The following is a 115,343-nucleotide window of genomic DNA, read 5'->3' on the forward strand; positions in this document are numbered from 1 at the left end:
GTATAAAGGGGTGTTGTAGACGACGACGTTGATAGGCGGCAGGTGGAGGTGGTGAGAGCCATAAAGCCGAGCCGTACTAATGGCCCCGGAAGCGTGTTTATAATTTGCTTTGCATAAGTAGTACATATAGTTAAAAACATCAAAGTCTCTCTCTGTAGGAAAAAAGACAACAAGACATTGACTGTTTACAGTCGGAAGAGTCAATTAGGTTGGTGTAGTTTAGGCGGGTGTTCACCTCTACCATTTCGAACAGAGCCGTTAAGCCCCGTACTGCCGATGGTACTGCTGTCACAAGCGGGAGAGTAGGAAGATGCCACCTATTGAAACAGCGAAAGCCTGTCCATCCGGACAGGCTTTTTGCGTTTAACAAGATTGATAATCTAGGGCCAAAATGTAAAAATAGATAAGCTGGCTATGTAACTTCCTGGGTTCCATTTGACCGCATAAGGAGAAGTTGGCGTAATTTCACGCTCTAATTCTTGACTTTCATGAAGCGCAGCTCTTTAGCTTATTCTCTAATGCGTACTTCCCGTCTTACGCTGATTTATTTAGTGTGGGCTACGATAAACTCGTTGGCCCAATCTACAGAACCCAATACAAACCTTGTTGACTTAATTAACCCGCTAATGGGGACGGCGTCAAAGCCAAGTCTATCAACCGGTAATACATATCCGTCCATTTCATTGCCCTGGGGCATGAACTGCTGGATGCCCCAGACTGGAAAAATGGGCGATGGATGGGCATATACATATGACGCGGATAAACTTCGTGGCTTTAAGCAAACTCATCAACCCAGCCCCTGGATTAATGATTACGGACAGTTTGCTATTATGCCCATCACTGGTAAAATCCGGTTTAATGAGGATGAGCGGGCTAGCTGGTTTTCGCATAAGTCCGAAATAGCCAAACCCTATTACTACAAGGTTTACCTGGCAGACCATGATGTAATAACGGAAATTAGCCCAACCGAACGGGCCGCAGCTTTACGTTTCACCTTTCCCGAAACGGAAGAGGCTCACGTTGTTATTGATGCATTAGATAAAGGCTCTTCTATAAAAATTATTCCTGGCGAGAATAAAATCATTGGCTACACAACAAAGAACAGCGGTGGTGTACCCGCCAACTTCAAAAACTACTTTATTATTAAGTTCAATAAACCGTTTGCCAACACAGCCACCTGGCATGGAAAAGAATTGGCATTGAAAGATTTCGAACAAACAGCTGACCACGTAGGTGCTGTAATCAGCTTTAAGACAAAAAAAGGTGAGCAGGTTTACGCTCAGGTTGCCTCCTCTTTTATTAGCCCTGAACAGGCAGAGCGTAATTTGGCGGAAATTGGGAATGATTCATTTGATGTAGTCAAGGATAAAGCGAAAGCAATCTGGAATAAAGAGTTAAGTCGTGTAAGTGCAGAAGGTGGTACAGATGATCAACTTCGGACTTTTTATTCATGTCTTTATCGGACAATGTTGTTCCCTCGAAAATTTTATGAGTTAGATGCCAACAAGAAAGTGGTGCATTACAGCCCTTATAACGGTGAGGTTCTACCGGGCTATATGTTTACCGACAATGGGTTCTGGGATACGTTTCGGGCAGCATTCCCACTTTTGAACTTGCTTCAGCCAACAATGAATGCTCATATAATGGAAGGGTTGGCAAATGCTTATAAGGAAAGCGGCTTCCTGCCCGAATGGGCCAGCCCAGGTCACAGAGACTGTATGGTAGGCTCTAATTCAGCATCAATTATAGCCGATGCGTATTTGAAAGGTATCAGAACGGGCTACGATATAAATACGCTCTATGATGCTATTTTAAAGAATACACAGACAGAAGGGCCGTTGAGTTCGGTGGGTCGGAAAGGGGCGTCTTATTACAACCGGCTGGGTTATGTTCCGTATGACGTCAAGATCAACGAAAATGCGGCCCGAACGCTGGAATATGCCTATGATGACTTCACGATCTACCAACTGGCTAAAGAATTGAAGCGCCCTCAGTCTGAAATTGATTTGTTTGCCAAACGCTCGCAAAACTACCGCAACCTCTTCGATCCTGGTACGAAACTAATGCGGGGTAAAAACGAAAATGGCACATTTCAGGCTCTTTTCAATCCGTTTAAGTGGGGCGATGCGTTTACGGAAGGAAACAGCTGGCATTATACCTGGTCGGTGTTTCACGATGTACAGGGACTGGTCGACCTAATGGGTGGCCGTAAGGAGTTTACTAAAATGCTCGACTCTGTATTTGTCGTACCACCAGTTTTCGACGATTCGTATTATGGGTTTGTGATTCATGAAATTCGCGAGATGCAGATTATGAATATGGGCAATTATGCCCACGGTAACCAACCGATTCAGCATATGATCTATCTCTACAACTACGCGGGGCAGCCATGGAAATCGCAGTACTGGCTTCGGGAGGTGATGAATCGTATGTATCAACCAACGCCCGATGGCTATTGCGGGGATGAAGATAACGGACAAACGTCGGCCTGGTACGTATTCTCTGCTATGGGCTTTTACCCCGTTTGTCCGGGTACTGATCAATATGTGCTGGGTGCGCCCTTGTTTAAAAAAGTTGCGTTGAAGCTGGAGAATGGCAAGACCGTAGCGATTAATGCGCCAGGCAACAACGCCCAAAATCGGTATGTAAAAACATTAACGGTTAATGGAAAACCCTATAGCCCAAATTGGCTAAGTCACAAAGGGTTGATGCAGGGCGCAACTCTTGATTTCCAGATGACGAACAACCCTGATACGCAACGGGGAACGAAGGTAAGCGACTTCCCTTACTCTTTATCATCGGCGAAACCATAAATACCCGCGAGTTCTGGAATACTAAATGGTATCCCAGAACTCGCTTATCATCTGTAGTACCTCATCAACTGTATCGGCAACGAGCAGTATAGACCGGTTTTCTGCTTTAAGGAATCCATCGGCAACCATCCGGTCGAGTTGTTTCAGCATGAGATCGTAAAAGCCATTGGTATTGACGATGGCGACAGGTCCGTCGTATAGTTTGAGTTGCCGCCAAGCCAGGATCTCAAACAGTTCATCCATTGTGCCATAACCACCCGGCAGTGCAATTACGCCTTTAGATAACTGTACCATTTTGAACTTACGCTCATGCATGGTTTCAACGAAATGTAGTTCCGTTAATGTTTGGTGAGCCACTTCGAGGTCGGCGAGAAAATTGGGAATTACGCCTGTTACTTCGCCCCCATTTTGTAATACAGCGTTGGCCACATTGCCCATCAGGCCAAAGCCACCTCCACCATAAATAAGGCGGACGTTATTAGCCGCCATTTTTTCGCCGAGTTCAACAGCTACTTCATTATAAATTGGATTGACGCCGAGACTCGACGCACAGTAAACGACAATACTTTGCATATAAAAACAAACGTCCGTTTGTTGTAAGGTTTAGAAAATGGTTGTCCAACCCGTTTACAAAAGGGTATCAGCTAAGGTGTCCATCGCTAATCCGCCAAACTGACCGGAACTCATCAGGAGAAAAACTGTAGCTGCTTCCTGCTGATCAACCAAAAAGCGTTGCAATTCTTCGGGTTTGCTAAATACAACTAAGCCGACTTTATTAAAAGCCTTAAGTACATCATTTGTCGATATGGCCTCTGAATTACTATCTGACGCGTTTTCATCGACGTAGACAACAGCAAGGTCAGCTGTGTCCAATGTGCCGTTATACTGATCAAGAAACGCTTTATTTAAACTGCTGAAGGTAGATAATTCAACAACAGCCACAAGTTTTCTACTGGGGTACTGATGCTTTACCGCTTCGGTAGTTGCTTCTACCTTTGCCGGTGAGTGAGCAAAATCACGATACAGAATTCGTCCACCCTTTTCCCCAACTTTTTCCAGCCGCATAGCTACCGGCTTGAACGTTGGAATGGCTTCGTAGAATTGCTCTTCAGTGATTCCTATTCGGTCGCAGACAGTCATGGCACCGGCAATATTTTTCAAGTTGTGTTCGCCAAATACCTGTACCGGAATTCTGGCCCCTTTTTTCGTTACCAAAATAGCTTTTCCTTCAACCGTTGTAGCTTGGTGTGGCAGGTAAGGAATCTTGGTAATATCGGCACGCTCTTTCTGCCCGATTACATCAAGCATATCATCCGATTCATCAAAAATTAAAATTCCAGCTTTCGGCATGGCTTCAGCCAATGCTTCGAATGCATCTACGTACGCATCCCAGGTTGGATAAATATTGACATGGTCCCAGGCAATGCCGCTGATCAACGCGATATGTGGCTGATAGTGAAGAAACTTTGGTCGGGCGTCAATCGGTGACGACGGGTACTCATCGCCTTCAAGAATAATAACCGGTGCATCGGGCGTTAGTTGCGCCATCGTTTCGAAACCGTCAATCTGTTCCCCTACCAGGTAGTCAAATTTTCGGTTGTGAAACTTAAGCACATGCAGGATCATAGCGGTTACGGTCGTTTTGCCATGGCTTCCGGCAATAACGACCCGCTGTTTTTCCTGGCTTTGCTGATACATAAACTCAGGATATGAGTAAATAGGCAAGCCTAGTTCCAGCGCTTTAACAAGCTCGGGATTATCCTTGTGAGCATGCATACCAACAATAACAGCGCTTAGACCTGGATGGATTTTTTCCGAAAACCACCCCATTTCAACGGGCAATAAACCATGTTGCTGCAAGCGGGTGCGTGACGGGTCGTAGATTTCGTCGTCGGAGCCCGATATAGTATAGCCTTGTTGTTGAAGCGTCAGGGCAAGATTATGCATGGCACTGCCGCCAATTGAAATAAAATGAATAACCTGAGACATTCGGTGAAATCAATCTGTGTCGAGTGACAAAAGTAGACGTTCTTTTTGGTTTCAGGAAAGAAGATAATGATCTGGGCCCAAAAGCTGATTCCAGTACTATTAATTTTATGTTATTTACGAATCAAACCCCCTTCTTTTTCGTTGACTAACGTACGAATAAACTTTACTTGGAAAGCCGGAATGCCGGACCACCATTTTTCCGGGTCAAATTCGCGCCTGTTTTTTTGAACACAAACCCCGTTTTATGCGTCAAACGTAAGAATGAAGACATACTATGACCTGATTGACCAGACGTTCGAGTTCCCAACGCGGGAGTTCAATGTCGAGAACAATGAACTGATGTTCAACAATGTTCCTTTGATGGACATTGTCAAGCAGTACGGTACCCCGTTGAAGCTGACGTATCTGCCGAAAATTACGGAGCATATTGAGCACGCCAAGCTGCTGTTCAAGAATGCCATGAAGCGGTACAACTACAAAGGCAACTACACGTATTGCTATTGTACGAAGTCGTCTCACTTTCGGTTTGTACTCGATGAAGTTCTCAAGAACAACGTACATCTCGAAACGTCGTCAGCTTACGATATTCAGATTATAAGGGAGTTATACAAAGCGGACAAGGTCAGTAAGGGCACTTATATCATCTGTAATGGGTATAAACGGCCGCTCTACACGCAATATATAAGCGAACTACTCAACGAAGGTTTTACGAACTGTATACCCGTTCTCGATAACCTGAAGGAGATCGAAGCTTACGAAAATTCCGTAACGGCGGATACTGTTAATTTTGGCATTCGCATCGCTACGGATGAAGAACCTAACTTTGCGTTCTATACTTCCCGTTTAGGGATTCGGTACAGTGATGTCAATGAGTTATACCGCAGCAAAATTCAGCCGAACGAAAAGTTCAAGCTGAAAATGCTACACTTCTTCATTAACACAGGTATCAAAGACAGTGCTTATTACTGGAGTGAACTAAGCCGGTTCATGTACAAATACTGCGAACTGCGGAAGATGTGCCCGGACCTCGATTCTATTGATATCGGTGGCGGTATGCCAATTCAAACGTCGTTCCAGTTTACCTATGATTACCAGGCCATGATCGACCAGATCGTGGAAAGTATTCAGTGGATTTGTAATAAGAACAACGTGCCCGTACCGCATATTTTCACAGAGTTCGGTTCGTATACGGTGGGCGAAAGCGGAGCTGTTATTTATAAAGTAATTGACCAGAAGCTTCAGAACGATAAAGAGTTGTGGTACATGATCGATGGATCGTTCATTACTCAACTACCGGATTCATGGGGACTGGGACAGAAGTACATTATGCTCTCTGTCAATAACTGGGAGAATCCGTATCAGAAGGTGAACCTCGGCGGACTGACCTGCGATTCGCACGATTTCTACAATACCGAAGCCCATAGCGCCGATTTATACCTGCCTATTTTTGATCAGGATACGGAAGACCAGTACATCGGGCTTTTCCACACGGGTGCCTATCAGGAATCGTTGGGTGGTTATGGAGGAATTCAGCACTGTCTGATTCCGGCTCCACAGCACGTTATTGTGGATAAAGATGATGAAGGTAACCTCCGCACCCGTTTGTTCGCTCCTGAGCAAAACAGCGAGGTAATGCTTAAGATTCTGGGCTATGGTGGCGCTGAACCGGGCATGACAGAACTCGAAGCAACCGAAGCCGCTGAAGAGCGGGAAGAAGAGGCTGAATTAATAAAGGAAGAAAATTAACTTTTGTCAGGCTGGCGTGCCAGCCTGACAAAAAACTAACGAATCGTACTGTTTTTGGCACTATATTCGTTTATAAATCTGAAGGTTAAATCAAAAGCAGAGGGTATCGATTCATGAAAAAACTACTGGTTTTTGGTGCCGTACTGGCAACATTGTCGCTTGGAGCATGCTCGCGTAAAGCAAATTGCCCGGCTTACGGAAACGTACAAAAGCCGGCCTCTGGACAGGTTCGGGCTTAACGAAAAATTTACGTCCTAAAAAAAGCCTCCAATTCTGCATGAGTTGGAGGCTTTTTTTAGGACGTCTTGCTTAAGCGTATTCCAGCACAAACCGCGACGCTTCCAGTAAGTTAGGTGCGCACCCATCGCATTCGGGGGTAAGCTCGGGTTCATGAGCGATTCGAACCGTGCGAACGCCAACGCGCTTACCGGCCTGCATATCGCGAAGTGCGTCGCCAATCATCCAGGAAGCATCTGGTAGGATGTCGTATTTCGCCATTGCTTTCTCAAGCATGAGCGATCCGGGTTTCCGGGTGAGTGACTCGGTATCGTATTTCGGGTGATGCGGGCAGTAATAAATATCGTCAATGAGTTGGCCGCACTGTTCCTGTAAATAGTTATAGCAGGCCATTACGTCCTCGCGCGTGTAAAGCCCACGAGCAATTCCCGCCTGATTGGTAATGACAATGAGCAAGTATCCTGCATCTTTCAGTAGACGGAGCGCTTCGGGCACACCGTTGGGAATTATAAAATCCTCGATTCGATACACGTAGTCCGTCCGGTCTTCATTCAAAACACCATCCCGGTCTAGAAAGATACACTTGTTCATTGACGATATAAGCTATATAGAAAGCAATAATGCAATTATTTAACCAAATAATTGCATTATTGCTTTAAGATTGCCGTAAAAATTTATAAACTGGTCATCAACTCCTTTAGTATCAAGTGTTAAGTATAACAAAAGCGGATAGATCGCTAAACGCCTAAATCTTTCAACCGTTGCTCCAGTGCCAGTATTTTCGCATCAGCATCAGCGAGTTTCTGGCTCTCACGGTCAACCAGTTCGGGTTTGGCATTGGCAACAAATTTTTCGTTCGACAACTTTTTGAGCGTTGAGTCCCGAAAACCGATGTTGTATTCCAACTCCTTGCGCGAACTGGCAATTTCCTGTTCAACGTCAATCTCACCGGCTATATTAACAAAGTACTCATCGCCCTTGATCAGGAACGAAAGTGCCAGTCCTGAAGCAGCTTCACTAGCCCCTTGCTCATTTACATAGCTGATCGCTGAAACGTTGGCCATTTTCTGCACCAGTGCTTCGAGTTTACCAAACCGCTCGGGTGTAGATGTTTTGATGGCCAGCGGAAGTTCAGTTTTAGGGGAAATCTGTTTGGCGTTCCTTATGTTTCGAATATTCGAGATTATTTCGAATAAAGTCTCGAAGTCGGTTAAAACCTGACTATCGACGGCACCCGCTTTAGGGAAAGACGAGATGCAAATGCTTTCGCCCGGTTTCCGTTCGCGAATGTCCTGCCAAATCTCTTCCGTAATGAACGGCATAAATGGATGGGCAAGACCCATCAGCCGCTCGAAGAAATTGATGGTAGCCTCGTACGTTGCTTTATCAATTGGTTGGGCGGTGCCCGCTTCAACATCGAATGGTGGTTTGATGAGTTCGAGATATTGCGAACAGAAATCATCCCAAATGAGCTTGTAAACGGCCTGCAACGCATCTGAAATCCGGAATTTGCTGAAATCGTCCTCAATCTGAATTAGCGTTGCGTTCAGTTTTGATTCAAACCATTGAATGGGTTGATTTGGTTGGTTATCGCCGTTTCCATCCGCCACCGTCCATCCTTTCACCAACCGGAAGGCGTTCCAGACTTTGTTGCTGAAATTACGCCCCTGTTCAACCAGCTTCTCGTCGAACATCAGGTCATTGCCGGCGGCCGAACTAAACAGCATACCCGTACGAACGCCATCGGCACCGTACTGGTCGATGAGGTCGAGGGGATCGGGTGAGTTACCCAATGATTTCGACATCTTGCGGCCCAGCTTATCGCGGACAATACCGGTCAGGTACACGTTTTTGAACGGTGCTTCGCCCCGGTACTCATACCCGGCAATAATCATCCGGGCCACCCAGAAAAACAGAATTTCAGGGGCCGTAACGAGGTCGTTGGTCGGGTAGTAATAGTTGATATCGGCATTGTTTGGCTCTTTCAAGCCATCGAATACCGACATTGGCCAGAGCCAGGATGAAAACCAGGTGTCGAGTACGTCTTCGTCCTGCGTTAAATCGGCTTCGGTCATGGCGAACAGCAGTTTTTCATGCTGCACTTTCTCCAAGGCTTCGTGCTTGTTTCTGGCGACAATGATGGTGCCATCCTGCATGTAAAAGGCCGGGATGCGCTGCCCCCACCACAACTGTCGGCTGATGCACCAGTCGTGGACGTTCTCCATCCAGGAACGATACATATTCTTGAACTTGGGCGGCACCAACTGAATGGTATCGTCCATCACGTTCTTGAGCGCGGGCTTCGACAGCTCGTCCATTTTCAGGAACCACTGCAACGACAACTTTGGCTCAATAACGGCCCCAGTCCGTTCCGACGTACCAACATTCGATTTGTACTCTTCGGTTTTTTCCAGATTGCCCGATTCTTCCAGGAGTTTGATGATGGCTTTCCGAGCCGCAAAGCGGTCCATCCCGACCAGAATCTGTGCCTTCTCATTCAACGTACCATCGTCGTTCAGAATATCGAGTACCGGCAGGTTGTGGGTTATGCCCAGCGCATAATCGTTCGGATCGTGAGCGGGCGTAACTTTCAGACCACCCGTTCCGAAATCCATTGTTACATACTCATCCGTAATGATGGGGATTTCGCGGTTGATCAGCGGGATAAGGGCTTTCCGACCATGCAGGTGCTTGTACCGCTCGTCGTTGGGGTTAACGGCAATGGCGGCATCGGCCATGATCGTCTCCGGCCGAACCGTAGCGATGGTGATGGCGTCCTGCCCGTTACTACCGGCTATCTCATACCGGATGTATACCAGCTTCTGTTGAATTTCTTTCGTTATAACTTCTTCGTCCGACACGGCCGTCTTACCCTGCGGGTCCCAGTTCACCATCCGAACGCCCCGATAGATCTGGCCTTTTTCGTAGAGGTCAACAAACACGTCGATAACCGAGTCGTGCAACGCCGGTTCCATTGTGAAGCGGGTACGGTCCCAGTCGCAGGAAGCACCAAGTTTGCGCAATTGCGACAGGATGATGCCGCCATATTTATGGGTCCATTCCCAGGCATACTCCAGAAATTCCTCACGAGTCAAATCTTTCTTGCTGATGCCCCGTTCTTTGAGCATGGCTACCACTTTGGCTTCGGTCGCGATACTGGCGTGGTCGGTGCCGGGTACCCAGCAGGCGTTTTTGCCTTCCATACGCGCCTTCCGAACCAGCACATCCTGAATCGTATTGTTCAGCATATGGCCCATGTGCAACACGCCCGTTACGTTAGGTGGTGGGATGACAATGGTATAAGGCTCACGCTCATCTGGCGTAGATTTAAAAAATTGATTGTCAAGCCAGTATTGGTACCACTTGGCTTCAATCTCCTGAGGGGCGTATGTCTTTGAAATCATAAATCAGTTGAAATACTGTTCCGTACAATCCTGCAACGTGGTGTTATCTTAAAAACCGATTGTGAGGGATACGGATAAAAGGCAAAATTAACTAAATTGGGTAGGGCGAAAAAACGAAAGCTTGTCTTTGGTAGTTTTATAACTACACTTCATGATCAGGCACACATGGAATTTGGAAAAGTACATACTCTCAACAACGTAAATTTCAACTTACCACCCGGTGCTGCCTTCAATGGCCGAATTTGGGCGGCCGTTGAGCAAATACAGCATAGCGGTCGATGTCAGCCATCGGTCTCTATCGGCGGCCCTGTATGGGCTAACAAAGATTATGTCGGAAAAGTGTATCCGTCTACAGCAAAGGAAAAGGAGTTTCTGCACCACTACACCCGCCAGTTCAATACTATTGAGTTGAATCTAACCCACTACCAGATTCCAACCCTGGGCATGATTGATAAGTGGAAGATGGAAGCAACGGATGGATTTACGTATTGCCCAAAGTTTCCGCAGACGATCAGTCACGAGCGTCAACTGGTCGCCACCGAGGGACTCACCGAAGAGTTTGTAAATGCCGTTTTGAGTCTGGAAGAATACCTGGGTATGACGTTTCTGCAATTACCGCCCAACTTCAGTCCCGATAAATGGCCCGTTCTGGAAGCGTATCTAAAAAGTCTGCCCGACGAACTGGATGTAGCTGTCGAGTTTCGTCACCCCGATTGGTTCAGCAAATCGGCTGTTTGGCAACAAACCCTCGAACGTCTTTACAACCTCCACCGGCATGTGGTCATTACCGATGTTGCCGGTCGGCGGGATGTGCTGCACATGGGCCTGAGCAGCCCGGTCCTGACGCTTCGCTTCATTGCCAACGAAGGCCACTCCACCGATTATACCCGGACGGATGCCTGGGTGCAACGCCTGAAAACCTGGTTTGAAAAGGGTCTTCAACGAGCTTATCTGTTTGTTCACGGCGGTGGCGACAACGACACCGCTCCCGAGTTGATCGCCTATTGGATTCGTGAGTTGAACAAGCACTGCGGCCTGAATCTGCGCCAGCCCGTCCTCCAGCCTAAAGTCGTGCAGGGAAGTTTGTTTTGATTTATATTGCTTTCTCTAATCCACCGCAACAGATGAGAAAAGCATTTTTAACCGTAGTAATTTTAGTTAGTTGGCAATTAAGTCAAGCTCAACCTAAGTTGGATACTAAAGACACAGTAGGATTTCGGAACAAGGATGGGATTGAAGAGGTGTTACCGAGCTACACAGGAGGGAGACAAAAGTTTTTTATAACACTGGGTAAAACGTTGAAATACCCTGACATTCCTGTAAAATTCGCACCGTCAGGTCAGGTAATAGTTAGTTTCTTTATAGAAACGGATGGCTCAATGAGCGTGGCTGATACGGATCTAACGCCATTGAGTTTTAAACGTAAGGTTCCTCAGGAAATACAAGAGCAGTTTAGAAGGGACATCGTAAAGGAGATACATAGAACATTCGCGGCTATGCCTCCCTGGACTCCGGCGACGTATGGTGGCAAGCCAGTTCGGGTAAAAATGAAGATGCCTCTAAATATGCTATTAGAGTAGTGGATAAATGAGTTTTGACTTACCTTTGTTTCATGATTCTACAAGCAACAACTCATCGGCATCACCATTCTGAGCGGTAACGCAGCAGAACGAGATGCTCGTGTTTGTGAATTCGGAAAGATATTCCTGATTACCACAATATACAAAGCCCGGTTCTGCCAAGGAACCGGGCTTTTTTCTTATGAAAACTGTCATTATTAAATACAATGCGGGGAACGTTCAGTCGGTGATGTACGCGCTGGATCGTTTGGGAGCTAGTTATCTGCTTACCGATGATGAAGCCGAAATCCGCTCGGCCGATAAGGTTATCTTTCCCGGCGTGGGTGAGGCCAGTACGGCTATGGCTTATCTGCGGGAGCGGGGACTGGATAAACTGATCCCGTCGCTGAAACAGCCGGTGCTGGGTACCTGCGTAGGTATGCAACTCATGTGCCGTTATTCAGAAGAGAACGACACAACCTGCATGGGTATCTTCGACATCGACGTCCGGCGATTTCCGAACGATGCTGGGTTGAAAGTGCCGCATACGGGCTGGAACAATATTCACACCCTTAGCGGCCCGTTGACAGCGGGCTTACCGGACAACGCTTATGTTTATTTCGTCCACAGCTATGCTGCCGATGTTTGCCCTGAAACGACCGCTGTTTGTGATTACGTCCGGCCGTTCAGTGCCATGTTGCAACGGGATAATTTCTACGCAGCGCAGTTCCATGCCGAAATTAGCGGGAATGTGGGACAGCGGATTTTAGAAAACTTTTTAACGTTGTAGTGCCGGGCGTTCCGCCCGGTAAAGAATCTAAACGAGGGCGTTGAAATAGCCCCATTAGCTAACGCAAGACTTAGAACTTACTAACACGGCTGGGCGCGACGCCCGGTGCTACAGAAATGCATATTATTCCCGCTATTGACCTCATTGATGGTAAAGCCGTCCGGCTCACCCAGGGCGACTACAACCAGAAAAAAGAATATAATGCTCGACCATTGGAGGTAGCCAAACAGTTTGAAGACGCCGGCCTGACCCGCCTGCATTTGGTTGATCTCGACGGGGCCAAAGAAAAACGCGTTATCAACTGGAAGGTTCTCGAATTAATAACCTCAAGAACCAGCCTGCAGGTTGATTTCGGTGGGGGCGTTCAGTCCGACGAAGATTTACGGGTTGTGTTCGAGTGCGGTGCCAAACAAGTAACGGGCGGTAGTATCGCCGTAAAAGACCCGGATCAGATGGAGCGATGGCTGTCGCAACTGGGTTCCGAAAAACTGATTCTGGGTGCCGATGCCAAAAACGAAAAGATTGCCGTCAGCGGCTGGGAAGAAGGTACCGATGTCTGGATTTATGACTTCCTTCAGAACTGGGTCGAAAAAGGAATTAAATATGTGATCAGCACCGATGTGGCGAAAGATGGTCTGTTACAGGGCCCATCGTTCGATCTCTACCGAAATATGCAGGATCAATTCCCCAATCTGAACATCATTGCCAGCGGGGGCGTCAGCAACATGGCCGACATTGAAACCCTGGCCGATATGAATCTTTTTGGTGTGATCGTCGGTAAGGCGATTTACGAGGGGCGCGTAACCTTGAAGGAATTGCAAAAGATCAGTGGGCAATGACCATCGACTACACCATTAGCGACGACAAAACGAAACTCAATCTGGAGGTGATTCACCGCTTTTTGAGCCAGGAAGCGTACTGGTGCAAAAATATCCCGATTGATATTGTGCAGCGGTCGATTGAAAACTCCCTTTGTTTTGGTGTATATCTGGGCGACGATCAGGTTGGGTTTGCTCGCGTCATTACCGATTCGGCTACGTTTGGTTATCTGGCTGATGTATTTATTCTGCCAGAACATCGGGGTAAGGGTTTGTCGAAACGGCTCATAGCGTTCATCATGGCCTATCCGCCGTTACAGGGCCTGCGCCGACTCATGTTAGTTACCTTCGATGCCCACGGGTTATACGAGCAATTTGGCTTCAAGCCCATTGATGCTCCCGAAAATACGATGTCTATCAAAGCTTTTACTGCGTACTAATGCTGACAAAACGAATCATTCCCTGCCTCGACATAAAAGATGGGCGCACTGTAAAAGGAACCAACTTCGTCAATCTTCGCGATGCAGGTGACCCGGTTGCTCTGGCTGCCGTTTACGCCGAACAGGGTGCCGACGAACTGGTATTCCTGGATATTACAGCCACTGTCGATGAGCGCAAAACCCTTATTGAACTTGTGCGTAATGTAGCTCACACGATCAACATACCCTTTACGGTAGGCGGGGGTATTTCATCGGTTGCCGATGTGTCGGCTTTGCTCAACGCGGGTGCTGATAAGATTTCAATTAATTCGTCGGCCGTTCGTAATCCGGATTTGATCAACGAACTCGCGCTGGAATTTGGCAGTCAGTGTGTAGTGGTGGCTATTGACACGCGCTGGATTAGCGTAGGGCAGGGGGCAGAGGGCTTCGCGCATATCGTTCACACCCATGGCGGACGAAAGCCTACGGAACTACGCACGATTGCCTGGGCGAAGGAAGTAGAGGATAGGGGGGCGGGCGAAATTTTGCTGACCTCCATGGATACTGACGGTACGAAAGCCGGGTTCGCACTCGAACTGACCGCTCGGATTTCGGGAGCTGCTAACATTCCGGTCATAGCCTCGGGAGGAGCGGGGACAATGGATCACTTTGTAGACGTGTTCACTACGGGCAAAGCCGATGCCGGGCTAGCCGCCAGTATCTTTCACTTCAAAGAAATCGAGATTCCTGATTTAAAAGCGTATTTACGGGAAAAAGGAATCGAAATGCGGATTTGAAAAGTTTGGGCCAAGCTCCAGCCTGGCCCGTCAAATTTTCTATGGCCAATCCAAGGATTAGCCCAGCCATTCACCTTAAAACTTAAACCCTAAATCCAGCGAGACAACCCGGTTTTTAGAGGTTAACTCATTGGCTCGTGCTACATTGATTAAGCCGCGCTGGTAACTCATACCAATGTTAAATGCGTTGTTTTCGTTAACCCGGTATTGAACGCCCGCGCCAAGTAACAGCTCAATATCACCGAAACCATATTGCCGTCGACTGCCGCCACTTTCGGCCATATAAAGACCGTTTCGGGTTGGCTCCACGGCATGTTCAGCCAATTTTAAGCTTAGTAAGCCGCCCGTTTGTACGTACAGCCGCATGTTGGGGCCGATGTTATTGGCAAATAGCTTTACCGTTGCCGGAATCTGGAGGTACTGCAAATTATAGACCGATTCCTTCGCTGGAGCACCGGGGTTCCACCGCGACTCGCCAAACGAGCCGGGCATCTGAAAGCCTGATCGCTTGATGGTGTAGAAAAGTCCTGTACTGAACGCGTAACGGTCTTTAAAGAAAAAGTAGTCGAGCGTTGGGCCAACACTCATTCGGACCCCTGCGCCGTTATTACGAAAACCAGCATAAGACCCCGCCCCTTCGGCTGTGTTGAGGTTGAGTGACGGCGCAAACCGGATGCCCATTTCAATCAGGTGAGTTGGCCAGGCGTAATCAGGACCGGAGCCATATCCATTGTTGTCGGTCTGATTGCCGGTGGTTTGTTGTTGCTGCTTTTTACGTCGGCGCTTGCGGTCGTCGTCGTATTCCCTGCGATTTTTATCCTGCCCGTCGTAATTATCGCCTAAAATTTTTCGGAATCGCCTGTCAGTAACGTTCGATTCCTTCGTTCTCATCTGGTATAAAGCGGGTGATGTGGATTGTGCCCAGCCACACCCAACGGACAACATGACCAAAATCAGGCCGAACCCTGCAACTTTTTTCATAATTTTGCACGTTTTCTATATTGAAAACACGTGATTTTCATGCGAATATGGTCGGCCCTTGTAGGCCTCTTTTGCTTCTTTTTATTGACTTCGTGTACTAAAAACGAAGACATTTCCCTTATCCGGCTCGACCAGCAACTTTTTCCCGGTAAATCGCCCGATAGTATTCGGACATTGCTAAACCGGAATCCAGCCGTGGCTCAATTGTACTTTAACGCGAACGGAGCCGGAAATGATACAGCACTCGTCCGGGAATTGACCAACCGGGTTATGAATCCGGCGCTTAATGAACTTAATAACCAGATTCAGGCCGAATTTGGCGATATGGCCGATCTGAAAAGTCAACTGGCCGAAGCCTTTACAAACATAAAAAAAGACTTCCCCGATTTCCAGTCGCCTAAAGTGGTTACCGTTGTAACCGGCTTTATGGGCCCTGACCTGGTCGTCACCGACAGCCTGATCGTTATCGGTCTCGATTACTTTGCCGGACCAAAAGCCAAATTCCGTCCGCCAACACAGGAATTTCCGCAATACATTCTGCGTCGATACCAGAAGCAATACATCGTTCCGGCCATTGTTTTTGCCATTTCCGACAAATACAATGCAACCAACCGAGCCGACCAAACCATGCTGGCCGATATGGTCTATTACGGAAAAGGATACGTATTCACCAAAGCCATGTTGCCTAACATCAACGGCGAACCCGTTGCCGACAGTCTGATTATTGGATATACAGACAAACAACTGACCGAAACGTTTAATGCGCAGGATGTAGTTTGGGCGCATTTTATTGATAACCAGCTTTTGTATCAAACGAGTCCTGCTATAAAACAGCGATATTTGAACGAGCGGCCCTTTACGGCCGAAATTGGTCAGGCTTGCCCCGGTGCTATTGGCCGGTGGGTAGGCTGGCGAATCGTAGGCCGGTATCATGATGAACACAGTAGTGTTGGCATTCCAGAATTAATGCGTAATGCCGATGCCCGGCAGGTTTTTGAGCAGTCGGGTTATAAAGGACAGAAATAACGTGGTGTAGAGACGCAATACGTTGCGTCTTAGTAACCGGATGGTTTGGGCTGACGCAAGATAGACGCAACGTATTGCGTCTCTACACACAAAAAAACAATGGCAAAAAGGGGAAAAAGTTTTGGCGAGGAAGCCAGCGAAGAGGACAAAAAGAAAATTAGTCGCGAAGGGTTTAAAAAGGCACTGAGCATATTTCAGTTCGTGAAACCCTATCGGATTCAATACATTATTGGCTTTGTTTTCCTGATTTTATCGACGGGAACAACCATGAGTTTTGGTCTGCTTATTGGGCAGATTACGAGTGTTATCCAGGGAAAATCGGCGTTTACACTCAATCAAGTCACCCTGTTTTTTGTGGGCGTACTGGTAGCGCAGGCCATTTTCTCGTTTTTCCGGATTTATTTTTTCTCGCAGGTGAGCGAGCGGGCCATGGCCGATGTGCGTCGGGCGGCTTACAGTAAAATCATCACCCTGCCGATTCCGTTTTTTGAGCAACGGCGCGTTGGGGAGTTGACCAGCCGGATCTCTGCTGATATTTCGCAGTTACAGGATGTACTGACGCTGACAGTAGCGGAGCTGTTTCGTCAAGTTGGCACGCTGACCATTGGTACAGCGATCATTTTTTATGTTTCCTGGAAGCTGACGTTGTTCATGCTGGCAACCTTCCCGGTTATCATCGTGGCGGCTATGGTCTTTGGCCGGTTTATCCGTAAGCTGTCGAAGCAGGCGCAGGATCTGCTGGCGCAGGCCAACATCATCGTGGAAGAAACGCTCCAGTCCGTAAACGTGGTAAAAGCGTTTACAAACGAGAAGCTGGAAATCAATCGGTATGGAACGGCGCTGGAGCGGGTGGTTAACACTGCACTCCGGGCAGCACGGTTCCGGGGTGTGTTCGTCTCTTTCGTGATTTTTGCGCTCTTCGGCGGCATTATCGGTGTCGTCTGGTACGGTGGCTCGCTAGTCATGTCGAACGAAATGCCCTTTGCCGACTTGCTGACATTTATCGTTTATACAACCTTCATTGGTGGTTCGGTAGCGGGCATGGGTGATTTGTACGCTCAACTGCAAAAGACGATTGGTGCTTCGGAGCGGATTCTGGAAATTCTCGAAGAACCGTCCGAAGTAGACGCTGCCGAAGAAACCCCTCTGTTCGTACCGGTGCTTGGCCATGTTCAGTTCAACGACGTTCGGTTTTCGTACCCATCCCGCCCGGATGTGGCCGTACTGAAAGGTATCACGCTCAATGTAGCCGCCGGTCGGAAAATTGCGCTGGTTGGCCAGAGTGGAGCCGGGAAATCGACAATCGTTCAGTTGCTGATGCGCTATTACCAAGTTAGCGGTGGCCAGATTACAGTAGACGGCCGCGACCTGTCTGGGTTTAACGTAACGGAACTACGTAAGAACATTGCCGTGGTACCGCAGGAGGTCATGCTGTTTGGCGGCACCATTCTCGAAAACATTCAATACGGTAAACCCGGCGCATCGGAAACTGAAGTCCGCGAAGCTGCCCGAAAAGCCAATGCACTACAATTTATCGACTCCTTCCCCGAAGGCTTACAGACCATTGTTGGCGAGCGGGGCGTTAAACTGTCGGGTGGTCAGCGGCAACGGATTGCCATTGCCCGCGCCATTCTGAAAGACCCGGCCATTTTGATTCTTGACGAAGCCACGAGTTCGCTCGATGCCGAATCGGAGCGGCTGGTTCAGGAAGCACTGGATATACTAATGCAGAACCGGACGACAATCATTATTGCCCACCGCCTGGCTACCATCCGTAAAGTGGATATGATCTACGTCATGCGCGAAGGACAGATTGCCGAAGCGGGCACCCACGACGAGTTGGCAACTCAGGAAGACGGCATCTACGCCAATCTGGTTAAATTGCAGTTTGAAACGACAGAATAATGAATAATTGATAATGTATAATGAGGGCCACCGAAAACAGGTCAACGTTCATTGTTAGTTTTCCATTATACATTTTCCATCTATAGATCATGTCTGCGGCCGCTAAAACCCTGAAAGACTTTAACCTTCGCCACACCAATGGGCGGGAGGAAGTCCTTGATTTGTTTCTGAATGCCGGTCATGCACTGGCGCATAACGACGTTGAAAATGGCCTCGGTCCCGACCACGACCGTGTAACGATCTATCGGACCCTACGGACATTTTTGGATAAAGGATTGCTGCACAAAGTGCTGGACGATGAAGGGGGAACGAAATATGCCCTCTGCCGAGACAATTGTTCGGAAGGGCATCACCATCACGACCATGTCCACTTTAAGTGCGAAGCCTGCGGGCAAACCACTTGTCTGGATAAAGTCAGCATCCCAACCATTGCCTTGCCCGAGGGTTACAACCGAAAAGAAATGAACCTGCTCATTCAGGGCGTTTGCCAGGATTGCAATAAGTAACGTGGGTTTTCACCGCTCCGGCGTACTGGCTGACGCGCTGAAAACCCGCGATTAAAAACGCTTACGTTTACTCTCTTAGTTGCGGGTTCTCACCCGCGTTACCTTCGAATGCCCCCAGAAACCACTTTTCTCGAACGTCAGCAGGAATTCAATCAGCAGGAACAAGCTGCTCAAGGTAGATACAATCAACTTGCCTTCTGGCGGCTTATCTGGTTTGTTGGGGCTGTTGGCGGGGTTTGGCTGCTTGCCCGGCTTGATGAGCAGTTGGCTGCGGCCGGTGTTTTGGTGGTTGGCCTGATTGGGTTTATGATTCTGTTGAAAAAGCACCAGACCATTCGTCAGGAGCGGGATATGTATCATCAGCTTGCTTTTGTCAATCAGGATGAAGCTGCCCGGCTTAAGCGTCAATACCTGCGTCCTGAAACCGGTGAGCAGTTTGTTAACCCTACCCATTTCTACGCGGGTGACTTAGATGTTTTTGGTAAACACTCACTTTTCCGGCTACTCAACCGTACTCACACATATGAAGGCCAGAAACGGCTGGCAAGCTGGTTGAAAGCCCCCACGGCACCAGATTCCATTCGATTGCGTCAGGAGGCTGTAGCGGAGCTTAAGCCGCAACTGGAATGGCGTCAGCAACTGGAAGCGCTGGCTTATGCAGAGCCAACCATTAGCCAGTCGCCGGATGCGCTTGTGAAATGGGCTACGGCTAAAGGGGAGCCTCTGCCGGGGTACTTATCCGTTGTTCGGTTTGTTTTTCCCGTCATCACGCTGGGCATATTTGTCGCCTGGCTGCTGGGCTATGCGCAGGGTGTTGCCGTACTGTTGGCACTCGCTGGGCATGGTCTGATACTGAGCCAGGTCGCAAGGGTGGCCAAAGATGTTAGTGAACAGACATTTGAGATTTCGACGGCATTACGAGCATACCAGGGGTTACTCAGGCAGGCCGAACAGGTGAAGGGAGATACCGTACGACTGAGGGCCATCCGGCAGGCGCTCACTTCCGCTAACAAGCAAGCTGCTTCAGAAGCTATCGGCCAGCTTGGACGACTCACGGAAGGCTTGAATTTCCGCCGAAATCCTTATTTCGTTTTGCTGCTCGGTGTGGTAACACTCTGGGACATCCACTATCTGATAAAACTCGAACGCTGGCGACAAACGCACGGACCGTCACTCAGTCTGTGGTTTGAGGCATTGGGCGAGCTGGAAGCCCTCAATAGCCTGACTGGCTTCTCGTATGCGCATCCGTCCTATGCAACTCCCGATATCGTCGATGATAAGTTTGCGCTGGAAATAACAGCGGCTGCCCACCCTTTGCTGGCCGAAAACAACAGCATTGCCAATTCGCTCATCCTGCGCGGTGCCGGACAAACTGTTTTGATCACTGGCTCTAATATGTCGGGGAAAAGCACGTTTCTGCGGACGGTTGGTACAAATGTAGTGCTGGCATTAGCGGGGGGCGTGGTGCGTGCCGAACAGTTCCGGTGTTCGCCCGTGCAGGTGTTTACGAGTATGCGCACGCAGGACTCGCTCGAAGAAAGCACCTCGTCGTTCTACGCCGAACTTAAACGCCTTCAAACGCTTATTGGCCTGACAAACCCGGCTAAATCAGCAGCAGGCTCATCAACTGAGCGCCTGCCAGTGCCGGTATTGTATTTTCTGGATGAGATTTTGAAAGGCACGAACTCCGCCGACCGCCATCGGGGCGCTGAAGCTCTTATTCGGCAGTTGCATCACACAACGGCATCTGGTTTCGTGTCGACTCACGATCTTGAGCTGGGGCAGCTTACGGATGCCGATGGGTTTGTGCGCAATTATCACTTCCAGTCAGACCTGATCAACGGCGAACTCGTCTTCGACTACAAACTCCGCAATGGTATTTGCCAGAGCTTCAATGCCAGTCAGCTAATGCGGGCCATCGGTATTGATATGGACGCCGTTCAGAGGTAAAATTGGTACTGTTTAGTGCGTAAACTAAAACCTGTTCAACGACTGTTTTTAGAATTGAAAGTAAATAAACTGAGAGGGTTTATTAAAAGCGCCAAAGAGTAAAATAAGTAAGATACCTACATAATACACGCTCCACCTAATCCAGGTGGGTTGCATCCGAAAACGGGTCTGCCAGGAAGGGTTTCGCTGTAAATAATGCACTACTTCCATTAAAACAATGGCCAGTAGCGCAGCTGTAAATAATTGTTTGGATTCTTTTAACAATAGATGGGTTCTTACAAACTCCGGATTGCTTAGGTGATTCCAGGTATACTGCCAACCCGTTGTTAAATGGCTGATAATGTAAAAGGCATCCTGCACACTTGATGCCCTGAAAAATATCCAGGCAAAGCTGACAAGCGAAAACGTTAAACCTATACGCAGTATTTTTTTTATAAAAACAGGACTGCTAGTCAATTGTTTTTTGCCACGTCGGGCCAACAGTTCGACGAATAAATATAGACCGTGAAGCCCTCCCCAAATAACAAATGTCCAGTTGGCCCCGTGCCAGATACCGCTGAGCATAAACACCAGGAAAAGATTAAAAGCCTGTCGCCACATAGGTACGCGATTTCCACCTAAAGGAATGTAGACGTAATCCCGGAACCAGGTTGACAGGGAAATATGCCAACGGCGCCAGAACTCGGTAATATTTTTGGAAAAATAAGGACGGTCGAAGTTCGTCATTAGTTTATAACCCATCACTCTGGCTGAGCCCAGCGCAATGTCAGAATACCCGGAGAAATCGCAGAAGATTTGAAAAGAAAACAGTACCGTAGCCAGTACCAGCGATGGTCCCATAAACTGTTTTGGATGGCCGTAAACAGAGTCGACCATCGGAGACAGTCTGTCGGCAATAACTATCTTTTTAAAGAACCCCCAGGCCATTAATTGTAAACCTCTAACTACATTTTCATAATTGAATACTTGCCGGGTATGCAGTTGTGGTAAAATGTTCTGTGGGCGTTCAATCGGTCCCGCAACCATTTGCGGGTAAAACAAGACATAGAGTGCGTAGATCCCCAGGTGCCGCTCCGCCCGCTGATTTCCCCGGTATACTTCGATTGTATAACTCATTGCCTGAAACGTGTGGAACGATAAGCCAATGGGGAGGGCCCACGAAATTAACGGAAGGCTGTTTGCTCCATCTGGCGTGTGTGAGAAATCAGGCAAACTACTGACTATAAAATTGTAGTATTTAAAAATGACCAGTAACCCAATATTAGCGACTAAACTCGTAATCAATAAAATCTTACGCCGTATTCCTACTGATGTTTCAATACCTATACCGGCTACATAATCGACCAGTATTATAAAAAAAAGGACTAGTATATAAGCGGGCAAAAAGCTCATATAGAAATAGCAGCTTGCCATCAATAACCAAACCCAGCGAACCCGATGCGGCAGTACGAAAAAAAAGAAAGTTACTAAGGGGAAAAAAAATAGGAAATGAACCGAATTAAATAACATGGTGCCTTTTAATTACTCGATAGAAGTGTTGGCTTATTTACGTGATGCATCAACGGTTTTAACAGGCTAGACAACTGTAGAGAACGGTTATGGCGGCCAGCCGAGTTCAGGTGATAAGCGCTATCGAAAAAGCATGAATCGGGGTACATGTTTTTTGTGGGGTGGCTGAGCACATTAACTAATTCCAACTTTTTCATTAGGTTAGTATACGTCTCAATGGCAGGTTGATTGGCCATGAACGTACTTGCAGACAACGCAGGATAAGTGAGTAACAGGCTAACATTACGGTGCCGAAATTCCTTTGCAAGTGCGTTAATCAACGCAATCTCTTTTTTGTAGTCGAGGGGTTTTATCTCCAGTTGTGCAATTTTGTCTGGAGCCCTGTTATTGAGTGGGCTAATCAGATCGCCCCGTGGTGAGAACCCCGCCCGGAAATAGACCGATGTGGTATCACTTATTCGAGCAGAACTTTCATCTTCAATAACTAGAAGGAAACTGGATTGAATGCGTCTTATCCAGTAATTCACACGACGTATCGCAAAACTTAGGGGATGATCAAACGTTATGTAGTTTAAAGCCGGTGAATAACACACGCCGGTATAAAACTGCATGTACTCATCGCCGTCGCTGAGGAAGTACTCGGGGGTTAGAAGGACTATATCTCCCGAATGGGCAATGCTCTGTACTTGTTTAAGCATGAATGGCAGACCTAAGCCTACATGCATTGCGAGGTTTACAACTGGAATGCGAAGACTGTCTTCCAGCAACTCACTGTCAATGCCAAAAGCTGTACCAGATCCACCCACCAATAACAATCGGTGGCGGTCTTTCAAACTTTCGGCCCGGTTCTGTTTGTCAACTATAGAAGAAAAATAATTCGCTTCCTGATGCTGATTCACATATTGGTACAGGATACAAAGTGTTAGTACCAACGCACTCACCAGCAATGTTGTTTTGTATAAAAGGGTATACATTTCAATATATAAGCCTATTAATTAAGTATACTTATTTTGGTTAGAGACAATTGCCAGATAAGGCAAAGACGTTGGTACGGCTTAGTCAGGTGTATTAAGCTTTTATAAAGGATTAATGGAGTTGAGAAGACTATTTTCTGGCAGATGTATTCAGTATTCACTGATTACTGATCCATTCTGGATGTGGCTCGACCTGGCTGTCAATATTGATTATTTCATTGGCTGTCCTTACTCAATAGTATAGAGACTACTGTTTACTCATTCAAACAGCTTGAAATAAAAGCACAAATTAAGTCACTTTATCTGGTAATTTAATTTAATGGACCCATTATAATCGCCTGGAATAAGCGTTAACTAAATTTCTTTACGCTATCAGAAAAACTATAGTTTACCTAAACTAAAGCTAAAACAACACCTCTTAGTAGTTGTTAGATGTACTGAAAGCAGTATATTTGCCAAAGCGATAATAGTATGCGTGCATACTATTATCGCTAAATGTGCGTAGATGATTACGAAAAGCAGCTCTCTGAATGTACAAGGCATAAAAAAAGCCTTCCCAATTGGGAAGGCTTGCGTTAGGGTGGTGGTGATGGACGGAATCGAACCGCCGACACAAGGATTTTCAGTCCTTTGCTCTACCAACTGAGCTACATCACCCTGAAACGTGGGTGCAAAAGTACTTATTCACCGGCTTTTTGCAAGCATATTTTACAGAATATTTTTTTAAATTAGTATAGTCTGATCTAATCAACTGATTACCAGTCGATAGAAGTCCCTAAAAAAATGGAAATTTTTCAGCAAATTTTATTTGTCGCGGCTTTAGCAGCCGTGGCCTGGTACATAACGAAGCGCGTTCGGCTTATTTCACGAGCGATTAAGCTCGGTCGCGCTGAAGATCGGACCGATCATCCCGATGAGCGACTGAAAACAATGCTGCTGGTAGCGTTCGGTCAGAAGAAGATGTTTGCTAATCCATTGGTGGGTGTAATGCACTTTGTCATTTATGCAGGGTTCATTATTATCAACCTCGAAATCCTGGAGATCATTCTGGATGGCATTCTGGGTACTCACCGATTGTTCGCGCCATATATCACACCCGTTTACCCCTTTCTGATCAATGTATTTGAGGTGCTGGCCTTTGGCGTACTGGCGGTCTGCGTGGTGTTCCTGTGCCGTCGGTTTATGGCGAAAGTAAGCCGGTTTCAGCCCGAACGTCACCGCGAAATGGCTCGCTGGCCTCAGACCGATGCCGCCATTATTCTGATCGCCGAGATTCTGCTCATGATCGCCTTCCTCACCTGGAATGCGTCCGACAGTGTGCTTCGTGACCGGGGCGTTGGACACTACGGCGAGTTACAAGGTGTTGTACCCGACTTTATCATCAGCCAATACCTGAAGCCACTCTTCACAAATTTCAGTGATGCTGCTCTGGTGGCCTATGAGCGGGTCTCCTGGTGGTTTCATATACTGGGCATTCTGGCTTTCGCCGTGTATGTGACTTACTCCAAGCACCTGCATATTGCGCTCGGTTTCCCGAATGTCTACTTCTCTGATCTCCAACCCAAAGGCGAGATGCAGAACATGCCCGAAATTACCAAAGAGGTACAACTTGCCCTTGGCCTGCCTCTTACAACTGAAATAGATGGCTCACAAACGAACGATAATGGGGAGCAGCCGGCAGAGATTGGTCGGTTTGGGGCTAAAGACGTACAGGATCTGAAATGGATAAACCTGATGAACGCCTATAGCTGCACCGAATGCGGACGTTGTACGGCGGCTTGTCCGGCCAATATTACCGGCAAAAAACTGTCGCCCCGTAAGATCATGATGGACACCCGCGACCGGCTCGAAGAAATCCAGCATGGCTGGAAAACGAACGGACCGGACTACCGCGACGATAAATCATTGCTGAACGACTACATCACCGCCGAAGAACTCAATGCCTGTACTACCTGCCAGGCCTGTGTGAACGCCTGCCCAATCAACATTAATCCGCTGGACATTATCCTCCAGTTGCGCCGGTATCGCGTCATGGAAGAATCGCAGGCACCGGCCTCCTGGAATGCCATGTTCAGTAATATTGAAAATAACATGGCCCCCTGGAAATTCTCACCCAGCAATCGATTCAACTGGGCCGATCAGGTGAATGACTAACCATTGCGCAAAAGACATACTGACGATGACGACTGAAAAAACATATAAAGTACCGACAATGGCCGACATGGCCGCTTCGGGCGAAGAACCCGAAATTCTGTTCTGGGTTGGCTGCGCTGGCTCGTTCGACGACCGGTACAAACGCGTAACCATTGCTTTCGTTCGCATTTTAAACCACGTGGGTATTAAGTTCGCTGTTTTAGGACCCGAAGAGGGCTGTACCGGCGATCCGGCCCGACGCGCCGGAAACGAGTTCCTGTTCCAGATGCAGGCCATGTCCAATATTCAGGTGTTGAACGGTTATAATGTCAAGAAAATCGTGACGGCCTGCCCTCACTGCTTTAATACCCTTAAAAACGAGTATCCAGAGTTAGGCGGTAACTACGAAGTTATCCATCACTCACAGTTTTTACAGGGACTAATTAACGAAGGCCGGGTGCGGGTAAAAGATGGCGAATCGTTCAAAGGCCGCCGGATCACCTTTCACGACTCCTGCTACCTGGGTCGGGCTAACAAGATATATGAAGCTCCCCGCGAAGTATTAGCCGCGCTGGATGCCGATCTGGTGGAGATGAAACGAGTTCGTGCCAACGGTCTCTGCTGCGGTGCGGGCGGTGGCCAGTATTTCAAAGAGCCGGAGCCGGGCAAGAAAGATGTGAACGTAGAGCGCGTTGAAGAAGCGCTTAGCACCGGTGCCGATACCATCGCCGTTGCCTGTCCGTTCTGCATGACGATGATGTCGGACGGCGTCAAGAACAAGAATAAAGAAGATTCCGTCAGGGTCTACGACATTTCGGAACTCATCGCCCAGGGCCAGGGGTTGTGAAAAGATGTATGATATATGATGTATCATACACTTTTCGCAAATAATACATCATACATCATACATAAAATCATGTACGTTGATTTTGACAAATTGCCCGAAACGGCCCGGGTGTGGGTGTACCAGGCAAATCGTACGTTAGCAGACGGCGAGGTAAGAACGATTGAGGAGGCTTTGCAACCTGCTCTAAGTCAGTGGGCCGCACACGGGCAACCGTTGCTGGCATCCGCACGGGTTGTTGAAAGTCGTTTTGTGGTGGTTGGTGTCGATGAAGGTTACACACTCCCAAGCGGCTGTTCTATTGATTCATCCATGCGGACTATTCAGGAAATCGGCCGTCAGCTAAACGTTGATTTCTTCGACCGGTCGGCGGCTGTGCAGGCGGCTGATGCGACCGTACTGACAATTGCCCTGCCAGCCATTAAGGAAGCGGTAGCAAATGGAAACCTGACACCGGATACCACAGTGTTCAATACATTAGTGAAGACAAAAGCGGAGTTTCTGTCAGACTGGCGGATTCGGGCTGCGAACTCGTGGCTGAAGCGCTATTTCAAGTCAATAACTGCTTAAACGGCCTGTTAAGTGGGAAAAGCCGATCAATCGCTATTTCTTGGGATAGCAATTGATCGGCTTTAACGTTGTCAGGTGTTGAAACGTTCACTGCCAAATCGTCATATTAGCCTGATTTTAAACCTTTTTTTTGAACAAAGGATTGATTTTTGTAGTCAATCTCAGATACGATTCGGCGAATTTGTTTTTCAGAATTATTTAATTCGTTGAGTCCTGCCGACGGTACAACGGCAATTTACCCTTACTTTTATGGCGACTATACCCGAAGTTATGTCAGATACGCCAACTCGCGACGACCAGGACCGCACCGGCATGCCGGATCACGGCGGCTCCACTGGGTCAGACCAATTGTTACCAGACGGAGATACCGTCGAACAGCCCTCGGCTGACACACCCGCTCGCCGGTACACCGATGAGCAGAAATATCTGGTTTTCAATAAGGAGTTTATGCCCCACATTGACTCCATGTACAACTTTGCCTTTCGCCTGACCACCGATGAGGACGACGCCAACGATCTGGTTCAGGATACCTATCTGAAGGCATTCAGGTTTATTTCGTCATTTGAGCAAGGAACTAACGCAAAAGCATGGCTGTTTCGGATACTGAAGAACAGCTTCATTAACGATTATCGGAAGAAAAGTAAGGAACCGGCTAAGGTGGATTACCAGGACGTTGAAACGACCTATAATTCTGAAGACGCCGAATCTGAACATACGGTCGACCTTCGGGCCGAATCCGTCTCTGACTTAATCGGCGATGAAGTGGCCACGGCTCTAAACTCGTTGCCTGTTGATTTTCGAACGGTCATTATTCTCTGCGACATCGAAGGATTTACCTACGAGGAAATGGCCAAAATTCTGGATATACCAATTGGTACAGTTCGGTCCCGCTTGCATAGAGCTCGTAACCTGTTGAAAGAAAAATTGCGCGATTACGCATCCTCAATGGGTTATAATGAAGAAAGTGAAGAATAAACCGAACTTTTTATAAGGCTATTTTGGTTCTGCTAATAACTTAACGTATTATTATTCTTGGAATAAATAAAATTTTTCCAATGCAAACGTCGTCGTCACTATCATCTTCTTCATCAGACTCCAAGCCACAGATGAAAGAACATTGCGACCATCAGGTCGACTGCTTGAAGATGATTCAGTTGATCCTGGATGGAGAAGCTACAGACCAGCAACTCGCCCGATTAAAAGCTAATCTGGTATCCTGTCAACCGTGTATCCAAATGTATCACCTCGAACAAGAGGTAAAAGAGTTGTTAACGAAGCGAATGGAAAAGAAGTGCTGCCCTGAACAGTTAGTGGCAACGATCAAATCCAAGATCCTGACGTTTAGCTAATTCCTAAAGACATTTGATTGGGGTAATTAGGGTGAAGCTGGCAAAGCTAACCTTGATTACCCCAATTTTATTATAGATTCAACCAATTGATATCCTGCCGTGGACGGTAAACTGATCATTTTTTCTGCCCCTTCCGGTTCGGGCAAGACTACCATTGTCAAGCATCTGCTGGCCGAGAACAACAATCTCGGCTTTTCCATTTCAGCCTGCACCCGCGACCGTCGGGGCCGCGCCGAAGAAAACGGCAAGGATTATTACTTCCTCACGCCGGAGGAATTCAAGCAGCGCATTGATAATGACGAATTCGTTGAATGGGAAGAAGTCTATGTAGGAGCTTTCTACGGTACGCTTAAATCCGAAATCGAACGACTCTGGCAGAGTGGCAAGCACGTGTTGTTCGATGTGGACGTACAGGGTGGTTTGAAATTAAAGGAATACTACGGGGACAAAGCCCTGGCCGTTTTCGTAAAAGTGCCGGATGAGGAAACCCTGCGCCAACGCCTGATTGGCCGTGGTTCCGAAACGGAAGAAAGCTTATCCAAACGTTTGTTTAAAGTCCACTTCGAAATGAGCTTTCAGGACCAATTCGATGTAATTCTGGTAAACGACGACCTGGAAACATCGCTCCAAAAAGCCCAGAAACTGGTCGATGATTTTGTAAGAGAGAACAAGGTGCCTGCGGTGGGGATCGTTATTTGATAGTATTAGGAGCGAGGACGGGGCCGCCCGGCGGTGAGGAGCGGGAATGGCTGGCGCAAGCGAGGCTTTGCACCCGCCGTTTTTGCTCCTCACCGCCGGGCGGCCCCGTCCTCGCTCCTCGCTCCTAATACAGACAATGAAAATTGGTTTATTCTTTGGCTCGTTCAACCCGATTCACGTTGGGCATTTGATCATCGCTAACACGATGGCGACAACGACCGACCTCGAACAGGTGTGGTTTGTAGTATCTCCCCAGAATCCGTTTAAGAAGACGAAAAGCCTGCTGCACGAGTTTGACCGGCTCGATATGGTAGAACGTGCCATTGCCGATAACAGCCGCCTGAAAGCGACGAACATTGAGTTTTCGATGCCCAAGCCCAGCTACACCATCGACACGCTGACCCGGCTTGGCGAGAAATACCCTCAACATACGTTCCGGCTCATCATGGGCGAAGACAATCTGGAGCAGTTTGCCAATTGGAAGAATTACGACAAGATTCTGGAATACTACGGGCTATATGTGTATCCACGGCCCAAAAGCAAAGAGAGCGAATTCAAAATTCACCCGAACGTTCGACTAGTTGAAGCGCCCCTTTTAGATATATCTGCTACGTTTATTCGCGACAGTATCTGCGCCAACAGGTCCATCCGGTACATGGTGCCGGATGTGGTGGAAGAGATGATCGAGCGGAAGAAGTTTTATATTTAACGTACCCACACGTACCCATGGACTTTAGTCCGTGTTTTTACACACAAACACGGACTAAAGTCCGTGGGTACGTAGATCACGGGAGACCGTTCTGGAACGTAATCTCCGTAGCCAAACCAATAGCGCTCATTCGAATAGCGACTGATCGACTGGTTGATTTAACGCCTGCCTGATCGCACTGAGGACCTTTTTCGAGGAAGTAGATGTAAAACTTCTGGTTTCGATCGGCAATCTGGTTCACGTCCGGCCGACCGAGGAGTTCGCCGATCGTATTCGCTGACTTACCCTTCAGATTCTGAATTTCGGCTCTAAAGTCTGGTTCGAGTTTGGCCCGGATACCATAACAGCCGCCCCGGTCTCCGCGCCATTTCTTTATATCGAGTTTACCAAACTGGTCTGGGGTGGAGCTGCACCCACTTGCCAGCATAACAGCGAAAGCTGTGTAAAAGAACTTCATAGTGTAGTGATGGCTTAGTAGAAAGGCACCGCCTGAGCGGTGCCTTTCGTTGTTATTGTTGCTCGTTATAAAGCACCTGTAGCAGCGTTTGCCCAACGGCTTTTAGCGTGCCCCGGTCAATATTGCTCATGTTATCCTCGGCGGTGTGCCAGGCAGGGAAGAAGCCGCCCGTACCGATGTTTGTATGAATGATATCAATCATCGGAATCTTGGCGATGGTATTCGGAGCTACGTGATCGTCGGTTATTTGACCACCGGGTGTGTCGATAAAATACTGACTATAACCGGCCCGGCTGGCGGTTTGCCAAACATTATTCACCACCGTTGGCGCAAACTGCATCGATAATCCTTCTTTGGCAAACGTAGCGCCTTTAGCGCCAACCATATCCAGCAAGATGCCGTAGTAAGCGGAATAGCCCGGTTTATGCAGGTTTTTGGCCCAGTAGCGGGAACCCAGGCAGAAACCGATGTAATCGAACTGGTTACCGCTTTCTTTCTCAAAGTCACCAGTAGCTTTTTCCCCATTACCCCAGTCTTCGGCATCGAAGAAAATAATGTCGATACCAACGGAGGGCTTTTGCTGGCTTTGCTGAATGGTACGCGCCAGTTCGAGCAAAACGCCAACCCCACTGGCTCCGTCATTGGCAGCCGTAACGGGTTTGCTTTGGTCGGCTTTATCTTCGTCGGCGTCAGCGTGAGGGCGGGAGTCCCAGTGCGAAGCCAGCACAATCCGCTTCGTTGCCTGAGGATTGATACTGCCGATGATGTTGCGGGCGTTCAGTTTCTTACCGTCCCAGGTAGTTGCCACAAACGATTGCTCCGTCACCTCACAGCCAAACTGTTTCAGTTTAGTCGCCAGATAATTGCCGGTTTGAACGTGCGCGGGCGTGTTTGGTACGCGAGGTCCAAACTTTACCTGCTGGTCTACATACGTATAAGCCGAATCGGCATTGAAAGCCGGGGCCGAAACCATGGCGGGTTGTGCCGTGGTCTGTGTGGTGTCGCTTTGCGACTGCTTGGTTCGGCAGGCACCGGCTGTCAATAGCAATAGCGCCGGAACTAAGAGTAATGAAGATTTAGTCATTGAAGTAAGTCTGAGCTAAGCTCCAGCTTGGCCCTGATTCTTTATACTAGGCTTGGGCCAAGCTGGAGCTTAGCCCAGACACTATTCTTCGTAGGCCCAGTCGATCTGGTGTTTCATGTCTTTGATAGCCAGTCCCTGTGCTTTAAAGTACGAACGAATCTGGTCTACCTTGTCGTATTGCCGCTGCTCTTTGTATTCACGATAGAGCGTCAATAATCCTTCCAGAACGGGCTGATTCGTAGCGCCTTCTTCCAGCAAACCGAGCACATCCTGCATGAACGTAACGAACGACTCTTTCAGCAGGGTAAACGTTTCTTCGCCAAGGGTGGCTGCCTGAAGCTGGTTCAAGTACAGCATGTTCACGTACTTCAACAGTGTAAATAGCTGGGCGATGGCAACGGCCGTATTCAGGTCGTCGTTCATCGCTTCGTAAAACTGCTGAACAGCCTTCTGAATCTCTTTCTGTTTGGTCTCGTCAACCGCTACGCCGTTTTCTCCTTCTCCATCCGATGGATACGACAACGTTTTAATAACCCGCAGGCCATTGGCCAGACGCCGGTATCCTTTTTGAGCCGCCTTTAGCGCGTCGTTCGAGAAGTCGAGGGTGCTTCGGTAATGCGATTGCAGCATGAAGAACCGCACCGTCATGGGACTGTAGGGCTGATCGAGCAGGGGGTGGCTACCGGCAAACAGCTCGGCGGGCAGGAATGAATTGCCCAGCGACTTCGACATTTTTTGCCCGTTTACCGTCAGCATGTTCGAGTGCATCCAGTAGCGAACGGGGTCGACACCGGTCAGACCATCGCCCTGCGCAATTTCGCATTCGTGGTGCGGGAACTTTAGGTCCATACCGCCACCGTGAATGTCAAATTGTTTGCCCAGGTATTTTGTACTCATGCAGGTACACTCCAGGTGCCAGCCGGGAAAGCCTTCGCCCCAGGGCGAGTTCCAGCGCATGAGGTGCTCGGGAGCGGCCCGTTTCCAGATGGCGAAATCCAGCGGGCTGCGCTTTTCGGACTGACCGTCCAGTTCGCGGGTTTCGTTCAGCAGATCGTCCAGAATCCGTCCCGAAAGCTTTCCATAATTTCCACCCCGTTTGTTATAGGTTTCAATATCGAAATAAACCGACCCGTTGGATTCGTAAGCCAACCCGTTGGCCAGTAAAGATTGAACGGCTTCGATCTGCTCGACCATGTGGCCGGTTGCAGTCGGCTCGATACTCGGCGGAAAGGTATTGAACTGGCCCATTACCGTATGAAAATCGTTAGTAAACCGCTGAACGATTTCCATAGGTTCTACTTTTTCCAGCTTTGCCATACGGCCAATTTTATCTTCGCCGTCATCGCCGTCGCCCACAAGGTGACCCACGTCGGTCAAATTACGAACATAACGAACTTTATAGCCGATGAATGTCATGTATCGATACAGCGTATCGAAGGTCAGAAACGTGCGGACGTTGCCCAGGTGAACATAATTGTACACGGTAGGGCCGCAAACATACATACCCACATAAGGCGCATTGAGCGCAATGAATGGTTCTTTTTTGCGGGAAAGCGTATTGTATAACTGAAGTGGTTGCATTCGATGTTAGGTCATGATGCCGTTTTTGTTCGGCGGTGGCCGGGTCAAAAACAGGCACCCAAAGTTAGGGATTGTTCGGCGGAAAACGGTAGCCCGGATGCTTTTGGCTATATTCGCATTTCATTTTGAAAATTGACCGTCTCTGGTTCTGTAATGCAGATAGTTGAGGTAGGCGAGAACGCCCAATACAAGAAAGAATTTATTCAGTTTCCCGTACGTCTCTACCGTGCTGATTCATGCTGGATACGGCCATTGGATGCCGACGTTGAAGAGGTGTTCGACTCGGCCCGTAACAAACGCTTTGAGCATGGCGAATGCGTCCGGTATTTGTTACTGAACGACAAAGGCGAAACCATTGGCCGTGTAGCAGCTTTCATTGACCATGAAATCGCTAACCTCGACAACGACCAGCCTACGGGCGGATTAGGCTTTTTCGAGTGCATCGACGATCAGGCGGCCGCTTTTGCGCTCTTCGATGCCGGTAAAGCCTGGCTACAGAGCCGGGGAATGGAAGCTATGGACGGCCCCATTAACTTTGGCGACCGCGACCGCTGGTGGGGTTTGCTGGTAGACGGGTTCGACCGGGAGCCGAACTATTGTATGCCTTATACCAAGCCGTACTACATTCCGCTCTTCGAAAATTACGGTTTTAAGGATTATTTCAAGCAGTATACGTTCGGTATTCCAACAACCTGGTCGAAATTAACGGAGATGTCGCAGGCGGTGAAAGACCGCGCCCAGCGCATATTCCAGAACCCGGACTATACTTTCCGAACCATCGACAAGAAACAGTTACCAGCAGCGGCCGAGCAGTTTCGGCATATTTATAACGCAGCCTGGGGCGGGCATAGTGGCGTAAAGGAAATGTCGGCGGCACAGGCCCAGTTACTCATGCAGAAGCTAAAGCCGGTTATCGACGAAAAAATTATTTATTTCGCTTATTACCACGACGAACCGGTTGCGTTTTTTGTCTGCCTGCCCGAGTTAAATCAGGTGTTCAAGTACGTAAACGGCAAACTTGATCTGATTGGTAAGCTGAAGTTTCTTTGGCACATGCTGCTGAAAACAAACCGGAAAGCGTTTGGGGTAGTCTTTGGCGTAGCGCCGGAACATCAGGGAAAAGGGGTCGAAGCGGCAATTGCCCTTCGGATGCCGCACGAAGCCGATCACAATCCCAACTTTCAGTATACCGAACTTGAAATGAACTGGGTTGGCGATTTCAACCCGATTATGGTGCGATTTGTGAGTCAGCTGGGTTCAAAGATCGTTAAGACGCACGTTACCTACCGCAAATTATTCGACGAAACCAAGCCGTTTAAACGCTGCCCGGTCATTGGGCGGAAGAAGTAATTGTCCGGATCAGACCGCTACAGCGGACCGTTCCCATCTGGTCATATACCTATAACTCCAACGAGCCAAACGGGAGCTTGGCCCAGACAAAACAATGAGCTTACTTACCGTTGGTTCCGTAGCGTTCGATGCGCTGGAAACCCCGTTCGGCAAAACCGATAAAATTATTGGTGGTGCCGCTACCTACATAACCCTGTCGGCTTCGTACTTCACGAAAGAGAACAATCTGGTTGCCGTTGTGGGCGACGATTTCCCACAAACCATGATTGACGATCTCCATCAGCACGGTATCAATACCGATGGACTGGAGATTCGGGTGGGAGAGAAGACCTTCTTCTGGTCGGGCAAGTACCATAACGACATGAACAGCCGCGATACGGTTGAGGTGCAACTTAACGTGATGGAGCATTTCAATCCCATCATCCCCGAATCGTACCAGGATTGCGATTACCTGATGCTGGGCAACACGGCTCCGGCCATTCAGCAGATGGTCATTGAGCGGTTGCACAAACGCCCCAAGCTTATTGTGCTCGATACCATGAATCTCTGGATCGAAATTGCCAACCCCGATCTGATGAACCTGCTTAAGCTGGTTGATGTGCTGGTTGTCAATGACGAAGAAGCCCGCCAATTGACCCACGAGTATTCGCTGGTTAAAGCAGCCGCTAAAATCCGGTCGTTGGGACCGCAAACGGTTATCATCAAGAAAGGTGAACACGGTGCGCTGCTGTTCAGCGAAGGCCAGATCTTCTTCGCGCCCGCCTTACCACTCGAAGAAGTATTCGACCCAACCGGTGCGGGCGATACCTTTGCCGGTGGCTTCATTGGTCACTTAGCCAAAACTGACGATATCTCCTTCAATAATATGAAGCGGGCTATTATTTATGGGTCGGCTATGGCGTCGTTCTGCGTCGAGAAATTCGGTGCCGAGCGGATCATGAACCTGACGCAGGAAGAAATTCAGGCGCGGGTGAGTGAGTTTGTTACGCTGTCGGCGTTTGGATTAGAGTTATAGGTATCTCAGTAACAGGAAGCGGCCACTGGTACAATACCAGTGGCCGCTTCCTGTTACTGACAACACATGTTTCGTTAAGCCAGAAAAGGCGTAACTAAAGTAAGTACCTGATCTTTCGTTAGTATTTCATCAAACGCCTGGCTAACCATATCGGCCGTTATGCGGCTATCACCGGCCAGTGCCGAAACGAGGTTAACACCCGCCTGGGTAACGTTTTCTTCGCCGGCATAATTGCCATCAACGACGGCCGGAAGTCCCTGCATGGCAGCGGTGCCACCCGTAATCCAGCCTTTCTGACCGCGCATGTAGCGCACGTTAGCCGCGTGGGCTGCCTCTGTGGCGTGAATTTGCAGAGCCACCTGTAAAATAGCGGGGGCTGGCATCAGGTTAGCCGCCTGGCCTTTATATGCCCGAACGCCGGTATCTTCGAGCGTTTGCGCAATGGCGGAGAAAGTAGCGAAGTTGGTAAAGGTATCTGTAAACGTACCCTTTGCCGAGAAGTCAAATTTAGGTTCGGCCACAGCCTCTGCGCCAAGAACCGATTTCAACAACCGAACGTGTACTTCTTCGTGCTGCCGGATCAGTTCAAATGCGGCCTTATAATCATTCGGGATCATCGACAAATTGCGGCCGGCATCGTAGAAACGATACTCCAGGTATTCCAGGGTGAGTGCAAAATTAAGCACATCTTTCACACCTTGTGGGAGTGCACTCGACTGGCCATAGGCCTTTGTCAGGGCAGATGCCATAATAGCAGGAGCTGCTACGGCAATCGTTTTTTTCGTCAGTGAGCTGAATAAGCCCCGACGGGAGACGTGAGCCAGGCGGTCAAAAATCTCGCCATCCACTTTCTCAATTTCGCTAAGTATGTTCTGTAAGTTCATTGGAGTTGAGTGGTTTATGCCAGGCTGGATACCAGAGCGCTTGCGTCGAGAGTTTCATTAATATATTTCTGTGCGATAGGCAGCACAAACGTTGGCTCGTAAGCAAGGTGTAAACCCGTATCGCTTGTTACGATGGACGGACCCGCAAAGGCGTCGGAGTGAGGATATTGCAGTTCGCGGATGATCGAATGGTGGCGCGTCTCTACCGATACGATCTTACCCGCTAAGGTTAGGTAGTCGGCATTTTTGATATACTTACCTGCGCCATTGTAGGCACCAACGCCCGTCTTCTCAAAGGCTTCGGCATGGATCAACACATCTGCACGGTTGTTAAAGTCGATGCTGGAAAAATTGAATGTCAAATCTGGAACGGCACTTCCCACGGCGGCTTTAAAAAGGGCACGGTGGATGATTTCGTGACCCCCAATGTCTGCCCATAACTGCTTGTCAGTTGAGGACATATTTGGGTATGGTTTCGCCAGAATCATTTCGTAGAAGGCAGCTTCCAACTGCTCTAATACATAAGCAAATGCCAGAATGCCTACATCGCCGGTTGGCAAGGCAACCGTTGGGCCAGCAGCACGAGCGCCACTTGGTGTAACAGACGTTTGATCTGCGTTTGAGCAGGCAGATAGCAGACCACCGGTTACGGCTGCTGCTCCCGCTACTCGAAGAAACGACCGGCGGCTGGCTGCGGCCACCTCCGAAGGCGTCGCTTCAGGTCGATTAGTAACGTTTTCCATTGAGTAAAAGTTATTTAAGTGATTATCCCCGATAGTTTGCCGATCAAGGTGATGTATCTACGCGAAGAGTTAAGACAAGGATTTTTAAGTTTAAATAAACGTATTTTAGTGATATATTAATTGATCACAGTTTATTGATAATTAGCTAGTTAAATTAATATTGGATAAAATATTTATGGAAAAATACAATTAAGAGATTGCGTGTATTTGGACGAGGAGTGTTAACGAATAGGTTTATCCATTTCAGGCCCAGAACCGATTTTGCCAATGCGTGTCTCAAAAGCAATGGTAACTCATAAAATAGGCTTATTTTTCAGCCCAAAGTAGAATCCCTTTTAACTATATGGCGAGTTTTATCCATCAGGTTGTGTTCATTACGGGTGCCGGGTCCGGTATTGGACGGGCCACCGCTCTCGCTTTTGCCGAAGCTGGTGCCCGGGTCGTTGTTGCGGAAATCAACGAAGCGGCTGGTCAAGATACTGTGAGCCAGATTCAACGATTGGGAGGGGAGGCCCTGTTTGTTTCCTGCGACGTAGCTGAGCCAGCCCAAATCAACGCGGCCATTCGGCAAACCGTTGATAGGTATGGTCGGCTGGACATTGCCGTTAATAACGCAGGTATTGGTGGCGCATTCGGCCGGTTTACGGATCAGTCTCCGGAAGACTTTGATCGAATAATGGCCGTGAATGTAGGTGGGGTGTTTTATGGTATGCAAGCCCAGATCCGGCAAATGCTTTTACAGCAAAAAGGGACTAAAGCCGAAGGTAAGGAAGCCGGGGCAAATCCCATGGAGAGTTACCCGGTTGGGGGGCGGATTGTAAATGTAGCCAGCATTGCCGGTGTTCGCGGGATGCCAATGGGCGCGCCTTATAGTGCCTCTAAACATGCGGTAATTGGGCTGACGAAAACGGCGGCCCTTGAGTACGTGAAGCAGAATATCCGAATCAATGCCATTTGCCCGGCTTATACCCATTCGACAATGGTCGACGATCTAATTAGTGCTGCACCCGCTATGGAAGACCGGATGCGCCGTATCGTTCCCCTTGGCCGGTTTGGGCAGCCAGGAGAAATTGCCCAGGCTATTTTGTGGCTTTGTGCCGATGAAAATACGTTTTATACGGGGCAGGCGCTTCAACTGGATGGTGGAATGACCGCGGGCTGATTACAACCTGCTGATCCACTCATCTTCTTTAAGTCGCATTTGGGCGGCCTCTTCGTCGGTTTTATCGCCGTAACCACACAGGTGCAGCAGGCCATGCGCCAGTATACGACGCATTTCCTGCTCGGCGGGAACGGCTAGTTTACTGGCGTTGTCAACAACCCGCTCAACGCTGATGAAGATGTCACCCTCAATTTTACCCTCTTCTTCACTCATGTCGAAGGTGATAATATCCGTGTAGTAGTCGTGCTGGAGATAATCCCGGTTAACCTGTAGTACATGCTCATCGGAACAGAACATGTAGTTGAGGTCACCAACCGAAAAACCTTCGGCTTCGGCTTGCTGCTTCAGCCATTGCCGAATTACCTGCTTTTGAGCAAGCTTATACGGAACATCCTCATTGAAAAAACGAATCATAGGTACTAATCAGCCTTGCGTTCGAACGTAGAAAACTGTATCCCTACAACTACCGCTGGCTTTTGGTTAAAGTAACGTTTTAATGTCGGTCCATACGTACCGGTAAGCGTCCGAAATCCCACCGCCGGGGTTCTCATGTGACTTTACTTCCTGATTGACCGCTCCTAAGCTTTGGTAAAATGCCTGAGCACTGGTGTTTTGCGTTAGTACCCACAAATAAAATCCGGCGGTAGGGTCTTTTGTATACGACCAGCGGGCTGCCGATTTTAGGAGCTGTGTACCAATTCCTTTGCCTTTCTGATGGCTGAGAACGTGTAAATTGTCCAGTAATGTTCCCCAAACGGCGTCGTCGGCAACATAGATACAGGCGAAACCAAGAATTGACCCCTTTTCTTCGGCAACGATAACCTGTTGATTCTGGGCTGGTTTGCTCAATCGCTCGTGCCAAACAGCCCGTCTATCATTCAAAACCGGCCCTTCCAGAAAATCGTCTCTCCAAATACCTCTGTAGTTTTGCTGCCAGCTAAGGCTATGGAGTTTCGAAATTGGCTCGGCATCAATCAGGGTTGCTTCCCGGTAAGTTATCATAGCTTTGTAAGAGCGGGTTCAAACAAATGTAAACGTCCGGTATCTTGTTACAAACTTATCAACCACTTCTTGTCGTCAGTTTATGAAAGCCATACTGCTTGCCGAAAAAAAACAACCTATACAACTCGTTGATGCACCAACGCCAACCGCCGGACCGGGCCAGATGCTGATCAAACTTAAAGCGGCTGCACTGAATCACCGTGATGTGTTCGTCCAGCAGGGCTTATACCCCGGCATCAAACTCCCGGCTATTCTGGGATCGGATGGGGCCGGGGTTGTGGACGAGGTTGGTGAAGGCGTTGATGCGGGCTGGCGCGGGCAAGCCGTTATTATTAATCCGGGTTTGCACTGGGGACCCAACCCCAGGTTCTACGGGCCGAATTTCCGGATTTTAGGCATGCCCGACAATGGAACGTTTGCGGAGTATGTCGTGGTCGATGAAGCCTATGTACATCCTAAACCCAATCATCTTTCCTTTGAGCAGGCCGCTGCCTTACCACTGGCAGGCCTTACAGCCTGGCGGGCACTAATGACGCGGGCAGGCCTGCAAACGGCGGGAAATTCCGAAAAAGTGCTCGTGACGGGTATAGGCGGAGGAGCGGCCTTGTTTGCTCTGCAATTTGCGGTGGGTGCCGGGGCCGAAGTTTGGGTAACATCCGGTTCTGAAGAAAAACTGGCCAGAGCCGCCACTTTAGGCGCAACGGGGGGCGTCAACTACCGGGAGCCCGACTGGGATAAAACACTCATGACGCGTACGGGTGGCGAACGGAAAGGCTACTTCGATGTTATTATCGATAGTGCGGGTGGACCGGGCTTTGCAAAGCTGATCGACGCAGCGGCAGCGGGTGGGCGTATCGCTTTCTTTGGTGGCACTACGGGTAACATTACCGACATTATGCCGCCCAAAGTATTCTTTAAGCAACTGTCGATTTTTGGCACGACAATGGGTACCGAATCCGAGTTTGTGGATATGCTTTCGTTTGTGAACGATAAAAAAATAGTGCCGATCGTAGACGAAGTTTTTCCGTTAACCCATGTGCCGGAAGCAATGAAGAAGATGGATACCGGCCAACAGTTCGGTAAGATTGTTATCAATATTGCGGATTAAGAACTTCCGAATGAGTCAGTTTTGCACAGTTAACAACGATATGTTCATGATTATGCGGCTAAATGAAAGTTATCCACAACTAAATTGTGGATAACTACCTACTTACACACATTTTAGCGATTGTCCCATTAACAGAAAAAAGGCAATCCAATACGGCATACTACCTTTGTGGACATGCATACTTCAAGGGGTTCGATTACCCAGACATTGCAGGAGCGGTTAGCGGAATATCAGCAGAAAGGACTTTTAAGGCAACTCCGGACCGCAGACGAAGCCGTTGATTTCTGCTCAAATGATTACCTCGGCTTTGCGCGTTCTGCAGAACTTAAGCAGGCTATTCAGCAAGCTACTGTCCAACACAAGACCATGCGGACGGGCGCTACCGGCTCCCGTTTGCTGGCTGGTCAAACGGCGCTTGCCCATGCTGTTGAACAGGAGCTAGCCACGTTCTACGGAACAGAATCAGCGCTTATTTTTAACTCCGGTTACGATGCCAACATCGGTTTGCTGGCCTGCCTACCCCGAAAAGGAGATACCCTGCTAACGGATGAACTGATTCATGCCAGTATGATTGATGGTGCCCGGTTGAGCTACGCAACCCGCCAGCGGTTCCGGCATAATGATCTGGCCGATTTGAGAAACAGGCTAGAGGAGGCTTCCCGGTTGTCGAGCGGACAGGTTTTTGTTGCTGTGGAATCGGTTTATTCGATGGATGGCGATATGGCCCCGCTCCGTGAACTAGCCGACCTCTGCGACGAATACGGAGCGGCCCTGTTAGTGGATGAAGCACATGCCACGGGTGTTTATGGTTCAGCCAATGGGAAAAATGGGGAAGGTTTGGTAGCCGCTCTGGGCTTAGAGGACCGTGTGCTGGCCAGAGTACACACATTCGGCAAAGCACTGGGCGTTCATGGAGCCGCTGTGGTAGGGCCAGCCGTCCTGCGCAATTACCTCATTAATTTTGCCCGGCCCTTTATTTATACCACAGCGTTACCTCCGCATAGCCTGCTGGCCATCCGTTGCGCGCATGAGCAGCTAAGGGCAGGTTCATCAGCTTTACAGCAACTTCATCAACAACTTGATTATTTCCGAAAGCAGGTAGCAGGAAAGCTACCCGGTAGCCAATGGAGCACTGGTCAATCGCCTATTCAGTGCCTCATCATTCCGGGAAATGACCGGGCGCGCCGGGTGGCTGCCGCAGCGCAGGCCATTGGGCTGGATGTGCGGGCTATCCTTAGCCCAACGGTTCCGGCCGGGCAGGAACGATTACGACTTTGTATCCATGCCTTTAACACAACCGACGAAATAGACCGGCTCCTGAGCGTACTTCACAGAGCGCTGGCCGAAAACGATAGATAATGACGACAGCTAAATTACCCACTCGCCTGATTGTGGCGGGCATTGGAACTGAAATTGGGAAAACGGTGGTATCGGCCGTGTTGGTCGAAGCCTTACAGGCCGATTATTGGAAACCCGTTCAATCGGGTGGGTTGGACGATTCCGACACCGACACGGTTCGCCGACTAGTTAGCAATCCAAAGTCGTACTTTCACCCCGAGGCCTACCGGCTTACGCAGCCGCTTTCACCACACGCAGCAGCCGAACTTGACGGCATCAACATCGAACTGGGAAATTTTATGCTGCCCCAAACCGAGAACGCGCTGGTAGTTGAGCTGGCGGGGGGGCTTATGGTTCCTCTTAACGATGGTGAACTGATGATTGACCTGGTTCAGCGATTGGCATTGCCCGTAGTTCTGGTATCCCGGAATTACCTTGGTAGTATTAATCATACGTTGCTTTCGGTTGAGGCCTGCCGCAGCCGGAGCATTCCACTGGTCGGAGTTCTGTTCAATGGCCCTACTGTTCCGGCTTCGGAATCTTTTATTCTAACCTACACGGGGCTGCCCTGTATTGGCCGGATCGGGCAGGAGGCCGTTGTAACGAAGGACGTAATCAGTCAATACGCCCGTCTGATTACATCCGGCCGGTAAACCTGGCTGAACCCAACAGAGTGAGTTTTTGACAGAACCCGAAATCACCAGCTCTTGACCAGTTCGTCGAACCGTTCCAGCAGAAATTTCGATTTAGGACCAACATGCCCATCGCCAATGGTTAGCTCGCCGATTTGGGTGATGGGCAGTATTTTTTTGGTTGAACTGGTGGTGAAGGCTTCGTCGGCGTCATAAAGTTCGGAGAGAAGCACAGGCCGCTCTTCGACCTCAAAGTCGTTCTGCGCAATCTGCATTATGGTTTTTCGGGTTATTCCGTGCAGGATGTGTCGGTCGGGTGTACTAATCTTTTCACCTTTAACGATGAAGAAATTACTCCGGCTCAGTTCACTGATTTCGCCCCCTTTCTGGTATAGTATATCCGACGCGCGAGCTGCCCGGATAGCTTCGGCCATTAGAATCACACGTTTGTAATCGGTGCTTTTTACTTCGGCCATTTCCCGGACATATTCGTCCAGTATCACTTTTATTCCCTGCTCATATTGAATGACCGGTACCGGATGAATCATTTCGGCCATAATGAGCAGGTTCGGTTTTTCTACACTGATGCTATCCGCCGAGTAGCCACCCGTCAGTACAAATCGGATGCCGACATCGGTTGGCGTAGCCGTACCGCTTTTGCGGATTGCCTCGTTACTGCGCTCTACAAGTTTCGTAACAATCGCGTATGTTTCGTCTTTACCCAGCGGTAATTTCAGATGCATACGAGAGGCCGAGTTCTGAAATCGTGCCCAGTACCAATCCCACTGAAACGGTCGTCCGTTGTACGTCAGGAAGTAATCAAAGAGGCCATAGCCCCGCAGAAGGCCAAGGTCGGTAATGCCAACCGCAAGCTGGTCGGTAGGGGCGATGGTACCATTGAAATATCCGTAAAACATGGGCGATACGTTGGTTTGGCTCATGGCCAAAGATAAATGAAATGGGTGAAAAAGCCCCGGATTTAAACCCGACAGCCTGACCCGGTCCAGATACGGCCTAACTTAACTCTTTAACGACCAGTTGAACGGTATACCGGCTCTTTTGCTCCAGCAATAGTTTTTTGTTGGGTATTACGCGATCAATAGTTCCCTGATCGTAGTAGCGGATCGTAATCAACTCCACGTCACTATTGTACGTTACCCGGAAATCCTGTTTCAACAGATTCAGTAAAGCAGGCACCCGGTCGGGATTATTATCGACAACCACCGAGAAGCTAATGGCCGTGTTCTGCATCAGGTTAATTTTGACCCCGGCCTGCGCAAACCGTCCGAAAATCCGGCTCAGGTTATCTTCCGCGATAAACGAAAAATCGTTCGGATGCAGTGAGATCAACACCTGATTGACTTTGAAAATAAACGATGGGATGGTCAGGTGCCGTTCGTAATTACCGATGACCGTTCCGGGGGCATCCGGCTTCAGAAAGGAGCGTACATAGAGCGGAATCCCTTTATTCTGAAGCGGCTTGATGGTTTTTGGGTGAATGACCGTTGCACCATAATACGCCAGTTCAATAGCATCCTGGTAGGTGAGCCGTTCCAGCAACACCGTATCATCGAACCATTTGGGGTCGGCGTTCAGTACGCCCGGCACGTCTTTCCAGATGGTAACGCTTTCGGCATTGAGGCAGAAGGCAAAGATGGCCGCTGTATAGTCCGAACCTTCGCGGCCGAGGGTTGTCGTGCGTTTATCTTCCGTCTGACCAATAAACCCCTGCGTGATGCTCACCCCGCTTTTGTTCACAGCCTCTTTTATCTGTCGCGCGGTTGTGTCCCAGTCAACGCGCCCTTCGCGAAACGTAGTATCCGTACGAATCAATTGCCGGGCGTCGAGCCATTGGGCGTTCAGCCCGGCCTGGGTTAAGTAAGCCGCAATAATCTGCGTTGACAGTACCTCGCCCAATGAAACAATCTGATCATAGACTTCATCGTATATGCCTTTAACCGGTTGGCTCAGGTAACTTTCAAGTTGGGCGAAGGTCTGGTGGACGAGGCTGAAATCGCCGGTCAGCTCGTTAATGATCGTGTTATGGTAGGTCTGTATGGTATCAAACTGGTGTTGGCAAGCCTCCGTTTGCTTATCAACAAACGCGCGTACGAGGTCTTCCAGGGCATTGGTTGTCTTGCCCATTGCCGAGACAACAATAAGAACGTTATGTCCTTGTGACCTGACTATTTCGGCTAGATTCCGAACACCGGCAGCATCTTTTACCGAAGCTCCTCCAAACTTGAATACTTTCATATACTCAAAATAATAGGAACGCGGATAAAACGAATGGAACAGATTATAACGGATAAATTAAAATCCGTGTAAACCCATTTAATCCGCTTCATCCGCGTTCCGATATACTAAACTGTTACCGCCCGGCTGGTAAACAGCAACTCACGAACGGCGTCGGCAATACCTTTTGGGTCGAAACCACATTCGCGGTGTAATTCAATCTGTTCGCCATGCTCGATAACGGCATCAGGAATACCCAGGCGTTTAACGCGGGCCATATACTCGTTGTCGGCCATGAACTCCAGCACAGCACTGCCAAAACCGCCCATTACGCAGCCATCTTCAACCGTTACTACCCGGTCGAACCGGCTAAAGATTTGATGAAGCAGTGCTTCGTCCAGCGGTTTCACATAGCGCATATCGAAATGAGCGGGACGGATACCCTCTTTGGCAAGCATTTCTGTGGCTTCAACGGCGTAGTTACCAATGTTCCCAATAGTCAGAATGGCTACTTCTTCGCCATCGGTAATCATGCGTCCCTGACCAATGACCTGTTTTTCCAGAGGGGTTCGCCAGTTGGGCATAACGCCCTCGCCCCGTGGATACCGGATGGTGAAGGCCTGTTTACCCTGCTGAACCTCGTCCGACTGGGCGGTGAACATCATGTTGCGGAGTTCCTGCTCATTCATGGGCGCAGCCACAATCATGTTAGGAATGCAACGCATGTAGGCTAAATCGTACGCACCGTGGTGCGTAGGTCCATCGGCACCGGCAAAACCAGCACGGTCGAGGCAGAATATAACCGGTAACTCCTGAATACATACGTCGTGGATCACCTGATCATAGGCGCGCTGCATGAAGGTGGAGTAGATATTGCAGAAAACAACTTCGCCCTGCGTTGCCATACCCGCCGAGAACGTTACCGCGTGTTGTTCGGCAATACCCACATCGAACGCCCGCGTTGGCATCGCCTTCATCATGATGTTCATCGACGAACCCGATGGCATGGCGGGCGTAACACCCACTATCCGGGAGTTTTGCTCCGCCAGTTCAACCAGCGTATGGCCAAACACATCCTGGTACTTGGGCGGTTGTGGCGTATCGTAAATTTTCTTTTGAATAACCCCCGTCACCTTGTCGAATAGACCGGGCGCATGCCACTTAGTCTGATCTTTTTCGGCCGGTCCGTACCCCTTTCCTTTTACCGTAAGCACGTGCAACAGTTTGGGTCCTGGAATGTGCTTCATGTCGTCCAGAACACTAACCAGATGGTCGATGTCGTGTCCATCAATCGGCCCGAAATAGCGCAGATGCAGTGACTCGAAGAGGTTGCTTTGCTCAAGCAACGAACTCTTGATGCCCGACTGAACCTGAGAAACCAGCTCCTGCGCCGTTTTGCCGAGTTTATCCATCTTACCAAGCAGATTCCAAATCTCGTCCTTTACCTTGTTATAGGTTTGAGACGTGGTAATGTCGGTAAGATACTCGCGCAGAGCTCCCACGTTGGGGTCTATACTCATGCAGTTGTCATTGAGGACAATCAGCAGATTGCTATCGGTGGCACCGGCGTGGTTCATTCCTTCAAAGGCTTCACCTGCCGTTAAGGCACCATCGCCAATGACCGCAATATGATTCCGGCTGGTATTTCCCTGAAGTTGTGAAGCAACGGCCATACCCAGCGCGGCTGAGATGGAAGTAGATGAGTGACCAACTCCGAAGGAGTCGTACTCGCTTTCTTTTCGTTTAGGGAAGCCCGACAGACCCTTGTAGAACCGGTTGGTATGGAACTTCTCCCGCCGACCCGTCAGAATTTTATGTCCGTAAGCCTGATGGCCTACATCCCAGACCAGCTGGTCGTCGGGGGTGTTAAAAACGTAATGAAGGGCAACGGTTAATTCAACTACACCCAGACTGGCACCGAAGTGGCCACCATAGACAGATACATCGTCGATGATAAACTGACGCAACTCGTCGGCAACCTGTGGTAAGCGGGATTTATCTAGTTTGCGAAGATCTTCGGGGGTATTAATGGTGGCAAGAAGACTGCCAGGGGTAATCAGCATGATGGTAGCAGCTAAGCGTCTGTCTTACAACAACACACGTTCAGAAATCATTGTTCTATTGACGACGTGCAAATATATTCCTATAACGAAGCTAGTACAAATTTTATGAATTATAAAAAATCTAAGCCTTCAGAGACCCACATACTTACGTAGGCACCAAAGGCTTAGATTTTTAAAAGAATGATAAATGCCTGTAAGGAGCCGGTGAATGGGTAAAATCTGGATCAGCGCGGCTAAATCAGGCTATTTAATTTCGTTGACTGGCCCGGAAAAGTTTTTGTTTTTCTTCACGTGTCAGACTTTCATAGCCGGAACGGGAAATTTTATCGAGTATCATATCGACTTCATCCTGATCTGGTGTTGAGGCCGATGCAGATGATGCACCAGCTGCCGATACGTACGAACTAGCCTGGGTGCTGGCGTTGCTTCGTTGCCGATACGACACCTTAACCGCTGGCTTTGGTTTAAGCAGATTGCTCCATCCATCCACCAACCAGTAAATAGGACGGCCAAGGTCGGTTCCGTTCTGAAGGAGCTTAACGTAAACAAATCCCATCAGTGCGCCACCCAGGTGAGCCAGGTGCCCGCCCGCATTGGTTCCGGCCGTTTGCGCCACCGAAAGAATGATAAAGAAGAAAACGATGTACTTAATACGAACAGGACCAAAGAACAGCAGATGGAATGTATAGTTGGGTAGTAAGGTAGCGGCTCCAACAGCTACCGAAAAAGCCGCTGCCGATGCGCCAAGCATTCGTGCGCCATCTGCCTGGCTTTGAAAGAAAGGTACCAGATTGTACATCGCCAAATAAAGCAACCCACCGGCAAGTCCTCCCATGATGTACAGGCCCATGAGTCGTCGATTGCCCAGATATTCGTCAATCAGCCGACCGAACCAGTACAAAAACAGCATATTATAGAGAATATGAAAAATCTCCTCATGCGAAAAAAAGTATGTAAACAGCGTCCAAGGTTTGCGTAAAAACGCATGTATTTCACCCGGAACCATTAACTGACTCGTAATGAAGTCATACGCGCCCGTATTCTCGGCCATTGTTAGACTGACTTTAGTCACCAACAGGACCAGAAATATGACGACATTAACTAATATCAATTGGACCAACGTGTTGTTGGGCTTATTGAATTCGCTCCGAAAATCATCGAACAACCCGCTCATTCCTTAATAAAACGTTTTTCGTTGTGAACCCCAGTATTTGATCAGTATAAATGCAAACAGCATGCCGCCAATGTGGGCGAAATGAGCGACGTTATCGGCTTGTGTCCGATACACACCCGAGTAAAGCTCAAAGGCCCCGTAAAAGATAACGAGATACTTTGCCTTCACCGGTATAGGTGGAAACAATAAAAAAAGCTGAGTGTTCGGAAACAATAGCCCAAATCCCATTATAACCCCAAAAATTGCTCCCGAAGCGCCAACCATTGGCTCATCAACCTGATTGGAAAATATTCGGTTGACAATGGCGACACTGTCCTGAATGTTTTTACTATCGTTTGGAAAGCTTTTGAACTTATCAATAAAAGGCGTTAATCGATCATAGTATGAAACCGCGTGCTGATCGACAAACCCCAGAAAATTGTCGTAACCAGGATTATCTCTATAGGCTTCCACTGTTTCATATACGTCGTGTACTTCATAATAGTTTATACCCGAAAACAATAACGCAGCACCCAATCCGGTAAAAAAGTAAAAAAACGTAAACCGTTGCGGCCCCCAGAACCGTTCCAGCATAGGGCCGAATACCACCAAACCGATCATGTTACTGAAAATGTGGTTGAAACCACCGTGCAGAAACATATGCGTCAATAACTGAATCGGGTTGAATTGATCGGATAAAAATGAGTGCAATCCAAACTGTTCGATGATCGCATCATTTGTAACCAGGAAAACCAATACGTTTAGTATTAATATCGCGCGGACTACTGGAGTTAGTGAAAACATCTTATAATGACAAGTTATGCTGATTAAAGCAAATATCAGCGAAATAGTCCAGCAATTTTATCCAACGACAACACAACCGTTACCGGCTCGCCAGTAGGTGTGTAGCTTGGGTTAGCGGACGCAAATAATTGATTGACTAAAGCCTTCCGCTCCGTAGTGCTCAGGCGATTTACATACCGCATGGCCGACCGGCGTGCCAGTGAACGGGCCATGGATTCAATCCGATCTAATTTTAACCGGCCTGTATCGGCCCGAAGTTGGGCCAGCAGGTTTGCAAACAGTTCCTCTTCATTTTCACCCATGATCAAAGCAGGTACACCCCGAATCACAAAGGTATTGGCACCTAGTTCGTCAAACTCAAAGCCCAGATTCATCAGGTCTTCGCGCAGATCGAGAGCCAGTTGAAAATCGACGGGCATCAGCGTAATCGTTTTAGGAAACAACAACTGCTGCGAGGCTCCGTTTCGCTTGGTGAGCGAGGCATGGAATTGATCGTACAGGATTCGCTCATGGGCCCGGCGCTGGTCGATCAACAGCATACCCGACTTAATGGGAGCCAGCAAGTACCGATTCTGGATCTGAACAATGTTATCATCATCAACCAGTACCGGCACATCTTGTTCGGGCGATTCCAAACTTACCTGCAACTGGTTTGCCCGGCTACCGAGGGTAATGGGTTCACTTTCCGTTGCCGATTGGTCTGTTGGAACGGGTACCGGTTTTGCCGGGCCCAGCCAGTCACCTTTCTCAACCGGCTCTACTGTTGGACTGGATGAATGGGTTGTGTTACCCGCCACGCCTTCGTACAACGTTTGCCAATTGTTCAGAGATGGCTTAGTATCTGCCTTTCGGGGCATGTCGAAGCTGCTGCCTGCGGCCTTGTCCAATGATTCATTTCGTAACGATGTCCGCTCACTGGTAGGCTGCTGTGCTCCGGATGAAGCCCAGGAGGGCGAAATAGGCCGTGCTACACCGGGTCCGGCGGCTGCTGGCTGAACATCAGGGCTACCATTGCGATTGACATCGGCCGATGTGGGCTTTGGACGAACCCCCGCCAGAAAGTTAACGTCCGAATCGAAGTCAAGGGAAGGGGAGAGGTTATAAAGTCCAACTGCCTTCCGAACGGCCGCCATCATAATGGCATATACCGATCGCTCGTCATCGAATTTTATTTCCGTCTTGGTCGGGTGAATGTTGATGTCGATATGCGACGGATCAATGTCGATGAACAGCACGTAAAACGGGTGGCTGCCTTCCGGCAAGGTTCCCTCATAGGCACCTACCACCGCGTGATGCAGATAATTGTGCTTGATGAATCGGTTATTGACGAAGAAAAACTGTTCATTACGGGCTTTCTTGGCCGATTCGGGTTTGCCAATGTACCCGTGTACGGTCACGTACGGAGTTTGTTCTTCGCAGAAATTCAACTGCTCTCGGTAACTCTTACCGAACATATCCACAATTCGGCGGCTCAATTTTCCAGCAGGAAGGTTATAAATTTCCTGGTCGTTATGAAACAGGGAGAACGCAACTTCCGGGTTGGCGAGGGCTACCCGTTGAAACTCGTCGATGATATGACGCATTTCCACCGAGTTTGATTTTAGAAAGTTACGCCGGGCGGGTACGTTGAAAAATAAATTCTTTATGAGCAGGTTCGTTCCGGGCAAACACGAAATAGCCTCCTGCGCTTTGATGTCAGAGCCTTCAATTCGAATGAGCGTCCCTAATTCTTCTTCCGCCCGACGGGTACGCATTTCAATTTGCGCGACAGCCGCAATAGACGCCAGCGCTTCCCCCCGGAAACCCATCGTCCGAATCCGGAACAGATCATCTGAAGAACGGATTTTGGAAGTGGCATGGCGCTCAAAACTCATGCGGGCGTCGGTTTCGGTCATACCAACACCGTCGTCCACAATCTGAATCAGATTGCGGCCTGCTTCCCGAACAATAACCTGTACTGATTTCGCTTTCGCATCTACCGAATTCTCCAGCAACTCTTTCACTACCGAAGCCGGGCGCTGAACAACTTCACCAGCCGCAATCTGGTTAGCAATCGAATCGGGTAGTAGCTGAATAACGTTTAACATAACGGATAGATCTCCTCAAACGGCCAAAATGCCGTACCTACAATATATAAAAATAACCCCTTAAAAGGCCGTATAATTCAACAGAATGAGAGGGAAATTCTACGAAAAGAAAAATGCCGCTGGTAAGAAACGATTTCGTCTCACACCAACGGCACTTGAAGCCTTTAACTAAAAATCGTTAGACTTTGATTTCAACGTCAACACCAGAGGGTAGTTCGAGCTTCATAAGCGCGTCTACCGTTTTAGCACTGCTGCTGTAAATGTCTACCAGACGCTTGTAGGTGCACAGTTGGAACTGTTCCCGTGCCTTTTTATTGACGTGGGGCGACCGCAGTACGGTGTAGATTTCTTTGTTCGTTGGCAGGGGGATGGGGCCGCTTACGATAGCACCCGTTGACTTAACCGCTTTCACGATCTTCTCTGCCGATTTGTCAACCAGCATGTGGTCGAACGACTTTAGCTTAATGCGAATTTTTTGGCTCATTGTGTTTTGGTTCGTTATGTGAATATGCCGCCGAAAGAACCATTTACTCCAGCGACACAAAAAATGGGCAGTCGGTCAACAGACCAACTGCCCAATATCCTGAAAGACTTATTTTCCTGTACCTTTTTCTTTCGCTACAACGCCGTCAGCAATGTTTTGCGGAACAACTTCGTAGTGAGCAAATGTCAGGTTAGCCGTTGCACGACCCGACGACATGGTGCGCAGATCCGTTACGTAACCGAATAGTTCCGACAGAGGAACGTCAGCCTTGATCACCTGCGATCCAGCTTTCGTATCCATACCCTTCATCACACCCCGGCGACGGTTGAGGTCACCCGTGATTGGACCGGTATATTCTTCCGGCGTCAATACTTCAACGGCCATAATTGGTTCGAGCAGTTTCGGACCCGCCTGACGAGCGGCTTCACGGAAACCTAACCGAGCGGCCATTTCGAACGATAGTGAGTCGGAGTCAACGTCGTGGTACGAACCGTGGAACAACCGAACTTTCATGCTTTCGAGCGGGAAGCCGGCTAACGGACCATTTTTCAGCGACTCGTCAAAGCCTTTCTGAACGGCGGGGATAAATTCACGGGGAATTACACCACCTACGATACCATTAACAAACTCCAGACCTGGCTGAACAACACCGGTTTCGTCTTCGGTACGCGGTCCGAGTTCAAACACGATATCGGCAAACTTACCGCGACCACCCGTTTGTTTCTTGTAAACTTCGCGGTGTTCAACGTTTTTCGTCAGCTTCTCTTTATAGGCTACCTGTGGCGCACCCTGGTTAACTTCCACCTTGAACTCACGACGCATCCGGTCGATGATGATTTCGAGGTGAAGCTCGCCCATACCACGAATAATGGTCTGGCCGGTTTCTTCGTTCGACTCAACTTTAAGGGTTGGGTCTTCTTCGATCAGCTTACCGATAGCTTTCGAGAAGTTATCCTGGTCGGCAGATTTTTTAGGCTCGATGGCATACCCGATAACTGGCTCTGGGAATACCATTGATTCCAGAACGATTGGGTGCTTCTCATCCGACAGCGTATCGCCGGTTTTGATGTCTTTGAAACCAACTACGGCACCAATGTCACCCGCTTCCAGACGCTCGATCTGGTTCTGCTTGTTGGCGTGCATCTGGAAAATCCGGGAAATCCGCTCTTTGTTGCCCGAACGGTTGTTCAGGATATACGAGCCAGACTCCAGAACACCAGAGTACGAACGAACGAAGCAAAGACGACCAACATAAGGGTCAGTAGCAATTTTAAACGCAAGGCCAGAGAACGGTTCCGACGTCGATGGTTTCCGGGAAATCTCGGCACCTGTGTCTGGATTCGTTCCTTTGATGCTTTCTTTGTCCAACGGCGATGGCAACAGGGCCATCACATAGTCGAGCATGGTTTGCACACCTTTGTTTTTGAAGGATGAACCGCAAAGCATCGGAACGATTTTCATGGCGATCGTTGCTTTACGCAGAGCGGCCAGAATTTCATCTTCCGAGATCGACTCAGGATCTTCAAAGTATTTCTCCATGAGCTTGTCGTCGAATTCGGCAACGGCTTCCAGGAGTTTTTCACGCCATTCGGTTGCTTCATCCAGCATATCGGCTGGAATGGGAACCTCCTGGAATGTCATACCTTTATCATCTTCATTCCACTGGATACCCCGGAAGTTAACGAGGTCAACCACGCCTTTGAAGTTCTCTTCTTCGCCGATGGGCAACTGAAGGGGAACAGCGTAGCTACCCAGCATTTCCTTCACCTGCTTGCACACGTTCAGGAAGTCGGCACCGGAGCGGTCCATTTTGTTAACGAAGCCCAAACGAGCTACGTTGTAGTTGTTGGCCAGACGCCAGTTGGTTTCCGACTGCGGCTCAACACCGTCAACGGCGCTGAAAAGAAACACCAGACCATCCAATACACGCAGCGAACGGTTCACTTCAACCGTGAAGTCAACGTGGCCTGGTGTGTCAATGATGTTAATGTGGTACTTATTGGCACGGTAGGTCCAGTCAACAGTGGTAGCGGCAGAGGTAATGGTAATACCCCGCTCTTGCTCCTGTTCCATCCAGTCCATCGTTGCGGCACCATCGTGTACCTCACCAATCTTGTGGCTTACCCCGGCGTAATAGAGAATTCGTTCGGTTGTTGTCGTCTTACCCGCATCAATGTGGGCAGCGATACCGATGTTTCTCGTGAAATTTAAATCGCGAGCCATTAGCTTGTTATACTGAAAGTTATGTTTTTCTACAATCGAAGAAAGAAGCGCTTGCCCGTTACCGGAAGGCCTCCTTGCGAATCAGGACGCAAAATTACTGAAAGTCAACCACAAATCAAATTGAATCGTAAAGAATATACTGTTAACGAACCGATTGGGTCGTAAATGGCCTCGCCGGTACGACTATACGGTATATCCTGCCAACTGCGCCCGATCAGAATAAACAACGGTACACTCTTCTACGCTACATCGCAAAATAAAATTTACATATTGTTAACGGTTTTTGTTTTATGTAAATATAATCCTCTATATTCGTTAGAGTAAATAGACCGTAACTTGAACCTTCATGAAAAATCCGTATGTAGCCCTGCTACGTACTGCCTGGACGTATGCCCGATACGAAAAGCGGCAGTATGTGCTCGTTTATCTCCTCTTTGTTCTGGCAAACATTGTTAGAGCTGCTTTCCCCCTGTTATTTGGCTGGTTCGTTGGTGAACTTCAAAAACAACAGACCGATATACCCAAACTGATCTGGATGTATGCCGGGGCTCATTTGGGCCTGATGTTGCTGGATTGGTCTTTTCATGGCCCGGCCCGCGTTATGGAACGCCGATTGGCCTTTAACCTGAGCCGAAATTTTCTGGATGAATTGTTTCATCAAACGCTGCACCTGCCCGTTAGCTGGCATAAGGAACACCATAGCGGTGATACCATCAGCCGAATTCGGAAGGCTTATGATGCGCTGAAAGGCTTCTTTCAGGGGGGATTCGTTTACCTCAACGCGCTGTTCAAGCTGATTTTTTCCTTCGGGGCCATGCTTTATTTTTCACCGGCGTTCGGTATTATAGGTCTTGGTCTGGGCGCGTTGACGGTTTGGGTCATTCTCCGCTTCGACCGTCCGTTTATCAAAGCACTCGACGAAACCAACGAACACGAGCACGTCGTTTCGGCCAGCCTCTTCGATAATCTGTCGAATATCATTACCGTCATTACCCTGCGGCTGGAACAACGTATACAGGTTAGTTTCGGTCAGAAAGTAGACGCCGTTCTTCCTTCGTTCCTGAAACAGGTAAAGATCAACGAGTGGAAATGGTTTGTAGCTACGCTGCTGGTTACGCTAATTTACATTGTTATGTCGACGGGCTACATCTATCAGCATTACGTGCCGGGTCAGGTGTTCATGATTGGTGGTCTGGTAACCCTGCTGGGGTATGTAAACCAGTTTACAAGTGTGTTCAATGACGTAGCTTTTCAGTACACGCAGATTGTTCAGTACAACACCGACGTACAAACGGCGCGGGGTATTGGCGAGGCCTATGCAGAGCACGTGCGCCCGGAAGATGAAAAACTGCCCGAGAACTGGAAAACGATCAGCATCAATGGCCTTAATTTCTCGCACGGCCGCACCTTCGGCACATCGAAAAAAGTGGCAAACCTGAATGAACTAAATATCAGTTTACGAAAGGGTCAGCGGATCGCTTTCATTGGCGAGAGCGGTTCCGGCAAGAGCACCCTGCTGACACTCCTTCGTGGGTTGTACCAGCCGGAGCCGGGTATGTCGGTTTGGGTAGATGGCGAAGAACTGCCGGGTCTGAACGCGGTTACGAATACGGTAACGCTGTTTCCGCAGGAGCCGGAAATTTTCGAAAATACGATTGCGTATAACATTACCCTCGGTCTGCCGTTCGATGATGAAACGATTGCCCGCGTTTGCCAGGTGGCGCGTTTCAATGAGGTAGTGAATCGACTACCCAATGGGCTGGAAACAAGCATTCAGGAGAAAGGGTTGAATTTATCCGGCGGGCAGCGGCAACGGCTGGCGCTGGCGCGGGGAGTGTTGGCCGCCCGCAGCAGCGATATCGTCCTGCTCGACGAACCTACCAGCAGCATCGACCCCAAAACGGAGCTGGCTATTTATCGAAAACTGCTGAATGAGTTTGCCGACAAATCCGTCGTGTCAACGCTGCACCGACTTCATCTGCTGCCCCTGTTCGACTACATCTACATCATGCAGGACGGCAAGATCATCGACGAAGGAAGCTTTGCGGAGTTACAGGTGCGAAGCGACGTATTCCAGGAAATGTGGGCGCACCAGAAGGATGTCATGGAACAGCCGGTGCTGGCGTAACGAGTTAATGTGATTGTGCATCTGGTCCGGTTTTCTTTCACTCTGGTCGTGAAAGAAAACCGGACTTTAAACTACGAAGCAAGAAGGTTGCTGCTTGTCGGGCTGGAAAGCAGTGTTTATGATTCTGCTTTATTCTTTGAGCGCGCACGGAGGGCAATTACAAAGAATAGGAGTGAGGCAATCAGGAAGACAGCTTTTGAATAGGGGTTATCAAATCCAAGACCCAGAACAAAATATAGAAAACCGAGTGTGCCATAGCTACTAGCCTTACCAGCAGTGCTAAAGGCAGTCCGATTGGTTAGATACACTCCCAAAAAGACCCCCGCCAACATCGTGTAGAAGGGAATGACGGAAATGTCGCCGGGTGCTGCCCAGCTATTGGTTTCGTTTTTATGGATAGTCCAGAGGATGACAAAGATCATTAGCCCAAGCAGTGTGCCTAACAACCCAAATTTGAGCGTTTGTTTAAAGGTATCGGGCTTGTTGGGCTTGATGTATTTTTTAAACAGGATGGCAATAAGCACACTCACCAAAGCAGGCGCGAGCCCGACCAGGGCTAACAGGAAGAGAGGGTCAGTCATAATGAGGTAATCTTATTTGTTAACAGGTTAATTTATGTGCTACAGTTGGGATAACGACTTAGCTAATGAAAGCATTACTAACAGGCGATGTACAAAACATTTACAAAGCGGTATGTCGTCCATAGTATTGAAACGTATAGAACCTTCACCCTATCGGTGGTATATTGGGTTTGTCAGCGGTAAGTTGATATCCTAAAAAAAGATTCAAGATAGGGGAAATCAACCGGACGCGAATTGCATTATGTGCAACGACCTGGTGGTGATGGAATTAGCTGCCTGAGCGTGAGTCGATCGCACCTTTACGCCCCTATCCGTCGGGCTGACGCATTAAACTACTCCGCGAGTGCTTCCTGTCCAAAGTAAGTGGAACTCGCTGAGCGAACCAACAACACACAATCTGCTGAGGCTGAAAGAGGCTGAGGCTGTCAAGTTATGGCGCTCAGATACGTTACTCTGCCGATCATAAATCTGATACCAAAGCGTAAAACTAGTTTAGAGCAAAACTAACAACTCATACATTTATAAAAGGCAGCGTGATTTTTAATCATTTGCGTTGAAATAGCCAGAAATTATTATCATACTTTAAAGGATCAGCTCCATGTCCTGCCCCTACTACTACATTGTCACTAAATACCATACTTTGTAACCACGCTACTCCCACGCCTGGATAGTCTTCAATTTGAGTCCATTTATCATTTGTTGGATTATATTGCCAAAAATCCCTGAAATGCTGATATGGGTTACCTCTCTGATAACCACTACCACAATAGCCATATCCGTTTATACTAAAACTTATCGGAAGAATCCGTGGCTTACCAGGAAAGTCATTCTTCCTCGTCCAAACATCGGTTTTAGGGTCGTATTCATAAACCCTCTTATTTTGCTCAATATCAGGATCGCCAAGTAATACGTAGCCCTTATTATTTAAAGTAAAAACTCCGCCAAACAGCCCTAAAGAACTAGCTGTCCGTTTGCGGATAGAGCGTGTTGCCGGATCAAATTCCAAACACTCAGTACCTGTCAGAATATAGGCTTTTGAGCTGATTACGAATACTTCCGCATATCGGATTCCGCTACTTGATGTATAAGTTGTCACTTTGCTCCAACTATTAGTATCAGGGTTAAACTCCCAAATATCATCATAATATATAAATTCACAGACGCCATTAGCTGGACACGTTGTTGAATAACCAAAAGCTACATAGCCCCGCCCATTAATCGAAAACGAAGTTGCTCCACTACGTTTACCTCCTTTGAAATCCGCGACGCGACGCCAAGTTTTAGCAACGATGTTAAATTCCCAAAGGTCATCGTTATGGGTCACGTTAATCCTGTATTGACCATCGGTATTTCCAAAACCCAAACCGAAGTAACCATTCTTTCCAATGCTAAATGATGATGCCTCTTCTCGAAATATAGAGGGAAGTGCAGGAAGTTGGCTCCAAGTCGGAGGTGGTAATGTAGAATTTGGATATTTACACCCTGCCAAGAAAATATTAACAATAAAAAAAGCAGACAGTACAAGTAAGGATGAGTACCTCATGTTATATTTTTTAGAGAATTCGTTTATTTCAGCTTCTAAACCTGACGGAAAACCTTATCAAGATTGGTATCCATATGATGTTGATGCTAGAAACCTGTATATGTGGGGCGTACTGACTGCCAGACGTTGACCTGTTAACAGGTACATGGTAAACCTACAAATGCGTTCATCATCAATTCATTATCCTGTTGACTGAGATGCCACCACGCCATTTACATGACCGGAAGCACCCATACGCCCCAAAGGGCTGATGGATGAGCGAGTGAGTTGACTGAATATGAGTAACTTGCAACCTTTACACACCTGTTTGGATGTATGCAATGTTTTTAACGCACTGATAATCAACAGACAAAAACATTGCATTTGTCGGGGGTTGTTCGTCAGAACACGGTGGTGGTTGGGCTGGGACTTGCCTGCGGGACGTGCTGCCTGTCACCGGAAAGCTACCCCACGCGGAGCGGACAACGACGCACGGAACCGATTTTTACACCGGCTGGCGAAGCTCAGCAACGCACATCAGCCGCTTTGTCCAACCTGCCTTGTCGAGTCGTGCAACCTGTCGACCGTAACCCGACCTGGCTTGTCAAAGTACCACCAATCAGGCGTTCGTTCTGTCGACCGAAACCCGCCGAATGAGCAAAACTTGACCGATGGGACGTGCTGACTGTCGGACGGTACCCGCCCATGACTCCCATCATGTTTGGGCCACCCAACGCCAACGGGTGTTGATGGTGGGCGTAAAACTCAACTGAAAACACGTAGCCGAACCTTTACACACCCGTTCGGTTGGGCTGAATACTTTCTTCCGGGGGCGAGCAACCTGTCGCCGGAAAGCGACCCCACGCGGAGCGAACACAAACGCACTTCAAAGCCTTTTTATATCCAACGTACGGGTATTTAAGAAGTACTGGACTTTGAAATACAAATGTTTAGAACGTGTTGGGGAATTATATTTTGTAGTAGATTCAAATTCGCTGGAGCATCAGTTGAATGTTAGCTAAATAAAGCCAAGTGACCGAAGATGATAGAGTATACTCATAATCTTTGACAATGCGCCGGAAAAAATTTGTCCAGGCAATGGTCCGTTCAACTACCCATCGTTTAGCAACAGGGACAAATCCTCGGGCCGATTCGGGTCGCGACGCTTTTTCAAAAGTGATGTCCCAATCGGCTAATGCCTTGGCAAAAACACCGTTATAGGACTGATCACCATATACTTTTTTTAAGCGTTCGCCTGCTCGCCAAAGAATACCATCAATTAGACAAATAGCTGCGGGGCCTTCGGCTTGATTTGCCGCATGAACATCAGCTACCCAGAGTCGACCTTGAGTATCGACAACAAACTGTCGTTTACGCCCATTGACTCGTTTGTTGGCATCTAGGCCCCGGTATTCACCAATCATCGGATTTAGCTTAACGCTTTGAGCATCAATGCATAATACGGAGGGATAGACTTCCTTGTCGACCCGTTTACGATCCAACTGATTTAAGGTGAAATTGATCCGTTCAAACGTGCCGTCTTGCTTCCATTGCTCAAAATAATAATAGATCGCTTGCCAGTTGGGCCACTCCTCGGGTAGATTGCGCCATTGGCAGCCTGTTCGGAGGAGCCACAAAATGATGTTTATTACTTGGCGTAAATCGTGTTTACGCTTGCGTTCTAGATTGAAAAAAGGCGAAATTGCCGCCCATTGAGGGTCGGTCAGTTTCGAAAACTGTTTGGTCATTACTTTGTTGCTTGGTCGCTACAAAGTTGGCACGACTCTCAACTTTCTCAATTCCCCAACACGTTCTTAGCATTTGCCCAAAGCAATATAGCATTCCAAAAATTCAAATACTCCCGTTTGACAGTATTTATTAAATACCATGTTTGTCAATGCCGCTTTTATTATTTATTTCTTATTGGTATAAAATTATCACGTTTATTACCTTCTTTTTACAAATAGAAACCTCTGTAATTCTTCATAATTCTTAAATGGTCCATCATCTTTGAACAAATCAAAAAACCACCATTTTCCGTCAGAATCTTCATATAAATCATAGGATCTTCCGAAAAAATAACTTCCCACTTTAAGTTTATATTTATTACAAGGGCACTTTCCATCGTAAGAATTGCCTGGTAAGATCGATAGCAATGAATTGCTGTTTTTTATGTTTTCAACAAACTTTAGTTCAAAAGACTCTTTAAAACTATTGAATCGGCTTTGAGTATCATTGTCTTTTGAAATTGAATAATCCGAGCTGTTCGATGAACTACTTGAAGAGCGTGAAACTTCAAAAGGGGTGTTAAAGCTAGATAGAAAGTTCACATTTCTATTATAAGTTTTCTCTAATTTTTCATATTCAAATTGATTTAACTCTTTGATTGTTACGGAGGAAAACTTATTTTTATTTAAACTAAATGCAGGTGTAGAATTTCCCCTATAATTATACAAAGAGATTAGACTATTGTTTTCACTAATTTCTAATAAACCATCATACGGTGGGTGTCCCCACATATTAATGAAATCTTTTCCATTTCTTTGTTCAACAAATCTATTTGAATTTTTAAAAAAACGAGTATTGCCAGCTTTATAATCGCTTAAATCAAAATGTTGAAAAATTATCTTAAATTTTTCAAATTCCTGTTTGTTCTTAAAAGTACAACTTAACCTTAATAATATTTTGTTAGTGTCAAAATTTGAGTCATCGTAAAAACCAAAATGTAATAGGTAATCTTCCATATTTACAACAAGACCTTCAATATTGTAAGCATATTCATTATAACTGTAAGTATCATATTTATTGCCTTTACTTTTATATTTTTCTATTGTTTTTGATAAAGATGCATCATCATGATAAACACCAACATTTAAGAACAAATCAATTAAATCTTGATTTTTAGATAAATTATTGAAGTTTAAATTTTTTGAAAGTAAAAAATCTTGAAGTATTTTTTCTTTATTCAATCTGTTCATTTCAAAATATCTTGGTGGTACAGCTTCAAATATTTGAGGAAATTTAGATGTGATTTCAATTAATTGGTCATGTCTTATTAAATCTTTTGTATATTTTGAATTTAAAAATGCTCTACATTCGTTGTCGTCTCCGAAATAATTTGCAAAAGATGTTAAAACTTTTACAGCGTCATAATTTTGAATTAACCAATTGTCTTGGATATTAGAATGACCTTCAAGACATATTTTATCTCTTTTGTGTAGATCAAAAATTTTCTTAATGAACTCCTTTTCAACTCCCAATTCTTTCATATAATTAAATTCATATAAACCAATTTTAATTGGTATCTCTGAGAACATCATTATAACTTTATTCTGTTTATCATAAATTAATTCTGAAACATTATATGTTGGAATATCTTTGGGAAACGAACTATTCGTTACCAATCTATTTTTTAAGCAATAAAACACCAAGGCAAGGTCTGTCTTGTTTTCAATATTTTTAAAAATTAATTTTTTGTTTTTTAACTCATTAAAATCTGAAAAACTATACTCAAATTGTCCAGAATATAATTTCCCAATAACCTCTGAATTACTTATTTTATTTTTATTATCTTTCATTAATGCTAAGCCAACAGTATTTATCCTACCAACTGTATAATCATTTTCATGCCTTATTCTTATGTTTGCTAGAACTACTTTTATTTGATTAAAATTAGGGATATTTTGTACTATTTGCTCAGCTTCAATTTTGTTTAAATAGATTAATTCTTTGGAAAAAGAAATTAAAGTAAAAAACAATTGAAAAATCGCCAATAATGATGCTTTATTCTTCATTTTTTTGGAGTTAACGATTGAAATTATATTTAATATCGCAAAGAGTTCGGTAGTTTGCTTTTTTGCGGTTGCCACCAACTCGCTGATTACCGCACTTTCAATATAAAATACGAAGTGCGTATTTTGCATTGCTGTATTTTTTCAAGCCTGTCTTTGGTGACGGTTGTCCTGTCGCCGAGACGCCGGCCTATAAATCTAATCTCGCCTAACTGGGGCGTTTAACTTGTCGACCGAAACCCGGCCAACTCACAAATATCCTCCTTGTCGAGCCGTGCGGCCTGTCGCCGGAACGCTGCCATTTACACCCCTTTTAGACCCGAACCCAACACCCACAGGTGCTGATGGTGAGGGCATAACTTGACTCAATACACGTATTTCCGACCTTCACACACCTGTTTGAGTTGGGCTGCGACCTGCCTTCGGGACGAGCGTCTTGTCAGCGGTAACCCACCCACGCGGAGCGGACAACAACGCACGGAACCGATTCTTACGCCGACGGGCGAAGCTCAACCCCGCACGTTATCCGCTTTGCCAAACTACCCTTAAGGGGCGGTTGGCTTGTCGACCGCAACCCGCCTACGCTGGTCAACGTTGACTAACTCAGGCGCTTGGCTTGTCGACCGAAACCCGACCCACGAGCCCTAAGCTGACCTGCCGAGCCGTGCGGCCTGTCGCAGGTAACCCGCCTTTGACGCCCATTATGGCCGGTTCACCCAACGCCCACAGGTGTTGATGGCTACCGTAGGGAGCCTTTACACACCTGCCCGGTTGGGCTGTTGGCCTGACCTCGCGGCCTGTTGCCTGTCGCCCGACACGCACCCACGCGGAACTAACGAACGGTTTTCTTACGACTTATTTCTTCCTGGATGCTCTTTAGGTTTTTTGAATACTTGGAGCTGATGAACATAGCAAGAGCAAACAAACCAATGACAACAATAAATCCCCATTTGTGTTTAGCGGACACGAAAGCAGCACCAACCATGAAAGCAACACCAACCACAAAACCGATCAACAACGCAAACGGAATTTGCTGTGATTTTACTTTCTTCTCTTCTACCAATAATTCGTCAAGTGTGAATTGAGAGTAGTCTTTACTTAAAAACATAATTCTGTTAGCGTTAAACATTTAGTTGTGTTCCATCTAGAGGAGCGGTTGGCCTGTCAGCCGCAACCCCAAAAATGGAAACCCAAACCTGCCCAACCTAGGTGTTTCCTGTGTCGCCCGAAACGCCGAAATGTAAGCCCAGACCTGCCCACGCGGGGCGTTCAAATTGTCGCCCGAAAGCTGGAAGTTGACTCCCATTTTGGCCGGTTCACCCAACGACCATGAGTGTTGATGGTGGGCGCACAAGTTCGAGTAAACGAATGTACCTGAACCCTTACACACTCATCATGTTGGGCTGCCAACTGTCCTTCGGGACGTGCTGCCTGTCGCCCGAAAGGTGACAGCGCAGAGCGATTACGACTTCAAGCATAAAATGCTACTTCAAAAGCAGTTCCTGGATTTAAGACAAAAAATTGATTCTCCAAATCACCTTTCAACACCTCGTTTATCTTTTCGAAGTCGAACCCCACAATAGTCAAACCTGGGGGTAATTCAGTCATACCACTTTTTCTAATCATCTCTCTATCGGAAAATAGAGGAACAAACTCCTTGTCTTCTCTGACATATGTTTGAAAGTCTATTATTTGACTCTCTTTGTCGAAATTTTTGAATAGAGCGATTAGTTTACTCTTTTTAATTTCTTCCACAAGGTCATTTTTGTACCTCCTTGGTTCAAACCAACTTTTCATTAATTTTTGCTCCAGCTGTAAATTCTCATCCTTGTTGTAAAATGAAAAACTATCTGACTTTATGTAGTCGTAAACATCTTTATTTGTCAGATTTGAAGCAAACTGAATTGTAGTCTCTGGGAAGTATATGGACTTAATGAACCACGTCATAGATTTGACAGATTCCTCATCACCGGTCAAACCCACCGACAGAAACAACTGGGGTTGATTTGCATTTTGAAATTGAACAAAGCCAAAAGAAGCATCTATCACCTGATCTTTAGCTTTAAAACTTCCAATCAAATCATCTATAAAATTTCTATTGCTCAGAGATTCGTCATTACTTTTTTCTGTTCCTATGTAATCAGTAATTGGCTTCAAGGTATCATTCTGTTCCTTAAGAACTTCGTTGAAGTTAGTAGAATTGTCTTTCTTCCTTTTCAGGAAATCAAATAGTCCCATTTGTTTAGTCAGACTGTGAATACTTTATTATTCGCTTCTCATGGTATTCCCAATGTCGCAGGATACCCAAAAATGAAAACTTTCAAAACCTTCCCAATCGGGGCGTATCTTGTGTCAGCCGAAAACCGCCGAACGAGCCAAAAACCTGACCGCTGTTGCCTGCAACCTGTCGCCCGAACGCTGCCTTGTGAGTTAATTTATGGACTCACACCCAACACGCACAGGGGCTGACGTAATATCCTAAGCGAAGCAGGGGAGCCATGTACACCCCTGTTTCGTTGGGCTGTAAACAGATTGACTAACTCACTACCCGCCTGTCGGCGGTAAACTACACTTAGAAATGTATATCATTATTGAGAAGCCCTCATCGCCACATGCAAGCGTATTGAGTGACCCATTTGGATATTTTGTTTGGTTTTCTACCCACGAAGAAGCTCAGTTGCACGCAGAAAAGTGGAGACTTGAAGAGTTCGCAGTATTTGAGATGAAAAAGCCTTATGTCCCCGAACCTTTAGCCGGAAGTGACGAAGAGGCAGAAATTTACGGCGAACGTTGGGATTGACTCATACACCCAACGCCTTGAAGTGTGATGGCGACCGTAGGGAGCCTTTCCACACTTCAATTGTTGGGTGCAACAGCTACACATACACTCTGTACCCTGTTGGATTTACCCTAAAATAGACAATAAGCTATGACTGATGAACAACTATCTTCCGCCCGCACCGACGCGGCAAATGAGCCTGAACCGCTCCCCGCAGACCTATATACGCCTATGACGAAAGAGGAGTGGGAAAGTAACATGGCGATTTATGAAAGGGTGCTGGGGTATGTGTTGGGGGATGATTAAAAAGAGGAAAGTGATTGATATTGTTTGATTTTGTGCGAAAATGTGCGATATTAGAGGGGTTGATTTAAAATCAAGAAAGGACGGAACTCCCTCCCGAACCGCCCTTTCAACTCTTTACCTTTTGTACTTTACGCGTAACTGTCTTTTATCATCCTTGTAGAATAACTCTGCACTTTCGGGACTTTTGAGCGCAACGATAAGTGTAACAATTAAGCTAACAAGACTAATAATAGACGCAAAAAACCAGTTGTGTTGCCACCATTCAAGGTGGGTGCTGAGTAAGTTGACCGGGGTCATGTTACGGGGGTTAAGCCGTAGCAATTAGCAGGGTCTGCCGTGAGAGGGTAGCCAAAAGTAATGAGGTGCTCCTAGAGGGTTAGCGCCCAAAACATAGCTGCCTTTCAGTACGGCGATCTTGGATGATTATCAACAAAATGCTAATAGTTAAGCATTTGGTACCTGCTTAACGTCATGTTTGCCTTGTGGCAAAGATAGAGATGAAAGTATATAAAAAAAGAAGCACGAGTACCAATCGTGCTTCCCTAAAGGAGATTTCCAAGATTTACCGTAACCCCAAAGCTACAATGTTGTACTATAGTAAAGAGGTTATGCGTTTTCCCGTTGCATTACGTAACATAGATTAGAAAACGATTCAAAGCTGATAACTATTTTTTGTATTTCCAAGAATCCTTAAAAATACTACTGCTTGCCTGTTTATTTCTGTTTGATTTTGTTTGTAAATGTGCGATATTAGAGCAGGTAAACTACTAAATATCAGCACAATGAAAGGTAAATTAACCACAAAGGCTAAGATAGAGGAATCTCGGAATCTGATAAATCTTCTCCGAGAGTATTATTTTCGATTAGATCAAGCTCCATTTCCGAATGTTCTTTTGCCTTCTCAAAAATGATATTGCGCTGATGATCTCTTAGCGCCTTAAGGTCTGTAGATTCGGATTTTGACAACAATATCTGCTGATTGGCGAGTATTACATCATTTTGCGCCCTAATGTGGTGAAGGTTATTAAATAGCATTGAAAGCATAGTAGATTCGTATTTTCCCATTTTTTTTGGTCTTTTAAGTGTAGGGGATTTTAGGCTTCAGCGCCCATATATATAAGTTACAAAGTATACTCTATTACTCATAATGGCACACTCTCACCGTTCTACTCGCCCGCGCCAATCCTGATAGATAACTCTATTCCCTAAGAGACATAGAGCAACCGGACACGTAGCAAGTAGAGCAACACAACTCCGCTTAACGCCAACGTAGCATGTGAGTCGTGACCTGTGAGACTTAGTACAATCAGGCATTGCATCGCGCAGCATGTTTGGGTGAACACCCAACGCCAACGGGTGTTGATGGTGGGCGCGAAACTTGACTGAACGAACGTACCTTAACCTTTACACACCCGTTTGGTTGGGCTGAACACCGTCCTGCGGGGACGTGCCGCTTGTCGCCCGAAACTTGGCACTACGGTGTTTTTTATGTATTGCAAGCCCAAAGCATCAAAACAAAACTCCAAGGTAAAAACGTCAATAGAAGTAGCCTCTCACCAGACCTCACTATATCAAAATTGTAGTCTTTACGGAATTTAGCTAAATTATTAGAAGCTCGAAATAGGATTGATACATGCCAGATTACGTAACATAACAAGCCAAAAACTACGATTCCGCTTCCCATTTCTCCACCTTCGGTTTCCATCGCATACACTACGCGACCGAACCAATAAATTAACAAGCTCAGTGCTATTCCGTTTAGGACATATACAACTCTGATGTGACTCATTTAGGGATAAAGAACTTTGGGTTACTAAATGTACTATGACTTACCACCGAGTTTGACTTGTCAACCGAGACCCGCCCCGCAAATCAAAACCTGCACAACCGGGGCGTTTAAACTGTCGCACGGAACCCCGTAATGGAAGCTAACTGCTGCCCCTTCAAGCCGTGCGACTTGTCGCCAAAATGCTGACACACAAGCACTACTTGGCCGGTTCACCCAACGACCATGAGTGTTGATGGTGGGCGAGCAACTCAACTGAAAGGAACGTACTTTCGACCTTTACACACTCATTTGGTTGGGCTGCTACTTTCCTACGGGACGAGCGTCTTGTCAGCGGTAGCCTGCCCACGCGGAGCGGACAACAACGCAGGGAACCGATTCCTACACCGACGGGCGAAGCTGATCAACGCACTTCATCCGTTTTGCCCAACTACCCTTGAGGGGCGGTTGGCTTGTCGACCGAAACCCGACCAGGCTTGTCAACGTTGACCAACTCAGGCGCTTGGCTTGTCAACCGCAACCCGACCAGGCTGCTCAAGGCAGCCCAACTCCGAGGCTTACTCTGTCGGCCGCAACCCGATCAACGAGCCCCAAGCTAACCTGTCGAGCCATGCACCCTGTCGGACGGTACCCGCCCATGACTCCCATCATGTTTGGTTCACCCAACGCCCACAGGTGTTGATGGTGAGGGCATAACTTGACTCAATATACGTACTGCCGACCTTTACACACCTGTTTGGTTGGGCTGCCAACTTTCCTTTGGGACGGGCTTCTTGTCACAGGTAGCCTGCCCACGCGGAGCGGACAACAACGCACAATCCTATTTCTATGCCAAAGCGCGAAGCTCAACAACGCACGCTATCCGCTTTGTCCAAGCACCCTTGTGGGGCGGTTGGCTTGTCGACCGCAAGCTGACCCCGCCGGTCAAAGTAAACCCCTGGGGCGGCTGGCCTGTCGACCGGAAGCTACCCAACGAACCCTAAGCTTGCCTGTCGGGGCGGCTTCACTGTCGCAGGTAACCCGCCTAACGAGCCCATTATGGCTGGTTCACCCAACAAATACAAGGGCGAAACTTCGCTTAATATTAACTCTCTGATAGTGAAGCGCTTGATATTAAGCGTTAAGAGTAATTTTATGCAAGTCAGCAGTGCTGCTAATCGCACTCAAGTATACATCTTTTTTCTGAATGGTATACTATTGGTAAGGATAAATACATCGTTCTTCAACCTCAATCAATTATACGGTTATACCTAAAAGCACTGTTGTAGTATAAGCTCATCAAAAGACAGGGCGGAGCTAATAAAAGGGTATAACCACAGAGGCACAAAGCGCACAGAGGTTTTCAACGGTAGGCAAGTATCCTACCGTTGAAAATCTCTGTGCGCTTTGTGCCTCTGTGGTTATAAAAACCTTTTCGCCGGGAATTAAAAACAATCTTAACCAGGTGTTACTCCACTGGTGCCTCTACGATGGCTACGATCTTCCAAAGGCCGCGAATGTCCTGCAAGGGCACCGTTACGTTGCCGCCGTTGGGGTTGTCGGAGTGGAGGGTCAGGTATTTGCGGGTTAAGAGCTCATTGTCCCGGATGCGCTTTACCACGAAATAATCACGGTACATCACCGCATAAACACCCCCTGACTGGTACTCCCAGTTGTTTTCGCTGACGGGAATAGCCAGCACTTTAGCACCATGCGCCAACTGCGGGCTCATGCTGTTTCCCGAAATCTCCAGGACAACCGAGTTCTTATGGCCTTTCACAATGGGTTTCCGTACCCGAAAGGAATCGACATCGGTCGAGTGAATGCCTTCGGCGAAACTCTCGACGAAGGTGGCGTAAAATTTTACCGGTATGAATGGAACTTCAATGGTGTCGTCGTCGGCAGAAAGAAGCCGGGCATTCGCTTGTGGTGAATTCAGGACGGGCATGATCCCCCGAATCAGATAATCGGCGCTGATTTGTGGATAACAGGCCAGCAGACTCATGATCGTGTCGTAAGAAGGCTTTGCTCTGCCGTTCAAGATGTTGTAAAATTTTGATGGGTTTTCGCCCAACTCCTTGGCTATCTGATAAATAGTTATACCAAGGGCATCAAAAACCTGCTTCAGTCTGTCCTGGATTGTCACGGGGGATGATATTTTTTTTAAACAATTTTCGGCCATTGCCGTAAGGATAACTAGTGATTATAATACAAGTCAAATATATTGCGCTTGTATTACAACAAACATAGTCAAAATATAAACGACAATCCGCACCAAAAGTCACTTTCTTACCCAAAAACAATGAATCGTAATCGACTTTTTACCCAAAGGCATCCAACTGTTCTATTTGTGGATATGAACAGTTTCTTTGCCTCCTGCGAGCAACAGGATAATTACTGGTTGCGGGGAAGGCCGGTTGGCGTTTGTGTGTATACGGGTCGGAACGGGTGTGTAATTGCGCCGTCAATAGAAGCCAAGTTACGGGGTGTAAAAACCGGCATGCGTCTGGATCAGGCAATCGTGCTGTGCCCGGAACTGGTGCCGATCGAGACGCACCCCGGCCGGTATCGGGAATACCACGTAAAGATTATCGATGTTTTACGCACCTTTTCCGATGATGTTGTGCCGAAGAGCATCGACGAAGCGGTTGTCGACCTGACCAATTACCAACTGGTTTATAAAGACATGTCGCAGACGGCGGTGGCCATTAAACAGGCTATCCGGCAAAAGGTAGGCGACTGGCTGCGCTGTTCAATCGGTATTGCCCCGAATGTGTTTCTCGCCAAGTTGGCTTCTAATGTTCAAAAACCGGATGGCCTGACCATCATTACCCCCGACACGATTGATAGCGTGCTGCAAACCCTTACGCTTACCGATCTTCCCGGTATTGGTCACCGCATGGCTGCCCGGCTGGAAGCAGGTGGGGTGCGTACACCGCTTGAGCTTCGTTATGCCACGCCGGATCATCTGCGGGCCGTTTGTAAGAGTATCATTGGCTGGCACTGGCACATCCGGCTCAACTTTGGGGGCGAAGTTGATCTGGACACCAGCCCGGATAATAAAAGCATGTCGGCGATGCGTACCATTTCGCAGGAGCAGCGGAGCACGCCCGAACGCCTGGACGAACTCCTGCAATCGCTCTGCCTCACGCTCGAACGCCGGATGGTACAGAAAGGTGTTTTCTGCCAGGATATGTCGTTCTCCTGCCGGTACCATAACGGCAAAACCTATAACTACGAAGCCCGATTTAACGAGCCGAAACAGGACGGACCGGAGCTATACGGCATTATCAAAGAACGACTGGAAAAGTTTCAGTTGGCGCATCGCTGTGAGCCGGTGCTGAACGAACACCTGCGGAGTATGTGCGTGGCCGTTTTTCGCTTTATTCCGGCCGAAGTGGTGCCATTGAGCCTGTTTGAAAATGACGACCGAAAAGGGAAGTTTCGCCAAACGCTCTATGACCTCAAGGCGAAATTTGGTACCGATAAGCTGGTTCGAGCTACTGAACTGCGCGACAATCCGGTCTATAAAGATGTGATCGGGTTCGGCAATATTAAAGATTTATAACGCGTGGACGCACAGATGGTCAATGCCTGAGTGTCCACGCGACAAAAAACCAGCTTAGTTCAATGACCCCATGCGCCCGTTCTGAAAATCGTCAAAAGCGGCCATGATCTCCTCGCGGGTGTTCATCACAAAAGGACCATACACGGCCAGCGGCTCCTGAATGGGCTCACCAGCCAGTACAAGAGCTTTAGTGCCCGTGGTGGTTGATACCGTAATCGTGTCGCCGTCGGGGTTCGTAAGGGCTATCTGCCCCCGGTCCAGGTTGCTTCCGTTAATCGTTAACTGCCCACTCAGTACATACACCATCAGGTTATGCGTAGCCGGAATAGAAAGCGTTTCGGACTGACCACTGGCCAGGGTTAAATCCGCGACAACAACCGGGCTAAAGGTGTTTGCCGGGCCATGCAGACCGGCCAGATCGCCCGCAATTACCCGTAACTGACCACCACCGGGCAAGGTAGCTGTGGCAATTCGGGAGGACGCAATATCCTGATAACGCGGTAGACTCATTTTATCTTTGGCGGGCAGGTTGACCCACAATTGGACAAAGTCGAGCCGACCACCCTGCCGCGAAAACTCCCGTTCGTGTTTCTCTTCGTGAATAATCCCCGAAGCTGCCGTCATCCACTGCACATCGCCCGAGAAAAGTTTCCCTTTGTTGCCGGCAGAATCGCGGTGTTCGAGGGCACCTTCATACACGATCGTTACCGTTTCGAAACCCCGGTGCGGATGCTGATCGACACCTTTGGGCCGCTCCGACGGCTGAACCTGCATGGGGCCGTGGTGATCCAGTAATAAAAAAGGATTGAAAGGCCGTGACCCCTGCGGATGGAAAGCATTTAACCCAATGAACCCGTCACCCACACTGTTTGGGGCTGCCGTCCGTATAGCTGAAATTGTGCGTTGTGTTGCCATAATACGTGTATGTACATGTAATTTGGAAACCAACTAGTTTGGTGACTAGTTCATTGGGACACTGCTAAACGCGTTGCTCGTTTGGGCAGAAGAACGTGGTACGGCCACCCACTACGGAGCGTTCGATGCGTGTTTTGCAACGGGGGCAAAACTTATGCGCTTCCACATCATCGTAGGGAGAATCGTCCCACTCACGCACGTGAATCAGGAAACAGTTCGGAAAGTCGCGGTAGGTGGCTTCGTAGCGAATGGCAGTTTCGAGCACCAGCCGGATGGCCTCATGAAGAGTGCTCATCTGCCCGTCGGTGAGGGTGTCGGCGCGTTGTTCGGGGTGGATGAACGCCTGAAACAACACCTCGTCGACAATCCAGTTGCCCAATCCGGCAACTACACTCTGGTCGAGCAATACCGGTTTGATAAAGGCTTTTTTCCGGCGGACACGATCACTCAGTGTTTCCGGCGAAATGTCGAGGCCATCATCGCCAATCTTTTTGCGTTGTAAAAACGCGTCTATATCCGTAACCAGACCAACGCGCTCAAATTTTCGGGGGCACAGAAATCCCAGGTTGAAGCCGGAGGTAAACTCGAATACGATGCGGGCAAATCGGGGCCGGTCGAGCGAAGCATGGTAATACTCCAGATCGCCGGTCATGCCGAAATGCATATGAACAATCACATCGGGCGCATCGGTCAAAACGAACAGATTTTTACCAACTCGGCGAGTCCCCGTGAATTGCCGCCCGATAAGGGCCTGGTGCAGGGTAGCCAGATCGGTAGTGAGGAGTTTTTTATCCTCAACCTCTATGTGGCTGATTGGTTGATATAAAGACGATGTTTCGAGGTATTGCCGTCTGATTTCGACCTCCGGGAGCTCTGGCATGGGGATTTATTTTACTTGACAACACGCTGTTTGTTCGAGATGTTGCAGGTTGTAGAAATGGCCCGTTCAGGAGGTTTTTTCTGCCATCTGGGTAGAATTTCTTTATTTTGCGGTAGATTTGATTGATTATCAGTGGCTGGTTTTCATGCAATTAGCTATTGGATTAAAAACATTTTCAAAATGCTCGCCGTTGTATGTGGCAATACGGAGTATAATGAGGACGTTCAACTAACAGCCTGTTAGGTAATCGTATCGGCGAGTTTTCGCCTTTTTATTAAAAATAGTATCAGATGTAACAACCTCTACACAACCGCGAAAGCGGCTTTTTTGACAAAGTTTGTGCATGTTCAATAGTTAAACTGAAAATTTTAAATGGAAAATAATCCGCAAAAGTCAAAAACTAACGGCGCGCTGCTGGCTGCCCTTATCATCATGACGGGTCTGGCTGGTGTATCCAGTTATTTGTACTTCGATCAGAAGAAAGTTTCTGAAAATCAGGAAGTGACAATTTCGGAGCGTGTAGAGGAGCTATCAACGACCCGGGTTAAGTTAGATTCTATTTCGACCGCGCTGGATGCTAAAATTGCTGAAGTTCAGAAATTAGGCGGTGACGTTACCGAACTGGAGAAAATGAAGGTTCAACTGGAGCAGGACAAAGCTGCGTTGCGGAAAGGTAACCGAATTTCACTGGCCAAGTACGAGGAGAAGATAAAGCAATACGAGGCTTTTCTGGTTGAAAAAGATACGCTCATTTCTAATCTGCAACGCGAAAACGTAACCTTAGCGTCGAATGTTAAAGTGCTTGACGAAGAAAACAGTGGTCTGAAAACGGAACGCCAGCGGCTGGCCGATTCCGTAACGACGGTGGTTTCACAAAATCAGGAACTTTCGACGAAGGTTACCCGCGCTGCTGCACTGAAAGCCCAGAACGTAAAAGTATTTGCGGTGAACGCCAAAGGAAAGGTGAAAGACGACGACTCGTACAAGGCCAAGCGTCTGGATAAAATCAAACTGGTTTACACCCTGCTGGACAACCCGCTGACAAGAGAAGAACCCAAAGATGTATTTGTTCGGGTGCTTGACCCAACGGGGGCTGTTGTATCAGACATGGCCAATGGTTCCGGAACGTTCACGGTAGATGGCAACGAAACCATTTATACTACCAAGCAGACGGTTAATTATACCAGTAATGGCCAAAGCGTCGAATTACTGTACACACGGGGGATTCCTTACAAACCTGGTAAATATACCGTTGAACTGTATTCGGAAGGTTTCCGGATTGGCTCGGGTGAGTTTGCTGTTCGTTAAGGGCCTGATTTTATAAAAAAAGCGTGATACCCGGCGGCATCACGCTTTTTTTTATGAGTTGTATTTAGCTCTATTGCTTAGCACCTGAAAAACTAAGTGTGCTTTCGGAGCCATCCTGTAGTGTAATGCGTAAAAGCTTTCCCTCTTTTTCCATTCCGTTACTGGTAAAAACCCGGTCGTTCTGTAAGGTAGCAATGGTTGAACTGCCAACATTGAGTTGTATATTAGTTGACTGACGGCTCAGACTAACATGCTGAATAGTCCAGTCCGTTTGGGCCGGGGCAGGCCGATGAATGACCAGAGTAACCGTACTGTCTGATTCTGCCTTTATCTCCGCATACGGCAATTGACCCGATGAAAGGGCAATGGAGGGGTCGAGGTAAAAATTGGTGCGGTAAGTACCGACTACTTCACCTGTCAGCGTGGTGAGGGTTGGCTGAATATCCCCTTCACGCTGGCATGCTGTCAGTATCCCTACAAACGAGCAGAAAAGCAGTCGTTTTTTCATAGCTAGTTCATTGTTTGATTCGTAGACCCTACTGAGCTTGAAAGGGTTGGCGCGTCATCCGCTTTTTTTTCACTTTCATTCGGGTCTGTGTCGGCGGCCTCAACCCATACCTTCATTTGGTCAAGCGTCATGGCGCCAAACTGGGTTGTAAACGCCACATCGGCAGCATCTCGTCCGTAAGCTACCGTAATTCGGTTACCAAGCGGTTTGGCCTGGGTAGCGTCGAAGGTAAACCAACGGCCATCTATATAGGCTTCGAACCAGGCATGGAGGTCCATCGGGTCGAGTTGATACAAATAACCAACGACCATACGGGCCGGAATATTTAACGCACGACACAGAGAAATACCCAGATGGGTAAAATCACGGCAAACGCCAATCCGGCTGGCTGCCGTGTCCATTGCCGATGTACTGGCATCGCTGGTTCCATACTGGTACGTAACGGATTCCTGAATCCACTTTCTGATCGCTTCGGCCTGATCATAACCAGGCTCTACATTTTTTGTAATCTGTGCGGCTAATTCGCCTAGCTGGTCGGATTGACAGTACCGGCTGGGGAGCGTATAATGGAGCACGTCATCCGGCAAATCCTCAACGGGGGTATAGGGGGCACCGGGGGCTGTGTCGATCACATCGGCGGTTTGTACCGTAGCCGAAAAATGAATGGAAAAAGGTCCTTCCGGCGCAACAACCCGCTGGCAGAGGTTGCCATACATATCGGTGAATTCGGTAACATTGACGGCGGGCGTGATCTGATATTCCTCCCGAATGATCCACTGACCGGCTCCCGATCTAGGACGGAGCATCAGAATAAGGGGGGTTGGCGTTTGGGCATGAAACGAGAGTTCACAGCCAGCGTTGAGTTGCATCGCTTAGTATAATAGTGAGATGAGACGTTTGGTTTGTTGGTATTCTAACACGAATACACGCGTATAGTTGAGACTAAACCGTAGTTTGAGTCGGAAAAAGGCTGAAAACTACTTTACTTTTTGACGATAACAAACTCCACCCGCCTGTTCTGCTGGCGACCTTCGTCGGTATCGTTGGTCGCCGTTGGTTTCGCTTCGCCAAATCCCTTGCTGGCGATGCGGTCGGGTTCGATGCCTTTACTGATGAAATATTCCCGAACGGCGTCGGCCCGGTCCTGCGACAGTTTGGCGTTTATTTCCTTGGAACCCGTATTATCAGTATGTCCGCGCACTTCGATGGTCATTTTGGGCGCTTCGTTCAGCGTTGTTACGAGACGGTCGAGTTCGGGGCCGGACTCGGGGCGTAGTTCAGATTTGCCCGTGTCGAAGAAAATGTTATTCAGCCGAACAATGCTACCCACTTCGATCGGAATCAGTTTCAATTGTTTATCCGTAATCTGCTGATAGCCCTTAGGCTGGGTTAAGTCAATATTAGCCCCTTCGGCGATGAAGTCTTTGGCCACCGCCCTCATGGTGTATCGCTGGCCGTAAGGCAGCACAATTTTGTACTCGCCCGTAATGGGGTCAGAAGTGGCTTCGCCCGCTTCGGCACCGTCGGGCAGGGTTTGGTAAATAATCCGGGCTTCGATGGGTTTACCCGTAATCTGATCAACTACTTTACCGCTGATGAGGGCCACCGGATCGGGTCGAGTAACATCGGTATTCGCTGCTACATCTGTACTACCTCCCACTTTACCGGGTTGATCGGAGGGTGTATCATCCGTTAGTTTTACCCGTACAATGTCGCCTTTGCCAAGTGTATTTTTAAAGGTGGTCAGATAGGCATAATCACCCGTTGCGCTCAGGGTAAAATAGGCATCGTAGCCATCGGTATTCACTTTGGAGCCAAGGTTAACCGGCTTCGACCAGTGTTTCCAGGTTTTATCGACCCGCTTACATACGTATATGTCGTTGCTGCCCTGTCCGCCCTCGCGGTCGCTGGAAAAGTAGAGTGTAGCGCCATCGGGAGCCAGAAAGGGCGTTGTTTCGGTGAACTTCGTGTTGACTTCCACGCCCAGATTCATGGGTTTGCTCCACGATCCGTCTTTCTGACGGAAACTCACATAGATATCATCCTCCTTACTGTTCTTCTTTTCGCTGAACGCCATCAGCAGCACTTTGCCATCCGCCGACATGAACCCGCAGTCAAACTGCCCTTTACTCATGCTCACGTAGCCGGGAATGTCCATTTTTTGCGGGGGCGACCAGCCCGAAGTGGTCTTCTTACTCAGGGAGAACCCACGTGTTTCGTAATTGCCGTTGTTGTACTGGCCTTTAATGAGCATGGTGTTGCCATCGGGCGTAATGCTATAAGCGCAGTTGTATTCGTCTTTGTTGAGCGGAAACCCCATGCGCCGGGCAGGTCCCCATTTTCCGCTGGCCGCGTCGAGATCAGAAAACCAGATATCCTGACTGCCTTTAGTGCCGTGGGTGTTGTTCGGGTGGCTGATGCGGGCAAAATACAGCGTCTTCCCATCCGGCGAAATCGTCGGGTTAATCTCGTTGTATTCTGAGTTGACCTGATTACCGAGGTTTTCAACGTTGGTCGAATCCGCCTTCGGCTGGCCCTTAACGAATAGGGAGACAAGCAGTAAGAAGCAGGCCGCAACGGCACCGGAAACATTCATGGATGGTATGAAGGATAGTGGGATGCTTTCAGAAGAACGTTAAGAATTGGCGGTTTTGTATGCCATTATGTCTACGTTACCACGCGCAGTTTCGCGAAGCTTAAAAGCAACACCTTCTCGCCCGCTTTTTCGAAGGCAATGGTGGCTTTCCGTTCGGTACCGTTCACATCCACAGCTTTAACCGTGCCAAACCCGAATTTTGCGTGTTCAACCCGCTGGCCAGCGGCTAACTCGGCTGTGCTGGTGGGCGCGAAGTCCGAAGAGGGCGTGTGCGAAACGGTTGGCTGGGGTGCCTGCGAACGGGCGGTTTTTTGCGCCAGCGACCGCACAAAACTCATGGAACCCGACGAGGTGCTTTCACTGCGGTCGCGCTCGGGCCGGTCGAAGTCCGACCGGCTCGGTGCCGACCGAAGTTTGGACAGTTTCATGTACTTCTGGTCGATCTCCATCAGAAACCGGCTGGGCTCGCACATTTTCAGTCGTCCGTAGTGATAACGCGTTTCGGCATAGGAGACTGTCAGACGTTTCTCGGCGCGGGTAACGGCTACGTAAAACAAACGGCGCTCTTCTTCGAGGTCGCTGCGGCTTTCGAGCATCATCTGGCTCGGGAATAAGTCTTCCTCCAGCCCAACAATATGGACGTTCTTGAACTCAAGTCCTTTAGCCGCGTGGATGGTCATCAGCGTCACCTTGTCGTTGTCGCCATCCTCTTCTTTTTCATCGGCCGTGGTAAGTAGGGAAACGGACTGGAGAAACGCACTCAGGCTTTTTTCTTCGTTATCCGGGTTGTCGACAAACTCCTTGATGGCGTTCAGCAATTCCTGTACGTTTTCGTACCGGGCCAGACCTTCCACCGTTTTGTCATCGTACAGTTCCTTAAGCAAACCCGATGTTTTGGCAATGTGCGAGGCCACTTCAAAGGCGTCTTTCTGATCGAGCAGGAGCATATAACTCTTGATCAGGTTTGCAAAGCCTTCAATGGGAATCGCTGAGCGGCCGGCTACGTGCTGACCAATATTGGCGACGATCTCCCAGATGGAGTCCTGCTTTTCGGCCGCAATGACACTAAGTTTAGCAATGGTCGTATCGCCGATACCGCGCTTGGGCAGATTGATGATCCGTTTGAAAGCTTCCTCGTCCTGCTGATTGACCGTGAAGCGCAGGTATCCAATCAGATCCTTGATCTCTTTCCGCTGGTAGAACGACAGACCGCCAATGATGCGGTACTTGATGCTCACTTTCCGCAACGCTTCTTCAAACGCCCGCGACTGTGCGTTGGTCCGGTACAAAATGGCGAAGTCGTTGTTGGTGAGCGACTCGTTCATCTTGGCTTCGAAAATAGACGAGGCTACCAGCCGCCCCTCTTCGTTATCCGACGAGGCTTTGATCAGATCGATGAGCGGTCCGTCTTCGTTGGCCGTAAAGACCGATTTCTCCAACTGGTTTTTATTCCGGGAAATGATGGAGTTTGCGGCTTCTACGATCGTCTTGGTGGAGCGGTAGTTCTGCTCCAGCTTTACGATTTTGACGTTCTCTTTGCCGTAGTCGCGCTGAAAGTTGAGGATGTTCTCGATGTTGGCTCCCCGGAAGGCATAAATACTCTGAGCATCGTCGCCCACAATACAGATGTTCTGGTGAACGGCTGCCAGTTTGCGCGTGATGAGGTACTGCGAAACGTTGGTATCCTGAAACTCATCGACCATCACGTGCTGAAACTTGTGCTGGTATTTGTGCAGAATATCCAGATGATCGCGGAACAGCACGTTGGTGTTGAACAGCAGATCGTCGAAGTCCATGGCGTTAGCCGCAAAGCAGCGCAACGCATATTGTTTATAAATCTTGCCAATGTGCGGCATCCGGGCCGATTCGTCATCTGCCAGAATAACCGCGTTATTGATGTAATCTTCCGGTCCGATAAGCCGGTTTTTGGCGCCGGATATACGGCTAAAAACGCTGTTGACCCGGTAGACTTTATCATCCAGTGCCATCTCTTTTATGATACTGCGCAGCAACGACTTGGAGTCGTCCGTATCGTAGATGGAGAAATTACTGGTATAGCCGATGGCTTTGGCTTCGATGCGTAAAATCTTGGCAAAAACGGAGTGGAAAGTACCCATCCAGATGTTGCGGGCTTCGGTCCCGACCACCTTCTCGATCCGGTTCCGCATCTCACCAGCCGCTTTGTTGGTAAACGTCAGCGATAGGATGCGGAACGGGTCAACGCCGGTTTCGATGAGGTGGGCAATGCGGTACGTCAACACGCGGGTTTTTCCCGAACCCGCTCCGGCTATAATCATCAGCGGGCCGCTGCCGTGCATCACGGCTTCCCGCTGGGGGTCATTTAATCCTTGAATATAATCAACCATTCGGCTCGTATCTCTTCCTTCTATAACAAGTAAAAGTACGAAAAAATTTGGTTGGGGTGGAGACGGGAACGGACCGAACGCTACACAAACCCACCCATATCGATACCCATTACGTCTGAAACAGACGAAGCCGTTGCCGCCCCACCGTCGCCCTTTCGATAGCGAAACCACTCGCGGCTTTTGTAGTTGTAGACAAAGCCTTCCAGAATGCCGTACTCATTATCTTCTATGAGGTGGATAACTTTCTTCAGATCATTTTTTTGCCCGTTGTTCTGACAAACCTCGATAATCACTTTTGTGTCTTCAGCTACAGCGTCATAGAGAATGACATCCGGTATCGCATGACCCGGCCCTTCGTTTAGTGGCGTTTCGGGTAGTGGAATGAGCACTATTGTCTTTTTGTGATAATACAGCACTCCTAATTCAATGGTTAGCTTACTTATGGCAAACTGATGTTCCAATGGAGCATTAGGTCCATCGTCATGAACCAGAAAGGGCGAATTGTAACTTTGCTCGTACATAGCCATTAGACGGATTTGCTGATGTAAGTTACAGAAAAACAGTCCCTAAGCCGAGCGGTTGCAAAAACGTTGACTTTTTCTGAATTATTGTGCAACATTTCAGATATTCCTGCCTCTTTCTTTCGATAACAACCTAAAACCACCCCGAGACGCTGAATCTGTTGGAATCGAACCGAAATCGCGACGGTGCACCAGTCGGACCGCCTTATCCGGACCGTCATGCCGACCTGGTCAAACGCTGCCAACAGGGTGAGCGACGAGCGCAGTATGACCTGTATCAGCAATACGTGAAGGCGATGTATAATGTTTGCCTGCGGATTGTGAACCACGAGGCCGAGGCCGAAGATGTATTGCAGGAGGCTTTCATGGACGCTTTCAGCCATATCAACTCGTTTCGGGGCCAAAGTACGTTTGGCGCGTGGCTGAAACAGATCGTGGTGCATCGGGCCATCAACCATTTGCGTACAAGGCGGTTGGAACTGGTAGATCTGGAGTCGCATCGGCTGGGCGAGGATGACGGCCCCGATTATGCCGACCCTGAACCTTACGATGAAGAAGGTACACAGCTGGAAGTTGAGCGGGTAAAGCGGGCGATGCAGCAACTGCCGGAAGGGTACCGGGTGGTGTTATCACTGTACTTATTCGAAGGATACGACCACGAAGAAATCGGGAATGTCCTGAACATAAGTGAAACCACCTCACGAACGCAGTACTTACGCGGCAAAAAACGATTGCTGGAATTATTGTAAGTACGTCAATAAGCGGGGGTAATTAAACGAAGAGTACAACGAACAAATACGAACGACGAGTCAATTGATTCGACACCATAATGATGAAAAAAGACAATCTTGAACGCTTCGTCCGCGATAACCGCGAAGCTTTTGACGACAAGGAGCCACCCAACAGTTTGTGGCAGAAAATAGAAGCTGGTCTGGACAAGCAGCAAGCCGATCGGGATACGCCGTTCCGTCAGATTCACATCAACCCTGTTCAAACAGACAATGAGGAATTCGGAGCGTCGCGAACGATGCCATCCAAGACCGACAATGGCCGCTCCCGATTAGCTGGCAGACAAATTGGCTGGCCTTCGCTCGACTGGCGGGTAGCGGCTTCTGTTGCGGTGCTGTTGCTGGCGAGTGCTTTTCTGTACATGAATCACGAATACGGGGTAGCGCATCAGCCGGAGGTAGTAGCCGCCAGCCCACTTTATGCTAAAGAAGTGGTGCATTACACGGAGTTGATCGATGTGAAACGGGCCGAGTTAAAACAAATGACGCAAGATAACCCGGCTCTTTATCAGGAGTTTGCTACCGATCTCGACCGACTTGAGAAGTCTTATCTGTTATTGAAATCAGACTTACCCAAAAACCCTAATCAGGAAGTGCTTATTCAGGCCATGATACAGAATCTGCAACTCCAGATCAACCTGCTAAATGAACAGTTGCGTGTTATTGACCGCATTAAACAACAAACTCATGAAAATCCTGTGTAGTCTATTGCTGTGCCTGTTACCCCTGTTCACCTGGGCCGAAGAGCACGAGGGTTTCGGCGCAGTTGAAAAGAAGAAAACCATTATCAAACTGTTCGATGTGAACAGCAACGATAATCTGGTGATTGATAACCAGTTCGGTCAGGTATCGGTCGGGTTATGGGATAAGAGCGAGATCCGGGTGCAAATCACCATCATCGCCAATTCAGACTCCGACGAGCGGGTGCAGAAGTTTATGGATGCTGTTTCTATCGAAGAGAAGCGATCCGGCAACCAGATTACCGTCCGTACCAACTTTAGCCAGAGTAGCGTGTCGAACTGGAGCCTGGGGAAGTGGAAAAATGGCGGTGAGCGTAATTTCGTTAAAATCAATTATGAGGTCATGATGCCCCGGCAGAACGCACTATCTGTTCGAAATCGGTTCGGCGATACCAGTATTCCCGCGTTTCAGGCCCCGTTAACGGTCTACAGCCGGTATGGTAACTTCAGCGCGGATGATTTGACCAGCCGCCAGAACGACATTGACGTGGCCTACGGAAAAGCCGACATCGGCAACATCGGGCAGGGGAAAGTGGATATGGCGTATGGAAGCCTGGAATTGTCTAAAGCGAATGTGCTGGTGCTGACCAACCAGTTCGGCAAAATGAACATTGGCGATGTGGGTAAGCTGGATGCCGATATTAACTATTCGGGGGCTAAAATTGGCACCATCCGAGAGTCAGGAAAGATTAAGCTCGAATTTTCGAGCGGATTCCGGATCGAACAGCTGCCCAAAACCGCCGATAACTTGAATATTCAGGCGTCTTATTCATCGATAGGGCTACCATTAGACAATAGTAATGACTGCGACTTCGATGTGACGGTAAGTTATGGTAACTTCAATTACGGGTCCGGGTCAACGATGCACTTCACCAGTCAGCCCAGCGACAATGACAACCACCGTGGCCCCCGGCTCACTAAGCAGTACATTGGCAAAGTCGGCACCGGCAATGGCACCAAAGTACGCGTTGTAGCTAAGTTTGGAAATGTGAGCTTTAGGTAGTCTGAACCGGGATTTTTGTGATTTTTAGGATTACTCTGATTATTTCACAGATCGGCTTTCTTTGAAAGCAAAATCAGAGTAGTCCTAAAAATCACAAAATCCCGGTTCAGACAGTTTCTCTATCACCTCCCTATGCTCCGGGAATTCTTTTAGTAAACTTTCCCGGCTTGCCATTTCAAAATCAGCAAAGTCAAAACCTGGGGCTACGGTGCAGCCGACCAGCGAGAAGTCGACACCCGCAGCGGGTGCGGACCCGAACCAGCAACCCGCCGGAACGACCGCCTGAAATACCTCACCCTTTTCCGGATTATTCCCCAGCCGAATAACGGTCAACTCGCCGGTTGCGGTAATCACGAAAATCTCCAGCGCACCACCGGCATAGAAATGCCAGACTTCATCGGACGCTATCCGGTGTAGGGCCGACGTATGATGACTTTCGAGCAGGAAATAAATCGCCGTACTAAATGAACGCGTCCCGCCAAACCGCCCCGGCAAAGCAGATTGAGGAATAAGCTCGGTTGAGCGGTACGTCTCCGTAAAATAACCCCCTTCCGGATGGGGCTGCATAGTATAGGCCTGAACGTAGTAAGCGGCTGTCATGATTAATTTTGACTGATAGAATGAGTGAATGCCTCAATGATAAGCGCAAATCCGCCATTCATTAAGGCATTCACTCATTCTATCAGTCTCTCATTGATGTTTATTGTGCTGCTTTCACTACCGTCAGGAAGTCGCGGGATTTGAGCGAGGCACCACCGATGAGGCCACCGTCAACATCGGGGCGGGCGAAGAGTTCTTCGGCGTTCTGGGCGTTGGCGCTGCCCCCGTACAGGATGGTTGTATCCTGTGCAATGCTGTCGCCATACTGACCGGCAATGTGCTGACGGAGCTCGAAGTGCATGTCCTGCGCCTGAGCCGACGAAGCCGTTAGTCCTGTGCCGATGGCCCAGATGGGTTCATACGCGATAACAACATTGGCGAAGGACTCAGCTGAGAGGTGGAATAAGCTTTCGGTAATTTGATCTTTCACGAAGGCAATGTAATCACCATTTTCGCGGAGATCGCGGGATTCACCGCAGCAGAAGATGGGCTTCAGACCATTTTCCAGCGCAATGTTCACCTTTTCGGCTAATTGGGCATTGGTTTCTTCGAAATACTGCCGCCGTTCGCTGTGGCCGAGAATGACGTATTCAACACCAATCGACTTCAGCATAGGCGCAGAAATTTCGCCGGTGTATGCACCCGAAGCTTTTTCGTGGCAGTTCTGAGCACCTAACGCAACCTTGCCGCCTTCGGTCACGTATTGCCGGGCAGTAGCCAGATACAACGCGGGCGGGCAAAGGACCACCTCGACATCGCCGGTTACTTCATCCTTAACCATATTGATTACCTCCGATAGCAGGGCCTTTGCTTCTTCGGCTGTCTTATTCATTTTCCAGTTTCCGGCAACGATTTTCTTCCGCATAATCAATTAATAATGAGTTCAGAACCAATAAATAAACCCCTAGAAACAGTCGTTTCTTTGTCAATTCAGGGCGAAATTAGAACATTTCGGTCGAACACCCGGTCCGCACTGTTACTAAAATTTGTTTAGCTATCTGCCGAGGGGCTAAACCATTCATAAACAGAAAAAACCAATCCCTATATTCTTGTGTTATTCGGATAAAAAAATGCGTAATTTTAATGTAAGATAAACTCTATATGAAAACGCTGGTATTGATAATCGGGCTGTTATGCACCTGCGCGGTCACGCGGGGCGACGATCACCAGCAGGGGACACCTGACAAGGAGCGTTACGGATTTTTCATCGCCGGAAATCGGACCTGGACCCGCATCCCGTTCCAACTTCACTCGAACTTAATCATCGTTCCGGTACGCATCAATGAATCCGATACGCTGCGATTCATCCTCGACACGGGCGTAAGCAATACCATCATTACCGATCCAAATGCCTTTGCCAAAAAGCCGCTGACGCTTACCCGCAAGGTAAAAATAAGCGGGGCCGGCGAAGGGGGGAGTTTAACAGCCTCAATAGCCATCGATAACACGTTGAGCATGGGCGAGCTTCGGGCTGCCCATCATAACCTGGTTATTCTCGACGAAGACGTTTTAAAACTGTCCGAGTATGTAGGCACGCCCGTTCACGGCATCTTTGGCTACGATATTTTTGCCAATTTTGTCGTAAACGTTGATTTCCAGCGCCGGGAAATAACCCTGATGAAGCCGGAAAAATACACCTATCGAAAGCGTAAAGGCGACCGCTACCCGATTACCATCCAGGATACCAAAGCGTACACCGATGCATTGTCGGTGTTTGACGGCGAGAAAAGTTTACCCTTACGTGTTGTATTGGATACGGGAGCGGGTCATGCGTTGCTGCTCGATCGTTCGCGGAGTACGGCCGCTATGCCCATGCCCGCCAAAAGCATTCGGGCGCAGTTGGGTCGGGGCCTCAATGGGGTTATCAATGGCGTGATGGGACGAATTCAGAAAGTGCGCTTTGGTAAGTATGAACTGGATAACATCCTGGCCTCCTTTCCGGATAGTATGGCCTTCGGCATGAAACTGGTCGATATGCCGGAACGTCAGGGCAATGTGGGTTGCGAATTGCTGAGACGCTTTAACGTGACTTTCAATTATACAGATCGCTACATTGTCATGAAGCCCATCAAACGGCTCATGCGGGAGAGTTTTGAGCACGATATGAGCGGTATGGAACTCCGCGCCAAAGGTGAGCGACTTCGTAATTATTACGTCGATAAAGTCATCGACGGCTCCCCGGCCGACATGGCCGGTTTAAAAGAAGGCGATGAAGTCCTGTTCGTTAACAACAACTCGGCCAATGATTTGACCGTTAGCGATATTTATAAAATACTTCAGAAAGGAGAAGGGAAGGAGGTCTCTATCTTAGTCCGGCGAAACGGACAGATTATTGTAACAAGCTTTGTGCTGAAACGACTCATCTAGCGTTTCGCGGGCTTCCATCGAAAAGGCGTATTTTTAATATAAATTGGATTGGCTTTGTCTGGGCCAAGCTCTGGCTTGGCCGTATCTTTCATAGGTTCACGGGCCAAGCCAGAGCTTGGCCCAGACGAAAATATGCTACCATTTCCGTTGTACTAATCTAATCGTTCCAGCTTAAATCGAAAAGTGGTTCCTTTATCGACTTTGCTCATCACCGAAATCTTCGATTTATGAGCGTTCAGGATGTGTTTTACAATGGCTAGTCCCAAACCTGTGCCGCCCCGGTCTTTGGAGCGGCTTTTTTCAACCCGGTAAAACCGCTCGAAGATCCGGCTTAGGTGTTCCGGGGGAATGCCGGGACCATCGTCGCGAATGGAGACGAGAACAAATTTCTTGTCGTCCTCCAGATTGACCTGCACATGGCCGTTTTCATTCCCGTATTTGACCGCGTTTTCAATCAGATTGGTCATTACCTGTAAAATGCGCTGGGCATCGGCTTTTACCCAAACGGGGCCGGGGTGCGTACTCTTTAACACCAGCGATGTTCGCTTGGCGTGGGCAATTTTCTCCAGCTGCTCAAAAATTTCGTGCGTAACGTGCGCCAGATCGACCCGCTCGAAATTCATTCTCACTTCGCCCGTTTCCAGCTGCGAGAGGGCTACCAGGTCTTTCACCAGCGCATCGAGGCCGTCCAGGCTTTTGGCAGCCTTGGAAAGGAATTTATCCCGCACCCGTTCGTCGTCCACCGCCCCATCGATCAGGGTATGGATAAATCCCTGGGCGGCAAAAATGGGCGTCTTTAATTCGTGCGATACATCGGCCAGAAACTCCCGCCGAAACAGCTCCAGGCGTTTCAATTCATCGATTTCCTTTTGCTTTTTGGCGACGTAAACAAAAATCTCATCGTTTAGCTTTTTGAACGGATTCGTGTTTTTGATGATTGCCTTCCGGGAGATATTAAAGTCCCGGATTTTTAGTTTATGGATGGTCTTGTACATCTTGTTCACTTCGCGAAATACGAGTAACTCAATAGCGTACAAAACCAGAAAAAACGAAATGGCAAACGACGAAAGGCCCGCAACAAAAAGTATATTGATAGTCGCCCCGTCGACAAACGACAGGAATATCAGCGTCATGGCCGAAATCAGGCAGGCCAGCAAAAGCGCAATAATGCGGGGACTGAGGGACATGGGGCAAAGATATAAAGAGCGAAAGAGCGAAAGAGCGAGACAGTGAAAGGCTAAAATCGGTTTGAGCCAACTTTTCACGCTTTCACTCTCTCGCTCTTTCGCTCTTTATTCGGATTGGTCGGTAAACATATACCCGACACCTTTTAGCGTGCGGATGTGGGTATCGCCAATTTTTTCGCGGAGTTTCCGGATGTGTACGTCTACGGTACGTTCGAGCACGTAAATATCCGCCCCCCAGATTTTTTGCAGTAATTCTTCCCGACTGCAAACCTTATTGGGGTGCTGGGCCAGGAAAAATAACAGTTCAAATTCTTTCTTGGGCAGAATAACCTGTTTGTCGTTCTGGCTGACCGAGTAATTCTTGCGGTTGATGAGCAGGTCGGCAATCAGAATTTGTTCGCCGGGATCGGCTTTCTGGGCTTCCCGACGAAACAAGGCGTTGATGCGGCTCATCAGCGCGCGGGGCTTAATGGGTTTGGTAATGTAATCATCGGCCCCAACGTCAAAGGCAGCTACTTCGGAGTACTCCTCAGAACGGGCTGTCAGGTAAAGAATATAGGTCTGGCGTAGTTCGGGAATGTCGCGTAGTTGCCGACCGGCCTCAATGCCATCCAGATGCGGCATCATGATATCCAGCAGGACTAATTCGGGCAGGTACGTTCTGGCGACCTCAAGGGCTTTACGACCATCGGTTGCTGTGCGAACATCGTAGCCCTCTTTAGACAGATTGTATTCGAGCATCTCAAGGATGTCGGCGTCATCGTCAACGACTAAAACGCGGTGTAATGGTTGAGCAGCTTTAGCAGCACTCATACGAAGTGAAGTTGGTAAGAATCGTTTATCCGTTGGTACCTCTTTTAATCCATCGGTAGCCCGAAGTTACGTGGCTTATCCGCAACGTTACGAATCGGGAATGCATACTTAACAAAAACTTAACAGCTGTTTTCTGATTTGAGCCCTCGCCTGACGATTGATTTTGAGTTTATTAATTCCTCATTAAGCTCACCAAACTATCTGAACAAAGCGAAAGGATACGGGTTGGTTACATCGGTAAGCTATCCAAATTTAAACGAAAATTACAATTAAACTACCGAGTTGTTTTTACTTGCATTATGAATATTCGCTCCCGGGAAATCGAACTCCCATCGTACGCAAAACTTGTTTGCGTTCTACTGTCGCTGGTTATTATTGTATATGGCTTACATGAGTTGCAGGGTTTGCTGATCCCATTGGTTTTTGCCATCCTGTTTTCTGTTTTACTATTTCCGCTGGTGCAGCGACTCGAAAACTGGGGCGTTCCCCGGATTCTGGCCATTATACTATGTCTTGTGCTGGCACTGGGGGCATTAACTGCCTTGTTCTGGGGCGTTTCGGTTCAAATCAGTAGCTTCTCAGAAGTGATACCGCAGTTTGTAAAGCGTGGGAGTGAGTACATCGACAGTATTCAGACCTTCGCTGACGAACAACTAAATATCGACCGGAAACGGCAGGTGTCCGAAATTAAAAAATACCTGAATCAGGCGCTGGCCGAGGGGGGTACCATTCTAACGACGACGCTGCTGGCTACTACCAGTATTGTCACAAACCTGTTTCTGGTCTTATTATTCGCTTTCTTTTTTCTGCTGTACCGCGATTTCTTTCGCTCCTTCTTCTACAAGGCGTTCGACGATACCCGCCGGTCGAAGATCGACGATGTCATGAGCGGTATCTACGAAGTTGTGAAAGATTACCTCGCCGGTCTGGTGCTGGTGATTCTGATCATTGGCACCTTAATGACGGTTGGGCTCCTTATTCTGGGGGTAGATTATGCCGTGTTCTTCGGCTTTTTCGGGGCCTGTCTGGTGCTGATTCCGTATTTTGGTATCTCAATGGGGTCGTTACTACCGGCGGCTTACACGCTCGTTACACAGGATAATCCGCTTAAAGCGTTGGGCGTTATCGGCGTTTTTCTGTTTGTGCAAACGCTGGAGGGCAACTTCATCACCCCATACATCGTCGGCTCCAAAGTGAGTATCAACCCACTGGCGGCCATTGTTGTACTGATTTTGTGGGAAAACATCTGGGGATTACCGGGTCTGATCCTGGCTTTACCTATGACGGCCATCATAAAAGTTATTTTCGATTCCGTAGACGCCCTCAAACCATACGGCTTTGTGATCGGCGAAGCCGAAAAGCCACGTCCGCCCATCAAAAACCTTCAGGAACTAGCCGACCAACTGCCCAAACGAGCCATGAAAGTCGGGAAAGTGGAGGAGAAGAATTAATTATCAATGCGTGAATGATAGAATGAGTGAATGGCTTCCAGGATGTACTCACTCATTCTATCATTCACGCATTGATAATTAAAAATTAAGCGGGTCCAGGTTTTTAAAATGGCCGTTCATGCGGATGCGCTGCTTGGTGCGCTCCATGTCCGACACCACCGGAAGCACGTTATTGAGGTGCTGTATCAGAAAAAGCTGGCGTTCGGCTTCTGTTTCAAGGGTTAACAGTTCGTATTCCTGCTCAATGGACAGCCCAACTTTATGCGCCACCTTATAGGATAAGTTTTCCGATGTGGCTGAGTAATCCGTTTCAATTTGCAGAAGGTTGTACAAGCGTTCCAGCCGTTCGGTTAGGGCCGATGCGTGGGCGCTGTAGCTGTCGCCGGGGGGCACTAACGCAACTTCACCACCGGCATATAACTTTCCGGGTATCGGATTTTCGAAATTGACGAGCTTAAAAACACCCAGGCCTTTCGACTTTATGTCCATTCGGCCGTCGGGGTAGCGTTTATGTAGCGTCGTGACGTGCATTTCGGTACCGTATCCGGGAAGTTTGTTGTTGATGAAAGCAGGAATACCGAATGTCCGCTCTTCGTCCAGGCATTCGTTGATAAGTTGGCGGTAGCGTGGTTCAAAAATATGCAGATTCAAATCCTCGCCAGGATAAACAATCAGGTTGAGTGGGAACAGGGAGAGCGTCTTTTCCATAGCGACGAAAAGGTACGGGTTTTTAGTTAAAAAGGGCATCTGATTCCAGAAAACGAACGTTTCTGGATTGTGCTTCGGCATAAATCGGGTCGGCAAGATAACCCAGGCCCGTTACATCCGACATACAGTCGGTTACGATAACGAGTTTATGAACGAGTTCCGGAACAAAATCCAGTAGTTGCTTCAGGCTGTTTGCGACGCAGTGCGACTTCGCTTCGCCCATTAGATAGATGGTGTCGAAACGGGCCAGATCGGCGATGAGCGTTGTGTTCAGCTCCGTTTCGGGAACGGCGGCATCCGGCACCTGCGCCCGGAAAATGCCGAAATGCTCTGATAGCGGGTACAATCCCTTTTGTACGGCTACATAGTCGAGGTCCCGCTTTCGCGACCAGTCTTTGAGCGCGTCCAGCAGGGTATCATGCAAAGCCGCCCCACGCGAACCAATCAAACAGTGTTCGGGCCAGATAAAGTGAGCAAACTGACCGTCGGCTTCGAGCTCGTGAATGTACCTGATGGCTTTTTCGGGCGAGAAACGGGGTACCCATTGGCCCGCATCGACCTCCTCGCCCGAAATACGGGTAAACGGGTCCGGGTGTTTGCCCGACGCATCATGCCAGAAAAGCGGGTGCGCAATATCGAGCACCTGATGCGTATCGAGGGTAACGACAATATGGTCGATCTGATCGGCGTGGTTCCGGATCAGCGCCGACATGCGCTCAACATCCTGATCGGCTCCCGGCACAAATAGCGCCCCGTCGGGGTGGCAGAAATCAAACTGCGTGTCGATAATGAGGAAGGCATTTTTCATGGCTGGCAAAGGTATAGCGTGCGTCAGTTTGTGAACAGATGCCGAAACCGGATTTTAGTAAACATGAATAATTGTTAACTAATTGATAAGTTTCGGGCCGTCTTGGTTGGTGTTTAAGGAAGATGGTTAGTTTAGCGTTATAGATTGTTGCATCTGGGTGCATGATCTATGCTGTCGTGTATTTTGCCTGTATACTGTCATTTTTTAATTTGTCAACGTATGAAATTAGTCTATCCATTCCTGATTGTATTGGCGTTAATGCCAGGGATTTTGTCGGCTCAGGGTATTGTTTTTGAGAAAGGTAGCTGGGCTGATGCCGTAAAGAAAGCCAAAAAAGAGAAAAAACTGTTGTTCCTTCACTTCGATAATCCCGGTTGCGGGGCCTGCGGTGAGGTGGCCTCAACAGCCTTCAACAGCCCGCTCACAAAAGAGAAATTTGCCTTGAATTTTGTGAGTTTTCGCACCGATGGCACTACTGGTATTGGCAAAGAACTCGCTGAGCGACTGGAACAGGAATGCACCCCTTCGTCGGTGTATCTGGATGCCGACGAAAACCCGCTGGTTCGTTATTGTGGCAGCACTAGCTTTGACCGCATCTACCTCGAAAAAGCCGAAGAGGCACTCACAAAGAATCGGGAACGGCCACTGAAAGTGATGGCCGATGCCTATGCAAAAGGAGACCGTTCGTCTGCCCTGCTGCGTCAGTATATCGACCGTTTACGAGAACTGGACCTGTCGAATACCGAACCGCTGGAGGCTTATGTAATGAGTTTACCCGCCGATTCGCTGCAATCGGGCCGGGTGTTGCGGTTTATTTTTGAGCAGGCACCTGTGGTGGGCAGTAAGGCCGATTCGGTATTTCGACGGAACTACCCCAAAATGGACAGCCTGTATAAAGCCGTGGGCTGGAACAAAGCAGTTGAGCTGAATAACCGGATCACCGGCAATTCTCTGCGGAAAGCCATTAAAGAAAAAAATGTAGTGCTGGCCAGCCGAACGGCCTTTTTCCGGCAGCGAACGTTCAGTAATGATTACAAAAACGGTTTGGCGGCCCGTGACTGGGTCTTAATGCGGTATTTCAGGGGCGTTAAGGATACGCTTCAATACCTCAGACTGGCATCCGATTACTACGACAAACAATACATGACCGCCCGGGTCGACTCAGTTCAAAAGCTCGATGAACTGGAAAGCCAGCGTCGGATGCGAGGTGAATTTACCGGACCCGATGGCACAATTACCCGTCCGTCGAAACCCGGCCAGATGCTTCAGGTGATGGCTTTCCCGAATACACAACGGTTTGTAAGTGCTCTCAACCAGGCCGCTATGGACTTTCAGGACCTGACCCGTGACCCGGTTTACCTCAACAAAGCCCTGAGCTGGTCGAAACGAACGCTGGAATACCGGGAAGATGGCGGTCTGATGGATACCTACGCCCGTGTGCTGTACCGGCTCGGCCGAAAAGAGGAAGCACTGGAATGGCAGACGAAAGCCGTGAAAAAAGAAAAAGAACGCAACTCACCAATGGTCGCGTCGCTGGAAGAGGCATTGAAAAAGATGAAAGCCGGGACGTTGTAGTCCCGGCGGTCACCTTCGGGTAGTCTAAGCCTATTTGAATGCCCATCCGGCCGTTAGCTGGAATGAATGGAAACCGCCGTAGGGCGTGCTGGATATCTGGACCAGATCGCGCTGGTAACGCAGGTTGGCAGCTAGTCGATCCGTTATTTTATACGATGTGCCAAGCAATAGACCGCTACTGGTACTGGGTCGAATCGGTGGGTTCCGGTTCCCTTCAGTCTCGGTATACCCATTTAAGAAAAAGGCTAGATAAGGCCCCGTATACAAGTGCCAGCGATACGCCACCTCATGCCGGAATAAAAAAGGAATTTCAAGGAAGTTGAGGTTCGCATAATTCGATAAATACCGCATGTTACCAGTCGATACACCAACCGATCGGTAGCCGCGCTGGGCATAGTTTAGCTCAGCCCGAACGGCCCACGTTAACGATAGTGGTAATTCGGCCCAAAGGCCTCCCACAAAGCGTGTTCGATAACGTCCGCCCGGCCCCATGCTGTTTTGGCCCACCAGACTGGCCCCCAGCCGGACGCCTGCCCGAAGGTCGTTCCACGGCAGGGGTTTCATGCCAAGAGAATCGGCCGAGAGACCAAAGCGATACGTACCCCGTAAGCCTAACGTCGTTGTGGGTTGCCCACTGCCAGTGAAATAGGCGGTGCCATTAACACCAACAGCCCAGCGCGACGAGAGTCGGTAGTCGTAACTCAGCGCAGCCATTGGTACCACCCGACGGGTATTGATGATTTTGCCAACGACAAAATAAGCCGGGTTCTTCGGGTTTTCCCTGACAATACTGTCAACCCCAATTTCGTGCCGACGGTACACGGATAAACCAGCCTGAACTTTGACCTGATGGCGTTTGGTCAGAAGGGGTAGGGCAACGACCGAAAAATCGGTCATATACTCCTGACGCTTATAGAAAGCCGACAACTGAGTTGGGTTTGGTTGTGAAGAGGATGGAGAAGCCGGGTCCTGGGTCATAAGCGGATCGTTATTGGCCGATACGCCCCCGCCAATGCCCAACGCAATACCTAACCGGGGTCGGATATAAGCGGTTAGTTGTTGTCTAAGATGCCACCCGGAGCGATAGGGCGTTGGTAAATGAAGGGCCGAAATACCGGCTTCAAGCTCAAACCGCTGCTGACTGGACAACTGAGCCAGTACCGGGCCACTAAACAGTAAGCAGAAAAGTAAGGTAGTTTTCATGACGTGTTAGAATCGATAACCGGCTTGAATACCGATGTTGGCGTAATCTGGAGTAAGGAACGATTGCCCAAGTACCCGCAGCCAGGGACCCGCAATCAAACGGTCGGTGAGCGCAAATTGATAGTCGAGGCTGCTATGCCATCCGGTTGTCAATTTACCCGTAGCCATGTCGCCATTAAGATTTAAGTAGTACTGACCGTTCGTCGAAAAAGGGCCGTTCGGACTCGCCTGCAGCTCATCTCTATAGGTCAGCAGCGGCCCCGCCATGAATCCAATGGTGTGTCGACGGCTGTAGAGCGGTAGTAACCGAACCCCCGTTAGTAACGAAAACTGATTGGCCAGGTGCACGCGACTGGGTCGATCGGTAGGGCCAGTAAAATTGCTGGAGAAACTCAATCCACCCATCAGCCCAACTCGCCGACTGAGGTAGCGTGTATATCGGGTTTCGTACAGGAGGTGGCTACCGATATCTTCGCCCAGAAGCCCAGCCGATACATGAACTTCGTTTCGGTAGAACGGTATGTCCTGCCGGATGCGCTCATAGGCCTTATTTCTACGGGGAGCCAGCAGGTGTTCTTTTAATGGAAAGAGTTTGTAGCCTATTCCCAATGACCAGTATTCGTATTGCTGCCGGAAAGGATACGTCTGGTTTTGAACGGTAATGCCGTTGGCAACGGGTGTGATGTTATGCGCGTAAACGAGGTCGAGGGTTAAGCCGCCAATGTCGGCACCAATGCCCACCTGCCCTTCCAGGTTAATCGTTTTGTAGCTGTTCTGGATGGCGTCGGCAATTTGGTATTGCTCGATCCGACGGCCATAGAACGCCTGCTGGGATGGGTTTTTCTGGATGTACTCCTGATACAGGCGGATGCTACTGGCATAGTCGGTCAGTTTCCAATTGTTCTGAGCGCCCGTCAACCCCCCGCTCAGTCGGAGCCAGGGCAACGGTTTAGCACCGGCAATCAGTCGGATATCTGCCCGGACCGCTTTGGGGTAGGTGGGAAAACCGCCCCCGGGATTACTCAAAACAGCGTTTGTTAGTGAATAACTACCTCGGGTCGCTTCGGCCTGCATGTACCAGTGCAGGCGATCGTATCGGGCAAACGCACCTACCGAACCACCCACTGCATCGCCATCATTCGTGGCTGATACCAGCGTTGAGCCAATTAGTACCTGATCGCCTACACTGCGACGCTGACTTAGCCCCAGATACGCTTTTGGGCCAAAGGACCATTCCTGCGCCCAGGCTGTCCGGACCATTAACCCCATCAACAGGAGTAAAAGGTTTCGTTTTGTTCGGTTTGTTTTCATGGCGTTATCGTGAGTTTATCGGTCGACCAGGGTTTTTTCGCCCTGAATGACCACGGTGCTGTAGCTATTCTGGATGGTTATTTCAGGTTTCCGACCGGCGGGTTGGTAGGTAAAGACTTGCTTGCCGTTGTATTTGCTGAGCTGGTCGGCTAGCCAGTCGGGCACGCGGATGTCAGCAAATGTTGAAATGACATCGAATTTGAAGTCGGAGATACGCTTTGTCGCAATCAGAATTTCGGTACGGGCGGCTTCTATGGTCAGGGCGTGGCTGGTTGTTGCAGGAAAAACCGTGAGTTTTCCATAGCGGCTTTGCAGAACAGCCGTTCCCCCCAGTTCACGCAGGCTTACATCCGCTTTTTCGGCTTTCAGCGTCAGCGTACCATCAAGGTTGCGCCCGTCAATGTCGCCGTAGTTGGATACCACCGTCAGCTTTCCGCCAATGTCTTCCAGGGTTAATTTCCCGAATTCGAAGTTCACGGAAACATCACCAGCCAGATCAGTTAGCCGAATATCACCGAAGGAATTTTTCAGGATCAATAGCGCCTTGTTGGGCAAGCTGATTTCATAGATCGCCTTGAGCTGACTTTGTAGTTTTCCGGCCCGCTGCGGGATAATAAACTGGTTCGACAACTCAATCCGCCCGTTTTCGGCTTGCAAAACGTATTGATGATACGCTACTTCGCGCTCGGCAACGGCCCGGTCGGGGTGCCTGGCAACGAGTCGCAACCGGATCGAAACCGTTGGCCGGTTCCAGCCCTTTACGACCACATCGGCCTTTTGTGCCACCAGCCGGATGCGCTGGCCATCGGTATACGGCAGGTCTTTTTCCACCACTTTAGTAACTACCTGCATGGATACCTGAGCGATGCCGGGCATTGCCGGAAAAAGCAGGAACACTGCCAGACCTAATCTGCGCACTAGTGCCATCCCTACCCTGTGGGCCGTTACGAGTAGCTGTTTCATGAGCGCAGGAGGGTAATTAGTTCTTTCGTCACTTCGGCCCGCTGGTTTTCAATCCTGACCTGCGCCTGTACCAGAACCGGGTCATTACCGAATATCTGCTGTTCGCGCTCAATGCGCTGCTGTTCGGCCGTCAGACTAGCCAGCTGATTACGAAGCTCATGCACTTCGGGTCGCTGGCAGGCCAGTTGTTGTTCGGCGCACTGGCGGGCAATGAACTCCTCGGCGCGTTTGTCGGCCAACGACTCACTGGCGGGGGCCAGGGGTTCTTGGCCGGGTAGTGCATCGGTTTGTTCAACGGCATATTCTATCCGTACATCATCCGTTGCTTCGGGTCGTAGCAAAAGCCAACTGCCAATGAGGACAACAACCGCTGCAGCCGCAAGTCCTGCCCAAAGCGGCCGGCTTGTCCGCTGGGTCCGGAGCGGGCGCACTCTCGTTGGTTCAGGGGTGTTCAGGTTTTGCTCAATAGCGTGCCATAAACTGGCTTTGGGTTCATAGGATGGCAAATCAGGCAGGCGACGGCTCAATAGCTCATCGGCCTGTAAGTCGGCCTCAATTCGGGCCCAGAGGTCTGGGTGAGGGTCGTATTCGGGCAGTTGCGGTATTGAGTCGTTCATGATAGTCGCTGTCTGAGTAATTTTTTAGCGTAGCTCGTCTGCGATTTCGAGGTGCCTTCCGAAATGCCGAGCATCTCCGCCACTTCTTTGTGGGCATACCCTTCTACTTCAACTAATAGAAAAATGGTACGTGCTCCATCGGGCAAGGTTCGGATGGCGGCATCCAGTTCGGCACCGGTAAGGGAGTCACGAAAAGGCGCGGGCTGGTCGTGGAGCGCTTCGTCGATGGTTAAGAACCGCCCTTCGAGGTGTTGCTTTCGGATGGCCTGCCGCACCACGATGGTTTTGATCCAGGCCCCCAGCGTTGAGCGGAATGTAAACTGGTCGAGGTTGCGGAAAACATCGACGAATGCATCCTGCAGCGCATCATTGGCATGATCGTAATCGTTAAGGATGCGGTAGGCTGTTGAAAACATTGCCCGCTTATACTGCTCGAAGAGTTGCCGCTGGGCTGCCCGTTGAGCTACCGGCCGATCAGTAGCCCGGCACTGTTCGACAAGGTCTTTGCCAACCGGGTCACTCCTGACCGGGTCATTCCTGACGGGCCCCTGTTCATGTTTATCGGTTGGAGTTGCCAAGCGGAACATCGATTTAATTGCTGCTTCGGACTAAAGGGGAGCGGGGTGGGCAAAAGGTTGGAATCAGGCTAAAAATAAGTTGTACATCGGCAGATAATGAATTCTAAGCCAAACAGCTTTCCCTTTTTCGTTACTTTGATGTATGAATTACATTGAACTACAACTCCGCCTGTCGCCCGACTATACCGACATCCTTACCGCCGAACTCGCCGAACTGGGTTATGAGTCATTTGTCGAAACCGACGAGGGAATAAACGCGTACATTATAGAGCCTGATTATACAGAAGAAGCGGTTCAGGAATTGGTTGCGAAATACGCCGATCAAACGGCAATAGCCTACGAAGTCAATTCGTTAGAGAAGAAAAACTGGAACGCCGAGTGGGAGAGAGATTATGAGCCGATAGAAGTTGCCGACCAAGTACGGGTCCGGGCGTCCTTCCATGAGTCGGATGCCCGGTTTCGTTACGACATTGTCATTAATCCGAAAATGTCGTTCGGAACGGGCCACCACGAAACCACGGCCATGATGATGGAGCAGCAGCTTGGTCTCGATTTTTCGGGCAAAACGGTGCTCGACGTAGGTAGTGGAACCGGTATTCTGGCGATTCTGGCTGCGAAAATGGGCGCTGAAAAAGTACTGGCGTTCGACATTGAAGAGTGGGCGGTGGAAAACGCCCGCGAAAACGCCGAACTGAACAGTTGCCCGCAAGTCACGGTATTTCAGGGAACGATTGCCGATGTTGACCCTGCCAATCAGTATGAGATTGTGCTGGCGAACATCAACCGAAACGTTTTACTGGCCGAAATCCCCACCTATACCAACTTGTTGAAACAAAATGGGCATCTGGTTGTCAGTGGTTTTTACGATCACGATGCTGCCGATATTGAACAGAAAGCCGTGGAAGCCGGATTAGAACCAGCAAAACGGTTAACAACGAACCAGTGGACTTCTTTATCATTTTTTAAACGTTGATAGGAACGCCAGCCCGGCTGCGTTCCCATCAGCTATGAGCTATATGAATCGGATACAGTACAGCCTTATTGTTGCTTTCCTGACCCTGACCACCGCCTTCGGGCAGGCGGTTCGGCTTTCGGACAAGCCCGACCAGTTTGTGGCCGAGGTGCAGAAACTGATGGCTACGGGCGGGCCGGTGGCCGTTCGGGCCGGTACGAACCTGCAATCGCTCTGGTCGGAGAACAAGCTGTCGGCGCAGCAGCAGGAGCGTGTCATGGTGCTAAGCCGCAAGATGAACCAGAAACGGCTTCCGGCAGCAACCCATTTTACTCCCTTTTATGAGTCGGTTTACCTGGCCGCTCAGCAGCCAACCGGCGGTAATATCGACGGTATTCTGACCATTGCCGAAAAGCTGTTCGAGGCCAATGACCCGAAAATCTTTGCCCGAAGCCTGGAAACGACCCGGCGGTTTATGGAGCGTCAGGAGTTGTATGCCGGTTCGTACAATAAGCTCTACGCGCTGGGCGGCTCGTACCAGTTTCGCTACATCGACAATGTGCAGGTAGCTAACAAACCCGATGCCATTAAAACTCCCGCCGATTCGATAGCAGCCGCCAAAGCAGCCGCCGAACGTTCCCGCTTCGATGGTTGGGATACGCCCGCTGTCGATTCGACCATGCCGCGCCAGCTGGGGCCGCAATACATCCCCCAGCGTCGGCCTATCCCAACCGTTTCGGGGCCGGTCATTACGCTGAAAGATGTGTCTCTGGCGATGATCGCCAATGGCGATTCGGCCGTGCTGGCCAATACCAGTGGCGATCTGATGCTCAAAGATGGAACGCTGGTGGGGCAGGGGGGGAAGTTCACCTGGGCAACCGCCGGTCGGCCGGATGTTTTCGTGACCTTGAGCGAGTATGCCCTCGTCACTATGAACCCGCGCCTTCAGGCCGACGACGTGACACTAACGTACGGTACGACCAAGCCCATCAAGGGCGTCTTCGAATACGTCAGCAAGAAAAAGGGCGGACCGGTCACGTATCCGCGCTTTATGTCATGGCAAAACGACGTAAAAATGCCCGATCTGGGGCCAGATATTGAGTACCGGGGTGGTCTGGCGCTGTCGGGTACGCAGATGGTGGGCGCGTCGGCTAGTGGGCAGCCTGCGCAGATTATCGTGAAATACAACGGCAAACCGGCCTTCAAAGCCAGCAGCCGCCGGTTCGATTTCAACATGAGTGACACGACCGGCACCGTAGCTGGTCGCCCGGATTCTACGCAGGCAGGCCTGGCTTCGTCGGGCTTCAATACCACGCCCGAACTGACAAAATCGCCGACGGGTAAATCGCTTCCGATGATTTCGGCGAATTCGGCATCGTTTATCGGGTATGTCGATACGGATTCTGTTTCGCACCCGTCGGTGAAATTTCGGTACGATAAAAACCAGAAAATTGCCTGGCTCGACCGCGAGCAGCGCACAGATTTCGCCCGGGTTCCCTACGCCGATTCGTACCACAAATTTTACATCATGCCCGAGGTGGTCCGGTGGGATTTGCCGCGCCGGAAAGTGGATTTTTATCAGGTGGGAGCCAAGCGCGAAGTACCCGTACGGTTCGAGTCGTTCGACTATTTCCATCCCCAGCGCTATGCCGATTTAACAGTCGACTACGGCTTTCACCCGCTGCAAATTGTGGCGAACTACATCTCGACCACCAAGCAACAATCTTTCGTGGACGATGACATTACCCGCTTTGCCAAAAACGTAAACGCTACCTCTCTGCGGGGCGCTTTGGGGCGTATGGTGCTGGAAGGCTACCTCGACCGAAACCCCAATACGCAGGAGATGCGCCTGAGCCGGAAAGGATATCTGTATGTACTGGCTTACACACAAAAGCGCGACTACGATAATTTTCAGGTGCAATCGCTGTTTTCGTCGAACGACAGCACCAAAAACGCGACCATCAATCTGGACGATAAAATCCTGACGATTCGTGGCGTCAGGCAGTTTACGCTGTCCGATTCGCTAAAGATTTTCGGTTTCCCGTCCGACAAAACCCTGCGCGTCGGCAAGAACCGGGCGTTCACGCTCAACGGACAACTCAAAGCCGGGAACCTCCGGTATGCGGGCCGTGACCTCAAATTCGACTACGAGAAATTCGGGATGACGCTGAACAAGATCGACTCCATTACCTTCTCGTCGCAGAAACTGGCGGCTCAGGGTAAAGACGGAGAGATTGGGGGCGATATCAAATACGAGAATCCAGGAATGGTTTACCTGGGTGGGGCCGATAATAAGTCGGGCCGTATTGCGGGTAAAAAGACGACCCAGCGGCTGGTTATGCCCGAAGGGATGACCGTTTACTTCAACCAGCCTGTTCGCGGTAACATCACCTACAATCAGAAAGTATATTTCAAAATTCCGGCCATCGACAACGACAGTTTGGGTAAGGGCGACATTTCCTTCATGGGGACTTTCTACTCCGATGGTATTTTCCCTCCCTTCAAGGCGGAGTTGAAAACCATGCCCGACAATACCCTGGGCTTCGTTCATAAAGCACCGGCTGCGGGTTATCCGGTGTACAGCGCCAAAAAAGGTGTTGCTCCATCGACGGTCAAATTTACCGGCGAACTGACAATGGACAAAAGCGGACTTCGGGCCGAAGGCATTCTCAACCACCTTACTGCCAGCCTGGATACCAAAGGCATCCTGTTCATGACTGACTCACTACTGGCATCGGGTGAGAAAGGCGAAATAAAAGAGGGATTGATTGGTAAGCCCGGGGGCGCATCCGCCTACTTCCCACAGGTTCAATTGAATAACTACAGCCTGAAGTGGTGGCCCAAAGCTGACAGCATGGTCATTACGACTCAGAAAAATAATTTCAATTTCTATAACGCCACCACCAACCTCGAAGGTGGACTGGCTTTGCGCTCAACGGGCTTGTTTGGCAACGGAACCCTGCGCCGGAAAGATTCGGAAGCCGTTTCGGGTAGCATCAAGTTCAACAAAGAGGGCTTCATTGCCAGTAATGCACAATTTAAGATCATATCGGACAAAGAAACGCCCGGTACACCCATCGGCAAGCCCATCCTGCTGGGCAACGGCATCGACGTTGATTTCAACCAGACAAAAGGTATTGTCGGGCTGGCGATCAAGAAGAACGAAAGTCTGGACGATACGGTAAGTGCCAGCATGGAGTTTCCATTTGCGGCTTACAAAACCAATATCAACCGCGCCCAGTGGAATATCAACGCTAAAACGATTGTCATGAAAGCCGGGCCGACGCTCGGCGACGTGAACACGTCGACGTTCACGGCCACAGCCGAAGAACAGGAGGGACTCACGTTCAATGCCTCGGGCGGACTATACGATGTGGAAAAACGAACGCTGAATATTAGCGGAGTGCCTTACGTGACCTCGGCCGACGCCCGCATCTACCCCGACAAAGGGCAGGTGGCTATCCGGCGTAATGGCGAAATGATGGCGCTGAAGAATGCCCGGCTTGAGCTGGACACCATCAGTCGATTCCACCGGCTTAAGAACGGGAATATTCAGATACTTTCCCGGACCAAATTTGCCGGCGATGCCACCTACCAGTTTGCGACAGCCAAAGGCGATACGGCCAGTATTAAAATGGGTAGCTTTGAGCTAAAAGAAGCTCCCGCCGGAGCCGTTACCAAGCCTGATTCCCCAACATTGACCGCCGATACGAAGAAAGCCGGTCGGGTGGCCACGCGCAGCAAGCGGAACGCGGCAAACAAACCCGTAACGACTTATTTTACCGTGGCCCGTGCTGAAGTGGAGGAAGAGGACAACCTGCAACTGGCCCCGAAAATGCTCTTCAAGGGAACGATTGCCATGCAAGCCCCCTCGCCCGATCTGGCCATGGATGGGTTTATCAAACCGGCGCTGAAAAAACGGGTAGATCTGGTAGGCGGCTGGATTCCCTTTAAGGAAAAAGTTGAGGAACGGCTGGAAGTGAAGGTCGATAAAAATCTGAAAAACGAAGGTGGCCAGCAGTTGGTAGCCGGTATTCATTTCCGGTTGGGCAACGCAGGTTTATACCCAACCTTCCTTTCGCCCAAAGAAGACTCGAAAGACGATGACCTCTTTACCGCTACGGGCGTCATGCGCTACGACGAAAAGGATAAAGTTTACCGGATTGCCTCCAAAGGCAGTGATCTGGAGGCCAGTTCATCTGGTACAGACAGTACGGCTGTCGGAGCAGAAGAAGAGGTAGAGAATGCGTTTACCTTCAACGACGCTCGTGGTCTGATGACGTTCAAGGGCAAGATGAACCTGCTGAATTCAGGACCGCGTGAATACTTGATGACGTCGGGTTCAGCCCGAGTCAACATTGATAGTAGTTTGTACCGGTTCAACACCTTACTGGCTTTTGCGTTCCCCGTCCCCGATCCGATTACCGCGCTTATTTCGGATAAAATCGTCAAGACGAATCTGGAAGAAAAAAATGACGAAGCGGCCGATGATGACCTGAACCGGCTGTCGGATAAACTGGTGCCGTTGATTGGTCAGCAGGCGGTGGATGCTTACCGGCTCAAGGCGCAGAATCAGCACGTAGCGCTCAGTACGGCATCACCCAAACTCAATGCCATGCTGGTGCTCGCCAACGCCAACCTGCGCTGGTCCACTAAGTATAATACGTTCTACAGCGTAGGGAAACTAGGCGTGTCGAATATGATGGCCACCGATGTAAACGCTCAGATGGACGGGTTCGTTGAAATCCGGAAAACGGGCAATGGCGACGAAGCCAGCATCTACCTCGAATCGTCGCCCGATGTATGGGTATTTTACGATTACAAACCAGCCAGTACGCCAACGGGGCTGGGCCAACTGGCCATTGTAACCTCGGAACAGGATATAAACGATCGCTTGCTGGCCGGGTCTAAAAACGCGGGTAAAGCCACTATTGAGGTCGTAGCAGCTACTGCCGATGAGAAAGCTCTGTTTGTGGACCGGTATCTGGATCAATACAAGACGAAAACCAAGCCTGTGCCGAAACCAAAGCCACAACCCGGCCAGAAAGTGGTGAAGGAAGAGAAGAAGAAAGACGAGAAGAAAAAAGACAAAGAGGCCGAAAAAGAAGGGTTTTAAATGTTGTACCAACCGTCCCGGTCGATTGTGAAGCCAGACATTTCACAGCCGACCGGGACGGTCGGTATTACGGTTACGATTAAATACGAAAAGAGCAAAGCTGATATTCTGTGAAAGCCCTCTGGCGCGATCTGCGCGACCATCTCCGCACCGATTTTCGTCCCGACCTCTATGTTGCTACCGCGCTCTGGGCGGCACTGCTCCTCACTGTCAATTATCAGATCGACTTTGAAGATCGATACATCGACGCACATCAGGGAAAGCTCATCTGGCCGGTGCTGTATTTCTGTTTGTACGCAACGGCCTATTACGGCAGCGTCTGGCTCTGGACTCATTTTCATAATCGACCCGACATCTGGCGCAACCGCGAGTTCTGGCTCCGAAGCGGAACGGCACTGGTTTGTTATTCCGTCTACGCCGGTTTTTACGCCCACAGCGACTGGAGCCGTCAACTGTTCGATGGGCAGATCTACGTATTTGCCTACTACTGCCTGCACAACCTACAGTCGATCCTGACAATTGTGCTGCCACTTTATCTCTTTTACAGATTTGTAGACCCGTACCGATCCAATTTTTACGGGATGGCTCCCAAGCGAAAGGGGCTGGTTTTGTACGCGCTGCTGCTTACCCTGATGATTCCGCTTATTACGCTGGCGTCGTTCCAACCCGATTTCCTGCAATCGTATCCAACCTACCACGATACCAACGCCAACGAGTTTTTCGGTGTATCCGAGTGGGTAACCGCACTCGTTTATGAGCTTTGCTACGGATGGGACTTCGTGCCAACAGAACTGCTCTTTCGGGGCTTTTTGGTTATTGGTCTATCCCGAGTATTAGGCGATGGAGCCGTATTACCGATGGTCGTTTGGTACTGCTCCATCCATTTCGGGCGGCCTTTAGGCGAAGCAATTTCTTCCTTACTGGGCGGCTATCTGCTGGGTGTGCTGGCGTTAAGTACCCGGAGTATCTGGGGTGGCCTGCTCATTCATATCGGCATTGCGTGGGGCATGGAAATTGCCGCATTTTTGCAGAGCGAGTAGTGCCACATACGTTCTGTATTAACCATAGTTTTATATACCATCATGACTTCCGGCAAATATCCCCAACCGCCCATTCCATCCGGCAAAAAATTCGACGCCATTGTTGTTGGTTCCGGCATTAGTGGCGGGTGGTCGGCGAAGGAGCTTTGCGAAAAAGGGCTGAACGTGCTGCTGCTCGAACGGGGGCGCATGATTGAGCACGTGTCGGACTACCACACAGCCACGATGAACCCCTGGGATTTCCCGAACCGCAATCAGGCCATGCCGCTGGATGAGCTAAAGAAATACCCTGTTCAGAACCGGACCGGCTTTACCATCACGGAGGCTACCCACCAGCACTTTGTCAATGACCTGGACAATCCATACGTTGAGGAAAAGCCCTTCGACTGGATTCGAGGGTATCATGTGGGTGGAAAGTCGCTGATGTGGGGTCGGTATTCTTTCCGCTTTTCTGACCTTGATTTTGAAGCCAACGCCAAAGAAGGTATCGCCACCGACTGGCCTATTCGCTACAAAGACATTGCGCCCTGGTACGATTACGTCGAAACGTTTGCCGGTATAGCCGGTGACCGCGATGGCCTGCCACAGCTACCCGATGGCCAGTTTCAGCCTGCCCTGCCGGACAACTGTGTGGAAGCGCACCTTCGCCAATCCGTCAACGGGCAGTTTCCCGACCGGAAGGTGATTTCGGCGCGGGCGGCTCATTTAACCGCGCCTACCAAAGAGCAAACGAATTTGGGTCGCGCTAAATGCCAGTTCCGAAATTTGTGCATGCGCGGCTGTCCATATGGGGCGTATTTCAGTACACAATCGGCCACGCTACCAGCCGCCCGACGAACCAAACGGCTTACTGTTCGGCCGCATTCCATCGTCAACTCCATTATCTACGATGAAAAGACGGGCCGGGCAACGGGCGTTCGGGTCATTGATGAGCAAACGCACGAGTGGCACGAGTTTAAGGCCAGTATTATTTTCCTGAATGCCTCGGCGCTGGGGTCAACATTTATTCTAATGAACTCCAAATCAAGCCGGTTTCCGAACGGGATGGACGATAGTGGGCAACTGGGTCGTAACCTGATGGACCACCATTTTCACGTGGGGGCCACCGCCGATTACGAGCATGATCTGGATAAATATTACTACGGTCGGCATCCGGCCGGGCTGTACATTCCCCGGTTTCGGAACTTGCCTGGGCAGCCCGACCAGCCCTTTAAACGGGGCTACGGGTTTGAAGTCTACACCAGCCGCGAGAACTGGGATCACGCTTACCACGACGAGGGATTTGGCGCTGATTTCAAGGAGAAAGCTACGCAGTTTGGCGACTGGAAAATAACGCTCGATGCCTTCGGAGAGTGTATGCCTTATGAGGACAACCGCGTGTACCTGACCAATGACCTCACCGACAAATGGGGTCAACCCGTCTTGAAAATGGATGTTCACTATCGGGCAAACGAAGCCCTCATGCGGAAAGATGCGCAGGAGCAGGCCGTTCTGATGCTGGAAAAAGCTGGTTTCTCAAACATCAATGGCTTCGATGCTCAGGCGCATCCGGGCTTGAGCATTCACGAAATGGGTACCGCCCGCATGGGCACATCACCCGACAACTCGGTTTTCAACAAGTTTAACCAGCACCATATTGCAAAAAATGTATTCTGCACCGATGGGGCTTCTATGACCTCATCACCTTGCCAAAACCCATCACTTACCTACATGGCCTTGTCTGCACGAGCCGCTGATTATGCTGTAAAGGCGCTAAAGCGAGGTGACATTAAGCGGTAATGAGTAACCTTATCTTGAATTAATTTGATAATAATATATATATAGGTGCTATATTTATAAATGAATCTACTAGGTATGAGTAAATCGCAGGGTCTAATTAACCCAAGCTCAGCCTATTAAGTGTAGAGCCGTTCCTGAATGTATAGTAAGGGCCAGATTGTTCAATAACGAGTGAATCAGGCATAGTTAGGCTATAAATTACTCAACAAGACGCACACGGGTAAAACTTGGTAGTGAATGGAAAGACGCTTGCAACCAGACTATTTATAGGCGATTTGATTGATGAAACCAATGTATACTGCTGCTGTAGTTTGGCTATGTGCTATGAGTTTGACCGCCTTTACTCTACGGGCGCAACCTATCAATTTTAGTCATTTAACAACCAATCAGGGCCTCTCCCAGAGCCAGATCAGCGCCATTCTTAAAGATAAAAAGGGCTTTATGTGGTTTGGTAGTCAGGATGGCCTTAACAAATACGACGGCTATACCTTTACGCACTACAAACGGGAACTCGATAACAAGAGTAGTATTTGTAACAGCTATGTACAGGATCTACTGGAAGACAAAGCCGGAAACCTGTGGATTGGTACGGCCGGTGGTTTAGATCGGTTCAATAGGGAGAAAGAAAGTTTTGTTCATTACCCGGATGGTAAGCTAAACTACAGTATTAACGACATTTTTCAGGATAGCAAGAAACGATTGTGGATAGGAACCGACCAGGGCTTATTTTTATTGGACCTGGAAAGCGGCACATACAAACCCCAATCACCAGTCAACAAAGAAATAAGTAAGTATAGTAAGTATGTGAGCCGTATTGCGGAAGATAACAACGGTAATTTATGGATTGGAACGGAAAAAGGGTTGTACAAGTATACTGCTTCCACCGGCCGGATTGTTCGCTATTTCAAAAAAACGGCTTCTACAGCTAGTTTACAGGCCGATTGGATCAAGGAACTGTATAAAGATAGTACGGGCGCTATCTGGATAGGAACGCACGGGGGCGGGCTGTCGGTCTACAATCAAAAAAACGATTCATTTCGCAGCTTCCTGCACAACCCTCATGATAGCCGGAGTATCGCCCATAACGATATTCTCTCCCTGATGGAAGACAGGAACGGCAGTTTGTGGGTTGGTACCGAAAACGGAGGTATAAGTGTGTATGATAAAGGCACAGCTACATTCACTACGTATCAGAACAATCCAGACGATAGCTCTACCCTTAACAACAATTCGGTGTATTGTCTTTACCGGGATAATGCAGACAATATCTGGATTGGCACCTATGCCGGGGGCGTAAATTTTGTGCCCAGGTTTGGGAAGAAGTTTATTTCTTATCGGCAGATTGCCAACGATCCCCGAAGCCTGAGTAATAATGTTGTATTGTCTATTTCAGGTGATCCGACGGGAAACAAGGTTTGGATTGGTACCGATGGCGGGGGACTAAATTTGTTTGATCGAAAAACAAAAAGTTTTACGCTTTACAAGCACTCTGATAAAAATCCTAATTCGCTCAGTAACAGTTATGTTATATCCGTGATTCAAGTAGCGCCTGATGTTTTGGGTCTTGGCTATCACAACGGCGGATTTGATTTTTTTAACGTTAAAACCGGCGTCTTCGAACATCATCTACCCAAAGCACATGATCAGCACAGCTTGTCCATTTCCGATGTGAACAACCTGTTTAAAGACCGGGACGGTAACATCTGGATAGGTACCTGGAAAGGCGGACTTAACTTCTATAATGTTAAGGATAAAACGTTTACACATTACCGTACAGACCCTAACGATGAAACAAGTATCAGCGATGATATTATAACGACTGTTTTTCAGGATGATAAAGGCGATATCTGGGTTGGTACTTATAAAGGCCTGAACCGGCTCGATCGTGCGCATAAACGATTTACGCACTATCAACATGACCCCCGCAACAAGTATAGTCTGTCCAACGATAATGTGCAGTCTATTTTGAGAGCTGATGATGGAAATATGTGGATAGGTACCGAAGGTGGTGGGGTAAATTATTTCAATACTGCCAAACAGACGTTCAAAGCTTACACCGAAAAAGAAGGACTGGCCAGCAACATTGTTTTTGCCATCCAGAAAGATCGAAAAAATAACCTTTGGTTAAGTACGAACAATGGTCTATCCCGGTTCGACCCTAAACTGGAGACATTTCAGAATTTTGGATATTCGGATGGGTTGCAGGGGAATGAGTTTCGGGATAACTCCAGCTTCCAGACGGCAGATGGGCAACTGTTTTTTGGTGGCGTGAACGGGTTTAGTACCTTTCATCCGGATAGTTTGCAAAGGAATACGTTTATTCCGCCGGTCCACATCACCGATTTTCTTGTTTTCAATAAATCGGTTTCTGCTGACGACCGAAATCAGTTCATTCATAAGCACATTAGCGAAACGGACCTGATTACTCTTTCCTACAAAGAATCCGTATTTACATTCGAATTTGCAGCGCTTAATTATACCGTTCCGGAAAAAAATCAATACGCCTATAAACTGGAGGGTTTCGATAACGGATGGAATTACATTGGCACAAAACGGACCGCAACTTACACGAACCTGGACCCCGGAACGTATACCTTCAGAGTAAAAGCCTCCAATAACGATGGGTTATGGAATGCGGAGGGGGCGTCCTTAACGGTTGTTATTACGCCCCCTTACTGGCTGACCTGGTGGTTTAAAACGTTGATGGCCGTGTTTCTGGTGGGAACACTCTATGGTGCTTATCGACTGCGGGTTAACCGTATAAGAAAGCTACAGATATACCTACAAAATGAGGTTCAGGCGCGAACCAGTGAGGTACTCAAGCAAAAGCAGGAGTTACAGGACCAGGCACTCCATGTGCAATTACTTCAAGCTAAAGTAGAGCAGCAGACCGCTCAGCAGCAATTGCAGGAAAGTAAGCAGCGCTTTCAGGAAATTGCTGAAAATGTTGACGAAGTATTCTGGATTCATTCGGCCAGGCCCTTTCAATTGCTTTATGTCAACGCGGCCTTTGAACGGGTCTGGAATACCACCTTTGAACAAGTACAGGAAAACCCATTCTCGTTTATGCAAACGGTCTTGCCCGAAGATCGTTCTGCGGTTCTGGCTTTCATTGAGCAATACAAGGCTGGCATAGAGGGGGAGTTGTATTATAGACTACAAGCTAAAGATGCGCCGTTACGCTGGCTGTTAATTCGCAGTTTTACCATCCGCGATGAAGCCGGGCAGGCGCTACGTCACATTGGTATTGCCAGTGATGTGACCGTACAGAAAGAGAAGGAGTTCGTTTTGCAGAAGTCACTCCTTCGGGAGCAGGAGTTAAATCAACTCAAGTCGCAGTTTGTTTCTACAGCCTCGCATGAGTTTCGTACGCCACTAACTACCATTCAGTCTAGTGTTGAGTTGATCAAGCTGTATATCGACTCACCGGCTGCCAATGCCCGAACCTCTGTTCAAAAGCACCTGGCAGTCATTGAAAAGCAGATCGATCAGTTTAGCTCACTTTTAATTGATGTGTTGACCATCGGTCAAATTGAAGCTGGCAAGATAACATACATTCCTTGTTTAGAAGACGTAGTTGCCCTTTGTGAGACATTAATCGAAACACACTTCAGCGAACGGGCCGATCATCGAAGCGTTCAATTACTCATTGAGGGAACGCCCAAATGGGTCAATCTGGATGCCAAACTGATGGAGCATGTGCTGATTAACTTACTGTCGAATGCCTTTAAATTTTCGGTTAATACATCGCCCATTCTTCGTGTCGTTTTCAATCCTGACAATCTGGTACTGCAAGTAATCGATACGGGTATAGGTATCCCAATTCGCGAGCAGCCTTCACTTTTTCAGGCATTTCATCGGGGCAGTAATACCAATGGCATACAGGGTACTGGTTTAGGACTGGTTATTGCCCGTCAATTTGTGGATTGCCACGGAGGCAAGCTGGAACTGGAGAGCCAGGAGAAAAAAGGAACCACATTCACCGTAACGTTGCCACTGGTAGCTTCAGCGCCAGTCCTTCTGGAAAATGCGCCGAATGCAGTAGCGAGTAAAATTACGTTATAGGCCAATCGGTTATGGAGTAAGAGTTTAGCAGAGCCACCTTTTGGGTTTGTTTCAAACGCATACATATGAAATAAGCGATGGATACCCGACTCCGGGAGGCTTCTGCTTTTGCGTTTAATAAAATTACTATAGGCTATGAACCTCCGATTTCTCATCATTCCATATCTGATAGGCACAATAACCGCCTTTGCGCAACCCAATCCGGCCCGCCCGGATCTGTGCCAGGGGGCGTACTTCACTGAGGCAGAAGGGGCGGCTGCGCTAAAGACGTTCACCAAAACGCACCACGACCGCGCCAGTTGGGAAGCCCGCGCCAAACTCATTCGGCAGGGACTTCGCGAGGGGATGCAGTTGCCCGACAAACCGAAATTTGCTCCGCTGCAACCTATTCGGCACAGCCTGAAAAAAATGAATGGCTATACGGTCGAGAACGTGTATTTCGAGAGCGTCCCCGGCCTTTTCGTGACGGGTAATCTGTACAAACCGCTGAACGTAACGGGGAAGATTCCGGCGGTATTGTGTCCGCATGGCCACACGCCGAAAGAGGATGCCCGGTTTGTGGAGCAGACCCAGCAGCGATGCGCTACGATGGCGCGTATGGGCGCCGTTGTGTTCGTGTACGACATGCTTGGCTACGGCGACTCGAAACAGACATCGCATAAAATTCCCGAAGCACTGAAACTGCAAACCCTAAATGGCATGCGGGCACTGGATTTCCTGACCAGCCTGCCCGAAGTCGATAAGAATCGGGTCGCTATGTCGGGCGAATCGGGCGGGGGAACGCAGACGTTTTTGCTCACCGCCCTCGATCAACGTATTAAAGTATCGGTGCCCGTTGTAATGGTATCGGCGCACTTTTTCGGGGGTTGTACCTGTGAGAGCGGTATGCCCATTCATAAACGCCCCACCCACCAGACTAGCAATGTGGAACTGGCCGCCCTGGCCGCACCACGTCCCATGATTCTGATTTCGGACGGGAAAGACTGGACCAAAAACACGCCCGACGTCGAGTTTCCGTATATCCAGGGCATTTACGGCTATTACGGTGCCAAAGACCGGGTTGAAAATGTACACCTGCCCACAGAAGGGCATGATTACGGCCCCAGCAAGCGGGCTGCCGCTTACCGGTTCCTGGCGAAAGAACTGAAGCTGGATTTGAACCGGGTGCTGAAAGATGGCCAAATCGACGAAGCACCAAATAAGCTGCTTGAGCCAGCGGATTTAGCCGTTTTCGACGCGGCTCACCCCCGCCCGGCCCGCGCCGTTATAGGCGATGAGGCTGTAATGGCCTTACTGAAATAAGCGATTGGTGTCGAATGGTATGTCGATATAGTAGTATATGGGCCTGCTTGTATTTAGTATTCAGTCCCCAGTTTCCTGAGTCTGTAAATCGTGATTCGTTTACCCTAAACCCCCGGCTCTGCCGTCTGAAAAACCTTAACTCGCATGGATATTTTCAATATCAACCGTCGTCGTTTTATACAGGGCACTACTGCCTCACTTGCTCTTTCGGCCTTTGGGGCGAGGGGGATGGATCTTATTAACCCGCCCAAAGCCTACCGGGTTGGCCTGATCGGTACGGGCTGGTATGGTAAAAGTGATTTACTTCGTCTGATTCAAGTCGCCCCCGTTGAGGTGGTGGCCCTCTGTGATGTCGACAAAAATATGCTGGCCGGTGCCGCTAAACTCGTGAGCCAGCGTCAGAAATCGGGCAAAACACCCAAGCTGTACGGCGATTATAAAAAAATGCTGGCCGAAAACCAGATGGATATTGTGCTCATTGGTACCCCCGACCACTGGCACGCTCTGCAAATGATCGACTGCGTGAAAGCGGGGTCGCACGTGTATGTCCAGAAGCCCATCAGTGTCGATGTCATGGAAGGCGAAGCCATGGTGGCAGCCGCCCGGAAGTACAACAAGGTGGTACAGGTCGGTACGCAGCGCAAAAGTACTCCTCACCTGATCGATGCCAAGAAACGAATCGTTGATGCCGGATTGCTCGGCAAAATATCGCACGTGGAGATGGCCTGCGACTTTCATATGCGCAATAACGGAAACCCTCCGGTACAGGCCGTGCCCGATTTTCTGGATTACGAAATGTGGACCGGACCGGCTCCGCTTCGCCCGTACGATGGATTGCCGCACGTGCGCTGGTGGCGGACATTCATGGAATACGGCAACGGCGTTACGGGCGATATGTGCGTACACATGCTTGATACCGTTCGCTGGATGCTCAAACTGGGCTGGCCCAAACGCATTACGTCCCACGGCGGCATTTATGTCCAGAAAGAAGGAAAATCGAACATCTCCGACACGCAATCGGCCTTGTTTGAGTATGAAGATCTGAACTGTGTGTGGCATCATAAAACCTGGGGGACGCCCAACAATCCCGATTACCCCTGGTCATTCACGCTCTATGGCGAAAAAGGTACACTGTGGGGTAGTACGATGCAATGCGACTTTATTCCGGAGGGGAAAGGCGAAAAAATACACTTCGATGTTCTCTACGAAAAAGAGAAGTACCCGGAAGATGTTACGGAAGATACCAGCCCGAAAATTGAGCTGAATGCAGCCCCGGCCACGCGTCTGCACATGCTCAACTTCCTCGACGCCATCGAGAAAAACAGCCGCCCCGTCGCCGACATCGAAGAAGGCCACATCTCGACATCAAGCTGTATTCTGGCGAACATGGCCATGAAAACCGGCCGCCCCATGATCTACGACCCCATCAAACGCGAAGTCGTCGGCGACAAAGAAGCCACTAAAATGCTAGCGCGGGATTACCGTTCGCCGTATACCCACCCTGATCCTAAGAAAGTGTAGTGGTGGAGTAAGTGTAGTACCGACCGGGACGGTCGGTACTACATACTCACCCCAAACTCATCAGCTCTTTCAACTCATCATCGCTCAAATCGCCGAGCCAGGTTTCGTCTGCAGGTAACGTATCATCAGTTTAGCTGAATAAAGTAGTTGTTACCTCCGCTTTATCAACACCAAAATGTTTTGCAACTTCTGTCAGAATGCCATTTAGCGTACCAATCTTGATAGGGTCATGATTGGGAATGGCGATATGATGTTGACCGTTTAGCTCAGTGGTTACCTTTATGTGGCTTCCATTTTGGCTAACAGCTTCGTAGCCCTATTTTTTAAGGGACTTTATTAACTCTTTTCCAGATATATCGCGCGGAATCTTCATGCGTTAAATCAAAGGGCAAATACCTCGTCTTTGACAAAATGCAAATGTGCCAATTTGGGCATATCCGGGCTATTCTCATAGTAGCACTCGACGCCACCTTTGATATTGGCTTTCAGTTCTTCTACAGAATCGCCTTCCGCGAAAATAGCAGGGCCTTCAGATTTAGCGAAATAGCCACCTTCTTCAGCTTCGTGAACGACAAAAATGATCTCGGTCATAGTTAGTCTGTTTTACACTAAGGTACGTTAATCTTGTTTTTATTAAAAATTCCAGCCCTACCCCAAACTCACCAGTTCCTTCAACTCATCATCACTCAGATCGCCGAGCCAGGTTTCGCCCGTTTTGATGCTGAGGTCGGCGAGTTCGCGTTTGGAACGGATCATGGCGTCGATTTTCTCTTCCAGCGTGCCCTGGTTCATGAGTCGATAAACCATGACGTTCTTCGTCTGGCCGATCCGGAAAGCCCGGTCGGTGGCTTGCGACTCTACCGCCGGGTTCCACCACAAATCGAAGTGAATGACGTGGTTTGCCTGGGTTAGGTTTAGCCCCGTACCGCCCGCCTTGAGCGACAGGATAAACGTGTGATCACTTCGGTTGCGCTGAAACTGCTCCACCAACCGGTCGCGTTCGGGTCGGGAGGTGCCGCCATGCAGGAACAGCGGCTGCGTACCAAACGCCTGCTGGATAAACTGGGTTAGCAATTCGCCCATTTCCCGATACTGGGTGAAAATCAGCACCTTTTCGTGGTTGGCGTAAATCGTTTCGAGCAGACTGAGCAACAGCGTCGCCTTGCCGGACAGCGATGGAGCCGCATTGCCTTTTTTGAGGTACTGATGCGGGTGATTTCCAATTTGCTTGAGAGCGGTCATTAGCTTCAGCACCAGACCCCGGCGGGCAATGCCGTCTTTCTCTTCAATGGCCCGCAAACTCTCCTGTACCACACTTTCGTACAGCACGGCCTGCTCCGTAGTAAGGGCGCAAAACTGATTGGTCTCGATTTTATCGGGAAGATCGCTGATGATGGTGCGGTCGGTTTTGACGCGCCGGAGCAAGAACGGACTCGTGATGCGCCGGAACTGGTCGAGCTTCTGGTGGTCCCGCTCCTGCTGAATCGGCTTGCCGAACTCTTCGTTGAATTTGGTCAGTCCGCCCAGATACCCTTTGTTCACGAAATCCATAATGCTCCAGAACTCCGAGAGCCGGTTTTCGACCGGCGTGCCGCTCAACGCGATGCGAATGGGCGATTTCAGGGCTTTAACGGCTTTTGTCTGTTCGGTATCCGCATTTTTGATGTTCTGTGCTTCGTCGATGACCACAACGGCCCAGGTTATTTTTTTGAGTTCATTCAGGTCGCTGCGAATGACCCCGTAGGTCGTCAGCAACAGGTCATAATCGCCGTTGCGTTCGATAGGGAGCTTACGGTTGGAGCCGTGATAAATCCGCGCCTGCAACTCGGGGGCGAACCGGGCAATCTCTTTTTGCCAGTTGGTCAGTAAGGTCGTGGGCAACACCACCAGCCCTTTCTGTTTCTTGAATCGACCTTCCTGCCTGAATTTGAGCAGCAGCGCAATGACTTGAAGGGTTTTGCCAAGGCCCATGTCATCGGCGAGTAGACTGCCCATGCCGAGGGCCGTGTTCTTGACAAGCCAGTCGTAGCCGCGCTGCTGGTAAGGGCGCAGGTTTGCGTGCAGCGAATTGGGGAGGGGTTGCGATTCACTTTCGGTAAACTGCCGAACCAGGTCGCGAATCTCAGCCGTTAAGCCAACGCGGTTGCCTTTGTACTCCTCCGATAAAGCCGCTCGGAGCAATTCTGTACCAGTTAATTCGGGCGGGTTTTCGAGTTGTTTGTAAAGCTTGTTCAGCTCCGTTGGGTCGACGAGCACGTACTGATCTTTAATCTTGACCAGCCCCGTTGTGCGGCCTACCAGTTTCTGGAACTCTTTCACGCTCACCATTTCGCTGCCCAAGGCAATCTGCCAGTCGAAGGTGAGCATGTCGTCCAGCCGCATAAACGCAGTATTGGCCGTGACTTTAGCCTTTAGCCGCCCGCCCGCCTGCGGCCGAACCCAGTGCTGAAGCGATTTGGGCAGCAGCAGCGCAATCCCGAGCAACTGCATCCGGGGCAACTGCTCCAGCAGCACCTTTACAAACTGTTCGGGGGTGTAGGACAAATAGGCGGGGCCGTCCGTTTTGGTCATTTTAGCTAGATCGGGGAAGTGCCGTGCCAGCACCAGCAAATCCTGCAAAACGGCCATCCGAATGCGCTGATGCCGGTCGATGCCGTTCACGCGTTTGTCGAGCAAGTCCGGCAACGGGATTGGTGCGGTTGGTGCGCCATTAATGGTGGGGGCTTCGCGGTCGCGAATGAGCAGACTCAGCCGGAATTCTTCGCCCAATTCACTGTCTTCAACGGCCAGAATCGGCACAAACCGCTTGTGTGTCAGAAAGAAATCATTGACCCAAAGCTGCATGGCCAGCGGCATTTCCTTCCGGCCAAAGCCTTCAAAACGGATAGTCTCGACACCAAAGAAAAGGCGGTCGGCATCTTCCAGCGGCCAGCGTTCCCAAAGTTCGACGGTGGCGGGTTTGATAGCTCGGCGGAGGAACAACGAGCAGAGGGTCAGCACCTGCTGTTCGTCGGGCAGGGCCAGCCACTCTTTTTGCCAGCGTACAGTTAGCAACGTTGGCGGCAGTTGAGCGGCCAGCAGATCGGTCTGACGTTTCACCGTTTCGTTGAGCGTGGCCGGGAGCCACCGAACCCGGTACTGTTCTTCCGTTGGCCCCACGCGCAGGAGCTGGGGCACCACGGCTCCCCGGCGCAGCAGTGCGGCTGCAAACTGCATGGTTAGGTAAAGACCCCGCACAGAATCGCTCATTTCGGCCCAGTCGGCTTCGGTGAGGGTATTGAGCCAGGCCATCAGGTCGCTCATGTCGAAACCGGGAATGGACCGGGGTTCGCCATGCTCGCTGAACATATTGATCTTCTTGACCGTCATCAACTCATCTAGTTGTAGCTCAATGCTGTCGCTGAAGGCCGGTACGCTGGTAGTATTGCGTTGTTCGTTCAGGAGTGCTTTATCGACTTCGACCGGCTTGCTGAACAGCTTGTACGCCCGCGCCAGCGATTTGTGAAAGTCGCCTTTGGTGAACGTAACGTCGGTAGAGAGCAACCCTAAAAGCTGATCGGTCAATGGTGGAATGGTAGCGAAATCCAGATTAGCCTGCGCCTTCTCGTCAGGTTTCCAGTCTTCGTCGTCTGGCAGATCGTCGGTGCCGATGTCCTTAAACGACAGTACCGTTTCCAGGGCACCCTGAATGCCTTCTACCTGAAACTTTTGTAGTTCGCTGAGAATATCGAGGCCTTTCAACTGAAAAACCAGGAACGGATTCCGGTCAATTTCATTGGCAATCGTATAAATAACGGCGGCAAGGTGCTTGCAGGGTACGGCTTCATCGGGGCAGGAGCAGCCCATCGACAAATCCCGAAACGAACGGGGAAACAACTGGATGTCCCGCTTATCGGCAAACTCGGTCAGTTCGGGTGGTAGCTGCCGGTTCAGAAGTTGCGCCAGCGTGGCCGGATTTTCCCGGATTTCGGTCAGCAGCCAGTCTTTTTCCTGTTCCGTGAATAGCGGTACCGATAATTTGGACTTATAAGGTCGGGGCGCGGTGCCTTTAATCGACGCACTGATCTGATTCTGAGAAATGGATAGCCCTTGCACCGCCCCCTTGTTCGCGTAAGTTTTACCTCGCGGCAATCGGTTCGCCATGTCAATGCTGGTTAGGGCATTGAGCCACTGTTGTCCCCACCATGTCT

Annotated in this window: 95 protein-coding genes, 1 tRNA gene, 2 rRNA genes and 1 pseudogene (1 of these 99 running past the window's edge); 47 read left to right on the top strand and 52 right to left on the bottom strand. The window is 49.0% G+C overall.

Features of this window, described 5'->3' with window-relative positions; all coding sequences use genetic code 11:
* The 3 genes from CRO74_RS23075 to CRO74_RS23080 form a co-directional block, all read left to right on the top strand.
* Window positions 1-101: ribosomal RNA gene (locus tag CRO74_RS23075) — 23S ribosomal RNA — on the top strand; the annotation flags it as partial.
* Window positions 102-208: 107 nt separating this feature from the next.
* Window positions 209-319, top strand: a 5S ribosomal RNA gene (gene rrf / locus CRO74_RS32475).
* A gap of 199 nt (window positions 320-518) precedes the next feature.
* On the top strand, window positions 519-2,813 hold the full coding sequence (locus CRO74_RS23080; RefSeq protein ID WP_245877962.1) for a GH92 family glycosyl hydrolase: 2,295 nt from the start codon (window positions 519-521) through the stop codon (window positions 2,811-2,813).
* 21 nt (window positions 2,814-2,834) lie between these two features.
* Here CRO74_RS23080 and CRO74_RS23085 read toward each other — a convergent pair whose 3' ends face one another.
* A complete protein-coding gene (locus CRO74_RS23085; protein WP_097129364.1) occupies window positions 2,835-3,386 on the bottom strand; it encodes an LOG family protein in 552 nt (183 codons plus the stop codon).
* A 54-nt stretch (window positions 3,387-3,440) separates the two neighbouring features.
* Entirely contained in the window at window positions 3,441-4,802 is a 1,362-nt protein-coding gene (locus CRO74_RS23090) for a UDP-N-acetylmuramate--L-alanine ligase (protein ID WP_097129366.1), read from the bottom strand.
* Window positions 4,803-5,063: 261 nt separating this feature from the next.
* Between CRO74_RS23090 and CRO74_RS23095 the strand changes: the two genes are divergently transcribed.
* Window positions 5,064-6,548 (top strand): type III PLP-dependent enzyme domain-containing protein, encoded by a 1,485-nt coding sequence (locus CRO74_RS23095; RefSeq protein WP_097129367.1) that lies wholly within the window; start codon window positions 5,064-5,066, stop codon window positions 6,546-6,548.
* Window positions 6,549-6,857: 309 nt separating this feature from the next.
* Here CRO74_RS23095 and CRO74_RS23100 read toward each other — a convergent pair whose 3' ends face one another.
* Together CRO74_RS23100 and CRO74_RS23105 are read right to left on the bottom strand one after the other, a co-directional pair.
* A complete protein-coding gene (locus CRO74_RS23100) occupies window positions 6,858-7,376 on the bottom strand; it encodes a D-glycero-alpha-D-manno-heptose-1,7-bisphosphate 7-phosphatase (protein ID WP_097129369.1) in 519 nt (172 codons plus the stop codon).
* Window positions 7,377-7,522: 146 nt separating this feature from the next.
* A complete protein-coding gene (locus CRO74_RS23105) occupies window positions 7,523-10,189 on the bottom strand; it encodes a valine--tRNA ligase (RefSeq protein ID WP_097129371.1) in 2,667 nt (888 codons plus the stop codon).
* A 165-nt stretch (window positions 10,190-10,354) separates the two neighbouring features.
* Here CRO74_RS23105 and CRO74_RS23110 point away from each other — a divergent pair, with 165 nt between their 5' ends.
* The 6 genes from CRO74_RS23110 (at window position 10,355) to hisF (ending at window position 14,572) form a co-directional block, all read left to right on the top strand.
* Entirely contained in the window at window positions 10,355-11,281 is a 927-nt protein-coding gene (locus CRO74_RS23110; RefSeq protein ID WP_097129373.1) for a DUF72 domain-containing protein, read from the top strand.
* Between the two features lie 32 nt (window positions 11,282-11,313).
* The gene (locus CRO74_RS23115; protein WP_097129375.1) at window positions 11,314-11,769 is read left to right on the top strand and encodes a hypothetical protein; all 456 of its coding nucleotides are present in this window, start codon (window positions 11,314-11,316) and stop codon (window positions 11,767-11,769) included.
* 181 nt (window positions 11,770-11,950) lie between these two features.
* The gene (hisH, locus tag CRO74_RS23120; protein ID WP_097129376.1) at window positions 11,951-12,538 is read left to right on the top strand and encodes an imidazole glycerol phosphate synthase subunit HisH; all 588 of its coding nucleotides are present in this window, start codon (window positions 11,951-11,953) and stop codon (window positions 12,536-12,538) included.
* Between the two features lie 116 nt (window positions 12,539-12,654).
* On the top strand, window positions 12,655-13,377 hold the full coding sequence (gene hisA / locus CRO74_RS23125) for a 1-(5-phosphoribosyl)-5-[(5-phosphoribosylamino)methylideneamino]imidazole-4-carboxamide isomerase (protein ID WP_097129378.1): 723 nt from the start codon (window positions 12,655-12,657) through the stop codon (window positions 13,375-13,377).
* Window positions 13,374-13,796 (top strand): GNAT family N-acetyltransferase, encoded by a 423-nt coding sequence (locus CRO74_RS23130; RefSeq protein WP_097129380.1) that lies wholly within the window; start codon window positions 13,374-13,376, stop codon window positions 13,794-13,796. The genes hisA and CRO74_RS23130 overlap by 4 nt, the downstream gene beginning before the upstream one ends.
* Window positions 13,796-14,572 (top strand): imidazole glycerol phosphate synthase subunit HisF, encoded by a 777-nt coding sequence (hisF, locus tag CRO74_RS23135; protein WP_097129382.1) that lies wholly within the window; start codon window positions 13,796-13,798, stop codon window positions 14,570-14,572. The genes CRO74_RS23130 and hisF overlap by 1 nt, the downstream gene beginning before the upstream one ends.
* Before the next feature lie 75 nt (window positions 14,573-14,647).
* Here the strand turns inward: hisF and CRO74_RS23140 are convergent, their stop codons facing one another.
* A complete protein-coding gene (locus CRO74_RS23140) occupies window positions 14,648-15,553 on the bottom strand; it encodes a porin family protein (RefSeq protein WP_097129384.1) in 906 nt (301 codons plus the stop codon).
* Window positions 15,554-15,592: 39 nt separating this feature from the next.
* Between CRO74_RS23140 and CRO74_RS23145 the strand changes: the two genes are divergently transcribed.
* From CRO74_RS23145 to CRO74_RS23160, 4 genes are all read left to right on the top strand, one after another.
* On the top strand, window positions 15,593-16,579 hold the full coding sequence (locus CRO74_RS23145; protein ID WP_097129386.1) for a gliding motility protein GldB-related protein: 987 nt from the start codon (window positions 15,593-15,595) through the stop codon (window positions 16,577-16,579).
* Window positions 16,580-16,678: 99 nt separating this feature from the next.
* Window positions 16,679-18,484 (top strand): ABC transporter ATP-binding protein, encoded by a 1,806-nt coding sequence (locus CRO74_RS23150; protein ID WP_097129388.1) that lies wholly within the window; start codon window positions 16,679-16,681, stop codon window positions 18,482-18,484.
* An 89-nt stretch (window positions 18,485-18,573) separates the two neighbouring features.
* Window positions 18,574-18,990, top strand: coding sequence for a Fur family transcriptional regulator (locus CRO74_RS23155; RefSeq protein ID WP_097129390.1), 417 nt, complete (start codon window positions 18,574-18,576; stop codon window positions 18,988-18,990).
* Window positions 18,991-19,098: 108 nt separating this feature from the next.
* On the top strand, window positions 19,099-20,940 hold the full coding sequence (locus CRO74_RS23160; RefSeq protein WP_097129392.1) for a MutS-related protein: 1,842 nt from the start codon (window positions 19,099-19,101) through the stop codon (window positions 20,938-20,940).
* Between the two features lie 48 nt (window positions 20,941-20,988).
* Here CRO74_RS23160 and CRO74_RS23165 read toward each other — a convergent pair whose 3' ends face one another.
* From CRO74_RS23165 to CRO74_RS23175, 3 genes are all read right to left on the bottom strand, one after another.
* A complete protein-coding gene (locus CRO74_RS23165) occupies window positions 20,989-22,056 on the bottom strand; it encodes an MBOAT family O-acyltransferase (protein WP_317042408.1) in 1,068 nt (355 codons plus the stop codon).
* 401 nt (window positions 22,057-22,457) lie between these two features.
* A complete protein-coding gene (locus tag CRO74_RS23170) occupies window positions 22,458-23,423 on the bottom strand; it encodes a hypothetical protein (RefSeq protein WP_097129396.1) in 966 nt (321 codons plus the stop codon).
* Between the two features lie 581 nt (window positions 23,424-24,004).
* A tRNA-Phe gene (locus tag CRO74_RS23175) sits at window positions 24,005-24,080 on the bottom strand.
* Window positions 24,081-24,206: 126 nt separating this feature from the next.
* On the opposite strand from CRO74_RS23175, the gene CRO74_RS23180 reads away from it, so the two are divergent.
* The 7 genes from CRO74_RS23180 to nadD all read left to right on the top strand — a co-directional run bounded on the left by CRO74_RS23180 (window position 24,207) and on the right by nadD (window position 29,727).
* Window positions 24,207-25,577, top strand: a complete 1,371-nt coding sequence (locus tag CRO74_RS23180) for a 4Fe-4S dicluster domain-containing protein (RefSeq protein ID WP_097129397.1) — start codon at window positions 24,207-24,209, stop codon at window positions 25,575-25,577.
* A gap of 25 nt (window positions 25,578-25,602) precedes the next feature.
* Entirely contained in the window at window positions 25,603-26,403 is an 801-nt protein-coding gene (locus CRO74_RS23185; RefSeq protein WP_097129399.1) for a (Fe-S)-binding protein, read from the top strand.
* Between the two features lie 69 nt (window positions 26,404-26,472).
* Window positions 26,473-26,970, top strand: a complete 498-nt coding sequence (locus CRO74_RS23190) for a hypothetical protein (RefSeq protein WP_097129401.1) — start codon at window positions 26,473-26,475, stop codon at window positions 26,968-26,970.
* A gap of 270 nt (window positions 26,971-27,240) precedes the next feature.
* Entirely contained in the window at window positions 27,241-27,945 is a 705-nt protein-coding gene (locus tag CRO74_RS23195) for a sigma-70 family RNA polymerase sigma factor (protein ID WP_394341912.1), read from the top strand.
* A 131-nt stretch (window positions 27,946-28,076) separates the two neighbouring features.
* Window positions 28,077-28,319: a hypothetical protein gene (locus CRO74_RS23200; RefSeq protein WP_097129403.1), complete on the top strand. Its 243-nt coding sequence runs from the start codon at window positions 28,077-28,079 to the stop codon at window positions 28,317-28,319.
* Window positions 28,320-28,418: 99 nt separating this feature from the next.
* Entirely contained in the window at window positions 28,419-29,018 is a 600-nt protein-coding gene (gene gmk, locus CRO74_RS23205) for a guanylate kinase (protein WP_097129405.1), read from the top strand.
* A gap of 136 nt (window positions 29,019-29,154) precedes the next feature.
* Complete coding sequence (nadD, locus tag CRO74_RS23210) at window positions 29,155-29,727, top strand: nicotinate (nicotinamide) nucleotide adenylyltransferase (RefSeq protein WP_097129407.1); 573 nt, start codon at window positions 29,155-29,157, stop codon at window positions 29,725-29,727.
* 76 nt (window positions 29,728-29,803) lie between these two features.
* On the opposite strand, the gene CRO74_RS23215 is transcribed toward nadD, so the two are convergent.
* From CRO74_RS23215 to cysS, 3 genes are all read right to left on the bottom strand, one after another.
* Window positions 29,804-30,184, bottom strand: coding sequence for a hypothetical protein (locus CRO74_RS23215; RefSeq protein WP_097129409.1), 381 nt, complete (start codon window positions 30,182-30,184; stop codon window positions 29,804-29,806).
* Between the two features lie 52 nt (window positions 30,185-30,236).
* The gene (locus CRO74_RS23220) at window positions 30,237-31,268 is read right to left on the bottom strand and encodes a M28 family peptidase (protein ID WP_097129411.1); all 1,032 of its coding nucleotides are present in this window, start codon (window positions 31,266-31,268) and stop codon (window positions 30,237-30,239) included.
* An 81-nt stretch (window positions 31,269-31,349) separates the two neighbouring features.
* Entirely contained in the window at window positions 31,350-32,849 is a 1,500-nt protein-coding gene (cysS, locus tag CRO74_RS23225; protein WP_097129413.1) for a cysteine--tRNA ligase, read from the bottom strand.
* A 153-nt stretch (window positions 32,850-33,002) separates the two neighbouring features.
* Between cysS and CRO74_RS23230 the strand changes: the two genes are divergently transcribed.
* Entirely contained in the window at window positions 33,003-34,199 is a 1,197-nt protein-coding gene (locus CRO74_RS23230) for a hypothetical protein (RefSeq protein WP_097129415.1), read from the top strand.
* Between the two features lie 94 nt (window positions 34,200-34,293).
* Window positions 34,294-35,214: a PfkB family carbohydrate kinase gene (locus CRO74_RS23235; RefSeq protein WP_097129417.1), complete on the top strand. Its 921-nt coding sequence runs from the start codon at window positions 34,294-34,296 to the stop codon at window positions 35,212-35,214.
* Window positions 35,215-35,288: 74 nt separating this feature from the next.
* Here CRO74_RS23235 and CRO74_RS23240 read toward each other — a convergent pair whose 3' ends face one another.
* Both CRO74_RS23240 and CRO74_RS23245 read right to left on the bottom strand, forming a co-directional pair.
* Complete coding sequence (locus CRO74_RS23240; protein WP_097129419.1) at window positions 35,289-36,098, bottom strand: ferritin-like domain-containing protein; 810 nt, start codon at window positions 36,096-36,098, stop codon at window positions 35,289-35,291.
* A 14-nt stretch (window positions 36,099-36,112) separates the two neighbouring features.
* Window positions 36,113-36,841, bottom strand: coding sequence for a ferritin-like domain-containing protein (locus tag CRO74_RS23245; protein WP_097129421.1), 729 nt, complete (start codon window positions 36,839-36,841; stop codon window positions 36,113-36,115).
* Between the two features lie 343 nt (window positions 36,842-37,184).
* Between CRO74_RS23245 and CRO74_RS23250 the strand changes: the two genes are divergently transcribed.
* Window positions 37,185-38,003 (top strand): SDR family NAD(P)-dependent oxidoreductase, encoded by an 819-nt coding sequence (locus CRO74_RS23250; protein ID WP_097129423.1) that lies wholly within the window; start codon window positions 37,185-37,187, stop codon window positions 38,001-38,003.
* Here the strand turns inward: CRO74_RS23250 and ybeY are convergent, their stop codons facing one another.
* Both ybeY and CRO74_RS23260 read right to left on the bottom strand, forming a co-directional pair.
* A complete protein-coding gene (ybeY, locus tag CRO74_RS23255; protein ID WP_097129424.1) occupies window positions 38,004-38,417 on the bottom strand; it encodes an rRNA maturation RNase YbeY in 414 nt (137 codons plus the stop codon).
* Between the two features lie 66 nt (window positions 38,418-38,483).
* A complete protein-coding gene (locus CRO74_RS23260; RefSeq protein WP_097129426.1) occupies window positions 38,484-39,005 on the bottom strand; it encodes a GNAT family N-acetyltransferase in 522 nt (173 codons plus the stop codon).
* An 82-nt stretch (window positions 39,006-39,087) separates the two neighbouring features.
* On the opposite strand from CRO74_RS23260, the gene CRO74_RS23265 reads away from it, so the two are divergent.
* From CRO74_RS23265 to bioD, 3 genes are all read left to right on the top strand, one after another.
* Entirely contained in the window at window positions 39,088-40,113 is a 1,026-nt protein-coding gene (locus CRO74_RS23265; RefSeq protein ID WP_097129428.1) for a zinc-binding dehydrogenase, read from the top strand.
* 174 nt (window positions 40,114-40,287) lie between these two features.
* Window positions 40,288-41,472, top strand: a complete 1,185-nt coding sequence (locus CRO74_RS23270) for an 8-amino-7-oxononanoate synthase (protein ID WP_097129430.1) — start codon at window positions 40,288-40,290, stop codon at window positions 41,470-41,472.
* Window positions 41,472-42,104: a dethiobiotin synthase gene (gene bioD, locus CRO74_RS23275; protein WP_097129431.1), complete on the top strand. Its 633-nt coding sequence runs from the start codon at window positions 41,472-41,474 to the stop codon at window positions 42,102-42,104. Before CRO74_RS23270 ends, bioD begins: the two co-directional genes overlap by 1 nt.
* Before the next feature lie 44 nt (window positions 42,105-42,148).
* On the opposite strand, the gene CRO74_RS23280 is transcribed toward bioD, so the two are convergent.
* From CRO74_RS23280 to fusA, 8 genes are all read right to left on the bottom strand, one after another.
* A complete protein-coding gene (locus CRO74_RS23280; RefSeq protein WP_097129433.1) occupies window positions 42,149-43,000 on the bottom strand; it encodes an aminotransferase class IV in 852 nt (283 codons plus the stop codon).
* Between the two features lie 97 nt (window positions 43,001-43,097).
* Window positions 43,098-44,339, bottom strand: a complete 1,242-nt coding sequence (locus CRO74_RS23285; protein ID WP_097129434.1) for an aspartate kinase — start codon at window positions 44,337-44,339, stop codon at window positions 43,098-43,100.
* Window positions 44,340-44,446: 107 nt separating this feature from the next.
* Window positions 44,447-46,381 (bottom strand): 1-deoxy-D-xylulose-5-phosphate synthase, encoded by a 1,935-nt coding sequence (gene dxs / locus CRO74_RS23290; protein WP_097129437.1) that lies wholly within the window; start codon window positions 46,379-46,381, stop codon window positions 44,447-44,449.
* Window positions 46,382-46,628: 247 nt separating this feature from the next.
* Window positions 46,629-47,555: a rhomboid family intramembrane serine protease gene (locus tag CRO74_RS23295; RefSeq protein ID WP_097129438.1), complete on the bottom strand. Its 927-nt coding sequence runs from the start codon at window positions 47,553-47,555 to the stop codon at window positions 46,629-46,631.
* A 3-nt stretch (window positions 47,556-47,558) separates the two neighbouring features.
* Window positions 47,559-48,338: a rhomboid family intramembrane serine protease gene (locus CRO74_RS23300; RefSeq protein ID WP_097129440.1), complete on the bottom strand. Its 780-nt coding sequence runs from the start codon at window positions 48,336-48,338 to the stop codon at window positions 47,559-47,561.
* Between the two features lie 35 nt (window positions 48,339-48,373).
* A complete protein-coding gene (mutL, locus tag CRO74_RS23305) occupies window positions 48,374-50,425 on the bottom strand; it encodes a DNA mismatch repair endonuclease MutL (RefSeq protein ID WP_097129442.1) in 2,052 nt (683 codons plus the stop codon).
* A 178-nt stretch (window positions 50,426-50,603) separates the two neighbouring features.
* The gene (gene rpsJ, locus CRO74_RS23310; RefSeq protein ID WP_012930032.1) at window positions 50,604-50,909 is read right to left on the bottom strand and encodes a 30S ribosomal protein S10; all 306 of its coding nucleotides are present in this window, start codon (window positions 50,907-50,909) and stop codon (window positions 50,604-50,606) included.
* A gap of 108 nt (window positions 50,910-51,017) precedes the next feature.
* Window positions 51,018-53,132 (bottom strand): elongation factor G, encoded by a 2,115-nt coding sequence (gene fusA / locus CRO74_RS23315; protein ID WP_097129444.1) that lies wholly within the window; start codon window positions 53,130-53,132, stop codon window positions 51,018-51,020.
* A gap of 346 nt (window positions 53,133-53,478) precedes the next feature.
* Here fusA and CRO74_RS23320 point away from each other — a divergent pair, with 346 nt between their 5' ends.
* Window positions 53,479-55,260 carry an ABC transporter ATP-binding protein gene (locus tag CRO74_RS23320; protein WP_097129446.1) on the top strand — a complete coding sequence of 594 codons (1,782 nt, stop codon included), beginning with the start codon at window positions 53,479-53,481 and terminating at the stop codon, window positions 55,258-55,260.
* A gap of 116 nt (window positions 55,261-55,376) precedes the next feature.
* Here CRO74_RS23320 and CRO74_RS23325 read toward each other — a convergent pair whose 3' ends face one another.
* Together CRO74_RS23325 and CRO74_RS23330 are read right to left on the bottom strand one after the other, a co-directional pair.
* Complete coding sequence (locus CRO74_RS23325) at window positions 55,377-55,841, bottom strand: hypothetical protein (protein ID WP_097129448.1); 465 nt, start codon at window positions 55,839-55,841, stop codon at window positions 55,377-55,379.
* 544 nt (window positions 55,842-56,385) lie between these two features.
* On the bottom strand, window positions 56,386-57,384 hold the full coding sequence (locus CRO74_RS23330; protein WP_144035969.1) for a Kelch repeat-containing protein: 999 nt from the start codon (window positions 57,382-57,384) through the stop codon (window positions 56,386-56,388).
* Window positions 57,385-57,741: 357 nt separating this feature from the next.
* Between CRO74_RS23330 and CRO74_RS31370 the strand changes: the two genes are divergently transcribed.
* The gene (locus CRO74_RS31370; protein ID WP_144035970.1) at window positions 57,742-58,020 is read left to right on the top strand and encodes a hypothetical protein; all 279 of its coding nucleotides are present in this window, start codon (window positions 57,742-57,744) and stop codon (window positions 58,018-58,020) included.
* Between the two features lie 329 nt (window positions 58,021-58,349).
* Here CRO74_RS31370 and CRO74_RS23340 read toward each other — a convergent pair whose 3' ends face one another.
* From CRO74_RS23340 to CRO74_RS23360, 4 genes are all read right to left on the bottom strand, one after another.
* Window positions 58,350-59,111 carry an IS5 family transposase gene (locus tag CRO74_RS23340; RefSeq protein ID WP_097129454.1) on the bottom strand — a complete coding sequence of 254 codons (762 nt, stop codon included), beginning with the start codon at window positions 59,109-59,111 and terminating at the stop codon, window positions 58,350-58,352.
* Between the two features lie 198 nt (window positions 59,112-59,309).
* Window positions 59,310-61,286, bottom strand: coding sequence for a hypothetical protein (locus CRO74_RS23345; RefSeq protein ID WP_097129456.1), 1,977 nt, complete (start codon window positions 61,284-61,286; stop codon window positions 59,310-59,312).
* Between the two features lie 700 nt (window positions 61,287-61,986).
* On the bottom strand, window positions 61,987-62,262 hold the full coding sequence (locus tag CRO74_RS23350; RefSeq protein WP_097129965.1) for a hypothetical protein: 276 nt from the start codon (window positions 62,260-62,262) through the stop codon (window positions 61,987-61,989).
* Window positions 62,263-62,624: 362 nt separating this feature from the next.
* Entirely contained in the window at window positions 62,625-63,392 is a 768-nt protein-coding gene (locus tag CRO74_RS23360) for an SseB family protein (RefSeq protein ID WP_097129460.1), read from the bottom strand.
* A 340-nt stretch (window positions 63,393-63,732) separates the two neighbouring features.
* Here CRO74_RS23360 and CRO74_RS23365 point away from each other — a divergent pair, with 340 nt between their 5' ends.
* Entirely contained in the window at window positions 63,733-63,954 is a 222-nt protein-coding gene (locus tag CRO74_RS23365) for a hypothetical protein (RefSeq protein WP_097129462.1), read from the top strand.
* Window positions 63,955-64,083: 129 nt separating this feature from the next.
* Window positions 64,084-64,239 (top strand): hypothetical protein, encoded by a 156-nt coding sequence (locus CRO74_RS31705; RefSeq protein ID WP_179830281.1) that lies wholly within the window; start codon window positions 64,084-64,086, stop codon window positions 64,237-64,239.
* 807 nt (window positions 64,240-65,046) lie between these two features.
* On the opposite strand, the gene CRO74_RS23375 is transcribed toward CRO74_RS31705, so the two are convergent.
* Window positions 65,047-65,304, bottom strand: a complete 258-nt coding sequence (locus CRO74_RS23375; RefSeq protein WP_097129466.1) for a hypothetical protein — start codon at window positions 65,302-65,304, stop codon at window positions 65,047-65,049.
* 1,494 nt (window positions 65,305-66,798) lie between these two features.
* On the opposite strand from CRO74_RS23375, the gene CRO74_RS23380 reads away from it, so the two are divergent.
* Window positions 66,799-67,008 carry a hypothetical protein gene (locus CRO74_RS23380; protein ID WP_097129468.1) on the top strand — a complete coding sequence of 70 codons (210 nt, stop codon included), beginning with the start codon at window positions 66,799-66,801 and terminating at the stop codon, window positions 67,006-67,008.
* Window positions 67,009-67,472: 464 nt separating this feature from the next.
* On the opposite strand, the gene CRO74_RS23390 is transcribed toward CRO74_RS23380, so the two are convergent.
* Window positions 67,473-68,186, bottom strand: a complete 714-nt coding sequence (locus CRO74_RS23390; protein ID WP_179830282.1) for a LexA family transcriptional regulator — start codon at window positions 68,184-68,186, stop codon at window positions 67,473-67,475.
* A gap of 120 nt (window positions 68,187-68,306) precedes the next feature.
* Between CRO74_RS23390 and CRO74_RS23395 the strand changes: the two genes are divergently transcribed.
* On the top strand, window positions 68,307-69,572 hold the full coding sequence (locus CRO74_RS23395) for a DNA polymerase Y family protein (RefSeq protein WP_097129471.1): 1,266 nt from the start codon (window positions 68,307-68,309) through the stop codon (window positions 69,570-69,572).
* Between the two features lie 54 nt (window positions 69,573-69,626).
* Here the strand turns inward: CRO74_RS23395 and CRO74_RS23400 are convergent, their stop codons facing one another.
* Together CRO74_RS23400 and CRO74_RS23405 are read right to left on the bottom strand one after the other, a co-directional pair.
* Complete coding sequence (locus CRO74_RS23400; protein WP_097129472.1) at window positions 69,627-70,487, bottom strand: pirin family protein; 861 nt, start codon at window positions 70,485-70,487, stop codon at window positions 69,627-69,629.
* A gap of 64 nt (window positions 70,488-70,551) precedes the next feature.
* The gene (locus CRO74_RS23405) at window positions 70,552-71,367 is read right to left on the bottom strand and encodes an Fpg/Nei family DNA glycosylase (protein ID WP_097129474.1); all 816 of its coding nucleotides are present in this window, start codon (window positions 71,365-71,367) and stop codon (window positions 70,552-70,554) included.
* Between the two features lie 372 nt (window positions 71,368-71,739).
* Between CRO74_RS23405 and CRO74_RS23410 the strand changes: the two genes are divergently transcribed.
* The gene (locus CRO74_RS23410; RefSeq protein ID WP_097129476.1) at window positions 71,740-72,675 is read left to right on the top strand and encodes a DUF8428 domain-containing protein; all 936 of its coding nucleotides are present in this window, start codon (window positions 71,740-71,742) and stop codon (window positions 72,673-72,675) included.
* A gap of 70 nt (window positions 72,676-72,745) precedes the next feature.
* On the opposite strand, the gene CRO74_RS23415 is transcribed toward CRO74_RS23410, so the two are convergent.
* From CRO74_RS23415 to CRO74_RS23435, 5 genes are all read right to left on the bottom strand, one after another.
* Window positions 72,746-73,183, bottom strand: coding sequence for a hypothetical protein (locus CRO74_RS23415; protein ID WP_097129477.1), 438 nt, complete (start codon window positions 73,181-73,183; stop codon window positions 72,746-72,748).
* A gap of 2 nt (window positions 73,184-73,185) precedes the next feature.
* A complete protein-coding gene (locus CRO74_RS23420) occupies window positions 73,186-74,052 on the bottom strand; it encodes a transglutaminase domain-containing protein (RefSeq protein WP_097129478.1) in 867 nt (288 codons plus the stop codon).
* 113 nt (window positions 74,053-74,165) lie between these two features.
* Window positions 74,166-75,779, bottom strand: coding sequence for an OmpA family protein (locus CRO74_RS23425; protein WP_097129480.1), 1,614 nt, complete (start codon window positions 75,777-75,779; stop codon window positions 74,166-74,168).
* Window positions 75,780-75,850: 71 nt separating this feature from the next.
* Window positions 75,851-78,145, bottom strand: a complete 2,295-nt coding sequence (locus tag CRO74_RS23430) for an ATP-dependent helicase (RefSeq protein WP_097129482.1) — start codon at window positions 78,143-78,145, stop codon at window positions 75,851-75,853.
* An 80-nt stretch (window positions 78,146-78,225) separates the two neighbouring features.
* Entirely contained in the window at window positions 78,226-78,672 is a 447-nt protein-coding gene (locus CRO74_RS23435; protein ID WP_097129484.1) for a hypothetical protein, read from the bottom strand.
* Between the two features lie 155 nt (window positions 78,673-78,827).
* Here CRO74_RS23435 and CRO74_RS23440 point away from each other — a divergent pair, with 155 nt between their 5' ends.
* The 3 genes from CRO74_RS23440 to CRO74_RS23450 all read left to right on the top strand — a co-directional run bounded on the left by CRO74_RS23440 (window position 78,828) and on the right by CRO74_RS23450 (window position 81,197).
* A complete protein-coding gene (locus CRO74_RS23440; RefSeq protein ID WP_097129486.1) occupies window positions 78,828-79,415 on the top strand; it encodes an RNA polymerase sigma factor in 588 nt (195 codons plus the stop codon).
* Between the two features lie 83 nt (window positions 79,416-79,498).
* Window positions 79,499-80,158 (top strand): hypothetical protein, encoded by a 660-nt coding sequence (locus tag CRO74_RS23445; RefSeq protein WP_097129967.1) that lies wholly within the window; start codon window positions 79,499-79,501, stop codon window positions 80,156-80,158.
* Complete coding sequence (locus CRO74_RS23450; RefSeq protein ID WP_179830283.1) at window positions 80,142-81,197, top strand: DUF4097 family beta strand repeat-containing protein; 1,056 nt, start codon at window positions 80,142-80,144, stop codon at window positions 81,195-81,197. Before CRO74_RS23445 ends, CRO74_RS23450 begins: the two co-directional genes overlap by 17 nt.
* Window positions 81,198-81,281: 84 nt before the next feature.
* On the opposite strand, the gene CRO74_RS23455 is transcribed toward CRO74_RS23450, so the two are convergent.
* Both CRO74_RS23455 and tpiA read right to left on the bottom strand, forming a co-directional pair.
* Entirely contained in the window at window positions 81,282-81,797 is a 516-nt protein-coding gene (locus CRO74_RS23455; protein WP_097129489.1) for a cupin domain-containing protein, read from the bottom strand.
* 100 nt (window positions 81,798-81,897) lie between these two features.
* Window positions 81,898-82,662, bottom strand: coding sequence for a triose-phosphate isomerase (gene tpiA / locus CRO74_RS23460; protein ID WP_097129490.1), 765 nt, complete (start codon window positions 82,660-82,662; stop codon window positions 81,898-81,900).
* 236 nt (window positions 82,663-82,898) lie between these two features.
* Between tpiA and CRO74_RS23465 the strand changes: the two genes are divergently transcribed.
* A complete protein-coding gene (locus tag CRO74_RS23465) occupies window positions 82,899-84,164 on the top strand; it encodes an aspartyl protease family protein (protein ID WP_097129492.1) in 1,266 nt (421 codons plus the stop codon).
* A 152-nt stretch (window positions 84,165-84,316) separates the two neighbouring features.
* Here CRO74_RS23465 and CRO74_RS23470 read toward each other — a convergent pair whose 3' ends face one another.
* Window positions 84,317-85,351, bottom strand: coding sequence for a sensor histidine kinase (locus CRO74_RS23470; protein ID WP_097129493.1), 1,035 nt, complete (start codon window positions 85,349-85,351; stop codon window positions 84,317-84,319).
* A 105-nt stretch (window positions 85,352-85,456) separates the two neighbouring features.
* Entirely contained in the window at window positions 85,457-86,164 is a 708-nt protein-coding gene (locus CRO74_RS23475; RefSeq protein ID WP_097129495.1) for a response regulator transcription factor, read from the bottom strand.
* Window positions 86,165-86,463: 299 nt separating this feature from the next.
* On the opposite strand from CRO74_RS23475, the gene CRO74_RS23480 reads away from it, so the two are divergent.
* Window positions 86,464-87,615 (top strand): AI-2E family transporter, encoded by a 1,152-nt coding sequence (locus tag CRO74_RS23480; RefSeq protein ID WP_097129497.1) that lies wholly within the window; start codon window positions 86,464-86,466, stop codon window positions 87,613-87,615.
* A 78-nt stretch (window positions 87,616-87,693) separates the two neighbouring features.
* Here the strand turns inward: CRO74_RS23480 and CRO74_RS23485 are convergent, their stop codons facing one another.
* Window positions 87,694-88,323 carry an LON peptidase substrate-binding domain-containing protein gene (locus tag CRO74_RS23485; RefSeq protein WP_097129969.1) on the bottom strand — a complete coding sequence of 210 codons (630 nt, stop codon included), beginning with the start codon at window positions 88,321-88,323 and terminating at the stop codon, window positions 87,694-87,696.
* A 22-nt stretch (window positions 88,324-88,345) separates the two neighbouring features.
* A complete protein-coding gene (locus tag CRO74_RS23490; protein WP_097129499.1) occupies window positions 88,346-89,131 on the bottom strand; it encodes a cysteine hydrolase family protein in 786 nt (261 codons plus the stop codon).
* Window positions 89,132-89,350: 219 nt separating this feature from the next.
* Between CRO74_RS23490 and CRO74_RS23495 the strand changes: the two genes are divergently transcribed.
* The gene (locus CRO74_RS23495; RefSeq protein ID WP_097129500.1) at window positions 89,351-90,706 is read left to right on the top strand and encodes a thioredoxin fold domain-containing protein; all 1,356 of its coding nucleotides are present in this window, start codon (window positions 89,351-89,353) and stop codon (window positions 90,704-90,706) included.
* 30 nt (window positions 90,707-90,736) lie between these two features.
* Here CRO74_RS23495 and CRO74_RS23500 read toward each other — a convergent pair whose 3' ends face one another.
* From CRO74_RS23500 to CRO74_RS23520, 5 genes are read right to left on the bottom strand one after another with little or no spacing between them, the layout of a single operon-like run.
* A complete protein-coding gene (locus tag CRO74_RS23500; protein WP_097129502.1) occupies window positions 90,737-91,909 on the bottom strand; it encodes a porin family protein in 1,173 nt (390 codons plus the stop codon).
* Window positions 91,910-91,915: 6 nt separating this feature from the next.
* The gene (locus CRO74_RS23505) at window positions 91,916-93,220 is read right to left on the bottom strand and encodes a hypothetical protein (RefSeq protein WP_097129504.1); all 1,305 of its coding nucleotides are present in this window, start codon (window positions 93,218-93,220) and stop codon (window positions 91,916-91,918) included.
* 15 nt (window positions 93,221-93,235) lie between these two features.
* Complete coding sequence (locus CRO74_RS23510; RefSeq protein ID WP_179830284.1) at window positions 93,236-94,183, bottom strand: DUF4097 family beta strand repeat-containing protein; 948 nt, start codon at window positions 94,181-94,183, stop codon at window positions 93,236-93,238.
* Entirely contained in the window at window positions 94,180-94,800 is a 621-nt protein-coding gene (locus tag CRO74_RS23515) for a hypothetical protein (RefSeq protein WP_097129506.1), read from the bottom strand. Before CRO74_RS23515 ends, CRO74_RS23510 begins: the two co-directional genes overlap by 4 nt.
* Window positions 94,797-95,387, bottom strand: a complete 591-nt coding sequence (locus CRO74_RS23520; RefSeq protein WP_097129508.1) for an RNA polymerase sigma factor — start codon at window positions 95,385-95,387, stop codon at window positions 94,797-94,799. Before CRO74_RS23520 ends, CRO74_RS23515 begins: the two co-directional genes overlap by 4 nt.
* Before the next feature lie 133 nt (window positions 95,388-95,520).
* Between CRO74_RS23520 and prmA the strand changes: the two genes are divergently transcribed.
* From prmA to CRO74_RS23555, 7 genes are all read left to right on the top strand, one after another.
* On the top strand, window positions 95,521-96,351 hold the full coding sequence (gene prmA / locus CRO74_RS23525) for a 50S ribosomal protein L11 methyltransferase (protein WP_097129509.1): 831 nt from the start codon (window positions 95,521-95,523) through the stop codon (window positions 96,349-96,351).
* A 34-nt stretch (window positions 96,352-96,385) separates the two neighbouring features.
* The gene (locus tag CRO74_RS23530) at window positions 96,386-101,446 is read left to right on the top strand and encodes a hypothetical protein (protein ID WP_097129511.1); all 5,061 of its coding nucleotides are present in this window, start codon (window positions 96,386-96,388) and stop codon (window positions 101,444-101,446) included.
* Between the two features lie 110 nt (window positions 101,447-101,556).
* A complete protein-coding gene (locus CRO74_RS23535) occupies window positions 101,557-102,486 on the top strand; it encodes a CPBP family glutamic-type intramembrane protease (RefSeq protein ID WP_097129513.1) in 930 nt (309 codons plus the stop codon).
* A gap of 42 nt (window positions 102,487-102,528) precedes the next feature.
* A complete protein-coding gene (locus tag CRO74_RS23540) occupies window positions 102,529-104,265 on the top strand; it encodes a GMC oxidoreductase (protein ID WP_097129515.1) in 1,737 nt (578 codons plus the stop codon).
* Between the two features lie 324 nt (window positions 104,266-104,589).
* Window positions 104,590-108,330, top strand: a complete 3,741-nt coding sequence (locus tag CRO74_RS23545) for a sensor histidine kinase (RefSeq protein ID WP_179830285.1) — start codon at window positions 104,590-104,592, stop codon at window positions 108,328-108,330.
* A gap of 135 nt (window positions 108,331-108,465) precedes the next feature.
* Window positions 108,466-109,632 (top strand): alpha/beta hydrolase family protein, encoded by a 1,167-nt coding sequence (locus tag CRO74_RS23550; RefSeq protein ID WP_097129519.1) that lies wholly within the window; start codon window positions 108,466-108,468, stop codon window positions 109,630-109,632.
* Between the two features lie 144 nt (window positions 109,633-109,776).
* A complete protein-coding gene (locus CRO74_RS23555) occupies window positions 109,777-111,153 on the top strand; it encodes a Gfo/Idh/MocA family protein (protein ID WP_097129521.1) in 1,377 nt (458 codons plus the stop codon).
* 130 nt (window positions 111,154-111,283) lie between these two features.
* On the opposite strand, the pseudogene CRO74_RS32110 reads toward CRO74_RS23555, so the two are convergent.
* The 3 genes and pseudogenes from CRO74_RS32110 to CRO74_RS23570 form a co-directional block, all read right to left on the bottom strand.
* Window positions 111,284-111,457, bottom strand: a pseudogene (locus CRO74_RS32110) (type II toxin-antitoxin system HicA family toxin); the annotation flags it as partial.
* A 77-nt stretch (window positions 111,458-111,534) separates the two neighbouring features.
* Window positions 111,535-111,744 carry a type II toxin-antitoxin system HicB family antitoxin gene (locus CRO74_RS23565; protein WP_097129523.1) on the bottom strand — a complete coding sequence of 70 codons (210 nt, stop codon included), beginning with the start codon at window positions 111,742-111,744 and terminating at the stop codon, window positions 111,535-111,537.
* A 57-nt stretch (window positions 111,745-111,801) separates the two neighbouring features.
* A protein-coding gene (locus tag CRO74_RS23570) for an SNF2-related protein (RefSeq protein ID WP_097129525.1) crosses the window boundary here: on the bottom strand, window positions 111,802-115,343 show its 3' portion. 25 nt of this gene lie beyond the right edge of the window; only the last 3,542 of its 3,567 coding nucleotides appear in the window; its start codon lies beyond the right edge, outside the window — the gene reads right to left on this strand; it ends in the stop codon at window positions 111,802-111,804.

Source organism: Spirosoma fluviale (assembly GCF_900230225.1).
GTDB lineage: Bacteria > Bacteroidota > Bacteroidia > Cytophagales > Spirosomataceae > Spirosoma > Spirosoma fluviale.

Coding starts and splice junctions, on each gene's coding strand:
- cysS (WP_097129413.1), bottom strand. CDS start 32,849: ATGCAACCACTTCAGTTATACAATACGCTTTCCCGCAAAAAAGAACCA.
- CRO74_RS23435 (WP_097129484.1), bottom strand. CDS start 78,672: ATGGCTATGTACGAGCAAAGTTACAATTCGCCCTTTCTGGTTCATGAC.
- CRO74_RS23165 (WP_317042408.1), bottom strand. CDS start 22,056: ATGAGTTATACAATCGAAGTATACCGGGGAAATCAGCGGGCGGAGCGG.
- CRO74_RS23350 (WP_097129965.1), bottom strand. CDS start 62,262: ATGTTTTTAAGTAAAGACTACTCTCAATTCACACTTGACGAATTATTG.
- CRO74_RS23190 (WP_097129401.1), top strand. CDS start 26,473: ATGTACGTTGATTTTGACAAATTGCCCGAAACGGCCCGGGTGTGGGTG.
- CRO74_RS23270 (WP_097129430.1), top strand. CDS start 40,288: ATGCATACTTCAAGGGGTTCGATTACCCAGACATTGCAGGAGCGGTTA.
- CRO74_RS23115 (WP_097129375.1), top strand. CDS start 11,314: ATGAGAAAAGCATTTTTAACCGTAGTAATTTTAGTTAGTTGGCAATTA.
- CRO74_RS23295 (WP_097129438.1), bottom strand. CDS start 47,555: ATGAGCGGGTTGTTCGATGATTTTCGGAGCGAATTCAATAAGCCCAAC.
- CRO74_RS23495 (WP_097129500.1), top strand. CDS start 89,351: ATGAAATTAGTCTATCCATTCCTGATTGTATTGGCGTTAATGCCAGGG.
- CRO74_RS23550 (WP_097129519.1), top strand. CDS start 108,466: ATGAACCTCCGATTTCTCATCATTCCATATCTGATAGGCACAATAACC.
- CRO74_RS23405 (WP_097129474.1), bottom strand. CDS start 71,367: ATGCCAGAGCTCCCGGAGGTCGAAATCAGACGGCAATACCTCGAAACA.
- CRO74_RS23365 (WP_097129462.1), top strand. CDS start 63,733: ATGTATATCATTATTGAGAAGCCCTCATCGCCACATGCAAGCGTATTG.
- CRO74_RS23520 (WP_097129508.1), bottom strand. CDS start 95,387: ATGTTCCGCTTGGCAACTCCAACCGATAAACATGAACAGGGGCCCGTC.
- CRO74_RS23300 (WP_097129440.1), bottom strand. CDS start 48,338: ATGTTTTCACTAACTCCAGTAGTCCGCGCGATATTAATACTAAACGTA.
- mutL (WP_097129442.1), bottom strand. CDS start 50,425: ATGTTAAACGTTATTCAGCTACTACCCGATTCGATTGCTAACCAGATT.
- CRO74_RS23220 (WP_097129411.1), bottom strand. CDS start 31,268: ATGACTAAATCTTCATTACTCTTAGTTCCGGCGCTATTGCTATTGACA.
- CRO74_RS23080 (WP_245877962.1), top strand. CDS start 519: ATGCGTACTTCCCGTCTTACGCTGATTTATTTAGTGTGGGCTACGATA.
- CRO74_RS23430 (WP_097129482.1), bottom strand. CDS start 78,145: ATGGTTGATTATATTCAAGGATTAAATGACCCCCAGCGGGAAGCCGTG.
- CRO74_RS23170 (WP_097129396.1), bottom strand. CDS start 23,423: ATGTATACCCTTTTATACAAAACAACATTGCTGGTGAGTGCGTTGGTA.
- CRO74_RS23390 (WP_179830282.1), bottom strand. CDS start 68,186: ATGGCCGAAAATTGTTTAAAAAAAATATCATCCCCCGTGACAATCCAG.
- rpsJ (WP_012930032.1), bottom strand. CDS start 50,909: ATGAGCCAAAAAATTCGCATTAAGCTAAAGTCGTTCGACCACATGCTG.
- CRO74_RS23110 (WP_097129373.1), top strand. CDS start 10,355: ATGGAATTTGGAAAAGTACATACTCTCAACAACGTAAATTTCAACTTA.
- CRO74_RS23230 (WP_097129415.1), top strand. CDS start 33,003: ATGCAGATAGTTGAGGTAGGCGAGAACGCCCAATACAAGAAAGAATTT.
- CRO74_RS23215 (WP_097129409.1), bottom strand. CDS start 30,184: ATGAAGTTCTTTTACACAGCTTTCGCTGTTATGCTGGCAAGTGGGTGC.
- fusA (WP_097129444.1), bottom strand. CDS start 53,132: ATGGCTCGCGATTTAAATTTCACGAGAAACATCGGTATCGCTGCCCAC.
- CRO74_RS23470 (WP_097129493.1), bottom strand. CDS start 85,351: ATGTCCCTCAGTCCCCGCATTATTGCGCTTTTGCTGGCCTGCCTGATT.
- CRO74_RS23345 (WP_097129456.1), bottom strand. CDS start 61,286: ATGCAAAATACGCACTTCGTATTTTATATTGAAAGTGCGGTAATCAGC.
- CRO74_RS23235 (WP_097129417.1), top strand. CDS start 34,294: ATGAGCTTACTTACCGTTGGTTCCGTAGCGTTCGATGCGCTGGAAACC.
- CRO74_RS23530 (WP_097129511.1), top strand. CDS start 96,386: ATGAGCTATATGAATCGGATACAGTACAGCCTTATTGTTGCTTTCCTG.
- CRO74_RS23480 (WP_097129497.1), top strand. CDS start 86,464: ATGAATATTCGCTCCCGGGAAATCGAACTCCCATCGTACGCAAAACTT.
- nadD (WP_097129407.1), top strand. CDS start 29,155: ATGAAAATTGGTTTATTCTTTGGCTCGTTCAACCCGATTCACGTTGGG.
- CRO74_RS23155 (WP_097129390.1), top strand. CDS start 18,574: ATGTCTGCGGCCGCTAAAACCCTGAAAGACTTTAACCTTCGCCACACC.
- bioD (WP_097129431.1), top strand. CDS start 41,472: ATGACGACAGCTAAATTACCCACTCGCCTGATTGTGGCGGGCATTGGA.
- CRO74_RS23145 (WP_097129386.1), top strand. CDS start 15,593: ATGCGAATATGGTCGGCCCTTGTAGGCCTCTTTTGCTTCTTTTTATTG.
- CRO74_RS23105 (WP_097129371.1), bottom strand. CDS start 10,189: ATGATTTCAAAGACATACGCCCCTCAGGAGATTGAAGCCAAGTGGTAC.
- CRO74_RS23500 (WP_097129502.1), bottom strand. CDS start 91,909: ATGAAAACTACCTTACTTTTCTGCTTACTGTTTAGTGGCCCGGTACTG.
- hisF (WP_097129382.1), top strand. CDS start 13,796: ATGCTGACAAAACGAATCATTCCCTGCCTCGACATAAAAGATGGGCGC.
- CRO74_RS23150 (WP_097129388.1), top strand. CDS start 16,679: ATGGCAAAAAGGGGAAAAAGTTTTGGCGAGGAAGCCAGCGAAGAGGAC.
- CRO74_RS23450 (WP_179830283.1), top strand. CDS start 80,142: ATGAAAATCCTGTGTAGTCTATTGCTGTGCCTGTTACCCCTGTTCACC.
- CRO74_RS23185 (WP_097129399.1), top strand. CDS start 25,603: ATGACGACTGAAAAAACATATAAAGTACCGACAATGGCCGACATGGCC.
- CRO74_RS23320 (WP_097129446.1), top strand. CDS start 53,479: ATGAAAAATCCGTATGTAGCCCTGCTACGTACTGCCTGGACGTATGCC.
- CRO74_RS23325 (WP_097129448.1), bottom strand. CDS start 55,841: ATGACTGACCCTCTCTTCCTGTTAGCCCTGGTCGGGCTCGCGCCTGCT.
- CRO74_RS23455 (WP_097129489.1), bottom strand. CDS start 81,797: ATGACAGCCGCTTACTACGTTCAGGCCTATACTATGCAGCCCCATCCG.
- CRO74_RS23540 (WP_097129515.1), top strand. CDS start 102,529: ATGACTTCCGGCAAATATCCCCAACCGCCCATTCCATCCGGCAAAAAA.
- CRO74_RS23130 (WP_097129380.1), top strand. CDS start 13,374: ATGACCATCGACTACACCATTAGCGACGACAAAACGAAACTCAATCTG.
- CRO74_RS23180 (WP_097129397.1), top strand. CDS start 24,207: ATGGAAATTTTTCAGCAAATTTTATTTGTCGCGGCTTTAGCAGCCGTG.
- ybeY (WP_097129424.1), bottom strand. CDS start 38,417: ATGATTCGTTTTTTCAATGAGGATGTTCCGTATAAGCTTGCTCAAAAG.
- CRO74_RS23490 (WP_097129499.1), bottom strand. CDS start 89,131: ATGAAAAATGCCTTCCTCATTATCGACACGCAGTTTGATTTCTGCCAC.
- CRO74_RS23375 (WP_097129466.1), bottom strand. CDS start 65,304: ATGGGAAAATACGAATCTACTATGCTTTCAATGCTATTTAATAACCTT.
- CRO74_RS23245 (WP_097129421.1), bottom strand. CDS start 36,841: ATGGAAAACGTTACTAATCGACCTGAAGCGACGCCTTCGGAGGTGGCC.
- CRO74_RS23485 (WP_097129969.1), bottom strand. CDS start 88,323: ATGGAAAAGACGCTCTCCCTGTTCCCACTCAACCTGATTGTTTATCCT.
- CRO74_RS23410 (WP_097129476.1), top strand. CDS start 71,740: ATGGAAAATAATCCGCAAAAGTCAAAAACTAACGGCGCGCTGCTGGCT.
- prmA (WP_097129509.1), top strand. CDS start 95,521: ATGAATTACATTGAACTACAACTCCGCCTGTCGCCCGACTATACCGAC.
- CRO74_RS23515 (WP_097129506.1), bottom strand. CDS start 94,800: ATGAACGACTCAATACCGCAACTGCCCGAATACGACCCTCACCCAGAC.
- CRO74_RS23095 (WP_097129367.1), top strand. CDS start 5,064: ATGAAGACATACTATGACCTGATTGACCAGACGTTCGAGTTCCCAACG.
- CRO74_RS23420 (WP_097129478.1), bottom strand. CDS start 74,052: ATGCAACTCAACGCTGGCTGTGAACTCTCGTTTCATGCCCAAACGCCA.
- dxs (WP_097129437.1), bottom strand. CDS start 46,381: ATGCTGATTACCCCTGGCAGTCTTCTTGCCACCATTAATACCCCCGAA.
- CRO74_RS23160 (WP_097129392.1), top strand. CDS start 19,099: ATGCCCCCAGAAACCACTTTTCTCGAACGTCAGCAGGAATTCAATCAG.
- CRO74_RS23100 (WP_097129369.1), bottom strand. CDS start 7,376: ATGAACAAGTGTATCTTTCTAGACCGGGATGGTGTTTTGAATGAAGAC.
- CRO74_RS23195 (WP_394341912.1), top strand. CDS start 27,241: ATGTCAGATACGCCAACTCGCGACGACCAGGACCGCACCGGCATGCCG.
- CRO74_RS23085 (WP_097129364.1), bottom strand. CDS start 3,386: ATGCAAAGTATTGTCGTTTACTGTGCGTCGAGTCTCGGCGTCAATCCA.
- CRO74_RS23330 (WP_144035969.1), bottom strand. CDS start 57,384: ATGAGGTACTCATCCTTACTTGTACTGTCTGCTTTTTTTATTGTTAAT.
- CRO74_RS23565 (WP_097129523.1), bottom strand. CDS start 111,744: ATGACCGAGATCATTTTTGTCGTTCACGAAGCTGAAGAAGGTGGCTAT.
- CRO74_RS23400 (WP_097129472.1), bottom strand. CDS start 70,487: ATGGCAACACAACGCACAATTTCAGCTATACGGACGGCAGCCCCAAAC.
- CRO74_RS23250 (WP_097129423.1), top strand. CDS start 37,185: ATGGCGAGTTTTATCCATCAGGTTGTGTTCATTACGGGTGCCGGGTCC.
- CRO74_RS23475 (WP_097129495.1), bottom strand. CDS start 86,164: ATGAGTGCTGCTAAAGCTGCTCAACCATTACACCGCGTTTTAGTCGTT.
- CRO74_RS23200 (WP_097129403.1), top strand. CDS start 28,077: ATGAAAGAACATTGCGACCATCAGGTCGACTGCTTGAAGATGATTCAG.
- CRO74_RS23280 (WP_097129433.1), bottom strand. CDS start 43,000: ATGTTTTACGGATATTTCAATGGTACCATCGCCCCTACCGACCAGCTT.
- hisH (WP_097129376.1), top strand. CDS start 11,951: ATGAAAACTGTCATTATTAAATACAATGCGGGGAACGTTCAGTCGGTG.
- CRO74_RS23545 (WP_179830285.1), top strand. CDS start 104,590: ATGAGTTTGACCGCCTTTACTCTACGGGCGCAACCTATCAATTTTAGT.
- CRO74_RS23260 (WP_097129426.1), bottom strand. CDS start 39,005: ATGATAACTTACCGGGAAGCAACCCTGATTGATGCCGAGCCAATTTCG.
- CRO74_RS23395 (WP_097129471.1), top strand. CDS start 68,307: ATGAATCGTAATCGACTTTTTACCCAAAGGCATCCAACTGTTCTATTT.
- hisA (WP_097129378.1), top strand. CDS start 12,655: ATGCATATTATTCCCGCTATTGACCTCATTGATGGTAAAGCCGTCCGG.
- CRO74_RS23425 (WP_097129480.1), bottom strand. CDS start 75,779: ATGAATGTTTCCGGTGCCGTTGCGGCCTGCTTCTTACTGCTTGTCTCC.
- CRO74_RS23465 (WP_097129492.1), top strand. CDS start 82,899: ATGAAAACGCTGGTATTGATAATCGGGCTGTTATGCACCTGCGCGGTC.
- CRO74_RS23445 (WP_097129967.1), top strand. CDS start 79,499: ATGAAAAAAGACAATCTTGAACGCTTCGTCCGCGATAACCGCGAAGCT.
- CRO74_RS23240 (WP_097129419.1), bottom strand. CDS start 36,098: ATGAACTTACAGAACATACTTAGCGAAATTGAGAAAGTGGATGGCGAG.
- CRO74_RS23090 (WP_097129366.1), bottom strand. CDS start 4,802: ATGTCTCAGGTTATTCATTTTATTTCAATTGGCGGCAGTGCCATGCAT.
- CRO74_RS23140 (WP_097129384.1), bottom strand. CDS start 15,553: ATGAAAAAAGTTGCAGGGTTCGGCCTGATTTTGGTCATGTTGTCCGTT.
- CRO74_RS23360 (WP_097129460.1), bottom strand. CDS start 63,392: ATGGGACTATTTGATTTCCTGAAAAGGAAGAAAGACAATTCTACTAAC.
- CRO74_RS23555 (WP_097129521.1), top strand. CDS start 109,777: ATGGATATTTTCAATATCAACCGTCGTCGTTTTATACAGGGCACTACT.
- tpiA (WP_097129490.1), bottom strand. CDS start 82,662: ATGCGGAAGAAAATCGTTGCCGGAAACTGGAAAATGAATAAGACAGCC.
- CRO74_RS23285 (WP_097129434.1), bottom strand. CDS start 44,339: ATGAAAGTATTCAAGTTTGGAGGAGCTTCGGTAAAAGATGCTGCCGGT.
- CRO74_RS23265 (WP_097129428.1), top strand. CDS start 39,088: ATGAAAGCCATACTGCTTGCCGAAAAAAAACAACCTATACAACTCGTT.
- CRO74_RS23505 (WP_097129504.1), bottom strand. CDS start 93,220: ATGAAAACAAACCGAACAAAACGAAACCTTTTACTCCTGTTGATGGGG.
- CRO74_RS23510 (WP_179830284.1), bottom strand. CDS start 94,183: ATGAAACAGCTACTCGTAACGGCCCACAGGGTAGGGATGGCACTAGTG.
- CRO74_RS23415 (WP_097129477.1), bottom strand. CDS start 73,183: ATGAAAAAACGACTGCTTTTCTGCTCGTTTGTAGGGATACTGACAGCA.
- CRO74_RS31705 (WP_179830281.1), top strand. CDS start 64,084: ATGACTGATGAACAACTATCTTCCGCCCGCACCGACGCGGCAAATGAG.
- CRO74_RS23340 (WP_097129454.1), bottom strand. CDS start 59,111: ATGACCAAACAGTTTTCGAAACTGACCGACCCTCAATGGGCGGCAATT.